Origin of the sequence: Pseudomonas sp. NBB (assembly GCF_032701105.1) — a bacterium.
Lineage (GTDB): Bacteria > Pseudomonadota > Gammaproteobacteria > Pseudomonadales > Pseudomonadaceae > Aquipseudomonas > Aquipseudomonas asiatica.
The window spans coordinates 568,807-683,262 of sequence record NZ_CP103994.1 but is presented as its reverse complement, the minus strand read 5'-3'; the positions used below and the strand labels follow the sequence as shown (position 1 = coordinate 683,262).

The 114,456-nt window shown below is 63.6% G+C and carries 104 protein-coding genes, 2 rRNA genes, 1 pseudogene and 1 riboswitch (2 of these 108 cut by a window edge); of the genes and pseudogenes, 65 read left to right on the top strand and 42 right to left on the bottom strand.

Annotated elements, in window-relative coordinates:
- The 4 genes from NY023_RS03060 to NY023_RS03045 all read right to left on the bottom strand — a co-directional run.
- A 23S ribosomal RNA gene (locus NY023_RS03060) occupies positions 1–1,315 on the bottom strand; it reaches 1,577 nt to the left of the window's first position.
- Between the two features lie 317 nt (positions 1,316–1,632).
- Positions 1,633–3,169 (bottom strand): 16S ribosomal RNA (locus tag NY023_RS03055).
- Together the 16S and 23S rRNA genes form the textbook arrangement of a ribosomal RNA operon.
- 560 nt (positions 3,170–3,729) lie before the next feature.
- Entirely contained in the window at positions 3,730–5,223 is a 1,494-nt protein-coding gene (locus NY023_RS03050; RefSeq protein WP_023662877.1) for a CoA-acylating methylmalonate-semialdehyde dehydrogenase, read from the bottom strand.
- A 73-nt stretch (positions 5,224–5,296) separates the two neighbouring features.
- Entirely contained in the window at positions 5,297–6,643 is a 1,347-nt protein-coding gene (locus NY023_RS03045; RefSeq protein ID WP_013970744.1) for an aspartate aminotransferase family protein, read from the bottom strand.
- Between the two features lie 118 nt (positions 6,644–6,761).
- On the opposite strand from NY023_RS03045, the gene NY023_RS03040 reads away from it, so the two are divergent.
- The 5 genes from NY023_RS03040 to NY023_RS03020 all read left to right on the top strand — a co-directional run bounded on the left by NY023_RS03040 (position 6,762) and on the right by NY023_RS03020 (position 11,116).
- A complete protein-coding gene (locus NY023_RS03040; protein WP_013970743.1) occupies positions 6,762–7,679 on the top strand; it encodes a LysR family transcriptional regulator in 918 nt (305 codons plus the stop codon).
- A 90-nt stretch (positions 7,680–7,769) separates the two neighbouring features.
- Positions 7,770–8,432, top strand: a complete 663-nt coding sequence (locus NY023_RS03035; RefSeq protein WP_003257076.1) for a TetR/AcrR family transcriptional regulator — start codon at positions 7,770–7,772, stop codon at positions 8,430–8,432.
- 9 nt (positions 8,433–8,441) lie between these two features.
- A complete protein-coding gene (locus NY023_RS03030; protein WP_013970742.1) occupies positions 8,442–9,026 on the top strand; it encodes an IMPACT family protein in 585 nt (194 codons plus the stop codon).
- 369 nt (positions 9,027–9,395) lie between these two features.
- Complete coding sequence (locus NY023_RS03025; protein WP_013970741.1) at positions 9,396–10,082, top strand: SDR family oxidoreductase; 687 nt, start codon at positions 9,396–9,398, stop codon at positions 10,080–10,082.
- A gap of 86 nt (positions 10,083–10,168) precedes the next feature.
- A complete protein-coding gene (locus NY023_RS03020) occupies positions 10,169–11,116 on the top strand; it encodes an adenosine deaminase (RefSeq protein WP_013970740.1) in 948 nt (315 codons plus the stop codon).
- A gap of 31 nt (positions 11,117–11,147) precedes the next feature.
- Here NY023_RS03020 and NY023_RS03015 read toward each other — a convergent pair whose 3' ends face one another.
- On the bottom strand, positions 11,148–11,861 hold the full coding sequence (locus tag NY023_RS03015) for an ArsR/SmtB family transcription factor (RefSeq protein WP_013970739.1): 714 nt from the start codon (positions 11,859–11,861) through the stop codon (positions 11,148–11,150).
- Positions 11,862–12,348: 487 nt separating this feature from the next.
- Between NY023_RS03015 and NY023_RS03010 the strand changes: the two genes are divergently transcribed.
- A complete protein-coding gene (locus NY023_RS03010; RefSeq protein ID WP_075044510.1) occupies positions 12,349–12,546 on the top strand; it encodes a hypothetical protein in 198 nt (65 codons plus the stop codon).
- On the opposite strand, the gene NY023_RS03005 is transcribed toward NY023_RS03010, so the two are convergent.
- Together NY023_RS03005 and NY023_RS03000 are read right to left on the bottom strand one after the other, a co-directional pair.
- Positions 12,497–13,678 (bottom strand): multidrug effflux MFS transporter, encoded by a 1,182-nt coding sequence (locus NY023_RS03005; protein ID WP_024086208.1) that lies wholly within the window; start codon positions 13,676–13,678, stop codon positions 12,497–12,499. The two genes, NY023_RS03010 and NY023_RS03005, sit on opposite strands and share 50 nt — an antisense overlap.
- A 193-nt stretch (positions 13,679–13,871) precedes the next feature.
- Positions 13,872–14,069, bottom strand: a complete 198-nt coding sequence (locus NY023_RS03000; RefSeq protein ID WP_003257072.1) for a heavy-metal-associated domain-containing protein — start codon at positions 14,067–14,069, stop codon at positions 13,872–13,874.
- A 145-nt stretch (positions 14,070–14,214) separates the two neighbouring features.
- Between NY023_RS03000 and NY023_RS02995 the strand changes: the two genes are divergently transcribed.
- From NY023_RS02995 to NY023_RS27660, 5 genes and pseudogenes are all read left to right on the top strand, one after another.
- On the top strand, positions 14,215–14,601 hold the full coding sequence (locus tag NY023_RS02995) for a hypothetical protein (protein WP_013970736.1): 387 nt from the start codon (positions 14,215–14,217) through the stop codon (positions 14,599–14,601).
- 52 nt (positions 14,602–14,653) lie between these two features.
- Complete coding sequence (locus NY023_RS02990) at positions 14,654–17,053, top strand: heavy metal translocating P-type ATPase (RefSeq protein ID WP_013970735.1); 2,400 nt, start codon at positions 14,654–14,656, stop codon at positions 17,051–17,053.
- Positions 17,050–17,460: a Cu(I)-responsive transcriptional regulator gene (cueR, locus tag NY023_RS02985; RefSeq protein WP_023663456.1), complete on the top strand. Its 411-nt coding sequence runs from the start codon at positions 17,050–17,052 to the stop codon at positions 17,458–17,460. Before NY023_RS02990 ends, cueR begins: the two co-directional genes overlap by 4 nt.
- Before the next feature lie 138 nt (positions 17,461–17,598).
- Positions 17,599–18,666, top strand: a pseudogene (locus tag NY023_RS27665) (cache domain-containing protein); the annotation flags it as partial.
- Positions 18,667–18,804: 138 nt separating this feature from the next.
- Entirely contained in the window at positions 18,805–19,572 is a 768-nt protein-coding gene (locus NY023_RS27660) for a methyl-accepting chemotaxis protein (protein WP_371033815.1), read from the top strand.
- Positions 19,573–19,699: 127 nt separating this feature from the next.
- On the opposite strand, the gene NY023_RS02975 is transcribed toward NY023_RS27660, so the two are convergent.
- The gene (locus tag NY023_RS02975) at positions 19,700–20,479 is read right to left on the bottom strand and encodes an AraC family transcriptional regulator (protein WP_013970732.1); all 780 of its coding nucleotides are present in this window, start codon (positions 20,477–20,479) and stop codon (positions 19,700–19,702) included.
- 39 nt (positions 20,480–20,518) lie between these two features.
- Positions 20,519–21,796: an acetyl-CoA C-acetyltransferase gene (locus tag NY023_RS02970; RefSeq protein WP_013970731.1), complete on the bottom strand. Its 1,278-nt coding sequence runs from the start codon at positions 21,794–21,796 to the stop codon at positions 20,519–20,521.
- Between the two features lie 118 nt (positions 21,797–21,914).
- Between NY023_RS02970 and NY023_RS02965 the strand changes: the two genes are divergently transcribed.
- The 8 genes from NY023_RS02965 to NY023_RS02930 all read left to right on the top strand — a co-directional run bounded on the left by NY023_RS02965 (position 21,915) and on the right by NY023_RS02930 (position 28,233).
- Positions 21,915–23,267 carry a 3-oxoacyl-ACP reductase gene (locus NY023_RS02965; protein ID WP_013970730.1) on the top strand — a complete coding sequence of 451 codons (1,353 nt, stop codon included), beginning with the start codon at positions 21,915–21,917 and terminating at the stop codon, positions 23,265–23,267.
- A gap of 2 nt (positions 23,268–23,269) precedes the next feature.
- The gene (locus NY023_RS02960) at positions 23,270–24,121 is read left to right on the top strand and encodes a MaoC family dehydratase (RefSeq protein WP_024086204.1); all 852 of its coding nucleotides are present in this window, start codon (positions 23,270–23,272) and stop codon (positions 24,119–24,121) included.
- Between the two features lie 177 nt (positions 24,122–24,298).
- A complete protein-coding gene (locus NY023_RS02955) occupies positions 24,299–24,604 on the top strand; it encodes a MazG-like family protein (RefSeq protein WP_013970728.1) in 306 nt (101 codons plus the stop codon).
- Entirely contained in the window at positions 24,601–25,350 is a 750-nt protein-coding gene (locus tag NY023_RS02950) for a methyltransferase (RefSeq protein WP_013970727.1), read from the top strand. The genes NY023_RS02955 and NY023_RS02950 overlap by 4 nt, the downstream gene beginning before the upstream one ends.
- A gap of 21 nt (positions 25,351–25,371) precedes the next feature.
- On the top strand, positions 25,372–26,007 hold the full coding sequence (locus NY023_RS02945; RefSeq protein WP_003257064.1) for a DUF4136 domain-containing protein: 636 nt from the start codon (positions 25,372–25,374) through the stop codon (positions 26,005–26,007).
- A 19-nt stretch (positions 26,008–26,026) separates the two neighbouring features.
- A complete protein-coding gene (locus NY023_RS02940) occupies positions 26,027–26,584 on the top strand; it encodes a DUF4136 domain-containing protein (protein WP_044046881.1) in 558 nt (185 codons plus the stop codon).
- A gap of 280 nt (positions 26,585–26,864) precedes the next feature.
- A complete protein-coding gene (locus NY023_RS02935; RefSeq protein ID WP_013970724.1) occupies positions 26,865–27,335 on the top strand; it encodes a prepilin peptidase in 471 nt (156 codons plus the stop codon).
- Between the two features lie 124 nt (positions 27,336–27,459).
- The gene (locus NY023_RS02930; RefSeq protein WP_024086200.1) at positions 27,460–28,233 is read left to right on the top strand and encodes a response regulator transcription factor; all 774 of its coding nucleotides are present in this window, start codon (positions 27,460–27,462) and stop codon (positions 28,231–28,233) included.
- A 50-nt stretch (positions 28,234–28,283) separates the two neighbouring features.
- On the opposite strand, the gene NY023_RS02925 is transcribed toward NY023_RS02930, so the two are convergent.
- Positions 28,284–29,948, bottom strand: a complete 1,665-nt coding sequence (locus tag NY023_RS02925; protein ID WP_044046880.1) for a ShlB/FhaC/HecB family hemolysin secretion/activation protein — start codon at positions 29,946–29,948, stop codon at positions 28,284–28,286.
- Positions 29,949–30,075: 127 nt separating this feature from the next.
- Positions 30,076–32,430, bottom strand: coding sequence for a peptidoglycan glycosyltransferase PbpC (gene pbpC, locus NY023_RS02920; protein ID WP_024086198.1), 2,355 nt, complete (start codon positions 32,428–32,430; stop codon positions 30,076–30,078).
- 77 nt (positions 32,431–32,507) lie between these two features.
- Between pbpC and NY023_RS02915 the strand changes: the two genes are divergently transcribed.
- The gene (locus tag NY023_RS02915; protein WP_013970720.1) at positions 32,508–32,801 is read left to right on the top strand and encodes a hypothetical protein; all 294 of its coding nucleotides are present in this window, start codon (positions 32,508–32,510) and stop codon (positions 32,799–32,801) included.
- Positions 32,802–32,962: 161 nt separating this feature from the next.
- Here NY023_RS02915 and NY023_RS02910 read toward each other — a convergent pair whose 3' ends face one another.
- The gene (locus NY023_RS02910) at positions 32,963–37,864 is read right to left on the bottom strand and encodes an alpha-2-macroglobulin family protein (protein WP_013970719.1); all 4,902 of its coding nucleotides are present in this window, start codon (positions 37,862–37,864) and stop codon (positions 32,963–32,965) included.
- 247 nt (positions 37,865–38,111) lie between these two features.
- Between NY023_RS02910 and NY023_RS02905 the strand changes: the two genes are divergently transcribed.
- On the top strand, positions 38,112–39,449 hold the full coding sequence (locus NY023_RS02905; RefSeq protein WP_013970718.1) for an MATE family efflux transporter: 1,338 nt from the start codon (positions 38,112–38,114) through the stop codon (positions 39,447–39,449).
- A 93-nt stretch (positions 39,450–39,542) separates the two neighbouring features.
- Here the strand turns inward: NY023_RS02905 and NY023_RS02900 are convergent, their stop codons facing one another.
- The 5 genes from NY023_RS02900 to NY023_RS02880 form a co-directional block, all read right to left on the bottom strand.
- The gene (locus tag NY023_RS02900) at positions 39,543–39,998 is read right to left on the bottom strand and encodes an REP-associated tyrosine transposase (protein WP_023662678.1); all 456 of its coding nucleotides are present in this window, start codon (positions 39,996–39,998) and stop codon (positions 39,543–39,545) included.
- Between the two features lie 150 nt (positions 39,999–40,148).
- The gene (gene speA, locus NY023_RS02895) at positions 40,149–42,062 is read right to left on the bottom strand and encodes an arginine decarboxylase (protein ID WP_013970716.1); all 1,914 of its coding nucleotides are present in this window, start codon (positions 42,060–42,062) and stop codon (positions 40,149–40,151) included.
- Positions 42,063–42,213: 151 nt separating this feature from the next.
- On the bottom strand, positions 42,214–42,585 hold the full coding sequence (locus NY023_RS02890; RefSeq protein ID WP_003257057.1) for a translation initiation factor Sui1: 372 nt from the start codon (positions 42,583–42,585) through the stop codon (positions 42,214–42,216).
- 298 nt (positions 42,586–42,883) lie between these two features.
- Positions 42,884–43,420, bottom strand: coding sequence for an NUDIX hydrolase (locus NY023_RS02885; protein ID WP_024086195.1), 537 nt, complete (start codon positions 43,418–43,420; stop codon positions 42,884–42,886).
- Positions 43,421–43,422: 2 nt separating this feature from the next.
- Positions 43,423–44,490, bottom strand: a complete 1,068-nt coding sequence (locus tag NY023_RS02880) for a DUF2333 family protein (RefSeq protein WP_013970713.1) — start codon at positions 44,488–44,490, stop codon at positions 43,423–43,425.
- Positions 44,491–44,738: 248 nt separating this feature from the next.
- Here NY023_RS02880 and NY023_RS02875 point away from each other — a divergent pair, with 248 nt between their 5' ends.
- The 7 genes from NY023_RS02875 (at position 44,739) to accC (ending at position 54,222) form a co-directional block, all read left to right on the top strand.
- Complete coding sequence (locus NY023_RS02875; protein ID WP_013970712.1) at positions 44,739–46,097, top strand: diguanylate cyclase; 1,359 nt, start codon at positions 44,739–44,741, stop codon at positions 46,095–46,097.
- A 242-nt stretch (positions 46,098–46,339) separates the two neighbouring features.
- Positions 46,340–48,301 carry a methyl-accepting chemotaxis protein gene (locus NY023_RS02870; RefSeq protein ID WP_038408615.1) on the top strand — a complete coding sequence of 654 codons (1,962 nt, stop codon included), beginning with the start codon at positions 46,340–46,342 and terminating at the stop codon, positions 48,299–48,301.
- 55 nt (positions 48,302–48,356) lie between these two features.
- Positions 48,357–49,604 (top strand): IS256 family transposase, encoded by a 1,248-nt coding sequence (locus tag NY023_RS02865; protein WP_013970710.1) that lies wholly within the window; start codon positions 48,357–48,359, stop codon positions 49,602–49,604.
- A gap of 272 nt (positions 49,605–49,876) precedes the next feature.
- On the top strand, positions 49,877–51,649 hold the full coding sequence (locus tag NY023_RS02860; RefSeq protein WP_013970709.1) for a protein-disulfide reductase DsbD: 1,773 nt from the start codon (positions 49,877–49,879) through the stop codon (positions 51,647–51,649).
- Between the two features lie 179 nt (positions 51,650–51,828).
- Entirely contained in the window at positions 51,829–52,284 is a 456-nt protein-coding gene (gene aroQ, locus NY023_RS02855) for a type II 3-dehydroquinate dehydratase (RefSeq protein ID WP_003255330.1), read from the top strand.
- 100 nt (positions 52,285–52,384) lie between these two features.
- Positions 52,385–52,849 (top strand): acetyl-CoA carboxylase biotin carboxyl carrier protein, encoded by a 465-nt coding sequence (gene accB / locus NY023_RS02850; protein WP_003257055.1) that lies wholly within the window; start codon positions 52,385–52,387, stop codon positions 52,847–52,849.
- A gap of 17 nt (positions 52,850–52,866) precedes the next feature.
- Complete coding sequence (accC, locus tag NY023_RS02845; protein WP_003257054.1) at positions 52,867–54,222, top strand: acetyl-CoA carboxylase biotin carboxylase subunit; 1,356 nt, start codon at positions 52,867–52,869, stop codon at positions 54,220–54,222.
- A gap of 174 nt (positions 54,223–54,396) precedes the next feature.
- Here accC and NY023_RS02840 read toward each other — a convergent pair whose 3' ends face one another.
- Entirely contained in the window at positions 54,397–56,250 is a 1,854-nt protein-coding gene (locus tag NY023_RS02840; RefSeq protein WP_023662885.1) for a sigma-54-dependent Fis family transcriptional regulator, read from the bottom strand.
- Between the two features lie 282 nt (positions 56,251–56,532).
- On the opposite strand from NY023_RS02840, the gene NY023_RS02835 reads away from it, so the two are divergent.
- The 7 genes from NY023_RS02835 (at position 56,533) to NY023_RS02805 (ending at position 64,975) form a co-directional block, all read left to right on the top strand.
- Complete coding sequence (locus NY023_RS02835) at positions 56,533–57,588, top strand: ATP-NAD kinase family protein (protein ID WP_013970707.1); 1,056 nt, start codon at positions 56,533–56,535, stop codon at positions 57,586–57,588.
- A 22-nt stretch (positions 57,589–57,610) separates the two neighbouring features.
- Positions 57,611–58,588 (top strand): thiamine pyrophosphate-dependent dehydrogenase E1 component subunit alpha, encoded by a 978-nt coding sequence (locus tag NY023_RS02830; RefSeq protein ID WP_015268810.1) that lies wholly within the window; start codon positions 57,611–57,613, stop codon positions 58,586–58,588.
- 33 nt (positions 58,589–58,621) lie between these two features.
- Positions 58,622–59,644 (top strand): alpha-ketoacid dehydrogenase subunit beta, encoded by a 1,023-nt coding sequence (locus NY023_RS02825; protein ID WP_013970705.1) that lies wholly within the window; start codon positions 58,622–58,624, stop codon positions 59,642–59,644.
- Positions 59,641–60,747, top strand: coding sequence for an acetoin dehydrogenase dihydrolipoyllysine-residue acetyltransferase subunit (locus NY023_RS02820; RefSeq protein WP_013970704.1), 1,107 nt, complete (start codon positions 59,641–59,643; stop codon positions 60,745–60,747). Before NY023_RS02825 ends, NY023_RS02820 begins: the two co-directional genes overlap by 4 nt.
- 52 nt (positions 60,748–60,799) lie before the next feature.
- The gene (locus NY023_RS02815) at positions 60,800–61,864 is read left to right on the top strand and encodes a 2,3-butanediol dehydrogenase (RefSeq protein ID WP_230397108.1); all 1,065 of its coding nucleotides are present in this window, start codon (positions 60,800–60,802) and stop codon (positions 61,862–61,864) included.
- A gap of 705 nt (positions 61,865–62,569) precedes the next feature.
- Complete coding sequence (locus NY023_RS02810) at positions 62,570–64,303, top strand: C13 family peptidase (protein WP_024086191.1); 1,734 nt, start codon at positions 62,570–62,572, stop codon at positions 64,301–64,303.
- Between the two features lie 27 nt (positions 64,304–64,330).
- Entirely contained in the window at positions 64,331–64,975 is a 645-nt protein-coding gene (locus NY023_RS02805; protein WP_013970700.1) for an oxidoreductase, read from the top strand.
- 109 nt (positions 64,976–65,084) lie between these two features.
- Here NY023_RS02805 and NY023_RS02800 read toward each other — a convergent pair whose 3' ends face one another.
- The 4 genes from NY023_RS02800 to NY023_RS02785 form a co-directional block, all read right to left on the bottom strand.
- Positions 65,085–65,372 (bottom strand): YceK/YidQ family lipoprotein, encoded by a 288-nt coding sequence (locus tag NY023_RS02800; RefSeq protein ID WP_013970699.1) that lies wholly within the window; start codon positions 65,370–65,372, stop codon positions 65,085–65,087.
- Complete coding sequence (ubiX, locus tag NY023_RS02795; RefSeq protein ID WP_013970698.1) at positions 65,369–65,998, bottom strand: flavin prenyltransferase UbiX; 630 nt, start codon at positions 65,996–65,998, stop codon at positions 65,369–65,371. Before ubiX ends, NY023_RS02800 begins: the two co-directional genes overlap by 4 nt.
- Positions 65,995–67,344: a UDP-N-acetylmuramate:L-alanyl-gamma-D-glutamyl-meso-diaminopimelate ligase gene (gene mpl, locus NY023_RS02790; protein ID WP_024086190.1), complete on the bottom strand. Its 1,350-nt coding sequence runs from the start codon at positions 67,342–67,344 to the stop codon at positions 65,995–65,997. Before mpl ends, ubiX begins: the two co-directional genes overlap by 4 nt.
- A gap of 66 nt (positions 67,345–67,410) precedes the next feature.
- On the bottom strand, positions 67,411–69,399 hold the full coding sequence (locus NY023_RS02785; protein WP_013970696.1) for a sigma-54-dependent Fis family transcriptional regulator: 1,989 nt from the start codon (positions 69,397–69,399) through the stop codon (positions 67,411–67,413).
- 255 nt (positions 69,400–69,654) lie between these two features.
- Between NY023_RS02785 and NY023_RS02780 the strand changes: the two genes are divergently transcribed.
- The 13 genes from NY023_RS02780 to NY023_RS02720 all read left to right on the top strand — a co-directional run bounded on the left by NY023_RS02780 (position 69,655) and on the right by NY023_RS02720 (position 83,246).
- Complete coding sequence (locus NY023_RS02780; RefSeq protein ID WP_003257045.1) at positions 69,655–71,175, top strand: aldehyde dehydrogenase family protein; 1,521 nt, start codon at positions 69,655–69,657, stop codon at positions 71,173–71,175.
- 225 nt (positions 71,176–71,400) lie between these two features.
- Positions 71,401–72,849, top strand: coding sequence for an ethanolamine permease (eat, locus tag NY023_RS02775; protein ID WP_013970695.1), 1,449 nt, complete (start codon positions 71,401–71,403; stop codon positions 72,847–72,849).
- A gap of 46 nt (positions 72,850–72,895) precedes the next feature.
- A complete protein-coding gene (locus NY023_RS02770) occupies positions 72,896–74,290 on the top strand; it encodes an ethanolamine ammonia-lyase subunit EutB (protein ID WP_013970694.1) in 1,395 nt (464 codons plus the stop codon).
- 8 nt (positions 74,291–74,298) lie between these two features.
- Positions 74,299–75,117 (top strand): ethanolamine ammonia-lyase subunit EutC, encoded by an 819-nt coding sequence (eutC, locus tag NY023_RS02765; RefSeq protein WP_044047205.1) that lies wholly within the window; start codon positions 74,299–74,301, stop codon positions 75,115–75,117.
- A gap of 108 nt (positions 75,118–75,225) precedes the next feature.
- Positions 75,226–75,684, top strand: coding sequence for a GNAT family N-acetyltransferase (locus NY023_RS02760; protein WP_003257044.1), 459 nt, complete (start codon positions 75,226–75,228; stop codon positions 75,682–75,684).
- Positions 75,685–75,934: 250 nt separating this feature from the next.
- Entirely contained in the window at positions 75,935–76,582 is a 648-nt protein-coding gene (locus NY023_RS02755) for a DedA family protein (RefSeq protein ID WP_015268798.1), read from the top strand.
- 9 nt (positions 76,583–76,591) lie between these two features.
- On the top strand, positions 76,592–77,407 hold the full coding sequence (locus tag NY023_RS02750) for a zinc-dependent peptidase (RefSeq protein ID WP_013970691.1): 816 nt from the start codon (positions 76,592–76,594) through the stop codon (positions 77,405–77,407).
- 93 nt (positions 77,408–77,500) lie between these two features.
- Positions 77,501–78,028 (top strand): inorganic diphosphatase, encoded by a 528-nt coding sequence (gene ppa, locus NY023_RS02745; protein ID WP_003255365.1) that lies wholly within the window; start codon positions 77,501–77,503, stop codon positions 78,026–78,028.
- Between the two features lie 287 nt (positions 78,029–78,315).
- Entirely contained in the window at positions 78,316–79,017 is a 702-nt protein-coding gene (locus NY023_RS02740; protein WP_013970690.1) for an XRE family transcriptional regulator, read from the top strand.
- 476 nt (positions 79,018–79,493) lie between these two features.
- Entirely contained in the window at positions 79,494–81,278 is a 1,785-nt protein-coding gene (locus tag NY023_RS02735) for a copper resistance system multicopper oxidase (RefSeq protein WP_013970689.1), read from the top strand.
- Entirely contained in the window at positions 81,275–81,622 is a 348-nt protein-coding gene (locus NY023_RS02730) for a hypothetical protein (protein ID WP_031324559.1), read from the top strand. The genes NY023_RS02735 and NY023_RS02730 overlap by 4 nt, the downstream gene beginning before the upstream one ends.
- A complete protein-coding gene (locus NY023_RS02725; RefSeq protein ID WP_013970687.1) occupies positions 81,612–82,559 on the top strand; it encodes a copper resistance protein B in 948 nt (315 codons plus the stop codon). Before NY023_RS02730 ends, NY023_RS02725 begins: the two co-directional genes overlap by 11 nt.
- Positions 82,560–82,568: 9 nt before the next feature.
- Positions 82,569–83,246, top strand: coding sequence for a c-type cytochrome (locus tag NY023_RS02720; RefSeq protein ID WP_013970686.1), 678 nt, complete (start codon positions 82,569–82,571; stop codon positions 83,244–83,246).
- Between the two features lie 19 nt (positions 83,247–83,265).
- Here NY023_RS02720 and NY023_RS02715 read toward each other — a convergent pair whose 3' ends face one another.
- The 3 genes from NY023_RS02715 to NY023_RS02705 all read right to left on the bottom strand — a co-directional run bounded on the left by NY023_RS02715 (position 83,266) and on the right by NY023_RS02705 (position 86,429).
- On the bottom strand, positions 83,266–84,375 hold the full coding sequence (locus NY023_RS02715; protein ID WP_044047204.1) for an NAD(P)/FAD-dependent oxidoreductase: 1,110 nt from the start codon (positions 84,373–84,375) through the stop codon (positions 83,266–83,268).
- A 191-nt stretch (positions 84,376–84,566) separates the two neighbouring features.
- Positions 84,567–84,692, bottom strand: a complete 126-nt coding sequence (locus NY023_RS02710) for a hypothetical protein (protein ID WP_013970684.1) — start codon at positions 84,690–84,692, stop codon at positions 84,567–84,569.
- A gap of 531 nt (positions 84,693–85,223) precedes the next feature.
- Positions 85,224–86,429 (bottom strand): RtcB family protein, encoded by a 1,206-nt coding sequence (locus NY023_RS02705; protein ID WP_013970683.1) that lies wholly within the window; start codon positions 86,427–86,429, stop codon positions 85,224–85,226.
- Positions 86,430–86,520: 91 nt separating this feature from the next.
- A riboswitch (FMN riboswitch) is annotated at positions 86,521–86,662 on the top strand.
- 80 nt (positions 86,663–86,742) lie between these two features.
- Here NY023_RS02705 and ribB point away from each other — a divergent pair.
- From ribB to dxs, 4 genes are all read left to right on the top strand, one after another.
- Entirely contained in the window at positions 86,743–87,393 is a 651-nt protein-coding gene (gene ribB / locus NY023_RS02700; protein ID WP_013970682.1) for a 3,4-dihydroxy-2-butanone-4-phosphate synthase, read from the top strand.
- A gap of 207 nt (positions 87,394–87,600) precedes the next feature.
- Positions 87,601–87,843 (top strand): exodeoxyribonuclease VII small subunit, encoded by a 243-nt coding sequence (locus tag NY023_RS02695; protein ID WP_003255380.1) that lies wholly within the window; start codon positions 87,601–87,603, stop codon positions 87,841–87,843.
- Positions 87,840–88,727 (top strand): (2E,6E)-farnesyl diphosphate synthase, encoded by an 888-nt coding sequence (gene ispA / locus NY023_RS02690; RefSeq protein ID WP_013970681.1) that lies wholly within the window; start codon positions 87,840–87,842, stop codon positions 88,725–88,727. The genes NY023_RS02695 and ispA overlap by 4 nt, the downstream gene beginning before the upstream one ends.
- Positions 88,728–88,915: 188 nt before the next feature.
- Positions 88,916–90,811 (top strand): 1-deoxy-D-xylulose-5-phosphate synthase, encoded by a 1,896-nt coding sequence (gene dxs, locus NY023_RS02685; protein ID WP_013970680.1) that lies wholly within the window; start codon positions 88,916–88,918, stop codon positions 90,809–90,811.
- Positions 90,812–90,946: 135 nt separating this feature from the next.
- Here dxs and NY023_RS02680 read toward each other — a convergent pair whose 3' ends face one another.
- The 12 genes from NY023_RS02680 to nrdR all read right to left on the bottom strand — a co-directional run bounded on the left by NY023_RS02680 (position 90,947) and on the right by nrdR (position 99,739).
- Positions 90,947–91,759, bottom strand: coding sequence for a cobalamin-binding protein (locus NY023_RS02680; protein WP_013970679.1), 813 nt, complete (start codon positions 91,757–91,759; stop codon positions 90,947–90,949).
- Positions 91,759–92,178, bottom strand: a complete 420-nt coding sequence (locus NY023_RS02675; protein ID WP_013970678.1) for a hypothetical protein — start codon at positions 92,176–92,178, stop codon at positions 91,759–91,761. The genes NY023_RS02680 and NY023_RS02675 overlap by 1 nt, the downstream gene beginning before the upstream one ends.
- Positions 92,175–92,792, bottom strand: a complete 618-nt coding sequence (ribA, locus tag NY023_RS02670; protein WP_003260612.1) for a GTP cyclohydrolase II — start codon at positions 92,790–92,792, stop codon at positions 92,175–92,177. Before ribA ends, NY023_RS02675 begins: the two co-directional genes overlap by 4 nt.
- Before the next feature lie 218 nt (positions 92,793–93,010).
- Positions 93,011–93,754 carry a substrate-binding periplasmic protein gene (locus NY023_RS02665; protein ID WP_013970676.1) on the bottom strand — a complete coding sequence of 248 codons (744 nt, stop codon included), beginning with the start codon at positions 93,752–93,754 and terminating at the stop codon, positions 93,011–93,013.
- 16 nt (positions 93,755–93,770) lie between these two features.
- Complete coding sequence (locus tag NY023_RS02660) at positions 93,771–94,274, bottom strand: phosphatidylglycerophosphatase A (RefSeq protein ID WP_004376077.1); 504 nt, start codon at positions 94,272–94,274, stop codon at positions 93,771–93,773.
- Positions 94,271–95,239, bottom strand: a complete 969-nt coding sequence (thiL, locus tag NY023_RS02655; RefSeq protein WP_013970675.1) for a thiamine-phosphate kinase — start codon at positions 95,237–95,239, stop codon at positions 94,271–94,273. The genes NY023_RS02660 and thiL overlap by 4 nt, the downstream gene beginning before the upstream one ends.
- Positions 95,240–95,257: 18 nt before the next feature.
- Positions 95,258–95,758, bottom strand: coding sequence for a transcription antitermination factor NusB (nusB, locus tag NY023_RS02650; RefSeq protein WP_013970674.1), 501 nt, complete (start codon positions 95,756–95,758; stop codon positions 95,258–95,260).
- Positions 95,755–96,231: a 6,7-dimethyl-8-ribityllumazine synthase gene (ribE, locus tag NY023_RS02645; RefSeq protein ID WP_003255395.1), complete on the bottom strand. Its 477-nt coding sequence runs from the start codon at positions 96,229–96,231 to the stop codon at positions 95,755–95,757. Before ribE ends, nusB begins: the two co-directional genes overlap by 4 nt.
- Before the next feature lie 92 nt (positions 96,232–96,323).
- Positions 96,324–97,415: a bifunctional 3,4-dihydroxy-2-butanone-4-phosphate synthase/GTP cyclohydrolase II gene (gene ribBA, locus NY023_RS02640; protein WP_003259341.1), complete on the bottom strand. Its 1,092-nt coding sequence runs from the start codon at positions 97,413–97,415 to the stop codon at positions 96,324–96,326.
- A gap of 18 nt (positions 97,416–97,433) precedes the next feature.
- Positions 97,434–98,099 (bottom strand): riboflavin synthase, encoded by a 666-nt coding sequence (locus NY023_RS02635; RefSeq protein ID WP_003255399.1) that lies wholly within the window; start codon positions 98,097–98,099, stop codon positions 97,434–97,436.
- 42 nt (positions 98,100–98,141) lie between these two features.
- Positions 98,142–99,272 (bottom strand): bifunctional diaminohydroxyphosphoribosylaminopyrimidine deaminase/5-amino-6-(5-phosphoribosylamino)uracil reductase RibD, encoded by a 1,131-nt coding sequence (gene ribD, locus NY023_RS02630; RefSeq protein ID WP_024086182.1) that lies wholly within the window; start codon positions 99,270–99,272, stop codon positions 98,142–98,144.
- A gap of 2 nt (positions 99,273–99,274) precedes the next feature.
- Positions 99,275–99,739, bottom strand: a complete 465-nt coding sequence (gene nrdR / locus NY023_RS02625; RefSeq protein ID WP_003255402.1) for a transcriptional regulator NrdR — start codon at positions 99,737–99,739, stop codon at positions 99,275–99,277.
- Positions 99,740–99,845: 106 nt separating this feature from the next.
- On the opposite strand from nrdR, the gene NY023_RS02620 reads away from it, so the two are divergent.
- Genes NY023_RS02620 through trxA form a run of 3 tightly spaced genes read left to right on the top strand, consistent with a single transcriptional unit; the run spans position 99,846 to position 101,886 of the window.
- Positions 99,846–100,298, top strand: a complete 453-nt coding sequence (locus tag NY023_RS02620; protein ID WP_024086181.1) for a YbaY family lipoprotein — start codon at positions 99,846–99,848, stop codon at positions 100,296–100,298.
- Positions 100,299–100,325: 27 nt separating this feature from the next.
- A complete protein-coding gene (locus tag NY023_RS02615) occupies positions 100,326–100,982 on the top strand; it encodes a class I SAM-dependent methyltransferase (RefSeq protein ID WP_038410335.1) in 657 nt (218 codons plus the stop codon).
- A gap of 31 nt (positions 100,983–101,013) precedes the next feature.
- Complete coding sequence (gene trxA, locus NY023_RS02610) at positions 101,014–101,886, top strand: thioredoxin (protein ID WP_013970670.1); 873 nt, start codon at positions 101,014–101,016, stop codon at positions 101,884–101,886.
- Between the two features lie 76 nt (positions 101,887–101,962).
- Here trxA and NY023_RS02605 read toward each other — a convergent pair whose 3' ends face one another.
- Positions 101,963–102,307: a hypothetical protein gene (locus NY023_RS02605; protein WP_023663079.1), complete on the bottom strand. Its 345-nt coding sequence runs from the start codon at positions 102,305–102,307 to the stop codon at positions 101,963–101,965.
- A 130-nt stretch (positions 102,308–102,437) separates the two neighbouring features.
- Between NY023_RS02605 and NY023_RS02600 the strand changes: the two genes are divergently transcribed.
- The 5 genes from NY023_RS02600 to NY023_RS02580 all read left to right on the top strand — a co-directional run bounded on the left by NY023_RS02600 (position 102,438) and on the right by NY023_RS02580 (position 106,424).
- On the top strand, positions 102,438–103,010 hold the full coding sequence (locus NY023_RS02600) for a DUF2796 domain-containing protein (RefSeq protein WP_013970668.1): 573 nt from the start codon (positions 102,438–102,440) through the stop codon (positions 103,008–103,010).
- Positions 103,011–103,721, top strand: coding sequence for an ABC transporter ATP-binding protein (locus NY023_RS02595; protein WP_013970667.1), 711 nt, complete (start codon positions 103,011–103,013; stop codon positions 103,719–103,721).
- The gene (locus tag NY023_RS02590) at positions 103,721–104,986 is read left to right on the top strand and encodes an ABC transporter permease (protein WP_013970666.1); all 1,266 of its coding nucleotides are present in this window, start codon (positions 103,721–103,723) and stop codon (positions 104,984–104,986) included. The genes NY023_RS02595 and NY023_RS02590 overlap by 1 nt, the downstream gene beginning before the upstream one ends.
- 150 nt (positions 104,987–105,136) lie before the next feature.
- A complete protein-coding gene (locus NY023_RS02585) occupies positions 105,137–105,631 on the top strand; it encodes a DUF3299 domain-containing protein (protein WP_038408606.1) in 495 nt (164 codons plus the stop codon).
- A 109-nt stretch (positions 105,632–105,740) separates the two neighbouring features.
- Positions 105,741–106,424: an OmpW/AlkL family protein gene (locus tag NY023_RS02580; protein WP_013970664.1), complete on the top strand. Its 684-nt coding sequence runs from the start codon at positions 105,741–105,743 to the stop codon at positions 106,422–106,424.
- Here the strand turns inward: NY023_RS02580 and NY023_RS02575 are convergent.
- Positions 106,412–107,164 (bottom strand): MFS transporter, encoded by a 753-nt coding sequence (locus NY023_RS02575; RefSeq protein WP_044046879.1) that lies wholly within the window; start codon positions 107,162–107,164, stop codon positions 106,412–106,414. The two genes, NY023_RS02580 and NY023_RS02575, sit on opposite strands and share 13 nt — an antisense overlap.
- 102 nt (positions 107,165–107,266) lie before the next feature.
- Between NY023_RS02575 and NY023_RS02570 the strand changes: the two genes are divergently transcribed.
- Positions 107,267–107,710 carry a winged helix-turn-helix transcriptional regulator gene (locus NY023_RS02570; RefSeq protein WP_013970662.1) on the top strand — a complete coding sequence of 148 codons (444 nt, stop codon included), beginning with the start codon at positions 107,267–107,269 and terminating at the stop codon, positions 107,708–107,710.
- 130 nt (positions 107,711–107,840) lie between these two features.
- Here the strand turns inward: NY023_RS02570 and NY023_RS02565 are convergent, their stop codons facing one another.
- A complete protein-coding gene (locus NY023_RS02565) occupies positions 107,841–108,773 on the bottom strand; it encodes an NAD-dependent epimerase/dehydratase family protein (protein ID WP_013970661.1) in 933 nt (310 codons plus the stop codon).
- Complete coding sequence (locus NY023_RS02560; RefSeq protein ID WP_024086179.1) at positions 108,766–109,650, bottom strand: sugar nucleotide-binding protein; 885 nt, start codon at positions 109,648–109,650, stop codon at positions 108,766–108,768. The genes NY023_RS02565 and NY023_RS02560 overlap by 8 nt, the downstream gene beginning before the upstream one ends.
- A gap of 264 nt (positions 109,651–109,914) precedes the next feature.
- On the opposite strand from NY023_RS02560, the gene NY023_RS02555 reads away from it, so the two are divergent.
- Entirely contained in the window at positions 109,915–110,955 is a 1,041-nt protein-coding gene (locus tag NY023_RS02555; protein ID WP_013970659.1) for a hypothetical protein, read from the top strand.
- A gap of 17 nt (positions 110,956–110,972) precedes the next feature.
- On the top strand, positions 110,973–111,767 hold the full coding sequence (locus tag NY023_RS02550) for a TSUP family transporter (RefSeq protein WP_013970658.1): 795 nt from the start codon (positions 110,973–110,975) through the stop codon (positions 111,765–111,767).
- Positions 111,768–111,775: 8 nt separating this feature from the next.
- Here the strand turns inward: NY023_RS02550 and NY023_RS02545 are convergent, their stop codons facing one another.
- The gene (locus NY023_RS02545) at positions 111,776–112,585 is read right to left on the bottom strand and encodes a helix-turn-helix domain-containing protein (RefSeq protein ID WP_024086176.1); all 810 of its coding nucleotides are present in this window, start codon (positions 112,583–112,585) and stop codon (positions 111,776–111,778) included.
- Between the two features lie 178 nt (positions 112,586–112,763).
- On the opposite strand from NY023_RS02545, the gene NY023_RS02540 reads away from it, so the two are divergent.
- Both NY023_RS02540 and NY023_RS02535 read left to right on the top strand, forming a co-directional pair.
- Positions 112,764–114,206, top strand: a complete 1,443-nt coding sequence (locus NY023_RS02540) for an alanine/glycine:cation symporter family protein (RefSeq protein WP_013970656.1) — start codon at positions 112,764–112,766, stop codon at positions 114,204–114,206.
- 71 nt (positions 114,207–114,277) lie between these two features.
- Positions 114,278–114,456, top strand: the beginning of a protein-coding gene (locus NY023_RS02535) for an asparaginase (protein WP_024086175.1). The gene runs 811 nt beyond the window's last position; the window shows 179 of its 990 coding nt (coding positions 1–179); the start codon lies at positions 114,278–114,280; the stop codon falls past the right edge of the window.

The window sequence follows — 114,456 nt, the reverse complement described above, 5'->3', positions numbered from 1 at the left end:
AACGTTGCGCAGGAAACCTTGGTCTTTCGGCGTGCGAGTTTTTCACTCGCATTGTCGTTACTCATGTCAGCATTCGCACTTCTGATACCTCCAGCAAGCTTCTCAACTCACCTTCACAGGCTTACAGAACGCTCCTCTACCGCGTCATCAAAGATGACACCCGTAGCTTCGGTGCATGGTTTGAGCCCCGTTACATCTTCCGCGCAGGCCGACTCGACTAGTGAGCTATTACGCTTTCTTTAAAGGGTGGCTGCTTCTAAGCCAACCTCCTAGCTGTCTAAGCCTTCCCACATCGTTTCCCACTTAACCATGACTTTGGGACCTTAGCTGACGGTCTGGGTTGTTTCCCTTTTCACGACGGACGTTAGCACCCGCCGTGTGTCTCCCATGCTCGGCACTTCCAGGTATTCGGAGTTTGCATCGGTTTGGTAAGTCGGGATGACCCCCTAGCCGAAACAGTGCTCTACCCCCTGGAGTGATACATGAGGCGCTACCTAAATAGCTTTCGAGGAGAACCAGCTATCTCCGAGCTTGATTAGCCTTTCACTCCGATCCACAGGTCATCCGCTAACTTTTCAACGGTAGTCGGTTCGGTCCTCCAGTCAGTGTTACCTAACCTTCAACCTGCCCATGGATAGATCGCCCGGTTTCGGGTCTATACCCAGCGACTAAGCGCCCTATTAAGACTCGCTTTCGCTACGCCTCCCCTATTCGGTTAAGCTCGCCACTGAATATAAGTCGCTGACCCATTATACAAAAGGTACGCAGTCACCTAACAAAGTAGGCTCCCACTGCTTGTACGCATACGGTTTCAGGTTCTATTTCACTCCCCTCTCCGGGGTTCTTTTCGCCTTTCCCTCACGGTACTGGTTCACTATCGGTCAGTCAGTAGTATTTAGCCTTGGAGGATGGTCCCCCCATATTCAGACAAAGTTTCTCGTGCTCCGTCCTACTCGATTTCATTGACAAGAGATTTTCGTGTACGGGGCTATCACCCACTATGGCCGCACTTTCCAGAGCGTTCCACTAATCTCAAATCAACTTAAGGGCTGGTCCCCGTTCGCTCGCCACTACTAAGGGAATCTCGGTTGATTTCTTTTCCTCAGGGTACTTAGATGTTTCAGTTCCCCTGGTTCGCCTCTTGCACCTATGTATTCAGTACAAGATACTCAGCTTATGCTGAGTGGGTTCCCCCATTCAGAGATCTCTGGATCACAGTCTGTTTGCCGACTCCCCAAAGCTTATCGCAGGCTACCACGTCTTTCATCGCCTCTGACTGCCAAGGCATCCACCGTATGCGCTTCTTCACTTGACCATATAACCCCAAGCAATCTGGTTATACTGTGAAGACGACATTCGCCGAAAATTCGCATGTTGCTCTTTCGAGCAGAACTCACAAATTTTACCTTAGCCTGATTAACCAGCAGTGAAACTGGCCATCAGTCTATATCTATCACATATCCGAATTTTTAAAGAACGATCTGACAAAAGTCAGAAATCAACATTCGAAACGAATGCTCATTTCCAAGTTCTGACCAGGAACAACACAAGATCCATACAGGATCTTGATCGTCTTCAACCATGAATCAAGCAATTCGTGTGGGAGCTCATCAGCAGGCTGATGTCGTCGATTAAGGAGGTGATCCAGCCGCAGGTTCCCCTACGGCTACCTTGTTACGACTTCACCCCAGTCATGAATCACACCGTGGTAACCGTCCTCCCGAAGGTTAGACTAGCTACTTCTGGTGCAACCCACTCCCATGGTGTGACGGGCGGTGTGTACAAGGCCCGGGAACGTATTCACCGCGACATTCTGATTCGCGATTACTAGCGATTCCGACTTCACGCAGTCGAGTTGCAGACTGCGATCCGGACTACGATCGGTTTTGTGAGATTAGCTCCACCTCGCGGCTTGGCAACCCTCTGTACCGACCATTGTAGCACGTGTGTAGCCCAGGCCGTAAGGGCCATGATGACTTGACGTCATCCCCACCTTCCTCCGGTTTGTCACCGGCAGTCTCCTTAGAGTGCCCACCATAACGTGCTGGTAACTAAGGACAAGGGTTGCGCTCGTTACGGGACTTAACCCAACATCTCACGACACGAGCTGACGACAGCCATGCAGCACCTGTGTCAGAGCTCCCGAAGGCACCAATCCATCTCTGGAAAGTTCTCTGCATGTCAAGGCCTGGTAAGGTTCTTCGCGTTGCTTCGAATTAAACCACATGCTCCACCGCTTGTGCGGGCCCCCGTCAATTCATTTGAGTTTTAACCTTGCGGCCGTACTCCCCAGGCGGTCAACTTAATGCGTTAGCTGCGCCACTAAAATCTCAAGGATTCCAACGGCTAGTTGACATCGTTTACGGCGTGGACTACCAGGGTATCTAATCCTGTTTGCTCCCCACGCTTTCGCACCTCAGTGTCAGTATCAGTCCAGGTGGTCGCCTTCGCCACTGGTGTTCCTTCCTATATCTACGCATTTCACCGCTACACAGGAAATTCCACCACCCTCTACCGTACTCTAGCTCGCCAGTTTTGGATGCAGTTCCCAGGTTGAGCCCGGGGCTTTCACATCCAACTTAACGAACCACCTACGCGCGCTTTACGCCCAGTAATTCCGATTAACGCTTGCACCCTCTGTATTACCGCGGCTGCTGGCACAGAGTTAGCCGGTGCTTATTCTGTCGGTAACGTCAAAACAGCAAGGTATTAACTTACTGCCCTTCCTCCCAACTTAAAGTGCTTTACAATCCGAAGACCTTCTTCACACACGCGGCATGGCTGGATCAGGCTTTCGCCCATTGTCCAATATTCCCCACTGCTGCCTCCCGTAGGAGTCTGGACCGTGTCTCAGTTCCAGTGTGACTGATCATCCTCTCAGACCAGTTACGGATCGTCGCCTTGGTGAGCCATTACCTCACCAACTAGCTAATCCGACCTAGGCTCATCTGATAGCGCAAGGCCCGAAGGTCCCCTGCTTTCTCCCGTAGGACGTATGCGGTATTAGCGTTCCTTTCGAAACGTTGTCCCCCACTACCAGGCAGATTCCTAGGCATTACTCACCCGTCCGCCGCTGAATCAAGGAGCAAGCTCCCGTCATCCGCTCGACTTGCATGTGTTAGGCCTGCCGCCAGCGTTCAATCTGAGCCATGATCAAACTCTTCAGTTCAATACTGCTTGGGTTTTTAAGAAACCCTAAACTTGGCTCAGCAATCTCAAATGACTATGTGATTTCTCGCATGGCCACTTGTGATGCTGATAATCTTTGTGACTATCAGTCCGTACTCACAAGCACCCACACGAATTGCTTGATTCGATTTGTTAAAGAGCGTTTGGCTAAGAGTGTTTCGTCTCAACCGATGCGCGCATTCTACGCTTTCCTCATTTGCTGTCAAGCGTTTATTTTGAAGTTTTTTGCGAGAAACTCGTTTAACTTCAAACACTTGACTCGCTGCGATCTCTCGTAGCGGGAGGCGAATCATACAGCGTTTAGAAGCACTGTCAACCATCATCTCAACCGCTGTCGATCATTTGATCGTAGCCCTTTCAACTCTTTCCGAACAACCTAACTTGTTGAATTTCAAGAAGTTTGTCGTTCCGATATCGCTGGAAGTGGGGCGCATTATAAGGGGATTCGAGAGGGCGTCAACCTTTAATTTCAAGAAACTTTAATATCGCTGAAAAACAAAGCGGGGAGGCCTGTCGGCCTCCCCGCTTCTGCGTCATCCCTTACAAACTAGGGAACGCAAACTGCGAAGCCTCATGGCTGGCCCGCTGCGGCCAGCGCTGGGTAATCGCCTTGCGACGGGTATAGAAGCGCACACCGTCCGGACCATAGGCATGCAGGTCACCGAACAGCGAGCGCTTCCAGCCACCAAAGCTGTGGTAGGCCACCGGCACCGGCAGCGGTACGTTCACACCGACCATGCCCACTTCGATCTCGTCGCAGAACAGGCGCGCCGCTTCACCGTCACGGGTGAAGATGCAGGTGCCGTTGCCATACTCATGATCGTTGATCAGTTGCATGGCCTGCTCCAGGCTGTTCACACGCACTACGCAAAGCACCGGGCCGAAGATCTCTTCCTTATAGATACGCATCTCCGGGGTCACCTTGTCGAACAGGGTGCCGCCGACGAAGTAGCCATCCTCATTACCAGCCACACGGAAGCCACGGCCATCCACCACCAGCTTGGCGCCAGCAGCAACACCGTCATCAATGTAGCCCACCACCTTGTCACGGGCAGCAGCCGTCACCAGCGGGCCCATGTCCAGGCCGCACGAGGTGCCGGCACCAATCTTCAGGGCCTTGATCTGCGGTTCCAGCTTGGCAATCAGGGCGTCAGCCACCTGGTCACCCACGCATACCGCCACCGAAATGGCCATGCAACGCTCGCCGCACGAACCGTAGGCCGCCCCCATCAGTGCGCTCACGGCATTGTCCAGGTCGGCATCCGGCATCAGCACCGCATGGTTCTTCGCACCACCCAGGGCCTGCACACGCTTGCCGCGCTTGGTGCCTTCAGCGTAGATGTACTCAGCGATCGGAGTCGAACCGACGAAGCTCAGGGCCTTCACTTCCGGCGCTTCGATCAGCGCATCCACCGCTTCCTTGTCGCCGTGCACCACGTTGAGGATGCCCTTCGGCAGGCCGGCTTCCAGCAGCAGCTGGGCGATGAACAGAGTCGAGCTCGGGTCGCGCTCGGAAGGCTTGAGGATGAAGGCGTTACCGCAGGCGATGGCCAGTGGGTACATCCACAGCGGCACCATGGCCGGGAAGTTGAACGGGGTGATACCGGCAACCACGCCCAGTGGCTGGAAGTCGGACCAGGCATCGATGTTCGGGCCAACGTTGCGGCTGTACTCGCCTTTGAGCACTTCCGGCGCGGCGCAGGCGAACTCGACGTTCTCGATGCCACGCTTCAGTTCGCCGGCAGCATCTTCCAGGGTCTTGCCGTGCTCTTCGCTAATCATCTGCGAGATACGCGCTTCGTTCTGCTCCAACAGTTGCTTGAAGCGGAACATCACCTGGGCGCGCTTGGCCGGTGGGGTGTTACGCCAGGCCGGGAAGGCAGCCTTGGCCGAGTCGATCGCTTCCTGCACGGTCGCGCGGCTGGCCAACTCGACTTTGCGCACGGCCTGGCCGGTGGACGGGTTGAAGACATCGGCGGTGCGCTCACCCTTGGTAACCAGTTCGCCGTGGATCAGGTGCTGAACAATGCTCATGCAAAACTCCAGATAAAGAAGGTTGAGGCAGGCGCGCGATGCGTTCACGCGCCAGGCATCAGAATCGGAAAGATCAGTCGATCAGGTTCAGGGTTTCGCCTACTGCGTCGAACAGGCGATCCAGTTCCTGCGGCGTGGTGTTGAAGGTTGGGCCGAACTGCAGGGTGTCGCCACCGAAGCGTACATAGAAGCCTTTCTTCCACAGTTTCATCGCCGCCTCGTACGGACGCACGATGGCATCACCGTCGCGGGCAGCGATCTGGATCGCGCCGGCCAGGCCGTAGTTGCGGATATCGACGATGTTCTTGGTGCCCTTCACGCCATGCAGCAGCTTCTCGAAGTGCGGCGCCAGCTCGGCGGCGGCCTGCACCAGGTTTTCCTTCTGCAGCAGGTCCAGCGCGGCGATACCGGCGGCGCAGGCTACCGGGTGGGCCGAGTAGGTGTAGCCGTGCGGGAATTCCACGGCGTACTCCGGGGTCGGCTGGTTCATGAAGGTCTGGTAGATCTCGCTGCTGGCGATAACCGCGCCCATCGGGATGGCGCCGTTGGTCACCTGCTTGGCGATGCACATAAGGTCCGGGGTCACGCCGAAGGCTTCGGAGCCAGTCATAGCGCCCATGCGGCCGAAGCCGGTAATCACTTCGTCGAAGATCAGCAGGATGTTGTGCTGGGTGCAGATTTCACGCAGGCGCTTCAGGTAACCCTTCGGCGGCGGCAGAACACCAGCCGAACCTGCCAGCGGCTCGACGATCACGGCAGCGATGTTGGAGGCGTCGTGCAGCTCGATCAGCTTGAGCATCTCATCAGCGAGGGCAATACCACCCTCTTCCGGCATGCCTTTGGAGAAGGCGTTGACCGGCAGCACGGTGTGAGGCAGGTGGTCGACATCCAGCAGCTGACCGAACAGCTTGCGGTTACCGTTGACGCCACCGAGGCTGGTGCCGGCGATGTTCACGCCGTGGTAGCCGCGAGCACGGCCGATAATCTTGGTCTTGGTCGCCTGGCCTTTCAGACGCCAGTAGGCACGCACCATCTTCAGCGCGGTGTCGGCACACTCGGAACCGGAGTTGGTATAGAACACATGGTTCAGGTCGCCCGGGGTAAGTTCGGTGATCTTCTCGGCCAGCTGGAACGACAGCGGGTGGCCGAACTGGAAGGCCGGGGAGTAGTCCAGTGTGCCGATCTGACGAGCCACCGCTTCGGTGATTTCCTTGCGGGTGTGCCCGGCGCCGCAGGTCCACAAACCGGACAGGGCATCGAAGATCTTGCGCCCCTGGTCGTCGAACAGGTAGCTGCCTTCGGCCGCCACGATCAGGCGTGGGTCGCGCTGGAAGTTGCGGTTGGCGGTGTAGGGCATCCAGTGCGCATCCAGCTTGAGCTGGCTGGCGATACCGGCGGGGGCGGTTTCGGGCATGTTCATCGGCGGTTCCTCGGAAGACGATTAGGCAACGATGGATGTTGTTGCAGCTAAATTGGCACGGCGATAAAGTCTGGAAAAGCCAACATTTCTAATCTTCAGACAGGCCCTGACTAAACTAATGAGCCGACGCCCCGATCCACTCGCCCAAGTCAGCGATTTTGACATCCGTCTGCTGAAGATCTATCGCAGTGTCGTAGAGTGTGGCGGTTTCTCGGCCGCCGAAAACGTGCTGGGCATTGGCCGTTCGGCCATCAGCCAGCAAATGAACGACCTTGAGCAACGCCTTGGCCTGCGCCTGTGCCAGCGCGGACGCGCCGGGTTCTCGCTGACCGAGGAAGGCCGCGAGGTCTACCACTCGGCGCTGCAACTGCTCAGCGCTCTGGAAAGCTTTCGCACCGAGGTCAACGGCCTGCACCAGCATTTGCGTGGCGAGCTGAACATTGGCCTGACCGATAACCTTGTGACGCTGCCGCACATGCGCATTACCCATGCCCTGGCCGAGCTCAAGGACCGCGGCCCCGATGTGCGCATCCAGATCCGCATGATCGCACCCAGCCAGGTCGAGCACGGCGTGCTTGATGGCAGCCTGCATGTCGGCGTGGTGCCGCAGACCAGCCCGCTGTCGGGCCTCGAGTACCAGCCGCTGTACAGTGAGCGCTCGCTGCTGTACTGCGCAGTCGGCCACCCGCTGTTCTATGCAGATGACCAGCAGATCGACGACGACCGCCTCAACAGCCAGGAAGCCATCACCCCCACCTTCCGCCTGCCGGCCGAAATCCAGGCGCATTACCAGGCACTGAATTGCACGGCCAGTGCTTCGGACCGCGAAGGCATGGCGTTTCTCATCCTTACCGGGCGCTACATCGGCTACCTGCCAGACCACTACGCCACGTTCTGGGTGCAGCAAGGCCGCTTGCGTGCCCTCAAGCCCCGGGAACGCTTCTATGATCTGAGTCTCAGCTGGGTAACGCGCAAGGGCCGGCGGCCGAACCTGGTACTGGAAAGCTTCCTCGAAAGCCTGGCTGCGACACGCTGATGCCAGTCTGTGCCGCAAACGCTTGTCACTTCGGCACAGGCAGGTAATCTTGTCCGACAGCCGCAGCCACTGACCCGTACGGAATCGTCCATGACCCTAGAAGTCCCTGCGCATCGCCTCTCCGCCTCGGGCAAGCCCGCGGGCCGCATCCGCCAGAAGAACGAACAGGCCATTATCCAGGCCGCCGAAGACGAGTTTGCCCGCCATGGTTTCAAGGGCACCAGCATGAACACCATCGCCCTCAAGGCGGGGTTGCCCAAGGCCAATCTGCATTACTACTTCACCAACAAGCTGGGCCTGTACATTGCAGTACTCAGCAACATCATCGAGTTGTGGGACAGCACCTTCAACGCCTTGAGCGTCGACGACGATCCGGGCGAAGCCCTGAGCCAGTACATCCGCACCAAGATGGAGTTCTCCCGGCGCAACCCGCAAGCCTCGCGGATTTTCGCCATGGAAGTGATCAGCGGCGGCACCTGCCTGAGCGAATACTTCAGTGCCGACTACCGCGAATGGTTCCGCGGCCGGGCCGCGGTGTTCCAGGCCTGGATCGAAGCCGGAAAGATGGACCCGGTCGACCCGGTGCACCTGATCTTCCTGCTGTGGGGCAGCACCCAGCACTACGCCGACTTCGCCACCCAGATCTGCCAGGTGACCGGCCGCAGCCGCCTGACCAAGCAGGACATGGAAGACGCGAGCAACAATCTTATCCACATCATTTTGAAGGGCTGCGGCATAAAGCCGGCTGCCTGATCGTCATTTATGCCTTCTACCTTGCTCGACCTCTGCGAGTATCGCGAGGAAATCCGCAAAAGCCGCTTCATCACCATGGCCGGGCCGATCAGCAGTGCCGCCGACGCGATGAGTTTCATCGAACGCCACAGCGACCTGGCCGCCACCCACAACTGCTGGGCCTGGAAGCTTGGCGCCCAGTACCGCAGCAGCGATGACGGCGAACCTGGCGGTACCGCGGGACGGCCAATCCTCGCGGCCATCGAAGCGCAGGACTGCGACCAGGTGGTAGTGCTGGTAATCCGCTGGTACGGCGGCATTCAGCTGGGAACTGGCGGCTTGGCCAGGGCCTACGGCGGCGGCGCCAACAAATGCCTGCAACAGGCACCCAAGCGGCTGCTGGTGCAGCGCAGCGAATTCACCTGCAGTTGCAGTTTCAGCGAACTGGCACTGGTGAAGCTGCGCCTGGCGGAGGTTGACGGCCTGGTCCTGGATGAGCAGTTCACCGCCAATGGCGTGGACCTGTTGATTGCACTCGGTGACGCCCACCTGGCGCCACTGCAGCAGCAGTTGGCCGACTTGAGCCGCGGGCGCATTCTGCTCGAAGCACGTTGAACATTGCCCACAACAACTGTGGGCCGGCCTGTGGATAAGCTTGGGGCATTCGCTTGCAGGCAGCATTAATCAAGGGCTACAGAGGCTTGATCATATTTTGATCACCATTTGATGACAGCCGCAAACCGTTGATGCTCCTGACGTTATCCCCAGGTCCCCAGCCTGCGTACCCCCGCACAGCCATCTGCGCTTGCACACAATAACTGTGGACCAGCTTGTGGATAACCCGTGCGCCAACAAGCCGAAGGCCACGCCGTACAAGGGCCTGACGCAACTGGTGATTTTTCGTACAGCCCACCACGAGGCGCTCGGCACCACAGTGCATTATCCTCAATATCCTTCTTCGAACCGATCACGGAGCGCATCCAAATGGCTAACGCAAAAACCGCACTCATCATCGGCGCCTCGCGCGGGCTGGGACTGGGCCTGGTGCAACGCCTGCAGGAAGACGGCTGGACCATCACCGCCACCGTGCGCAACCCGCAGCAGCCCGGCGCCCTGGCGGACGTGCCCGGCGTGCGCATCGAACAGCTGGAAATGAACGACACGGCCCAGCTCGATGGCCTCAAGCAACGCCTGCAAGACCAAGTCTTCGACCTGGTGTTCATCAACGCCGGGGTCATGGGGCCTCTGCCGCAAGACCTTGAGACGGTGCAGAACAAGGACATCGGCGACCTGTTCATGACCAACGCCGTGGCGCCAATCCGCGTGGCCCGCCGCCTGGTCGGCCAGGTACGCGAAGGCAGCGGCGTACTCGCCTTCATGAGCTCGATCCTGGGCAGCGTGACCATCCCCGATGGCGGCGAAATCTGCCTGTACAAGGCCAGCAAGGCGGCCCTTAACTCGATGATCAACAGCTTCGTCGTCGAGCAACAACGCCCCGACCTTTGCGTACTGGCCATGCACCCGGGCTGGGTGAAAACCGACATGGGCGGTGAAAACGCCGAGATCGACGTGCTGACCAGCACCCGCGGCATGCTTGAACAGATCAAGGCGCAAAGCGGCAACGGCGGCCTGCGCTTCATCAACTACAAGGGCGAACCCTTGGTCTGGTGATTCACCAGGTCGCAGCCTGGCCGTGCGCAATGCCCGGCCAGGCTCTGTAGAATGGCGGCAACCGTACCTGATCGAGATGACCCACCATGTATGACTGGTTGAACGCCCTGCCCAAGGCCGAACTGCACCTGCACCTGGAAGGCTCGCTGGAGCCCGAGCTGCTGTTCGCCCTGGCCGAGCGCAACAAGATCGCCCTGCCCTGGGCCGATGTGGAGACCTTGCGCGGTGCCTATGCCTTCAACAACCTGCAGGAGTTCCTGGACCTGTATTACCAGGGCGCCGACGTGCTGCGCACCGAGCAGGACTTCTACGACCTGACCTGGGCCTACCTGCAACGCTGCAAGGCGCAGAACGTGATCCACACCGAACCGTTCTTCGACCCACAGACCCATACCGACCGCGGCATCCCCTTCGAGGTGGTGCTCAACGGCATCAACCAGGCGTTGAAGGACGGTCGCGAACAACTGGGCATCAGCAGTGGCCTGATCCTCAGCTTCCTGCGCCACCTCAGCGAAGATGAAGCACAGAAAACCCTCGACCAGGCCCTGCCATTCCGCGATGCGTTCATCGCCGTTGGCCTGGACAGCTCGGAAATGGGGCACCCACCGAGCAAGTTCCAGCGAGTGTTCGACCGCGCCCGCAGCGAAGGCCTGGTCGCCGTTGCCCATGCCGGCGAGGAAGGCCCGCCCGAGTACATCTGGGAAGCCCTGGACCTGCTGAAGGTCAAGCGTATCGACCACGGTGTGCGCGCCATCGAGGACGAGCGCCTGATGCAGCGCATCATCGACGAGCAGATCCCGCTCACGGTGTGCCCGCTGTCGAACACCAAGCTGTGCGTGTTCGACCACATGAGCCAACATAACATCCTCGAGATGCTCGAGCGCGGCGTGAAGGTCACGGTCAACTCTGACGACCCGGCCTACTTCGGCGGCTATGTCACCGAAAACTTCCACGCCCTGTACACCCATCTGGGCATGACCGAAGACCAGGCCCGTCGACTGGCCCAGAACAGCCTGGATGCCCGGCTGGCCTGAATGACCTGACGGCGACATATCTGTGGCGCCGTCAACCTACCTGCAACGTCGGCACGCGGGCAATGCGATTGATCTGCTGGATACCCAACGCAGAAATATGCAATGCCCGCGAGTCCTCGGCCTCGCGCATCCAGCCAGATTGCAGGAACAGCCGGAACAAGGCCTGCCCCAGCACGCCGCCCAGGTGCGGCCCCTGGTCGTTCCACTCGGTGCAGCGGCAGATCACGCAGCCACGTTGCTGGTGCGGCGCCAAGGCATCGATGTAGACCCCGACCAAAGCCAACTGCGTCCGCCCCTCTTCGCTTACCATCAACTGCCGACCACTACCCTCCAGCCAGCCGGCCACCACCAGACGGTGATACAGCTCACCGGCCAGTTCCCCCCCCAAGTGATCGCCACAGCGACGCGCCCTGCGTATCGACATGGGCAGCGGTGATACCGGTGCCTTGGCCCGCTCCCCCCTGGCACTCTCCAACTGGACACTGGCCAGGGCCTCCACCGCTGCCCCGACTTGCGGGGTGGCCAGCCGGAAGTAGCGCTTGCGCCCCCGCGCTTCGTGTCGGAGCAAACCGGCCGACGACAACAACGAAAGATGAGCGCAGGCCGATGACGAGGTCAGGCCTGTCATTACCGCGAGCTCGTTGGCCAGCCGCGGCGTGCCATCGATCAATGCCCACAACATGGCACTGCGCTTGGGGTCGGCCATCAGGCTGGCAATCTGGCTGATACTGCTGGCTGCGTTCATGTCCCTGTAACTCCCTGCAAGTTCACTGTGTGGATGCGATGGCCACCCCTGGCAGGGAAGCGCCTCTCGCTGGCACTGGCCTGGTTCGCCAGTATAAGCCGCAAAAAACGCCATTCAGGCAGCGCCGCGCAGTGGTGCCACAGGCAAAATACCACTGGGTATGCCTACCCATGGCAGGCAGCGGAACAGTGCGTGAAAGCTGCCCGGACCGCGTGGGCAAGCAGCCCGGCACACATGGCAGGAGCCCGGGAACGACAGGCGGAAAAAACACCGGATGCAACTTCGGACGCGGCCGACAAGCAATTTCCACAAGTAGCGCAAGCCAAAGCGAAGGTTCCACGTGCTTGCGGGCATTGCACCCCAAGCTGGAAAAAACATGTAGAAAACGTTCTTGCCGACCGTCAGTCAGGACACTGATGCAGGTCATGGCGGGCAGAAAGTGCAGCGCTACACTTCATCCGCTCTCCCCCTTTGGAGGTATGCCGCGATGAAAATTGTCGTCAGTGCGTCGAGCCGAAACCCCGCTTGCCCCTGGCAGGTCCAGCTCGATCAACACGTGGTCAGTTTCCGCAGCGAGGCCGAGGCGCGTGCCTTCGTCGCCACGCTGGAAACCCGTCTGCAGGCACCTCACCCGCTTATGCGGGAGCCTTGGCCGGCAAGCGTCGGGTCAGCAGCGCGACACTGACCACCAGCGCCCCGCACAGGCTGATCACCAGCGCCATCGGTACCGCACTGCCATCATGCAGCAGCCCCACCAGCGCCGCTGCACCGGCGGCGACGCTGAACTGCAGGCAGCCCATCAGCGCCGAGGCACTGCCGGCCCGCGCCCCCTGCCCGCTCATGGCACAGGCAGAGGCGTTGGGGATGATGCAGCCGAGGCTGGAAATGCAGACGAACAGCGGTACCAGCAGTGGCCACAGCTGTGTTGGCCGCATTGCCGCCACGGCCAGCAACACCAGGCCCGCAGCCAGGTACAGCCATACCGCACGCGCCAACAGAAATGCCGGCCCGCGCTTGGCCAGCAAGCGTGCATTCACCTGCGCCACCAGGATGAAGCCGGCGGCATTGGTGCCGAACAACCAGCCGTAATGCTCGGCCGGCACGCCATAGAGCTTGATGAACACGAAAGGCGAACCGGCGATGTAGGCAAACATGCCGGCGATGGCGATACCACCGGTCAGGGCATGGCCGACGAACACCCGGTCAGCGAACAGGCGCAAGTACTGGCGCATGGCGCCAGACAGCGGTTGCCGCGGTATGTGCTCGGGCAGGCTTTCCGGCAGGCCCAGGCTGACCGCCAACAGGCAGCCGGCACTGAACAGGCTCAGGGCGAGGAAGATCGATTGCCAGCCGGCCACGTTCACCAGCACCCCGCCCAGCATCGGTGCCAGGATTGGCGCCAGCCCCATGACCAGCATCAGCTGCGAGAACACCTTGGCCGAGGCCACCGGGTCGCACTTGTCACTGACGATGGCCCGCGAAAGCACCATCCCGGCGCAACCGCCCAACGCCTGGACAAACCGCGCCAGCACCAGGGTATCGAGGTCGGGGGCATAGGCACATGCCAGTGACGCCAGGGTGAACAGGGTCACCCCGAACATCAGCGGCTTGCGTCGGCCAAAGCGGTCAGCCACCGGCCCGTAGGCCAGTTGCCCGATGGACAGGCCAAGGAAGTAGGCGGCCAAGGTGGCCTGGACGTGTTTTTCATCGGTGGCGAACGCCTGCGCCATGGCCGGGAAGGCGGGCAGGTAGAAGTCGATCGCCAAGGGCCCGAACGCACTGAGTGCGCCCAGGATGAGCACCATTCGCAGGTTCATCAGGAATCCATAGCAGGCTAAGCAAGTGCTCGATTCTACCTGCTGTGGCCCCTATCCATGTGAAAACATTTGCAACAATACCGAGCCTGGAGCGCCCCCTGTGGGAGCGGGCGTGCCCGCGAATCAGGCGGCGCGGTGGATGGCACCGGCTACGCCGGTGTTCGCGGGCACGCCCGCTCCCACAGGTCAGTATTCAGGCCGCCTCGACCTGATAACCTTCATCGCGAATGGCCGTGAGGATCCGCTCCTGAGCCAACTCGCTCTGCACCCGTACCTGCCTGGCCGCCAGATCGACCTCCACCTTGGCCGCGGCATCCTGCTCCTGCACTGCCCGGGTCACGGCTTTCACGCAATGGCCACAGGTCATGCCTTGTACATTGAACACTTGCATGGGGGTTACCTCCTTCAGGTTTTCCACAAGTCTCAAGCTTGCCATCGGGGCAAGGTCAAGACTTGCCAACACCAGCCGGGGTGGAAATCCGCGCGCGCGTCGGCCAAGCTGCGCCTTTGATGATCAGGCAAGCAGGAGATTCTTCATGTTCAGGGCAGCATTGGGCGTCGTCGGGCTATTGAGCACGCTGGCTGCAGTGCCACCGGCCAGCGCCGAGGGCAACTCGGACTACAGCGTGCTGATCATTTCCCGGGAGCGTCTGGAAGTGGCCACCAGTTGCGAAATCGGCATCTACCTCAACGACCAGCTCTCCGGGCGCGTGTTCCAGGAGCAGTCCACCTCGTTCAACCTGCCGCCCGGCCCGGTGGACGTGCGCCTGCGCCTGCTGCCCGGGCAAATGCCCGGCTGCGCCCCGGGTGTCGAGGACCAACACAGCACGCGACTGAACCTGCAGGCGGGCCAGATCAACAAATACCGCATCGCCATGGGGCAATATGGGCTGGAGTTGAAGCGAGCCGGCCTGGGCTATTGACCTTACCTGCGTGGCAAGGTTGATGCTGGAGGCCTGTCCAAGGAGGAGAGCCATGCCCGCATCCACCACATACGACCTGCCGATCTCCGGCATGACCTGCGCCAGTTGTGCCGGCCGGGTCGAACGCGCCCTGCGCAAGGTCACCGGCACTGAACAGGTCAGCGTCAACCTCGCCACCGAACAGGCCCGGGTCCAGGCCCCGGTCAACAGTCTGCCCGCGCTGGTCGAGGCCATACGCGAAGCCGGCTATGGCGTACCCACCCGCACCGTCGAACTGCAGATTGGCGGCATGACCTGCGCCAGTTGCGTCGGCCGCGTAGAGCGCGCTCTCGGCAAGCTGCCGGGTGTTGAACGGGTCAGCGTCAACCTGGCCAGCGAACGTGCGCACCTCGAAGTGCTCGCGGCCCTCGACGACAACCTGCTGATCGACGCCGTGCAAAAGGCCGGCTATAGCGCCAGCCTGCCGCAAGTCGCCAGGGACGACCAGCATGCCGCCCAACGCCGCCTGCGTAACGAACGCCTGGCGGTCGGCGCAGCATTGCTGCTCGCCCTGCCGATGGTGGTACCAATGGTGGTGCAGCCGTTTGGCGTGCACTGGATGTTGCCAGCGTGGGTGCAGTTCCTGCTGGCCACACCGGTGCAGTTCATTCTCGGCGCGCGGTTCTACGTGGCCGCCTGGAAGGCCGTGCGCGCAGGTACCGGCAACATGGACCTGCTGGTGGCTCTGGGTACCAGCGCCGGCTACGGCTTGAGCCTGTACCAGTGGGCGCAAGCCCCCGCCGGCATGGCCCCTCACCTGTACTTCGAAGCTTCGGCCGTGGTGATTGCCCTGGTGCTGCTGGGCAAGTACCTGGAAAGCCGTGCCAAGCGCCAGACCGCCAGCGCCATCCGTGCCCTCGAGGCCCTGCGCCCGGAACGGGCCGTGCGCCTGGTCGATGGCCGGGAAGAAGACGTGGCCATTGCCCAACTGCGCCTCGGCGACCTGGTACTGGTCAAACCCGGCGAGCGCTTCCCGGTCGATGGCGTGGTGGAAGACGGCAGCAGCCATGCCGATGAAGCCCTGATCAGCGGCGAGAGCCTGCCGGTGCCCAAGCAGCCCGGCGACAGCGTCACCGGTGGCGCCATCAACGGCGAAGGCCGGCTGCTGGTACGCACCAAGGCACTGGGTACCGAAACCGTGCTGGCACGCATCATCCGCCTGGTGGAAGACGCCCAGGCGGCCAAGGCACCGATCCAAAAGCTGGTCGACCGGGTCAGCCAGGTATTCGTCCCGGCCGTGCTGGTACTGGCGCTGATCACCCTGGCCGGTTGGTGGCTGGCCGGCGCGCCGCTGGAAACCGCGCTGATCAATGCCGTCGCGGTACTGGTCATCGCCTGCCCCTGCGCCCTCGGCCTGGCCACACCCGCAGCGATCATGGCCGGCACCGGGGTTGCCGCCCGCCATGGCATCCTGATCAAGGACGCCGAAGCGCTGGAGCGCGCCCATGCGGTCAACCGCGTGGTGTTCGACAAGACCGGCACCCTCACCTCCGGCAGCCCGCGCGTTGTCCACAGCCAGGCGCAGGTGGGCAGCAGCGCCGACCTGCACCGCCTGGCCGGTGCCTTGCAGCGCGGCAGCGAACACCCGCTGGCCAAGGCGGTACTGGATGCCTGTGCCGAACAAGGCCTGGACGTGCCTGGCGTTACCGACAGCCAGTCGCTGACCGGGCGTGGTATTGCCGGGCGCGTGGAAGGCCGCGAGCTGGCCCTGGGCAACCGCCGCCTGCTCGATGAAAGCGCCCTGCCACCCGGCGACCTGGCCGCCAAGGCCCAGGCCTGGGAAGCCGAGGGGCGCACCCTGTCATGGCTTGTCGAACGCGGCGCGCAGCCGCGTGTGCTGGGCCTGTTCGCCTTTGGTGACAGCCTCAAGCCCGGCGCCGCGCAGGCAATCGATACCCTGCATGCGCAACACATCAGCAGCCACCTGCTGACCGGCGACAACCGCGGCAGCGCCAAAGTGGTGGCCGATGCCCTGGGCATCGACGACGTGCATGCCGAAGTGCTGCCGGCCGACAAGGCCGCGACCGTGGCCGCGCTCAAGCAGGATGGCGTGGTCGCCATGGTCGGTGATGGCATCAATGATGCGCCGGCGCTGGCCGCCGCCGATATCGGCATTGCCATGGGGGGCGGTACCGACGTGGCCATGCAGGCCGCCGGCATCACCCTGATGCGCGGCGACCCACGCCTGGTACCGGCCGCCCTGGAGATCAGCCGCAAGACCTATGCGAAGATCCGCCAGAACCTGTTCTGGGCGTTCATCTATAACCTGATCGGCATCCCGCTGGCCGCGCTGGGTTACCTCAACCCGGTACTGGCCGGCGCCGCCATGGCCCTGTCCAGCGTCAGCGTGGTGAGCAACGCGCTGTGGCTCAAGGCGTGGAAACCCACCAGCAACACCCAGGAGGCCCCATGAACATAGGCCAGGCCGCCCGCCGCAGCGGGCTCAGCACCAAGATGATCCGTTACTACGAGTCCATCGGCCTGCTCAAACCCGCCACGCGCAGTGACAGCGGCTACCGCCTTTACCAGGCGGAAGACTTGCACAGCCTGGCCTTCATCAAGCGCTCCCGCGACCTGGGCTTTTCCCTCGAGGAGGTCGGCAAGCTGTTGACCTTGTGGCAGGACCGCCAGCGTGCCAGCGCCGATGTGAAAGCGCTGGCCATGCAGCACATCGATGAGCTGAACCGGCGCATCGAAGAGCTGGTGAGCCTGCGCGACACCCTTGGCGAACTGGTATCGCACTGCCAGGGAGACGAGCGCCCGGACTGCCCGATCCTCAAGGATCTGGCCAATGGCACTGCTGGTGGCTGCTGTCACTGAGCCACCCGCAACGCTTTTGGTATGCCATATACGTCCAAACACGACCGAATAGTCACCAACTGCGACTTTATCCAATAAATACGGGCGTTTCCCTACATTAAACCCGGATGCTGCCGATGCAATTGTTACCTGCCTCGTATGTCGAAAATAACAAATCCGGGAGCGTCGATGAGCATCAAACAGAAACTGACCTGGGCATTCGCGGTCATCGCCGGCTTGCCCATCGTCCTAGTGGCGACCCTTGTGGTCCTCAACCTGCGTGGCGAAGCCCGCGACGGATTCCTCGATGGCAGCAGCCGGGAAATCCGCCAGGTCAGCAACGCGATGAACATCTTCTTCCAGGGCATCAACCAGAACGTCGAGTACCTGGCTGCGCAGCCGATGGTCGCCGCCACGGGTAGCGAACTGAACAAATACATGAGCGCAACCCCGTCCTATGAACTGGGCGAGCAGGCCAGCAAGCTGCTGGAGTTCATGACCCGCCTGGCCACCACGCATCCCAGCTATGCGTACCTGTCCTACGGGGTGAATGACGGTGGCTATGTCGGCTGGCCGGCCGGGCAGAAGTTCGTCAATTACGACCCGCGCACCCGCCCCTGGTACCAATTGGCAATGGCCAACCCTGGCAAGACCTTGCGTACCGGCGCCTACTACTGGGCTGCCGACGACGCTGTGCTGGTCAGCACCGTGCGCACCGTCGCCAACCAGTTGGGCAACCCTGGTGGCGTGGTCAACGTCGACGTCTCGCTCAAAGGCCTTACCGAGATCGTCCAGCAGATCAAGCTGGGCGAAAGCGGCTACGTGCTACTGGTGGAAAACAACGGCAACGTATTGGTCGACCCTCGTGACGCCAAGCATAACTTCAAGCAACTGGCGAGCTTTGGCGACGGGTACGCCGAGCTGGCCAAGCACGGCAAGGGGCTGGCCGAAGTGGAGCTGAATGGCGTGCGCTACATGGCCAACATCTACCCGGACGAACAGCTTGGCTGGACCCTGATCGGCCTGATCGAACAAAGCGAAGTGATGCAGACCACCACCCGGCTGACCTGGCTGATCGGCGTGGTGGCCCTGGTACTGGCCGCGCTGTTCGCCGTGGTCGGTGCCACCTTCGCCAAGCTGATCGTACGCCCGATCAACAGCGTCACCAGCGGCCTGGAAGATATCGCCCAGGGCGAGGGCGACCTGACCCGCAATCTGGAGATCCGTGGCCGCGACGAAACCGCACAACTGGCCAGCTGGTTCAACCAGTTCCTCGGTGCCATTCGCAGCCTGATCCAGCACATCGGTGCTGCCGCCAGCAAGATCCTCAGCACCTCCAGCAGCTCGACCCGCGTTTCCAGCGACATGGCCGAAGCCGCAGGCCGCCAGCGCGAAGCGGTGGACATGGTCTCAACCGCCTTCCACGAAATGGTCGCCACCGCCAACGAAGTGGCACGTTCCTGCAGCCAGGCGGCGCAATCGGCCGACAGCGGCCAGCAACAGGCCCGCGAAGGCCAGCAGCAGATCGATGCCGCGGTACATAGCGTTGACCGCCTGAGCCAGGAGATCGAGCAGTCGGCGCAGTCGATCCAGCAACTGGAGCGTGACAGCAACGCCATCCAGTCGATCCTCGGCACCATCCGCTCGATTGCCGAGCAGACCAACCTGCTGGCGCTCAACGCCGCCATCGAAGCGGCACGTGCCGGCGAGCAGGGCCGTGGCTTTGCCGTGGTTGCCGACGAGGTGCGGGCGCTGGCCAAGCGCACTGCCGACTCCACCGCCGAGATCGACGGCCTGCTGGGCAACCTGGCCAGCCGCACTGCCGAAGTGGCTGCACAGATGCACGCCAGCCTGGAGGTTTCGCAGCAGTCGGTGAGCCGCATCGGCCTGGCCCGTGACAGCTTCGGGCAGATCCGCGAGTCGGTGGATGTGATCCGCGACATGAACACCCAGATTGCCACGGCGGCCGAAGAGCAGCACCAGGTGGCCGAAGACATCAACCGGCACATCAGCCAGATTCACGGCGATGCGCAGCTGGTGGCCGAACTGGCCCAGGCGGCGCGGATGGATTCGGAGAGCCTGGCCGGGCTGTCCAATGAGCTGGATGCACTGGTGCGCAGGTTCCGTACCTGATGTGTTGCCTGCGCTGGCCTCTTCGCGGGTGAACCCGCTCCCACAGGGATCACCGCAGCTTTGCAAGCTGTGCAGTACCTGTGGGAGCGGGCGTGCCCGCGAAGAGGCCGGCACAAGCGACCAATCACTAAAGCCTCAATTCTCCCGGCGTCGCGCCGAACAATTGCTTGAACGCCGCAATGTAAGCCGAGGTGGAGTCATACCCACACCCCAACGCCGCCTCGGTCACACTCTCCCCGGCCTCCAGCAGCGCCAGCGACGACAACAGCCGCATACGCTGCCGCCAGTTGCGAAAACTCAAGCCCGTCTCCCGCTGGAACAGCCGCATCAGCGTCTTCTCCGAGCAACCCAACTCTCGCGCCCACTGCTGCAAGGTCTGCGACTGGTCCGGTGCAGCGATCAGACCATTGCACAGCGCCAGCAACCCCGGGTGCCGTGGCAGTGGCAACGAAAAGCCGACTTCGGGCAGCATGCGCAACTGGTCGAGCAGCACCGCCACCAGCCGCGCCTCGGCGCTGTCAACCTCCGGGTATTCTGCCGGGAACAGGCAGAACTGCTTGATCAGTTCGCGCGCCAACGGGGTCACTTCCAGTACCCGGCATTGCTCCGGGGCCCACGGGCAGGCATCCCGGCGCACGTAAAGGCTGCGCATTTCGGCCTGCATCGAGGTGACCACTTCGTGTTCGGCATCGGCTGGTATCCACACGCCCCACTGGGGCGGGGCGAAGTAGCTGCCTTCCTGGGTATACACCCCGAGGACGCCGCTGATGGCATAGGAAAACTGCACCCAGTCGTGCTGGTGGCGGGTGGTCCAGGAGCCGGCGCCAAGGCTTTCGGCTCGTGCATAGAGCGGCCTGGGCAGGTGGTCCAGCGCCGGAATGGGGCGGGGGTGTCCGATGATGGGCATGGTGGTTTCTTTTAGTTCTGACCAGACAAGCCTAACAGCTCAGCGCTCGACGATGACGGTCACCCCCTGCCCACCCGCAGCGCAGATCGATATCAACCCCCGCCCCTTCCCCGACCTCGCCAGCAGCTTGGCCAGGTTGGCCAATATCCGCCCCCCGGTCGCGGCAAACGGGTGCCCGGCCGCCAGCGAACTGCCCTTGACGTTGAGCTTGCTGCGGTCAATCGCCCCGAGCGGCGCATCCAGCCCCAGCCGTTCGCGGCAATAATCGGCATCTTCCCAGGCCTTGAGCGTGCACAGCACCTGGGCAGCAAAGGCTTCGTGAATCTCGTAATAGTCAAAGTCCTGCAGCGTCAGGCCATTGCGCGCCAACAGCCGCGGCACCGCATACATCGGCGCCATCAACAGCCCTTCGCGACCAGTAACGAAATCCACCGCAGCGGTTTCACCATCGACCAGATAGGCCAGCACCGACAGCCCCTGCTGCTCGGCCCATTCCTCGCTGCCCAGCAAAACCAGCGAAGCACCATCGGTCAGCGGTGTGGAGTTGCCCGCCGTCAGCGTGCCCTGCCCGCTGCGGTCGAAGGCTGGCTTGAGCTTGGCCAATTGTTCCAGCGTCAGGTCGGGGCGCAGGTTGTTATCACGGGTCAAAGACAGAAACGGCGTCAGCAGGTCATCCTGCCACCCTTCGGCGTACGCGGCAGCCAGCGCCTGGTGGCTCAGCAGCGCCAGCTCGTCCTGCTCGGCACGGCCAATGCGCCAGGCCTGGGCCATGCGTTCGCAATGCTCGCCCATAGACAAACCGGTGCGCGGCTCACCGTTGCGCGGTAATTCGGGTTTCAGGTGGTGAGGACGCAGCTTGAGAAATGGCTTGAGCCGTTCGCCCAGGCTCTTGCCACGGTTGGCCTGCAACAGGATGTGGCGCAGGCCTTCGTTGACCGCAATCGGCGCATCGGAGGTGGTGTCCACACCGCCGGCTATGCCGCAGTCGATCTGCCCCAGGGCAATCTTGTTGGCCACCAGCAGTGCCGCCTCTAGCCCCGTCCCGCAGGCTTGCTGGATGTCATAGGCTGGCGTCAGCGGCGACAGGCGCGAACCCAGCACGCACTCACGTGTCAGGTTCATGTCTCGCGAGTGCTTGAGCACAGCGCCAGCCACCACCTCCCCCATGCGCAACCCATGCAGGCGGTAGCGTTCGATCAGCCCTTCGAGGGCGACGGTTAGCATCGCCTGGTTGCTGGCCGTGGCGTAGGCGCCATTGGAACGGGCGAAGGGAATTCGGTTGCCGCCCAGGATCGCGACCCGGCGAAGTGAACGCATGCGCTTGTTCCTCCTGAAACAATTTGATCCGTACAGCCTAGGTGTTTTTACCGCATTCGAACGACCTTGCCACAAAGTTGGTCCACACTTTCAAGCTTGCCTTCCGGGAGACCCACTCATGAGCGATCGCTACCTCGGCTTTGCCAACTCCAACCTCGGCCGCCGCCTTGTGGATGCCCTTGGCCTGCCACGTCCAGCGCCGCTGGAGCGTTGGCAGGCAGGCCGCCTGCGCCCGGTCGAAGGTGCCCTGGTACTGGGTGGCGGGCCACTGGCGAGCCAGGTCGAAGCCATTGCCCCGCGCCTGACCGACACGCTTTACAGCTTCAATACCGACAACCTCCAGGCCGAAGCATGGGTGGCTGGTCTGGGGCCGAAGATCAAGGCCGTGGTATTCGATGCCAGTCACCTGTCCGACAGCGACGCGTTGAAGCAGTTGCGCGAATTTTTCCAGCCACTGCTGCGCAGCCTGGCATCGTGCGCCCATGTGGTGCTGCTGGGCCGCACGCCAGAAAGCCTCGACGACCCGTTGGCCAGCATTGCCCAACGAGCCCTGGAAGGCTTCAGCCGCTCGCTGGCGAAGGAACTGCGCAACGGTGCGACCGCGCAGTTGCTGTATGTCAGCCCCGGCGCGGAGGACCAGCTGGAAGGCGCCCTGCGCTTCTTCCTCTCGCCCAAGAGCACCTTCATTTCCGGCCAGGTGCTGCGCCTGCATGCCTGCGCCAGCCAGGTCGAGGACTGGACACGGCCGCTGGCTGGGCGCCGCGCCCTGGTGACCGGTGCCGCGCGCGGCATCGGTGCCGCCATTGCCGAAACCCTGGCCCGGGACGGTGCCGACGTACTGCTGCTGGACGTGCCCCAAGCCAGCCAGGACCTAGACGCCCTGGCCGCGCGCCTGGGTGGCAAGGCGCTGCCCTTGGACATCTGCGCCGGCGACGCGGCAACGCAACTGCTTGCGGCCCTGCCCGACGGCGTCGACATCGTGGTGCACAATGCCGGTATCACACGCGACAAGACCCTGGCCAACATGACCCCGGAATACTGGGACGCGGTGCTGGCGGTAAACCTCAAGGCACCGCAGGTGCTGACACAGGCGCTGTACGACAACGGCGCCCTGGGTGAAAACGCGCGCATCACCCTGCTGGCCTCGGTCAGCGGTATCGCCGGCAACCGCGGGCAGACCAACTATGCCGCGAGCAAGGCCGGGCTGATCGGCTTGGCCCAGGCGTGGGCGCCCCGGCTCGCCGAGCGCGGCGGCAGCATCAATGCCGTGGCACCCGGTTTCATCGAAACCCACATGACCGCCGCCATGCCCATGGGCCTGCGCGAGGCCGGGCGACGCTTGAGTTCGCTTGGCCAGGGCGGCCGCCCGCAGGATGTCGCCGAAGCCATCGCCTGGCTCAGCCAGCCAGGCTCCGGTGCAGTCAACGGCCAGGTGCTGCGGGTATGCGGCCAGGCCTTGATGGGGGCTTGAGCATGAGCCGACACTGGCACGACCTGCACAGCCCGGCTTCGCGCACCAGCCTGTACCTGCGCGCGGCCAGCAAGCGCAGCATCAGCGGCGACCAGCTGCCGGACGACGGCCTGCGCTGCTTCATCCGCGTCCAGCCGGGCAACCTGGCCGCCTATCGACGGTTGTGCCACTTCACCGACGATGGCCGCCTGCCGGGGACTTATCCACATGTCATGGCGTTCACGCTGCAGCTGCAGTTGATGACCGCGCCAAACTTCCCCTTCCCGCTGCTCGGCCTGGTGCACCTGCACAACCGCATCGAGGTGCTGCGCCCGCTGGGCGGTATCGAAGGGCTGCGCTTTGCGGTGCATGCAGGCAATCTGCAAGCGCATGCCAAGGGCGGCACCTTCGACCTGGTCACCGAAGCCGAAGACGGCATCGGCCTGCTGTGGCGCGAGACCAGCCGTATGCTGGTGCGCGGGCTGAAGCTGGAAAGCCAGGCAGGTGAGCCTGCCGAGGACGAACCGCAAGCGTTGCCGGAGGCAACCCGCTGGTACGCCGACAGCGATATCGGCCGGCGTTATGCCAAGGTCTGCGGGGACTACAACCCGATCCACCTCAGCGCGGCCAGTGCCCGGCTGTTCGGCTTCCCCACGGCCATTGCCCATGGCATGTGGAGCAAGGCCATGGCCCTGGCGGCATTGCGCGGGCACCTGCCGCACAGTGGCTTTGCCTTCGAGGTGGATTTCCGCAAGCCGGTGCGGTTGCCATCGGAGGTGGTGCTCGGTGCCAGTGAGGCGGGGGCTACGGGAGAGCTGCGGCTGGATGGCCATGGAGGGGTACTGCATATGGTCGGGCGCTGGGACCGGCTTTGAATCGTGAGGCTGCTTCGCAGCCTTTTCGCGACACAAGGCCGCTCCCACAGGTACCGCGTTCGGTTTGATGCCGGTGACCTCTTGTGGGAGCGGCCTTGCGTCGTGATGGGCCGCATAGCGGCCCCCTTGCTTTGCATCGGGCCTGCGCAGAAGCTATGCAGCATTAGGAGACCCCCGATGAACCTGCAAGAACTCACCCAACGCCTGCACCAGATCCGCGACAACAACGACTGGCGCGGCTTTCACAGCCCGAAGAACCTCGCCATGGCCGCCAGTGTCGAAATGGCCGAGCTGGTGGAAATCTTCCAGTGGCTGAGCGAAGACCAATCGCGCCAGCTGCCAGCCGATAAGCTGGCCCATGCCGGCCAGGAAATCGGCGATGTGGTGCTCTACCTGTTGCTGCTGTGCAGCGAACTTGGCCTGGACATGGACCAGGTGGTGCGAGCCAAGCTGGCCGACAGCGAGAGGCGCTTCGCCCGATGAACGACCGTCACTTCGATGAGCTGGCTACCCGCTTTGCCGAAAAGATCTACGGCGGCGCCAAGGGCGCGATCCGCCTGGCCGTGCTGCAGGCCGACCTGGCCGAAGCCCTGCCTGACCGCCCGCTGCGCATCCTCGACATCGGTGCCGGGTTGGGTCACATGGCTTTGTGGCTGGCCCAGCGCGGCCACCAGCTGACCCTGGCCGAACCCGCCGAGCCTATGCTCGACGGCGCACGGGCGCGCTTTGCCGAAGCCGGCCAACCGGCCACCTTCATCCAGGTCCCCTGGCAAGACCTGCTTGGCCAGCTGACCGAACCCTACGATCTGGTGCTATGCCACGCCGTACTCGAGTGGCTGGCCGAGCCCGAAAGCATCCTGCCGGTGCTGCACCAGCTCACGGCCCCTTCCGGGTGGCTATCGCTGGCCTTCTACAACCGCGACGCCCTGGTCTATCGCAACCTGCTCAAGGGCCATTTCCGCAAGTTGCGCAGCAACCGGCTGGAAGGTGAAAAGCAGAGCCTGACCCCGCAAAAACCGCTTGATCCACGGGAACTCAGGGCGCAACTTGATCCTATGTGGCAGGTTGAAAGCGAAAGTGGCGTGCGGGTGTTCCACGACTACATGCCCAAGGAATTCCAAGGCAAGGCCGAGCTGCTCGACCTGCTGGAAATGGAACTGGCCTACCGTCGCCACCCCAGCTTCGCCGGGCTCGGCCGCTACCTGCACTGGGTCTGCCGCCCCCGTTGACCTGCCCGCCGGGAGGAATACATGCCGTACCGTCTGTTGTGCCTGGCCGTGCTGCCGCTTGCCCTGGCTGGCTGCCAGGGCAGCAACCCCTACGTGGCCAGTAGCCGCCCGTTACCACCGGCACCGGCCCAGGCGGCCAGCACCTTCGATGCCAGTGCCTACCCGACACCGGCCCGTGATTACGGGCACTACCGTAGCTGGAGCTGGCTCAACGGCCAGTTGCCCAGTGGCTCGGTCGATACCGACCCGGCGCAACTGGCCGATGCCGTCAGCGGCGCACTGGACCAGCATGGCCTGCGTCCCGCCCGGGGCGGCCCCGGCGACTTGCTGGTCAGCGCCGACATACGCCTGGAAAAGCGCTTGCGCCAGGTACGTGACTACGATGCCTACGACCCTTACTACGGCCCGTATCCCTATGGCGGTGTCGGCTATGGCGGCTACCGCCATGGCTATGGGGGCTATGCCAGCGTGCCCATCGTGCGCACCTACGAAGTGCAGGTGATGGTGGTGCGTATCGACCTGTACGACGCCCGCAGCGGCCAGCCGGTATGGAGTGCCAGTGCCGAAAGCGGCAGCGACAAGGACTCGCCGCGTGAACGCGAAAGCGCCCTGCGCGATTCTGTGCACAAGGCGCTCAACGGCTATCCTCCCAGTTGATATCCAACGGAGAACCATCATGTTGCGCCGTCTCGTTCTACTGTCATTCGCGTTGTTGCTCGCCGCCTGCTCCAGCAATAACGTCCAGCAGGATTTCGATGCCAGCCGTGACTTTGCCGCCTACCGCAGCTGGGCATGGCAGGAACCGGGCCTGCAGTACCGCCCGGATGACCCACGAATCAAGAGCGACCTCACCGAGCAGCGCATTCGCCAGGCAGTTGCAAGCCAACTCGACCAGCGTGGCCTGCGCCCGGTACAAGGCGGCGCCCGGCCGGACGTGACAGTGCGCGCGTACCTGATCGTCGAGCAGCGCCAGCAACAGATCACCACCAACTACGGCGGTGGCTGGGGCGGCTACTGGGGTGGCCCGATGTACAACGAAACGCGCAGCGTCGACTACAAGGTCGCCACCATCCAGATCGACCTGTTCGATGGGCGTGACGGCAAGCTGGTGTGGCGCGGCAGTGCCGAGCAGATCATGAACAACTACCCGCCAAGCCCTGAAGAACGTAACAGCGCTATCCAGAACACCGTGACCAAGGTGTTGGCCAACTACCCGCCGGGGAGCAGGAAGTAACACCGAACGCGGTTATGCAGGCGCCGCAGCCCCTGTGGGAGCGGGTTTACCCGCGAAGAAAACAACGCGGTGCATGGCACCGGCTTTGCCGGTATTCGCGGGTGAACCCGCTCCCACAAGGGTCGCCTGCGAGGCCTGTTTCAACAGCGACAAAATCCATCCCGACCACGCCTTTTTGCCTTTCCCGCCCCACTCGCCCGCAGGTTCCCGTCTATCTTCACTTAAGGAAACCTGACTGACCGGGTAGATGTGTTCAACATTTGGGAAGGGCTACCTGCCAATGCAAAGCATTGTTCTCCTGCTGTGGCTTGCCTTGTGCTCCGAACAGGACGTGCGTCAACGCCAGATATCCAACATGCTCACCCTGGGTGTGGCTGCCTGCGCCCTGGCCTGGCTTTTCGCCACTGGCCGCAGCTGGATCGGCGCCGATGCCAGCGATGCCGGATGGGCGCTGGCCATCGTCATGTTGCTGACCCTGCCCGGTTACATGCTCGGCCGTTTCGGTGCCGATGACGTCAAGCTGATGGGCGCCCTGGCCCTGGCCACCAGCCCGCAATACGTGCTTGGCACCTTCATCGGCGCCGGTGTCAGCGTGCTGCTGTGGCTGCTTACCCGCCGGCGCCTGTGGACGTTGCTCAACCCCAAGGTAAAAAAGCGCTTGCAGGCCTTGACCGAGGAAATGGGTGACAAGCAGGCGTTCGTCCCCTATGTGCTCACCGGTTTTCTTTTGACTGCTGTATGGATCCAGTGAGCAATCTCGTGGTCCGATGGCTGTACAGAATTTGTAACTTGTACAAATCCACTACCCCCGACTATTTTTAGTTTGCAAAGCGCTTGGCCCGGGAGCAGGACCGCGTAACGACAGGGAGTTGATCGTGTCCAGAGCATTCAGTGATGTGAAGATATTGGTGGTCGATGACCAACCAGTGATAGTCGAACAATTGTGTGAGTTTCTCGAAACCAAGGGTTACCGCTGCCTGCCGGCCCACTCCACTGACGAAGCCCTGGAACGTTACCTGGCAGACGAGGCCATTGGCGTGGTCATCTGTGACCTGCACATGCCTGGTCGTGATGGTATTGAACTGGTCCGCGAACTGAAGATACAAGGCGGGCAGCGCGCGTTCGAGGCCATCATGGTGACCGGTCGCGCGGAGAAGCAGGATGTGATCCGAGCGTTGCGCGAGGGCTTTGCCGATTACTACCAGAAACCCATGGACCTCGATGAACTGCTGGAGGGCGTACGCCGCCAGGAACAGGCCGTGCAGGAGCGCCAGCGCAGCTTCCGCGAGCTGGGCGGGTTGAGCCAGCGTCTGCAAGAGCTGGCAGAGTCGATGGACGAGCTTTACCAGGACCTGCAAAAAGCCCGGGGCCAGGGCATGCACCGGCGTGCCAGCGATGTGGACGAGAGTGAAAGCGAACTGCCAGCGGCGTTCGAGAAGCTGTCGCCACGCCAGCTGGAAGTAGCCCGCCTGGTGGGCAAGGGCCAGACCAACTACCAGATCGCCTGTGAGCTGGGCATTACCGAGAATACCGTGAAGCTGTATGTGTCGCAGGTGCTGCGCCTGACCCACATGCACAACCGCACCCAGCTTGCACTGGCACTGACACCCAGTTCGTCGCCAGTGCATCAGCGGTTTACTACCCACTAAACAGGTAGCTTCAAGATTTTGGCGGCTGCGTTGCAGCCCACAGCGCCCCCTTACATCTGAACGCCAAGCGTCAAAGTCAGCCGAGGCGCGCGGTCCAGGCTGTCCAATGCCACATCCGCCAAAGGCTTGGCCAGCTCCAGCGCCACATTGAACAAGCGCCCATCGCCCAACCGCACACCAAGCGCCGCCGAAGCCAGGTGGGCATCCTGCACAGGCCCCCGGTTATGCCAGGCCTGCGCCGTATCAACCACCACATAGGGCTGCACCAACGCCAGCCAGTTGGCGTGCATGCTGTAATTCACCTCGTAAGCCACACCCCAGCCCTTGTCCCCGTCCGCCTGGTCGCGCGGGTAGCCACGGCCGAAACTCTGCCCGCCAAACCCCGCACGCTCGCTGTCGGGCAAGCGGTCATCACTCCAGTACAGCGCCCCGGACACCACCCCCTGCCAGTTACCGAGCAACCTGTCGCTCTGCAAGCCGGAAAGCCGCAACCGCAGAAAATCCAGATCGTAGTCGGCATCGCTGCGTGCCCCCAGATAATCCAGGCCCTGATAGACCCCGGCGCTGACGATGCGCAAATGGCCCTCTTCCACCTTGCGCCAGTCGCCCTCGAATGACAGCGCACGCACGTAGGTGTCGTAGTCCCGTGCCGATGGCAACCCATCTACCCGGTCTTCGAAGTGCTCACTGACCGAATATACCTGCCCCTGCACCACCATCCATTCATCCGGCCTGACGATCACCGGCTGGCGCAGGCCGATCGCATAGCGATCGCTGTCGCGCTTGCGAGTGATATCACGGCCATCATCCAGCCGAATCCGCGTGCCCGGTTCGCTGCGATAACGCGAGGCCGACAGCAGCAGCTGGCTGCCGCCCGCATCCAGGTATTGGCTGTAAGCCAGGCGCTGATAATGCACCTGGTCATTCCCTGGTGGCAGCAACACGCTGGCCTGGATCTGTTCGGCAAAGCGGGTCTGGGCGTGGCTGGTTGCCGTCAGCAGCGCCTGCGCATCGTCGCGGTTGCCATCAACCACGGTAACGGCAGCGCTGAACGGCTTGCGCCGGGCATGCACGGTCAACAACGTGGCACCATCAGCGGTTCGCGCCATGGCCAGCTGTGAGTCTATCTTCACCCCTGGCAGGCGCTCGGCCAGGCCCAGGTAGCGCTCCAGCGTTTCCCGGGTCAGCGGGCGCTCGGTTGCAAGCCGCTCCAGCAGCTGGTGCAGATAGGCGCTTGCCGGGCCGATATCGCCGACCACGCGGTAATCCCGAATATAGCCTTCGACCAGCACCACATTGACCTGGCCATCAGCCACCTCCTGCGGCGGCAGGTAGGCGTAAGACAACAGGTAGCCTTCCTGCCGATAGCGCTGGGTCAGGCGCGCGGTGTACTGCTGCAGCTCGCCCAAGGTAGTCTGGCGCCCGATCAGCGGTTGGTAGTGTTCGCGCAGGTCGCTCAGGGGGAACACCGTGCCGCCTTCGAAGCGCACTTTATGCAGCACCAGCCGGGTATTCGCAGGCGCCCACGCGGGGCTGTCGCCATCCTCCTCGGCCAGCTGCAGGTGAGCACTGACCGGGCGGTAGGCGTCTATCGGCAGGTTGGCGCCGGGCAGGCGACGTTCGTACTCATGGCTGTCGAGAAAACCTGGCAAAGGCTCGGCATGGGCCGCAAGCGCCCAAGGCAGCAACAACAGGGGCACGGCCAGAGGACGCATAGCGCGCTCCATGTTCCCTGGGGCTGCAAAGCGGCCCCAAATTGCTTGACTGACAGGCATCAGGGGCGCCAGCCGGTCACACCCGTTACCTGCAAGCGTAGGTGCTGCCTCGGCCCTCGTCGAACGGCTACTCGCTGACCTGGAACGCCACGCGCGCCGTCTCGCCGCTTTCATCCAGCGCGCTGATTTCGGCCTGGCCTACCTGTTGGAAGCGCACCAGCAGGCTGTCCTGGCCCTGGGTTTCGCCCAATGGCTGGCCGTTGAGGAACCACCAGCGCCGACCGCCGCCGCCCAGCGCCGACACATGCAGTTGCAACGGCTCGCTGCTGGTGGCCGGACGGCGCAGGTTGTCGCCCGGGCGCACGCCCACGATCGAAAGCGGTGGCGCGCTGACCGGCACATGCGGCGGGCAGGCCGGATCGATGGCCGGCAGGCGCGCCGCACGCCGCTCCACACGTGGCAGCCAAGGCTCCAGCGGGGCGGGCCATAGGGCGATATCGCGGGCCTTGGCGCCCGGGCAACTGCCATCGACGCGCAGCCCCTGGTCGTTGACCCATACGCTTTCACGCAGGCCCAGGCCGAGTGGCTGGTCGGCGGCCTGCAGGGTTGGCGGCGTAGTGCCGTCCAAAGTCCAGGCGAAACGCTGACGCCGGCAGTTGGGGTCCTTTTTGCTCATCGGCTGGCCCAGTGGCCAACAGATCGCAGCCACGCCGACGTTCGCCGGCACCCGCTCCACCGGCACGCTGATGCCACGCTGGCTGTCACGGTTGCTCAGCAGGTCGTGCACCTGCAGCATCAGCGGCGCTGCCGAAGCCAGCCCGAATTGGCCGGGGACCGGTGTGCCATCGGGGCGGCCAATCCATACGCCGATCAGGTAGCGCGGGCCCACGCCGATCGACCAGGCATCGCGAAAGCCGTAGCTTGTGCCCGTCTTCCACGCCAGTTGCGGGCGTTGCACCAGCTCGGCATGCGGGTCGCGGTCGGGGCGCGCCTGGCCGCTGAGGATGCGCCGGATGATCCACGCAGCCCCTGGTGACAGCAGGCGCCGTTCCAGCAACGGATCCTGCGGTTGCAGGCGCACCCTCGCACTATTGCCACCCCGCGCCAGCGCAGCGTAGCCACCCACCAGATCCTCCAGGCGGCTGCCCGCGCCACCCAGGATCAACGACAGGTTGGGCTCTGCCAGAGGCGGCAATATCAGCGGCATGCCCGCCATGCGCAGTTGCGCGGCAAAGCGTTTCGGACCATAGGCCTCCAACAGCTGCACCGCCGGCAGGTTGAGCGACAGCGCAAGCGCCGAACTGGCCGACACCGGCCCGCTGAAGCCCATGGAGAAGTTGCCGGGGCGGTAGTCACCGTAGCGTCGCGGCACATCCTGCAACAACGACTCGGAATGGATCAGGCCGTCATCCAGCGCCATGCCGTAGAGGAACGGCTTGAGGGTGGAGCCCGGCGAGCGCAACGAACGCACCATGTCGACATGCCCGAAGCGGCGTTCGTCGGCCAGGTCGATCGAGCCCAGGTAGGCACGCACCGCCATGGTTTGCGCATCGACCACCAGAATGGCAGCGGAGGTGCGCTCTGGAAGCCGTGCGCGCCAGCCCAGCAGCAGGTCTTCGAGGCGCCGCTGCAGTGCGGCGTCGAGCGTGGTGCGGATCAGCGGCGGGCTGTCGGCGCTGTTCAGGCGCCGGGCCAGCAGCGGCGCCAGGGCCGGTTCCTGACGTGGTGCCAGCACCAGAGGTTCTTCGGCAGCCTCACGGATTTGCTGAGCCGGCCACACCTGGTATTCGGCCAGGCGTTGCAGCACCTTGTCCCGGGCGCGCTGCGCACGCTCGGGGTGACGGTCCGGGCGCAAGCGGCTGGGCGCCTGGGGCAGCACGGCCAGCAGTGCCGCTTCGGCCGGGGTCAGGTGCATGGGCGACTTGCCAAGGTAGGCCCAGCTGGCCGCCGCCACGCCCTGCAGGGTGCCGCCGAAGGGCGCGCGGTCCAGGTAGATCTGCAGGATTTCGCGCTTGGACAAGTGCCATTCCAGCTGCGCCGTGCGCCATAGTTGGCGCAACTTGCCGGCCAGGGTGCGCTCATGCGGGTCGAGCAGGCGTGCGACCTGCATCGACAGCGTGCTGCCGCCCGACACCACACGCCCGCCACGCAGGTTCAGCCAGGCAGCGCGAGCCAGGGCCAGCGGGTTGACCCCGGGGTGGCTGTAGAACCAGCGGTCTTCGTAGGTGAGCAGCGCCTGCAGATACAGCGGCGAGACCTCGTCGGAGCTGACCGGGTAGCGCCATACACCATCGGCATCGGCAAAGCGCCACAACGGCGTGCCGTCCTCGGCCAGCACCACGCGGGCCAGGTCGTCTCCGGGCATGGGCAGCGGCCATAGGCGGTCGGCCAGCCACAACAGGCCGAACAGTACCAGCATGCCGATCACCGTGGCGCGCAACAGCCTGCCCGCACGGGTATGCGGCCGCGTTAAGCTTGGCATCGGGAACCGACCTGGCCAGGTGATGGCCAAAGGCTTGGGAACGGCAACGTCGCCGATTCGTTCATCAGGAAGCAACTATGCATGTAGAAGGTTTTTTCGAGTGGCTGGGCCAGGCGCTGGGGTCGTTGATCCGCTTCATCGTCGACGCATTGAGCGGGCTGTTCAACCTGCTGGCCAATGCCGGTGGCAATTTCATCGATGGCCTGGCGCGCACCTTGGGCATGGAGACCTCGCTGCTCAGCATCCTCGCCCTGATCATCGGGCTGGTGCTGCTGTACTCGGCAATCCGCGCGTTCATGCGCGCCTCGATCATCCTCGGGATCATCTGGCTGCTGTTGGGGTTGTGGGTGATGAGCTGGGTGATTCACTGACATTGAACTGCCCGGCGCAGACCTGTGGGAGCGGCCTTGTGTCGCGAAAGGGCTGCGCAGCAGCCCCAGGATCTCAGCTCCGCCGCTTGAAATGCCGGGGCCGCTTTGCGGCCCTTTCGCGACACAAGGCCGCTCCCACATAGTACGCGCAAGGCAGGTGCTTAGCGGGCTTTTACGGTCATCTCCCCTTGCCCATCCCCCACAGCCTGCAGGTTTGGCCGGTACATCGATTCGACCTGCGGCGACGGCACGCGGTAGGTGCCCGGGGTCACCGCCCGAGCCAGGTACAGCAGGTGGGTGGTGCCATAGCTGTCCAGCTTGAGTGCGGCGACGTAACGATCATCGCGATACTCCTGGTGCACCACGCTGGCATTCTGCATCGATTCGCGCCATTCCTTCACCGCACTGCTGGCGTTTTCCAGGCTGGCGGCACTTTGCGCCAGGTTCTGGTTTTCCAGCTCCAGGCCCGCCGGTAACAAGTCCACCACCAGCGCATCCGGCACCCGGTCTTCAGCCTTGAGCGCCAGGTGCACCAGCACCAGGTCTCCGCTGCGCAGGTTATGCAGATCCAACGGCTGACCATTCATGCCCAGGTACTCACGGCGGATCTGCATGCCGTTGCCAACGGCCGCAGGCGCCTGGCGTGGGTAACCCGACAAGGTCAGTTGCTGGTACAGCGTCTCGCTGCCTTGGTTCTGCACACTAAGCGGCGAAGCCAGCAACGGGCCTTCGAGCTTCATGCCAGACTCGGCATTGTTGAACTCGCGCACTTCGCCCGCGCTGTCCAGGCGCGCCTGCCACTGGCCTTCCGGTTTGCCCAGCAGGCCACGGCCGGCCAGGAACAGCGCATTGCGCTCCTGGGTCGACAGCCAGCGGTTGGCCGCCAGCTCATCCGACAGGGCGAACAGGCGCTGGTCGACCTGGCGGCTGGCCAGGTTGTTTTCCTGCAGCAGCGCCAGGATCAGTGCCTGGTCGCGCAGGGCGCTACCATAGTCGGCCATCCAGCCTTTACCGCGGCTGATGCCCAGGCCTGCCTGCAGGGCCTGCTCGGCACGCGGCTTGTCGCCCATCTTGTCCAGCGCCACCGCCAGTTGCACCAGTGGCAGGCCAGAGCGGGCGTCGGCGCGGCGTTCGAACAAGCCGCGCAGTGCCCCCAGAGGCGCCTGCTGGCTGCGCGACAGCACCAATGCCGCATAGGCCTGCACGGCGAAGCGGGTGTGTTCGGCGTTCTCGCTGTAGTCGACTTCGATCAGGTTGCGCTCCTGCAGGTAGCGCAGCAGGCGCTCGCTGGCCTTCTTCAGCGCTTCGGCCGGCACACCATAGCCTTGGTCACGGGCGCGCAGCAGGAAGTCGGTGACATAGGCGGTCAGCCAGTATTCTTCTTCGCTGTCCGAGCTCCACAGGCCGAAGCTGCCGTTGTAGCGCTGCATGCCCAGCAGGTGCTCGATACCCATCTCGATGTTGCGCTTGCGCACATCGGCTGGCTCGCCCTTGATGCCCAGGCGCTTGAGGCTGTCGGCATCGGCGTACAGCGACGGGTAGAGGCCGCTGGTGGTCTGCTCCAGGCAACCGTAGGGGTAGGCTTCGAGGGCACGGATCTGCTCGGCCAGGTTCAGCGGTGGCCGGCTCGACAAGGCCAGGCTGGCTTCAAGCCCGGCGGGTTCGAAGGCGGCCAGGTCTGCTTCAGGCAGGGTCCATGGCTGGTCCTTCAAGGCCACGCGGTAGTGCTTGAGCATCGCCGGGTAAGCCGGGCGCACGCCCAGCGTCCACTCGCGCTCGAACGCGCCGGTCGGCTCGTTCGGCAGCTGCAGGCCAGTGACCCGCACATGCACCTTGCCCTGCCCCAGGCCACCTTGGGCCTGGACCGGGATCAACAGCGTCGAGCGCTGGCCTTCAGCCAGGGCAACGTTCTGCACGGCGTTGGCCGCCAGGCTCAGCTGCCCTTCGGTGCTGATTTCAACGTTCAGTTGCTGGGCACGACCCGACAGGTTGGCCAGGTCCAGCGCCAGGCTGGTACGGTCGCCACCGGCCAGGAAACGCGGCGCCGAGAGTTCGGCGATCAAGGGCGCGGCGACCACGGTCTTGCCTTCGGCCATGCCGAAGTGTTCGTCGGTCCAGGCCTGGGCCATCAGCCGCAGTTCGCCATTGAAGTCGGGGATATCGACCGTGGCCAGGCCCTCGCCCTTGTCGTCCAGGGTCACCGGCAGGCTCTGCTGGGCGACGATGGTCACCGTGGTGTTGGGGCGCTTGCCACCCTTGGCCATCGCCGCGTCACCACCAAATGCCAGGCTGGCCAGGCGGCCTTGGCCGGCTTCGATCAACTGGCCGTAGATATCCAGCTGGTCAGCACCATAGGCCTTGCGCCCGAACAGGCTGGCGAACGGGTCGGGGGTCTTGAAGTCGGTGATGTTGAGGATGCCCACGTCCACCGCCGACAACAGCACATGCACCTGTTCAGGCACACTGCCATCGGCATTTGCAGCCTTGACCTTCACGGTCAGCGGCTGTTTCGGGCGCATTTTCTCCGGCGCCTGCAGGCTCACCGCCAGCTTGCGTTCGGCGCGGTTCAGCGGCAGGTGCAGCACGCCCACCGCGCGTTTCGGCGTGGCGTTGGCCTTGCGCTCACCCGGGCGGATCACCAGCGCGCTGATGTACAGGTCATGGCGGGCCCACTGCTTGTCCAGCTGCACGTCGAACGTCTTGCCCTCGGCGGGCACGTCGATCTCCTGCCACCACAGCGGGCCATCGCTGGACTCGATCATCAGGTAGCCACTGCCGGCTGCGGGCGGGGTGACGGTGACCTTGGCGGTAGCGCCGTCGGCGTAGGCCGGTTTGTCCAGCGCCAGCTTGACCTGGTCCGGCCGCACCGCTCCGCCCTCGGCGTTGTCCTGGGCGCGGTAGCCAGCCCAGAAGCGCGCGCTGGACACAAGGCCCGTCTCCGGGTCCTCCACCTCGACACGGTACGGGCCCCATTCCACCTGGAAGCTCAGCTTGGCCGTGGAGCCGGCCTTGACGCTGACGGTCTCTTCGCTCTGGGTGAGGAACTTCTCGTTGTAGGCGTAGCTCCAGCCATCGCTCTGCGAGTAGTTCCAGTAGTAGTCGCGGCGCTCGCGTACCAGCCGCACCTTGAGGTCGTTGGCCGCCAGCTTCTTGCCGTTGCGGTCGGCCACCAGGAACTCGAACTCCACCGGCCCGTCACTGTCGGTTTCCTCGCCGTCGAACAGGCCACGCAGGCCCGGCAGGCGCTCGGCCGGCCAGATGGGTTGTTCCAGGCGCCGGGTGATCGGCCGGCCACCGGACTCCTGCAGGCTGGCCTGCACGGTCAGTTGCAGCGGCGAGCGGGCTTCGGCCCAGCGGCTTTCGATATCGACCACGGCCTTGCCGGCCTGGTCGAGGGTGACTTCGTCCAGCTCCAGGTCCTGGTTCAGCTCGGTTTCGGTGACCGAGCCGAACTGGTAGCCAGGCAGCGCCGGTACCGCCTCGCGCAGTGGGCGAACATAGGCCTGGCCGCTCAGGCGGTTGCCGGCAGCCGGGGCGCCGTAAAGGTAACGGCCATTGACCTGGATGCGCGCATCCTGATCCGGAGACAACGGTTTGCTGCTGCCCTTGAGTTCCAGCGCCAGGCGCTCGGGCAGGAAGTCTTCGACGAGAAATTCATACACCTGCTTGCGCCCGCCGCCCAGGTCGAGCAGCAGTTGCCAGCGGCCGGTCGGGGCCTCGCTGGCCAGCTGCAACTGGTACTGGTACAAGCCATTGCTGTCGGCTTCCCAGACGAACTTGCGGCTGACCTGCTCATCCGGGCGACGCACTTCCACGCTCACTGGCTGCGCCTTGACCGGCTTGCCGTCCTGGTCGCGCAGCAGGCCGTTGAGCAACACCGTTTCCCCGGGGCGATACAGGTCACGCGGGCCGAAGATGAAGAACTGCAGCGGGTTGGCCTGCGGGCCGGTGATGTCGAACTCGGCCAGGTCCAGCGCCGCGCTGCTCAGGCGCAGCAGGGTGGTGTGCACGCCCTGGGTGGCGATCAGGGTGTCGGCCTTGGGCGTGATCGGCAGCTGGGCGTGGCCATCGCTATCGGTGCTGGCCTGGGCCAGCAGCTTGCCCTTGTCGTCATGGATTTCCAGGTTGACGCCGTTCATCGCCTTGCCACCTTCCAGGGCCTGGGCGAACACATCGAGGCGGTCGCGGTAGCGGTGCGCGGACACACCGATGTCGCTGAGGGTGAACAGCGTCGCTGGTTGCGAGTAGTCGTAGGTGCCCGAGGCACGCATCACCGCCAGGTACACGCCTGGCTCCTGCAGCGGCTTGATGCCGGCGATCGGCAGCAGCACGGTCTCGCGGGTGTTGCGTGCGGGGTTGAGGTCGAAGCGGCCGCTGTAGACCAGCTCGGCCATGTCCAGGGTTTCCTTGGACTGGTAGTAGTACAGGCTGCTGTTGCGCCCCCAGTTGACCAGAAAGGTCGAGAGCATGTCCGGCTTCACGCGGAAGAACTCGACATCGACCTTGTCGACGTTGAGGGCGATCACCGGCAGACCCTCGGCCAGGCGCGTGGGCAGCAGCGAACCGCGGCTGGCGAAGCCGATGGTCGGCTGCATGTCGCGGGTTTCCAGGCGGCTGATCGACTCGCTGTCCAGTTGCTTGCCATTGACCGCCAGCAGGCCCTTGTCGACGGTCAGCACCAGCTTGCGCTGCGGCTCCAGATGGCGCAGACGCAGCTCCATCTGGTTGTCGGAGAGCTCCCAGGCGCCGTCGAGCTTGCCTTTGACGGTGTCGACCAGGTGCACTTTGCTGGCGAAGTCCTGTTTGGCATCCAGCGGCGCGGAGAAGCTGATCGACAGCGTCGCGGCGCCATCGAGCTGCACTTCGGAAACATCCAGCACCGTCAGCTCGCGGCCCTCGTAGCGTTTTCCGAGTTCGGCCTGGTCTTCGCGTTGGGGTGCCGGGGTGGCGACGGGCGCTGTGGCCGCCGGCTTTTCGGATGGCGCCGGCTTGTCCGGCGTCGAAGAGTCACAGGCACTGAGCAAAGCCAGCGCGCAGGCCAGCAACAATCCTTTGTTGAACATGGAGTAGAACTCTTTGGCAGCGTGTACGTGAGGGCAGCAACTATAGCGCAACTATGGTCGCGCGAATTGGCTGCATGGCCGGTACACTGCTGGCAATTTAGAAAAGCGGGGGCGCTTTGCGCCCCTTTCGCGACGCAAGGCCGCTCCCACAGGTACTGCACAGGCTTCGGTTTACACGATTCTTGTGGGAGCGGCCTTGTGTCGCGAAAGGGCTGCGCAGCAGCCCCAAGATTCCCCAGGACACCCGATGACCTCACTGACCACCGACTGGCAGCACCGCCCCACCCACCACAAGGTCTGGGCCCTGGCCGCGCCGATGATCCTGTCCAACATCTCCGTGCCGCTGGTAGCCCTGGTCGACAGCACGGTCATCGGCCACCTCCCCCACGCCCACCAGTTGGGTGCCGTAGCCGTGGGCGCCACGCTGTTCACCTTCATGGTTGGCCTGATGGGCTTCCTGCGCATGGGCTCCACCGGCTTCGCCGCCCAGGCCGCCGGCCGTGGCGACGGTGCAGCGTTGCGCCAGGTACTGGTACAAGGGCTGTTGCTGGCGGTCGGCTTCGCCCTGCTGATCGGCCTGCTGGCCCTGCCCTTCAGCCAGCTGGCGCTGCACGCGATGCAGCCCAGCGCGGCCCTGCAGCAAGCCACCGAAGACTTCTTCCATACCCGCCTGCTCGGCCTGCCCGCGGCACTGGCCAGCTACGCCCTGGTCGGCTGGTTCCTCGGCACCCAGAACGCCAGGGCGCCACTGGCCATCCTGCTGACCACCAACCTGCTGAACATCGCCTTGAACCTGTGGTTCGTGCTTGGCCTGGACTGGGGCGTGCTGGGTTCGGCGCGGGCGTCGGTGATCGCCGAATGGAGCGCCGCCCTGCTCGGCCTGGCCCTGACCCGCCCGGCCCTGCGCGCCTACCCGGGGCAGATCGTGTGGGCGGCGCTCAAGCGCTGGCAGGCCTGGCGGCCGCTGCTGGCGGTGAACCGCGACATCTTCCTGCGCAGCCTGGCGCTGCAACTGGTGTTCCTGCTGATCACCGTGCAAGGCGCTCGTCTGGGCGAAGCCACCGTGGCGGCCAATGCCCTGCTGCTCAACGGCCTGCTGCTGACTGCCTATGCGCTTGACGGGTTGGCGCACGCGGTAGAGGCCCTGTGCGGCCATGCCATTGGCGCCCGCGACCGCGACACATTGCGCCGCTCGCTGGTGGTGGCCTGTGGCTGGTCGCTGATCACCAGCCTGGGGTTTGCCGGGTTGTTCCTGCTGGGCGGGCACCTGTTCATCGATTTGCAGACCGACATCGAGAGTGTGCGGGCAGCGGCTTATCCGTACCTGCCGTACCTGGCATTGCTGCCATTGATTGCGGTGTGGAGCTATTTGCTGGATGGCTTGTTCATAGGCGCGACACGGGCGCGGGAGATGCGTAATGCGATGTTGGTGTCGGTGGTGATTGCGCTGCCCTTGGGGGTGCTCATGAGTGCGTTTGGCAACCATGGGTTGTGGTTGGCGTTTCTCGGGTTCATGGGGTTGCGGGCGGTGACATTGGGGTGGGTGGGGTGGAGGTTGCAGGAAAAAGGGCTTTGGGTTCAGTAATGCCGGGGCCGCTCCCACATTGATCGGCGTACGCAGGACTTTGTGGGAGCGGCCTTGTGTCGCGAAATGAGGGCGAAGCCCTCACCTGCGGATTCACAGCCACACACAATCCCAATGTGGATAATCACCAGCCCGCCGCACCAGGCCAGCCCGAATGGGATTGGCGATGATGTAGCGCGCCACTGCCCTCACATCCTCCTCGCGGCGCAAAGCCCGATCATGAAAGCTGGTCTGCCAGATATGCCGCCTTTCAGCCCCCACCTTGTACAGCGCACAACTGCTTCTGGACTTGAACTCGCACATCAGCCTACCCAGGCTCGACGGCCCAAGCTCGAGAAGCCAGTGAAGATGATCCGGCATCAAGACCCACGCCAGAGATCGACACGCCTTGCGCTCTTCGCTGAGCCGCAATTGCTGGATAACTGTTCTGGCGAACAAGAAGTCTTTGAACAACGGTGTTCGGTTGCGAGTGGTCGTGGTGAGCAGGTAGAGACGCCCTGGTTCGGACACTCGGCCACTACGTAAACGATGGGAGCCGGGACTTTCCATGTCGTCCTCCTTTGAACATTGCATTCAAAGGTAGCGGCGCTGATGCGATAGGCGAGGACTGGACCATTACCAGGTATGACGCGGTGAGGGCTTCGCCCTCATATCGCGACGCAAGGCCGCTCCCACAAAAAAGCGGGAGCGGCCTGGCAATCACGAGGACAGGTACGAAGACCGGGTCAACCCAAGGCGCAACGCATCCAGGTACTGAGTCCGCTCCCGCGCAGTGATCTTGGCGCTGGCCACCTTGTCACGGTAATGCGTCATCAACTCCTCCGGCGACAGGTGCACATAGCGCAGCATGTCTTCGATGGTGTCGTGGGTCTCGATACCGGCGTGGTACACGCTACCGTCGGCGTTCTGGTAGATGTTCACCGAGTCGGTGTCACCGAACAGGTTGTGCATGTCACCGAGGATTTCCTGGTAGGCACCAACCAGGAACACACCCAGCAAGTAGTCCTCGCCCTCCTTCACCGCATGCACCGGCATGCTGGTCTCGATGCTCTGCTCGTCGACGTACTGGTTGATCTTGCCGTCGGAGTCGCAGGTCAGGTCCTGCAGCACGGCACGACGCATCGGCTCTTCGTCCAGGCGGTGCAGCGGGATGATCGGCAGTACCTGGCCGATGGCCCAGGTGTCCGGCAGGCTCTGGAACACCGAGAAGTTGCAGATGTACTTGTCGGCCAGCTTGTCGTTCAGCTCGTCCAGCACTTGGCGGTGCGAGCGCTGGCGGGCTTTCAGCGAGTTGTGCAGGCGGCGGCACACGGCAAAGTAGCACTGTTCGGCCAGGGCCTTCTCGGCCAGGCTGATCTTGCCATCGGCATACTGCGCAGCCACGTCACCCATGTAGTGGGTGGCGCGCCAGTAGGTCTCGGTCACCATCTCGATATCGGTCGGGCCGAGCAGGTCGACCAGCCACTGCACGGTCTCGGGCAGGGCTTCCTTGTTCTCGATGGTCGGCACGTCGTCGTTGTGCTTCTCGACGTCGGTCACCTGGATCACCAGCATGGCGTGGTGGGCGGTCAGCGAACGGCCGCTCTCGGAGAAGATGTGCGGGTGCGGCAGGCCCTGCGCGTCGCAGAATTCCTTGAGCATGCCCACAACAACGCCGGCGTAGTCGTCCATGTCGTAGTTGATCGAGCTGGCATTGCGCGAGTGGGTACCGTCGTAGTCCACGCCCAGACCACCGCCAACGTCGATATGGTCGACCGGCAGGCCCAGCGCACGCAGCTCACCGTAGTAACGGATGGCTTCCTTGAAGCCGTGTTGGTAGTCCGCCAGGTTGGCGATCTGCGAGCCCATGTGGAAGTGAAGCAGGCGGATACCTTGGTCCAGGCCGGCATCGCGGAAGCGCTGTACCACCGAAATCAGCTGGGCGGCGGACAAGCCGAACTTGGACTTCTCGCCACCGGTGTCGGCCCACTTGCTCGAGGCCAGCGACGACAGGCGCACGCGCAGGCCGACTTGCGGCTTGACCTTGAGCTCGGCGGCCTCGTCGATCACCAGGGCCACTTCCGACTCTTTCTCGATGACGATGAACACGTTGTGGCCGAGCTTCTGGCCCATCAGCGCCAGGCGGATGAACTCGCGGTCCTTGTAGCCGTTGCAGACGATGGTGCCACCCTTCGGCGCCAGCGCCAGCACTGCCAGCAGCTCAGGCTTGGAGCCGGCTTCCAGGCCAATGGAGACGTTCTGCGTAGCGATGATGTTTTCCACCACCGCTTCCTGCTGGTTGACCTTGATCGGGTACAGCGCGGTGTACTTGCTCTGGTATTCCAGGCGCGCGATGTTGGCATCGAAGGCGCCGGTCAGCTGGCGCACGCGGTCTTGCAGAATGTCGGGGAAGCGCACCAGCAATGGCAGCGACAGGCCGCTCTGGCGCAATTCGTCGACCTGTTCGAACAGGTCGATCGGTGCGCTTTTTGGGCCGTTGGGGCGTACTTCGACGCGCCCGGCTTCATTGATGGCGAAATAACCAGCGCCCCAATGGCGGATGCCATAAACACTGCGGCTGTCGGCCACGGTCCATTGGCTACCATCGTCTTTGCGTGTGCGTCGTACGGACATTCAAGTCCCCTATAGATAAGTCGAAGACACTGCCCCGCAAGGAGGCGGGCGCAGTGTAAAAGCCGAAAATGACGATTCGTCCGTGCCCTGGATAGACCCTGGTCACGGCAACGAGTTTAGAAAGCACTGGGCAAAAAATCGCGTGGCCGCATCAGCCGCCGGATTTTTTCGCCTTGAAGCCCTGCTTGGTCAGCTCACCGATCAGCAGTTCGACATGGTCGCCCTGGATTTCGATGACCCCATCCTTCAGGGCGCCACCGGTACCGCAGCGGCGCTTGAGGGTAGAGGCCAGCTCCTTGAGCTGATCGAGCGGCAGCGGCACGCCGGTGACGGTGGTCACGGTCTTGCCGCCGCGGCCCTTGCTTTCGCGGCGCACACGGGCAATGCCATCGCCTTCGGGGATGACCTGCTGCTTGCAGGTACAGGCATCCACCGGCTGGCTACAGTCGGGGCAGTGCCGACCGGTGTCGGTGGAGTAAACGAGACCGCCAAGGGCGGCGAAGGAAGAAGCTTTCTTGGCCACTTTTGTTCCTCTGTGCTGAGGACAAAAACTGGTCGGCCCCAGGGGGTTGAGCCCGACCGCGAAGCCCCACTCTGGCAGGGGCGGCGCTACTGCCACAAGACCTGCGGCAGCCCGAAAAGGGCGCGCAGTGTAACGATAAATCCCGCTGTTGCTAAGTACCGGAATGCGGCATTTTGCGAATGTTTTGCGACCCCCTCGCGGGTAAACCCGCTCCCACAGGTACTGCGCAGGTTTCACGACCTGTGAAATCCCTGTGGGAGCGGGTTTACCCGCGAAGGGGCCCGCATGGGCCACGCATCTATTTGAGGCTGGCTTTATAGCGCTGCAACGCCGCCAACGAGTCCGGGCAATACGGCTTCGTCAGGCTTTCTTGCTCAGCCTGCTCCAGGCCAATGAACCGCGCCTCGATCACCTCTTCCGGCTGTAACCGCAATGGCGCATCCGACACCGCCGAATACACCGCACACCACAAGTGGTTATCCGGCTGGTCAAAGTAGAACCGCTCATGAAAACGCAGCTCCACACCGTCGATCCCCAGCTCCTCGGCCAGCTCCCGCGCCGCCGAATCGGCATACGCCTCCCCGGCCGTCACCATGCCGCCTGCCGCCACATCCCAGTAACCCGGGTACAGCGCCTTGCTCAGGGTTCGCCGGTGCACGCACAGCTCACCGGCACTGTTGAACAGCAGAATGAACGTGCAACGCCCTATCAGGCCCCGCTCACGCAGTTCGGCCCGGGGCAAGGCACCCAGCACCCGGTCGGCTTCGTCCACCCAGGTGACCAGTTCTCGGTCGGAAGCCGCCCGGTGGGCGGCCTCGTTCGGGCTGATCGCCATCATCAACCCTGCGACAGCAGCTGACGCAGGTCGATGACCGCCGCGTTGGCCCGGGAAATGTAGTTGGCCATGACCAGTGAGTGGTTGGCCCACATGCCGAAGCCGCTGCCGTTGAGCACCATCGGGCTCCACAGGGCCTCCTGCGAGGCTTCCAGCTCACGGATGATCTGGCGCACGCTGACCGTGGCGTTCTTCTTCGCCAGCACGTCGGCAAAGTCCACCTCGATGGCGCGCAGCAGGTGCGACAGCGCCCAGGCCTGGCCACGGGCTTCGTAGAACACGTTGTCGATCTGCAGCCATGGGGTTTCCACCAGCTCCTCGTCCACCTGCGGCGCCTGGCCGGCGACCAGCGACTCAGTCTTCAAAGTGGTGTTGAGCTTGACCCGGCCAACGCTGGCCGACAGGCGCTGCGACAGCGAGCCCAGGCGGGTGGCCACGTCACCCAGCCAGTTGTTCAGGTTGTCGGCACGGGTATAGAAGATTGCGCCCTTGTCGCCGGCAGCCAGACGGGTCTGGTAGCGGGTCAGCGACTTGATGCCCTCTTCGAACTCCGACTCGCTCGACGGCAGGATCCAGCTCTTGTTGTCGAAGTTGAAACGCGGCTCGGCCTTGGCCAGGTCGGCGTCTTCGGTCGACTGCGACTGCGAACGGGCGAAGTCCTTGCGCAAGGCACGGGACAGGTCACGCACCTGGACCAGCACGCCATATTCCCAGCTCGGCATGTTGTCCATCCACAGCCCGGGCGGGAAGCGGTCGTTGGAAATGTAGCCACCCGGCTTGTTCAGCAAGGTGCCGGCCACAGTCTTGAGGGTTTCGATAGTGGTGTAGCCCACCACCATCTGCTGGCCGGTACGCTCGGCTGCGGCCTGGGCGTTCTGCTGCACCGGGAACAGCTCCGGCTCCTGGCTCCAGTACCAGCCCAGGCCAATGCACACCAGCAGGTACAACCCGATCAGGGTCCCCAGGGCACGGCTCCAGAGGCCGCCAAGATAGCTACGGGCGGCGGCGCCACGGCCGTCGACACGCTCGCGGGGCTCGGCTTTGGCCTCGCGGTTTTTCCAGTCCAGCATGGCTTTGTCCTTAATCAGTCACGACGGTTCAGGGGCTTGGACCACAGGCCTACGCCAGGGTGCCACGGCAAGCCCGCGTGGCAGCACTATAAAGCAGACACCGCCTTACGCATAAGCGACCAATCGGTCAGCAACTGAATATTCGTTCTGGCCGCTTTGTTGACGCAGGGCACTCACGCACCTGAAAAGAACTGCTAGCATAGAGCCATCATTGCCCCTGCACACCCCAACCTACAAGTAGCCAGGACATGAGCCAAGCAGCCGAGCCGAGCCCGCTGTGCCCCGCCCAACAGCTGACGCGTAGCGGCCTGCGCAAGGACGACCCGCTCGATCAGGTGCTGCTGCCGCCCCTGCGCAAGCCGGTGTACATCCTGCTGCAGGACCACGAGCGCGCCCAGCGCCTGGCCCAGCAACTGGAATTCTTTGGCCTGGTGGTGCAGGCGCTTGCCAGCGCCGCGGCGTTTCAGGCCTCGATCAGCGAATACCCGCCCTCGGCCATCATCATGGATGTCGACTTCAACGGTGCCGGCCAAGGCCTGCTGTTGGCTGCCCAGATGCAGCAGGGGCTGGCCCGACATATACCACTGCTGTTCTTCAGCCATCACGAAACCGACACCCCGACCCGCCTGGCCGCCGTGCGCGCCGGTGGCCAGGACTTCCTCACCGGCACCCTGGAAGCCTCCAGCCTGTTGGAAAAGGTCGAACTGCTGACCAATGCAACCCCGCACGACCCGTTGCGCGTACTGGTCATCGACGACTCACGCACCCAGGCGCTGTACACCGAGCGCGTGCTGGCCAGCGCCGGCATGATCACCCGCAGCCTGACCGACCCGATCCGCACCATGGCCGAGCTGGCTGACTTCCAGCCCGACCTGATCATCCTCGATCTGTACATGCCGGCCTGCACCGGCCCCGAACTGGCCAAGGTGATCCGCCACAGCGACCGTTATGTGAGCGTGCCGATCATCTATCTGTCTGCCGAAGACGACCTGGACAAGCAGCTGGATGCCATGAGCGAAGGCGGTGATGACTTCCTGACCAAACCGTTTCGTTCTCGCCACCTGATCACCACCGTGCGCAACCGCGCCGCTCGCGCCCGGCACCTGAAGGCGCGCATGGTGCGCGACAGCCTGACCGGGTTGTACAACCACACCCACATCCTGCAATTGCTGGAAGACTGCAGCTTCCGCGCCCGTCGCGAGCAGCTGCCGTTGTGCTTTGCCATGCTCGACATCGACCACTTCAAGAAGATCAACGACCGCCACGGCCACCCGATGGGCGACCGGGTGATCAAGAGCCTGGCGCTGTTTCTCAAGCAGCGCTTGCGCAAGACCGATTTCATTGGCCGTTACGGCGGTGAAGAGTTCGCCATTGTGATGCCCAATACCGCGCTGGACGCGGCGCACAAGGTTCTCGACGAAATCCGCAGGCGCTTTGCCGAGATCCTCTACCCGGCGCAGCCACGGGACTTGCAGTGCACCTTCAGTGCAGGGGTGGTGCAGTTGGATGAGGGGCTGGATGCGCTGACCATGGCCAGTGCGGCGGACGAGGCGCTGTATCGGGCCAAGCATGCCGGGCGAAATTGTGTGGTGCGTGTAGAGCCCTGAATCAGGCTTTGCCTGTGCCAGCCTCTTCGCGGCTAAAGCCGCTCCCACAGGTACTCCACCGGACTGAAGGATTGCGCAGTCCCTGTGGGAGCGGCTTTAGCCGCGAAGAGGCCGGCACAGATTAAAATAGAGGCACTGTGCCACTTTTTTATGGCGCCAACCCCCTGCCGTCATCACCCCGTCACAAAATCGCAATAACTTCAGCCACCGACCTCTCCCTCCCCCGCAGGAAGCTCGCGGCTATGCGCCTGAAGTGGCTGACCAATTTCAACACCCTGTTGCTGGTAACCGTGTGTATCGCCTTGGGCGCCACCCTTTGGTGGTCGCAGCGGGCCCTTGAGCGCCCCTACCAGTTGATGGAGCGCTACCTGGGCCTGTCCCAGCAGTTCCAGAACCAGGCGGCCCGCAACATCCAGGCGTACCTGGGCAGCGGCGATGCCCTGCGCCATGCCGCGGCGATGGAGGCCAACCAGCAGTTGCAGGCCGCGCTGGCCGAGTGGCCCAGCGAACTGGCCGACAAACTGCGCCCCAGCCTGGACAGCCTGCAGGCCTTTACCGCCGAGGAGCTGCTGGCCGCCGGCAAGCTGGCTGGTGACCCGCAAGCCCTGCTGCTGCAAGCCGAGCGGGAACTGGGCGCCAACTTCGAACAACTGGCCGGCTACGCCCGCGACAGCGGCAGCGCCGACGCCAACCGCTACCTGGTGCCACTGCTCGACGCCACCGTGCACCTCGGTCGCCTGTCGCTGGCCCGGGACAAGCTGGTCAGCAGCGGTCGCCCCGAGCTGGCTGACGAAGTGGAGCGCGAGCTGCAACTGATCCGTGCCCAGGCCCAGGCGATCGATGCCTTGCCCTTGCTCGGCGTAACCCGTAGCGCCGAGTCCGGTGCCGACGACTTCGCCGCGATGATGGGCCTGGAAACCCAGGCCAGCGCCCAGCAGGAAGACATTGCCGTCGGCCTCAAGCGCGAACTGCAGAGCCTGCTCGGCCGCTACCCGGCCGAACTGCAGCGCACCCGCGAACAGATCGAGCGGCGCGTCGCCCTGGCTGCCAGCACTGGCCAACGCCTGGAGGCCGTGCAACAGGCCATTGCGGCACTGGAGCCCGAGGTACGCGGCCAGCATGCGAAAATTGCCGGCGAAGTGCGCATCATCCAGGGTCTGATGATCGGCCTGATCCTACTTATCGCCCTGCTGATCGACACCTTGCAACGTCGCCTGGCGCGCACCCTGACCGGCCTGGCCCCGGCCCTGTCGCGCTGGGCCGAGGGTGACTTCGCCGAGGCCATCGCCCTGGGCAGGACCAACCGCGAACTGCGCGACATCCAGGAATCGCTCAACCGCCTGCGCCAGTATCTGGTAGAGCTGGTCGGCACCATCCGCCACAACGCCGAGCAGGTGGCTGGCAGCAGCCACGCCCTGGCCGGCATGAGCGCCGCCCTGCATGACGGCGCCGAACGCCAGGCCGGCGACACCGGGCAGATCCGCGATGCTTTGGGTGAACTGGAAGCGACCATCCAGCAAGTAGCCGGCGACGCCAGCGCCGCAGCCGACGCCAGCCGCGATGCCGGGCGTGCAGTGGAGCAGGGCCAGGCGGTGATCGGCCAGAGCCTGTCGGGCTTGCGTGAGTTGGTCGACGAGGTGCAGGGCAACGCCCGCATGATCGAGCAACTGGCGGAGGAGTCGGCCACCATCGGCGGCGTCCTGACAGTGATCCGCTCGATTGCCGAGCAGACCAACCTGCTGGCGCTGAATGCCGCGATCGAAGCGGCCCGCGCCGGTGAGATGGGCCGTGGTTTTGCAGTGGTGGCCGATGAGGTGCGTTCGCTGGCACAGCGCACCACCGGGGCGACCGGCGAGATTCAGGCACTGATCGACCGCTTGCAGCAGGCAGCCAGAAGCTCGGTGGCCGGGATGCGTGCGCAGCTTGAGCATGCCGAGGCCACGGCCAACCAGGCCCAGGCGGCGGACGGGGCGCTGGACGAGATCGTCTGTGCCATTCGCACCATTTCGGACACTGCGGTGCGGATTGCCGATGTCACGGCGCAGCAGAGTGGTGCCGTGAGTGAGATTCGCGACCACAGCGAGCGAATTCATGAGCTGGGTGAGGACAACCTGCAGCGCATTGGCGAGGGGCGCGAGCAAGGCGAGCAGTTGCTGAGTTTGGGGGGTGAACTGAACCGGGCGGTGCGGGCCTTCAGAGTCTAGGTTGAGGGTGTCAGAAATTTTGTGTTCGGGCATAACATGAGTAAGAGGTGCATGTATGCCAACCAAAAAGAAACCCCTGCGTGACCTGCCCAAAATCCCCAAAGAGCTGCTGGAGCAGTTCGGTGAGGGTTTGATGACCGCAGAAGCTATCGAGGATGCCTCTGCGGCGTTCAAAAAGGCCCTGATTGAGCGAGCTCTGCATGCCGAGCTCGGCCACCACCTGGGTTATCCGCCGGGCGCGCAGCGCCCAGAGGATGAAACCAACCAGCGTAACGGTAAGAGTGGCAAGACGGTTTTGACCGGCGATGGCCCTCTTCGTTTGGAAATTCCCCGAGATCGAGACGGCAGCTTTGCACCCATTCTGATCCCTAAGCACGAGCGGCGGTACACCGGCTTCGATGACAAGATCATCGCCATGTACGCCCGAGGCATGACGGTCAGAGAGATCCGAGCCTTTCTGTCCGAGCAGTATGGAACCGACGTTTCGCCCGATTTCATCAGCTCTGTGACAGATGAGGTCATGGAGGAGATTGGCGCGTGGCAACAGCGACCACTGGAGCCGATGTACCCGGTCATTTTCTTCGATGCGCTGCGGGTGAAGATTCGCGAAGAAGGCCTGGTGCGCAACAAGGCCATTTACCTGGCACTGGGCGTTCTACCCGACGGGACGCGCGATATCTTGGGCATCTGGATCGAGAACACCGAGGGTGCGAAGTTCTGGATGAAGGTCTTTAACGATCTCAAGACGCGTGGTGTCGAAGATGTGCTGATTGCTGTGACCGATGGTCTCAAAGGCATGCCAGAGGCCCTCAGCGCCGTGTTTCCAGAGACGACGCTGCAGACGTGCATCGTGCACCTGATCCGCAACAGCCTCGACTTCGCGGCCTGGGACAAGCGGCGGGCTCTGGCCAAGGAGCTGAAGCCGATTTACCAAGCCATCAATGCTGAAGCGGCTGAGCAAGCACTCGATGAATTTGAAAGCGGGCCGTGGGGCGAGAAATATCCAACGGTGGTGGCTGCCTGGAGACGCGCCTGGGATCGAGTGATTCCATTTTTCGTCTTCCCTCCGGCCATCAGGAAGGTGATTTACACTACCAACGCCATCGAGAGCATCAACGCCCAACTACGCAAGGTCATCAAGACTCGCGGGCATTTCCCGAATGATGACGCAGCGACCAAACTGATTTGGCTGGGATTGCGCAACATAACAGCCAATTGGGGAAAACCGGCCCATGATTGGAAAAGCGCGATGAATCAATTTGCGATTCTGTACGGAGATCGGTTCATCAGGCCAACCTGGTGAAAATCAGGGCCTGCCTGGCGGCAGGCCATTACCGGCCCGAACACAAAAAAACTGACAGTCCCTCTAGGTTGGCCTGTGCTGGCCTCTTCGCGGGTAAACCCGCTCCCACAGGGATAGCCTATGCGGACGAGGGGGGAGCGGGTTTACCCGCGAAGAGGCCGGCACAGGCAGCACATGAGCCAGCGGCCATGTGTCGCCCCCGCAACCAGCATGGCCCCAACCCGCACCAACTCCGCTATCATGCCCAGCACGTTCCACCTCGCGAGTCCGCCATGCGCCGCCTGTTTTTCCTGCTGTTCCTGCTGCTGGCCAGCCCTGCCTTCGCCACGGGCCTGCTCGACAACCGCCCCAGCGCCACCCTCGGCGCAGCTTCGCTGGCCAACAACGCCGACTTCCTGCCGGTACACGAAGCGTTCAAGCTCAGCCTGGTCCAGGCCGATGCGCAAACCATCAAGCTGCGCTTCGTCGCAACCGACGGCTACTACCTCTATCGCCACCGTTTCCAGTTCCGCACCGAACCGGCCGACATTGCCCTGGGCACACCAAGCATCCCCAAGGGCGAGGCCAAGCACGATGAGTTCTTCGGCGATGTCGAGGTGTACCACGGCGTGCTCGATATCGAGCTGCCGCGCAATGACCCGCGCGCCTTCACCCTGCTGGTGGGCTACCAGGGCTGCGCCGACAAAGGCCTGTGCTACCCGCCAGAAACCGCACGCCTGAACATCGATGGCGAAGGCGGCAAAAGCACCCCGGCCGGCGGTGAACACGCCTGGACCTGGAAGTCGCTGCTGCTGTTCTTCCTCGCTGGGGTCGGCCTGACGTTCACCCCCTGCGTGCTGCCGATGCTGCCGATCCTTTCCGGCGTGGTGCTGCGCGGCCAGGCCGGCGGCCTGCGCGGGCTGGCGCTGTCGCTTGCCTATGTGCTGCCGATGGCGGCCAGCTTTGCGGTACTCGGTGCGTTGATGGGGTTGTTCGGCGCCGGCCTGAACCTGCAGGCGCGCCTGCAGTCGGCCTGGGTACTGGTGCCCTTCGCTCTGTTTTTCGTGGTGTTCGCCCTGGCCATGTTCGGCCTGTTCGAACTTAAACTGCCGCAAGCCCTGAGCAACCGCCTGAACAATGTCGCCAGCCACACCCGGGGCGGCTCGCTGCTGGGCGCGGCAATATTGGGCGTCCTCTCCAGCCTGCTGGTTTCGCCCTGTGTGTCGGCGCCGCTGGCCGGTGCGCTGCTGTACATCAGCGCCAGCGGCGATGCCCTGGGCGGCGCACTCAAGCTGTTCGCCCTGGGCCTGGGCATGGGCGCACCATTGCTGCTGGTGGCCACCGGTGGCGCGGCCTGGCTGCCGAAAAGCGGCCCCTGGCTGAACACGGTGAAGAATGCCATCGGCGTCCTGCTGCTGGGCTTGGCCATCGGCTTGCTCAGCCGAGTGCTGCCAGGCCCGCTGACCTTGCTGCTGGTCGGTTTCCTCGCCGCTGGCGTGGCGCTGTTCCTCGGTGCCCTCGAGTTCGTCGTCAAGACCGCACGCCAGCGCCTGGCCCAACTGCTCGGCCTGGCCCTGCTGGTGTACGCCCTGGCCTGCTGGTACGGCGCCCTCAGCGGCCAGGGCGACCCACTGCGCCCGTTGCCGCCGGCAACCCTTGTGGCCACCGGCAACGGGCCGGCGGTGCAGGCGGATAGCTGGCAGACCATCACTACCCCCGCCGCACTGGACGCTGCCCTGGCCCAGGCCAAGGCAGCCGGCCAGCCGGTGCTCTTGGACTGGTACGCCGATTGGTGCATCAGCTGCAAAGTGATCGAACGCGAGGTGCTCACCGCTCCGCAGGTGCAAGCGCAACTGGCCGGCTTCAAGCTGCTGCGTTTTGACATCACCGAAAGCAATGCCGAACAACGCAGCCTGCTCGATCGCTACCAGCTGTTCGGCCCGCCCGCTCTGCTGTTCTTTGCCGCGAACGGTAGCGAAATAACCGCTGATCGGGTCATTGGCGAGATAAATGCCGGTGAATTTGCGCAAATTCTCACACGCGTGCGCGGTAAAGTCGGTCTATAACTTCCCGCGAGCTGTGAAAAATCCAGAAATCAGTGACCAAATTTAATTATTTGGTCACATACTTCGCGCGAACCTCGGACATCGTGCTGGCTATTGCCGGGAACTGGACACTTGCCGTCGCTTTACGGCACACTCGCCGCGCTGTGTCGAATTGCCCTACAAATCCAAGGAATCCGCAGATGGCAACGCTACTGGTGCTCCACGGCCCCAACCTCAACCTGCTCGGTACCCGCGAGCCTGGCCACTACGGCGCCGTGACCCTGGCCCAGATCAACCAGGACCTGGAGCAACGTGCCCGCGCCGCAGGCCACCATCTGCAGTACCTGCAGAGCAACGCCGAATACGAACTGATCGACCGCATTCACGCCGCACGCAATGAGGGTGTGGACTTCATCCTGATCAATCCGGCTGCTTTCACCCACACAAGTGTCGCATTACGTGACGCATTGCTTGCGGTGAGCATCCCATTCATCGAAGTGCACCTGTCCAACGTGCACAAACGCGAACCGTTCCGCCACCACTCCTACTTTTCCGATGTTGCCGTAGGGGTGATCTGCGGCCTGGGCGCCAGCGGTTATCGCCTGGCCCTGGAGTCCGCGCTGGAACAACTGGCTGCCAACGCACAGCCCAAATGATGAAAACCCTGGCCTCAGTGGGCCAGGGTTCGAGAGAAACGTTTCAGATACGTTTTTTTGTATTTCGCCCCCTGACCGAACCTTTGGGAGTTGATGATTAATGGATATCCGTAAAGTCAAGAAACTGATCGAGCTGCTGGAAGAGTCTGGCATCGACGAACTGGAGATCAAGGAAGGCGAAGAGTCGGTCCGTATCAGCCGTCACAGCAAGACCCCGGCTGCCCAGCAGTACTTCGCACCGGCTCCGGTAGCCGCTGCCCCTGCTGCTGCCCCGGTTGCCGCCGCTGCCGCTCCGGCCGCTGAAGCCGCTGCCGCCGCCCCGGCCCTGAAAGGCACCGTGATCCGCTCGCCGATGGTAGGTACCTTCTACCGCAAGCCTTCGCCGACCTCGCCGAACTTCGCTGAAGTTGGCCAGACCGTGAAGAAGGGCGACACCCTGTGCATCGTCGAAGCCATGAAGATGATGAACCACATCGAAGCCGATGTCGGCGGTGTCATCGACGCCATCCTGGTAGAAGACGGCCAGCCGGTTGAGTTCGACCAGCCGCTGTTCACCATCGTTTGAATCGCGGAGAGCCAACGATGTCTGGGAAGCTCGAAAAAGTCCTAATCGCCAACCGCGGGGAAATTGCCCTGCGGATCCTGCGTGCCTGCAAAGAGCTGGGTATCAAGACAGTCGCCGTGCACTCCACCGCCGACCGTGAACTGATGCACCTGGGCCTGGCAGACGAGTCGGTCTGCATCGGCCCTGCATCGTCCAAGGATTCCTACCTGCATATCCCGGCAATCATCGCTGCCGCCGAAGTGACCGGCGCCACCGCGATTCACCCGGGCTACGGCTTCCTGGCGGAAAACGCCGACTTCGCCGAGCAGGTGGAAAAGTCCGGTTTCGCCTTCATCGGCCCGAAAGCCGACACCATTCGCCTGATGGGCGACAAGGTTTCGGCCAAGGACGCGATGATCAAGTCGGGCGTACCGACCGTACCGGGCTCCGATGGCCCGCTGCCGGAAGATGAAGAAGTCGCCCTGGCGATTGCTCGTGACGTCGGCTACCCGGTAATCATCAAGGCCGCCGGTGGCGGTGGTGGTCGCGGCATGCGTGTGGTGCACAAGGAAGAGGACCTGATTTCCTCGGCCAAGCTCACCCGTACCGAAGCCGGTGCAGCCTTCGGCAACCCGATGGTCTACCTGGAGAAGTTCCTGACCAACCCACGCCACGTGGAAGTACAGGTACTGTCCGACGGCCAAGGCAACGCCATTCACCTGGGTGACCGTGACTGCTCGCTGCAGCGCCGTCACCAGAAGGTACTGGAAGAAGCGCCAGCCCCGGGCATCGACGAGAAAGCCCGTCAGGAAGTGTTCAAGCGCTGCGTCGATGCGTGCATCGAGATCGGCTACCGTGGTGCGGGTACTTTCGAGTTCCTGTACGAGAACGGCCGCTTCTACTTCATCGAGATGAACACCCGCGTGCAGGTTGAGCACCCGGTGTCGGAGATGGTGACCGGTATCGACATCGTCAAGGAGATGCTGAGCATCGCCGCTGGCAACAAGCTGTCGTTCCGCCAGGAAGACGTGGTCATCCGTGGCCATGCGCTGGAATGCCGTATCAACGCCGAAGACCCGAAGAAGTTCATCCCGAGCCCAGGCAAGGTGAAGCACTTCCACGCCCCGGGCGGCAACGGCGTGCGTGTTGATTCGCACCTGTACAGCGGTTACTCGGTTCCGCCGAACTACGACTCGCTGATCGGCAAGCTGATCACCTACGGCAAGGACCGCGACGAAGCCATGGCGCGCATGCGCAATGCCCTGGACGAGATCGTCGTCGACGGCATCAAGACTAACATCCCGCTGCACCGCGACCTGGTGCGTGATGAAGGTTTCTGCAAAGGCGGCGTCAACATTCACTACCTCGAGCACAAACTGGCTAGCCAGGAGTGATCGCGTAGTGTGATGTACTGAAAACCCCGGACTTGTTCCGGGGTTTTTTATTGCCTGTCAGGGCCTCATCGCCGGCAAGCCAGCTCCCACAGGGATTGCACACGGCTTGAGGTCTATGCGGTCGAGGTGGGAGCTGGCTTGCCGGCGATTGGGCTGCAAAGCAGCCCCCGGACCCTACCCCTTCATCCGCGGCATCTCGATGTGGTGCTCATGCACCCGCCGGTACAAGGTTGCCCGCGATATTCCCAGAGCCCGCGCCGCATCGGCCGGCTTCCAGCGATGGCGGATCAGCGCATCCAGCAGCAACTGCCGGGCCGGACAGGACATGCTGCTTTCAGCCGACGCGACTACCTCGCCGCGCACCTCCTGCGGCAGGTCCTGCACCTGCACCCGCCCGTCCTCGCTCACCGCACATGCATAGCGCAACACCTGCCGCAGCTGGCGCAAATTCCCCGGCCAGCGGTAAACCAGCAGCGCCTGCAGCGCATCATCCGCCAACACCACCTCGACTCCGCAGGCCTCGGCTTCCTCGGCCAGCAACTGGTGAATCAACCCCAAGCGGTCCTCACGCTCGCGCAGCGGCGGCAACTCGAAGCGGGCATTGGCCAGGCGGAAGTACAGGTCCTCACGAAAACGCCCATCCTCCACCATCGCCGCCAAATCGCGGTGGGTCGCGCAAATCACCTGAATATCCACCCGCTCCCGCCGCGCCGCGCCCAGCGGCGCCACTTCACCCTCCGCCAGCACGCGCAGCAACCGGGTTTGCAGGTTCAGCGGCATGTCACCGATTTCGTCGAGGAACAGCGTGCCGCCATCGGCCTGCTGCAACAGCCCCTGCATACCTTTGCTGGAAGCCCCGGTGAAGGCCCCGGCCACATAGCCGAACAGCTCGCTCTCGATCAGGCTTTCCGGGATGGCCGCGCAGTTCAAGGTGACGAACGGGCCATCGCGACGCAGGCTTTGCTGATGCAGCTGGCGGGCGAACACCTCTTTGCCAGCCCCCGTCTCGCCTTGCACAAGCACCGCCAGGTTGCAGTCCTTGACCCGCGTGGCCAGGCGCAGATGCTGCTCGATACGGGCGTCCTGGGCCTGGCGCAACGGCTGCGCACGCTGGCGCTGTCGGGGTGCGCTGACCCGGCCGTACAGACCACCCAGGCCCGGCAGGCGTTGAGCGGACGATGCGTTCACGCGGCGCAACTGATCCATGTCGAACAGCTCGCCAATGTGCTCGGGCAAACGCCCCAGATGCTCCACCAGGCGCTGGCGCGCCAGGCTGTTGATCGCCTGCAGGCGGCCATCGCCATCCCAGGCCAGCAGGTAGTCGGGCTGGCTTTCCACATAGCCCGGCGTGCCATGGGCACGCATTACCCAATGGCCCTGGGCACTGTGCATGAAGAAGGCATTTTCGATCTCGCGCGCAGTCTGCTCGACCAATTGGCGGATCAGGTGCTGGCTGCGGCGGTCGTCCGGCGACTGCAAGGCCGAGACATCCACCACGCCCAGCAACTCGCCCAGCGGGTCGAACACCGGTGCCGCCGTACAGGTCAGGCCAATGAACGCGGCGCGGAAGTGGTCGCGCTTGTGCACCGTGACCGGCGCCTTGCTGGTCAACACCGCCGCCACGCCGCAGGTGCCCTCCTCGCCCTCCGACCAGCAGGTGCCCAGGTACAGCCCGGCCTTTCGGCAATCGTTGCGGATGGCCGACTCGACCCGGTAATCGATGGTGCGCCCCAAGGCGTCGGTGAGCAGCACGCAGTAGTCGGCACCGCGCACCCGCTCATGCAGGCGGGCCACGGCATCGCTGGCGATGCGCAGGAACAGTTCAGCGCGCTCGCGGCATTCGTTGAGCAGGCTTTGGGACAGGATGCGCGGCCCCTGCTGGGACCCGGGGTCGAGGCGGTACAGCTCCATGGAACGGCGCCATGAATCGAGGATCAGCGGTGGCACCGGCGCCTGCGGCAGGCGGTCGGCATTCTTCAGCACCCTGCTGACGCAGTCGACATGGGCTCGGGAGTTCGCGGCAAGCATGCAGGCCCTCCGGTTCTCGTTGCTGTTTTTATCGTTGTCCGGCCATTAAGCGCTTCCGGGCATGCCCCGACAAGCACTGCGTGATTACCGGCTGGCTTGAGACGCAGCGTCTCAGCGTCTCGGCCATGCCATACCTCGGCTGGCACCCGGCGTCTCGCCAGCCCGGCCATACGTTCCGGCCAGAGCGCAACGAAACCGCTCTGCCCCGGTGATTTCAGCCTACCCAAGGAAAACTGGCACCCCGCTTGCTCCAGCACTGGCAAACAAGAAACGAGGTGCGCCATGCCGCTACCCGCCCCAACTGTCGGCATCATTGCCAACCCTGCCTCTGGCCGCGACCTGCGCCGCCTGACTGCCAATGCCGGGCTCTATTCGAGTACCGACAAGGCATCGGCGATCCAGCGCCTGCTCGCTGCCTTCGGTGCTACCGGCATCGGTCAGGTGCTGCTGCCCAGCGACATGACCGGCATCGCCGCTGCCGTGCTCAAGGCCAGCCAGGGCCCGGTCGCCCAGGACCAGCACTGGCCGGCCATCGAGATCCTCGACCTGCCGCTGACCCAGACCGTTGCCGATACCCGCCTGGCCACCCGGCGCATGGTCGAACGCGGCGTGGCGATGATTGCAGTGCTCGGCGGCGACGGCACCCACAAGGCAGTTGCTGCCGAGGCCGGTGACGTACCGCTGCTGACCTTGTCCACCGGCACCAACAATGCCTTCCCCGAACTGCGCGAGGCCACCAGCGCCGGCTTGGCCGGCGGCCTGCTTGCCAGCGGCCGGGTACCGCCGAGCATCGGCCTGCGCCGCAACAAGCGCCTGCTGGTGAAGGTGCCCGAACAACAGCTTGCCGAATGGGCACTGGTGGAGGTGGCGGTATCGCCCCAGCGCTTCATCGGCGCTCGGGCACTGAGCCGCAGCGAAGACCTTTGCGAAGTATTCGCCTGTTTCGCCGAACCCCATGCCATCGGCCTCTCGGCCCTGTGCGGCCTGTGGTGCCCGGTCTCGCGCCAGGACCCGCACGGTGCCTGGGTACGCCTGAACCCCGGTGCTGAACAAGCGCTGCTCGCACCACTGGCACCCGGCCTGCTGCAAGGCTGCGGCATCACCGCTAGCGGCGCCCTGACGCCCGGCGTAGCCCATCGCCTGAGCCTGGCCAGCGGCACCCTGGCGCTGGACGGCGAGCGCGAAATCGAATTCGCCGAGCATGACAGCCCCACCATCACCCTCGACCACCAAGGCCCATTGAGCGTGGACGTCGAGGCCGTACTGGCGCACGCCGCCCGCCATCACTTGCTGGCCGTGCCCCGTGGCCATCGGCTGCACCCTGCAAACCCGTGTTGAGACAACCCCGGAGAACAACAAGATGTCCAATCAACTCAGTACCGAACAACTGCTGCATGCCTATGAAGTGATGCGCACCATCCGTGCCTTCGAAGAACGCCTGCACGTCGAGTTCGCCACCGGCGAGATCCCTGGCTTCGTGCACCTGTATGCCGGCGAAGAGGCTTCCGCCGCTGGAGTCATGGCCCACCTGCGCGATAGCGACTGTATCGCCTCGACCCACCGCGGCCACGGCCACTGCATCGCCAAGGGTGTGGACGTATACGGCATGATGGCCGAGATCTACGGCAAGAAGACCGGCGTGTGCGGCGGCAAAGGCGGTTCGATGCACATCGCCGACCTGGAAAAAGGCATGCTCGGCGCCAACGGCATCGTCGGTGCCGGCGCTCCGCTGGTGGCCGGGGCGGCGCTGGCGGCCAAGATCAAAGGCCGCGACGATGTATCGGTGGCCTTCTTCGGCGATGGCGCTTCCAACGAAGGCGCCGTGTTCGAAGCAATGAACATGGCCTCGATCATGAACCTGCCGTGCATCTTCGTGGCCGAGAACAACGGCTACGCCGAAGCCACCGCCTCGACCTGGTCGGTTGCCTGCGACCATATCGCCGACCGCGCGGCCGGGTTCGGCATGCCCGGTGTCACCATCGACGGTTTCGACTTCTTTGCCGTGTACGAGGCCGCCGGCGCTGCCATCGAACGTGCGCGTTCCGGGCAAGGCCCGTCGCTGATCGAGGTCAAGCTCAGCCGCTACTACGGCCATTTCGAAGGCGATGCACAAACCTACCGCGCCCCGGACGAAGTGAAGAACCTGCGCGAATCCCGCGACTGCCTCATGCAGTTCCGCAACAAGACCACCCGCGCCGGCCTGCTCACGGCTGCGCAACTGGACGCCATCGACGCCCGCGTCGAGGACCTGATCGAAGACGCCGTGCGCCGCGCCAAGTCCGATCCCAAGCCACAGCCCGCCGACCTGCTCACCGACGTCTACGTCGCCTACCCCTGAGCCGCGGATTACAAGAACAACAGGAGAATCACCATGGCAAGAAAGATCAGCTACCAGCAGGCCATCAACGAAGCCCTGGCCCAGGAAATGCGCCGCGACAACACTGTATTCATCATTGGCGAAGACGTTGCCGGCGGCGCCGGTGCCCCCGGCGAGGATGACGCCTGGGGGGGCGTGCTGGGCGTGACCAAGGGCCTTTACCATCAGTTCCCGGGGCGCGTGCTCGACGCACCGCTGTCGGAAATCGGCTACGTCGGCGCTGCCGTCGGTGCTGCCACCCAGGGCCTGCGCCCGGTGTGCGAGCTGATGTTCGTCGACTTCGCCGGCTGCTGCCTGGACCAGATCCTCAACCAGGCCGCCAAGTTCCGCTACATGTTCGGCGGCAAGGCGGTCACCCCGCTGGTGATGCGCACCATGTACGGCGCCGGCCTGCGCGCGGCGGCCCAGCACTCGCAGATGCTCACCTCGCTGTGGACGCACATTCCCGGCCTGAAGGTGGTCTGCCCGTCCTCGCCGTACGATGCCAAGGGCCTGTTGATACAGGCGATCCGCGACAACGACCCGGTGATCTTCTGCGAGCACAAGCTGCTCTACAGCATGCAGGGAGAGGTGCCGGAAGAGGTGTACACCGTACCGTTCGGTGAGGCCAACTTCCTGCGTGATGGCGACGACGTGACCCTGGTCACCTATGGCCGCATGGTGCATGTGGCGCTGGAGGCCGCCAACAACCTGGCCCGCCAGGGTATCGACTGCGAGGTGCTGGACCTGCGCACCACCAGCCCGCTGGATGAGGACAGCATCCTGGAAAGCGTGGAAAAGACCGGTCGCCTGGTGGTGATCGACGAAGCCAACCCGCGTTGCTCCATGGCCACCGACATCAGCGCGCTGGTGGCACAGAAGGCCTTCGGCGCGCTCAAGGGCCCGATCGAAATGGTCACCGCCCCGCATACTCCTGTGCCGTTCTCCGATGCCTTGGAAGACCTGTACATCCCTGACGCGGCGAAGATCGAGGCTGCGGTACGCAAAGTGATCGAAGCCGCAAGGAGTGCCGCATGAGCCAGATCCATACCCTGACCATGCCCAAGTGGGGCTTGTCGATGACCGAGGGCCGGGTGGATACCTGGCTGAAGCAGGAAGGTGACGAAATCAGCAAGGGCGACGAGGTGCTGGACGTCGAGACCGACAAGATCAGCAGCAGCGTCGAAGCCCCGTTCAGCGGTGTGTTGCGCCGTCAGGTGGCCAGGCCTGATGAAACCCTGCCGGTCGGAGCCCTGCTGGCGGTGGTGGTGGAAGGCGAAGCCGAAGAAGCCGAAATCGATGCCGTGGTGCAGCGCTTCCAGGCCGAGTTCGTCGCCGAGGGTGGCGCCGACCAGGCCCAAGGGCCGGCGCCACAGAAGGCTGAAGTGGCTGGCCGGCAGTTGCGCTGGTTCGAGCTGGGTGAAGGCGGCACGCCGCTGGTGCTGGTGCACGGTTTTGGTGGCGACCTCAACAACTGGCTGTTCAACCACCCGGCGCTGGCTGCCGAGCGACGGGTAATCGCCCTCGACCTGCCGGGCCATGGCGAGTCGGCCAAGGCCCTGCAACGGGGCGATCTGGATGAGTTGAGCGAAACCGTACTGGCCCTGCTCGACCACCTGGACATCGCCAAGGCCCACCTGGCCGGCCACTCCATGGGCGGCGCGGTCAGCCTGAATGTGGCGCGCCTGGCGCCGCAACGGGTGGCCAGCCTGAGCCTGGTGGCCAGTGCCGGGCTGGGCGAGGAGATCAACGGACAGTACCTGCAAGGCTTCGTCGCTGCCGCTAACCGCAATGCCCTCAAACCGCAGATGGTACAGCTGTTTGCCGACCCCGCACTGGTAACGCGGCAGATGCTGGAGGACATGCTCAAGTTCAAGAGACTGGAAGGCGTGGACGACGCGTTGCGCCTGTTGGCATCGGCCATCGCCGACGGCGACCGGCAGCGCCACGACCTGCGCGGGGTGCTGGGACAACACCCGGCCCTGGTGGTGTGGGGCGGCAAGGACGCGATCATCCCGGCCAGCCATGCCGAAGGGCTGGAGGCTGAAGTGCTGGTGCTGCCCGAGGCTGGCCATATGGTGCAAATGGAGGCGGCCGAACAGGTCAACCAGCAACTGCTCGCGTTCCTGCGCAAGCACTAAGCCCTTTCCGTGAGCCTGGAGAACAACAATGAACGACCTGAGCCACACCCACATGCGCGCCGCCGTCTGGCATGGCCGCAATGATATTCGCGTCGAACAGGTGCCCCTGCCGGCCGACCCTGCGCCCGGCTGGGTGCAGATCAAGGTGGACTGGTGCGGCATCTGCGGCTCCGACCTGCACGAATACGTCGCTGGCCCGGTATTCATCCCGGTGGAGGCACCGCACCCGCTGACCGGCATCCAGGGCCAGTGCATCCTCGGCCACGAGTTCTGCGGCCAGATCGCCAAGCTGGGTGAAGGCGTGGAAGGTTTTGCCGTCGGTGACCCGGTGGCTGCGGACGCCTGCCAGCATTGCGGCACCTGCTACTACTGCACCCACGGCCTGTACAACATCTGCGAGCGCCTGGCCTTCACCGGCCTGATGAACAATGGCGCCTTTGCCGAACTGGTCAACGTGCCCGCCAACCTGCTGTACCGGCTGCCGCAGGGTTTCCCGGCTGAGGCCGGGGCGCTGATCGAACCGCTGGCGGTGGGCATGCATGCGGTAAAGAAGGCCGGCAGCCTGCTTGGCGAGACGGTGGTGGTAGTTGGAGCCGGCACTATCGGTTTGTGCACCATCATGTGTGCCAAGGCGGCAGGCGCGGCGCAGGTGATCGCCCTGGAAATGTCCTCGGCACGCAAGGCCAAGGCCAAAGAGGTTGGCGCCAGCGTGGTGCTGGACCCCAGCCAGTGCGACGCCCTGGTGGAAATCCGCAAGCTCACTGCCGGGCTGGGCGCGGATGTGAGTTTTGAATGCATCGGCAACAAGCACACGGCCAAGCTGGCCATCGACACCATCCGCAAGGCGGGCAAGTGCGTGTTGGTGGGGATATTCGAGGAGCCTAGCGAGTTCAACTTCTTCGAACTGGTGTCCACCGAAAAGCAGGTGCTGGGCGCGTTGGCGTACAACGGCGAGTTTGCCGATGTGATTGCCTTCATCGCTGACGGCAGGCTGGACATTGGCCCGCTGGTGACCGGGCGGATCGGGCTGGAGCAGATTGTCGAGCTGGGCTTCGAGGAGTTGGTCAACAACAAGGAGGAGAACGTGAAGATCATCGTTTCGCCGGGCGTGCGCTGATTGCACCTCAAAGGCAACACGGAACCTGTGGGAGCGGGCGTGCCCGCGAAGCAGGCGACGCGGTGCCTGGCACCGGCTTCGCCGGTGTTCGCGGCTAAAGCCGCTCCCACAGGGATTGTGCAAAGCTGAAGGTCACCGCAATACCTGTGGGAGCGGGTTCACCCGCGAAGAAAGCCACACGGTACATGGCACCGGCTTCGCCGGTGTTCGCGGCTAAAGCCGCTCCCACAGGTATTGCGCAAAGCTGAAGGTCACCGCAATACCTGTGGGAGCGGGTTCACCCGCGAAGAAGACCACACGGTGCCTGGCACCGGCTTCGCCGGTGTTCGCGGCTAAAGCCGCTCCCACAGGTATTGCGCAAAGCTGAAGGTCACCGCAATACCTGTGGGAGCGGGTTCACCCGCGAAGAAAGCCACACGGTGCATGGCACCGGCTTCGCCGGTGTTCGCGGCTAAAGCCGCTCCCACAGGTATTGCGCAAAGCTGAAGGTCACCGCAATTCCTGTGGGAGCGGGTTCACCCGCGAAGAAGACCACACGGTACATGGCACCGGCTTCGCCGGTGTTCGCGGGCACGCCCGCTCCCACAGGTTCCGTGCCAGCTTTTCAATGCAGTGCAGGCTCGAGAGCTGCGCCAGCACATGCGTTCGCTGTTTCAGGATCCCATTCTGCGTCATACTCGGCAGACCTATTGCCCGGTTCTCGCCATGCGTTCACTGCTCCCCGTCACCCTGGTCCTGCTGCTCGCCGCCTGCGGCGATGGCGAATCGCTGCTCCCGCCGGACGCACGCCTGCCTGACGGTGGGCGGTACCGGGGGCAGGTGGTCGATGGCCTGTTGCAAGGCGAGGGCCGGATCGACTACCCCAACGGCAGCTGGTACGCCGGTACCTTCAAGGACGGCCAATGGCACGGCCAGGGCGAATGGCACGGCCGCAACGGCGAGGTGTATCGCGGCCAGTTCGCCGCAGGGCTGTTCCAGGGGCTGGGCGAGCTGACCACCCCGGGCAGCCACTATGCCGGCACCTTCAGCCACGGCCGCCGCGACGGCGAAGGCACCCTCAAGCAAGCCGACCAGACCTACCGCGGCCAGTTCAAGGACGACCTGTACGAAGGTGCCGGCGAGCTGGAACTGGCCGACGGCAGCCGCTACCAGGGCCTGTTCGCCAAGGGCAAGCCCAACGGCGCCGGGGTGCGCAGCGATGCCAGCGGCAACCAGTTCAGCGGCCACTTCATAAATGGCCAGCTGGAGGGCAGCGGCACCTACGACAGCGTTGACGGCGAGCAGTACATCGGCGAGTTCAAGGACAACCGCCTGGAAGGCCGTGGCCGCTACGAAAATGCCGATGGTGATGTGTGGATCGGCGAATTCAAGGACGGCTCGCTGGTTGGCGAAGGCGAACTGCTGGGCAGCGATGGCAGCCACTACAAAGGCACCTTCGCCGACTGGCGCCTGTCGGGCCAGGGCAGCCTGCAGCTGGCCGACGGCAGCAAGTATATCGGTGGCTTTCTCAACGATGCCTACCACGGCCAGGGCCGGCTGATCCTGGCCAACGGCAAGGTCGAAAGTGGCACCTGGAGCAACGGCGTGCGCGTACGGGACCAGAACGGCAAGCTGCTGCCCGACCCTCTGGACCTGGCGCTGCTCAACCAGGGCCGTTTGCTGGATGAAGCGCTGGCCCGGGTACCGCGCTCGGCGCCACCAGTTCAGCTATACAGCCTGGTGGTGGCCGGCGATGGCCAGCAGAGCGTGTTCATGCGCGAAGCCGACTATGTCAGCAACATGCTCAAGGTGCGTTTTGGCGCCAGTGGCCAGGTGACCCTGATCAACCACCGCGACCACATGACCACCCGAGCCATGGCCACACGCGAAAACCTGACCCGCGCCGCCCGCACCCTGGCCGAGCGCAGCGGCCCCGAAGACCTAGTGTTCATCTATCTCACCAGTCATGGCAGCCAGGACCATCAGCTGGTACTCGACCAACCGCGCCTGCAGCTGGCCGATCTGTCTGCCGACGAGCTGGCGAGCGCGCTGGCACCGCTGAAGAACCGCGACAAGGTGATTGTCATATCCGCCTGCTATTCAGGGGGCTACATCACGCCGCTCAAAGATGAGCGCACGCTGATCATGACCGCCGCCCGTGCCGACCGCGTGTCTTTCGGTTGCTCGGAAGAAGCCGATTTCACCTATTTCGGCGATGCCCTGTTCGCTGAAGCGCTGAACCAGACCGACGACCTGAAACAGGCGTTTGAACTGGCGCGCGCCAGCGTTGCCGAAAGAGAACAAAGGGAAGGTTTCGAGGCCTCCGAACCGCAGCTGTGGGCGCCGCCGAAGGTGCTTGAGCACTGGCAGCACCTGCGCCGGCAACAGGCCGAAGAAGCATTGCGTAACGCCGCACAGGCCAACGCGGGGGAACAGGCGCAAACGCCCGGCAGCCACTAAGCTTGTGTGTAACAAGGGAGAGACATCATGTATTTGACGCCTCAGCATGTCCTGCTTGCCGGTGCCACGGGTCTGACAGGTGAACACCTGCTTGACCGTCTGCTCAACGAGCCCACCATCACTCGCGTACTGGCGCCTACCCGCCGGCCATTGGCCGAGCACCCGCACCTGGAAAACCCGGTAGGCGACCCGGCTGTGTTCCTTCCACAACTGGGTGGGCGGGTCGATATCGCCTATTGCTGCCTGGGCACCACGCTGAAGCAGGCCGGTTCCGAATCGGCCTTCCGCGCGGTGGACCTGGACATGGTGGTGGCTTTCAGCAAGCGTGCCCGGGAGTTGGGCGCGCGGCATCTGCTGGTGGTCAGTGCATTGGGCGCCGACCCGAAATCGTCGATTTTCTACAACCGGGTCAAGGGTGAGATGGAGGAGGCACTCAAGGCTCAGGATTGGCCGCAGCTGACCATCGTGCGGCCGTCGTTGCTGCTGGGTGAGCGGGTCGAGCCGCGGCTCGGCGAACAGTTGGCTTCGCCGTTTGCCAGGCTGATACCCGGGAAGTATCGGGGGATCGAGGCTTGTACCTTGGCCCGGGCGCTGTGGCGGCTGGCGCTGGAGGAAGAGGACGGGGTGCGGATTGTGGAGTCGGATGAGTTGCGCAGGTTGGGCAAGAAGTAGGCTTTACCTGGCAGGGCCTCTTCGCGGGTAAACCCGCTCCCACAGGATTTGCACCGATTTCAGACCTGGTGCAGTACCTGTGGGAGCGGGTTTACCCGCGAAAGGGCCCTTACAGGCCACCAGTGGCCTGGAAGCCTACACCGGCCGCTGTCAGCAACGACAACGGCAGCAACAAGGTATCCAGCAACATGCTCCCCGGCAGGTCCAGCCCCGGATACGCTGGCGCCTCAGCCCCGTAACGATCCCGCGGGCAGCACCCGCCATTGATCACATACAAGTCCAGCCGGGTACCGGCATACACCACCGGTGCTCCGGGCTTGTTGGCATCCAGCGTGCGCACCGTGGCGCAGCCACCAAGCAGCACCAGCGCCATCAAACCCGCCAGCGCTCGCTTCAATCATCCACCCCGAAGTGGTGCTCGCCCCAGCGCGGCAACATGTCCTGAGGAATGTTCAGCAGGTTGAGAATGCGCGCCACCACGAAGTCGACCAGGTCGTCGATGGTCTGCGGCTGGTGATAAAAGCCCGGCGCCGCCGGCAGGATCACCGCGCCCATCTGCGACAGCTTGAGCATGTTCTCCAGGTGGATGGTGGAGAACGGCGCCTCGCGCGGCACCAGGATCAGCTGGCGACGCTCCTTGAGGGTAACGTCGGCAGCACGTTCGATCAGGTTGTTGCAGGCACCGGTGGCAATCGCCGACAGCGTGCCAGTGGAACAGGGCACCACTACCATTGCCGCCGGGGCGCCGGAGCCCGAGGCCACCGGCGACATCCAGTCTTCCTTGCCATACACGCGGATCTGCCCGTCGGCAGCGCCGGTATATTCGGTGAGGAAAGCCTGCATCGCCTGTGGCTTGGCCGGCAGCACCACGTCCGTCTCGGTGGCCATCACCAGTTGCGCGGCCTTGGAGATCAGGAAGTGCACCTCGCGGTCCTCACGCACCAGGCAGTCGAGCAGGCGCAGGCCATACTGGGCACCAGAGGCGCCCGTCATGGCCAGGGTGATGCGTTCCGGCCCGCTCACTTCAGTGCCTCGGCCAGCTTGCCGTGCAGGCCGCCGAAGCCGCCGTTGCTCATGATCACTACATGGGTACCCGCGCGGGCCTGCCCCTTGACCCGCTCGATGATCGCTTCGAGGCTGTCGGCCACCACGCTGGGCACTTTGCATTGCGCGGCGGTGGCAGCCAGGTCCCAGCCAAGGTTGGCCGGGGCGTACCAGATCACCTGGTCGGCGTCGTTGACGCTTTCCGGCAGGCCGTCACGGTGGGCACCGAGCTTCATCGAGTTGGAGCGCGGCTCGATCACGGCGATCACCGGGGCTTCGCCAACGCGCTTGCGCAGGCCGTCCAGGGTGGTGGCGATGGCGGTCGGGTGGTGGGCGAAGTCATCGTAGATGGTCACGCCCTGCACTTCGGCAACCTTCTCCATACGCCGCTTGACGCTCTTGAAGGCGCTCAGGCCTTCGATGCCCATGGCGGGCACCACGCCTACATGGCGCGCCGCTGCCAGGGTAGCCAGGGCGTTGGCGACGTTGTGCTGGCCAGTCAGCGCCCAGTCCACCACGCCCTGCGCTTCGCCGTCGAACAGCACTTCGAAGCGCGAGCCGTCGGGGCTGAGCAGACGGGCTTGCCACTGGCCACCTTCGCCGGTGGTCTGCACCGGCGTCCAGCAACCCATGCCGATCACTCGCTCCAGCGCCTGCTCGGTGGTGGGGTGGATGACCAGGCCTTCGCTGGGAATGGTGCGCACCAGGTGGTGGAACTGCCGCTCGATCGAGGCCAGGTCGGGGAAGATGTCCGCATGGTCGAACTCGAGGTTGTTGAGGATCGCCGTGCGCGGGTGGTAGTGGACGAACTTCGAGCGCTTGTCGAAGAAGGCACTGTCGTACTCGTCGGCTTCGACCACGAAGAACGGCGTATCGCCAAGGCGCGCCGACACCGAGAAGTTCTGCGGCACACCGCCAATCAGGAAGCCCGGGCTCATGCCGGCATGTTCCAGCACCCAGGCCAGCATGCTGCTGGTAGTGGTCTTGCCGTGGGTACCGGCAACGGCCAGCACCCAGCGGCCCTGCAACACGTGGTCGGCCAGCCACTGCGGGCCGGAAACATAGGGCAGGCCCTTGTTCAGCACGTACTCCACCGCCGGGTTGCCACGCGACATGGCGTTGCCGATGACCACCAGGTCTGGCGCCGGGTCCAGCTGGGCCGGGTCATAGCCTTGGGTCAGCTCGATGCCCTGGGCTTCAAGCTGGGTGCTCATCGGGGGATAGACGTTGGCGTCCGAGCCGGTGACGCGGTGGCCAAGTTCCTTGGCCAGCACCGCCAGCGAGCCCATGAAAGTGCCGCAAATACCGAGAATGTGAATATGCATGGTCGACCTCGCAAAACATCGAGGCAGGGTAGCCCAGGGCGCGACAAATCGCACCAGATGTTTCGCTCAGTCGGCTCTGGTGATGCCGTGTTTGCGCAGTTTTCGATACAAGGTATTGCGGCTGATGCCCAAGTGCTCGGCGACACGGGTGAGGTGCCAGTGTTTTGCATCTAGCGTCTCCAACAATGCTTGCCGCTCCGCATCCTGTAGGAGCGGCCTTGTGTCGCGATCGGGCTGCGACGCAGCCCCTGCAGATTGGTCGGCGCTGCTGAGACCCTGGGGCCGCTCTGCGGCCCTTTCGCGACACAAGGCCGCTCCTACAGGGACGGTGCTGTTGCGGAGAATGGTGGGCAGATCCGGGAACGCGATGCGGGAGTCTTCGCAAAGTGCCACCAGGGTACGCAGCACGTTGCGCATCTGCCGCACGTTGCCCGGCCAGGCGAAGTCGAGCAGTGCCTGCCGCGCCCTGGGCTCGATATCGATCGGTTCTCCCTGCGCCTCCTGACGCAGCAGAAAGTCCAGCAACTGCGCCTTGTCACTGCGCTCGCGCACCGCAGGCAATGCCACTTCCAGACCATTCAGCCGGTAATACAGGTCCTCGCGGAAACTGCCCTGCTCCACCCGTTCCAGCAAGTCACGGTGAGTAGCGCTGACAATGCGCACGTCGACCGCCTGCGGCTCACCACCGATCGGCACCACCTGGCGCTCCTCCAGCACGCGCAGCAGGCGGGTTTGCAGGGCCAGTGGCATGTCGCCAATCTCGTCCAGCAGCAAGGTGCCGCCATCGGCCTGCAGCAGCTTGCCGCGCATGCCTTCCTTGCGTGCACCAGTAAAGCTGCCGCCGCGATAGCCGAACAGTTCGCTCTCGATCAGGCTTTCCGGGATCGAGGCGCAGTTGATGGCGACGAACGGCTTGCCGCGCCGCTCGCTGGCCTGGTGCACGGCCTGGGCGAAGGCCTCCTTGCCGCAGCCGGTCTCGCCGCGCAGCAACAGCGGCACATCGCGCTCGAACACCCGCACGCTGCGGCGGAAGTCGTTTTGCAAGGCGGGGTCGAGCAGGCAGATAAGCGGCTCCACTTCCCGCGTGGGCCGCGGCTGGGCGGCTGGTACCGACCACACCGGTGCGCGCGCCTGGCCACGCAGGCTGGCGAACACTTGGCGCCCGTCCAGGGTATGCAGCGGCCACGCCGTGCTGCCGCCAGGCGTGGCGCGGCTGAACAGTTCGTCGTGGCTGCAAGCGAAGAAGCGTTCCAGCGGTTTGCCCAGCACGCCACCACGCACCGTGCCCAGCAGGTTCAGCGCGCTCTGGTTGGCGGCGCAGATGCGCCCGTCACCGTCGAACGCCAGCAGGCCTTCGCTGAACAGGCCGACCGACTCGGCCTGCAGGTGAAAACGCAGCAGCCATTGCTGTTCGAAATGGCGCAGGAAGTAGCAGCTTTCGATCATCTTCGCCGACAGGTTGACCAAAGCCATGGTGTGGAACTGGCTCTGCCGGGAAACGTCGGGCCGCGCCGAAGACACATCCAGCACTGCCAGCAACTCGCCATGCGGGTCGAACACCGGGCTGGCCGAGCAGGTCAGGCCGGTGTGGCGACCGCGGAAGTGCTCGTTCTGGTGAATGGTCAGCGCCTGGCGCTCGACCAGGCAGGTGCCGATGCCGTTGGTGCCCTCGCGCGCCTCGCTCCAGTCAGCGCCCAGCCACAGCCCGGCACGCTCGAAGCTGCGCCGCTCGGTCGGCGCGCTGACGCAATTGAGGATCACCCCACGGGCATCGGTCAGCAGCACCGCATGGCCGGCCCCGGAAAGCTGCTGGTGCAGGCTGTTCATTTCATGGTCGGCAATCTGCAGCACCTGGCGCAGGCGCTCGCGGCTTTCCAGCAAGCGCCCATGCTCGAGCACCACCGGGGCCTCGATCACCGACGGGTCGAGGTGGTAGTCCTCCAGGCAGCGTAGCCAGGAGCGGGCGATGGACGGGTCACTGCCACCCTCCCCGGCCCCACCATGGGCGACGGTATGGACTTGCTGGGCATGGCGACTGAAATGATTGCTCTGCATTGTTGTAGTTCTCCGCAGATAGAGAGTCCCGCCAGCATCCTCCACCCGGGAAGGCTTTGCAATGCACCCTCCGGTTACGTGTCGCAAATGGCACAAAGTGTCACCCCCGCGCGTACCGGCGCTGGCACAGAGATCGTGGGCCCGGCCCAAAGGACCGAGCCAAGTCATTGATTTACCTGGCGCTCGAAACGCTGGCCCAACCTTTGCTCTACGCTTTCCAACTCCCTAACAAACACAATAGCCAGGAGACACACCATGCGTTACGCACATCCCGGTACCGAAGGCGCGAAGGTTTCCTTCAAGAGCCGCTACGGCAACTACATCGGTGGTGAGTTCGTTCCTCCGGTAAAGGGGCAGTACTTCGAAAATACCTCCCCGGTGAATGGCAAGCTGATCGCTGAATTCCCTCGCTCCACTGCCGAAGACATCGACAAAGCCCTGGATGCCGCCCACGCTGCAGCCGACGCCTGGGGCCGCACTTCAGTGCAGGACCGCTCCAACGTTCTGCTGAAGATCGCCGACCGTATCGAGCAGAACCTCGAACTGCTGGCCATTACCGAAACCTGGGACAACGGCAAGCCGATCCGCGAAACCCTCAATGCCGACATTCCGCTGGCGGTCGACCACTTCCGCTACTTCGCTGGCTGCATCCGCGCCCAGGAAGGCGGCGCCGCGGAAATCAACGAAGGTACCGTGGCCTACCACATCCATGAGCCACTGGGCGTGGTCGGGCAGATCATCCCGTGGAACTTCCCGATCCTGATGGCCGCCTGGAAGCTCGCCCCGGCCCTGGCCGCCGGCAACTGCGTGGTGCTCAAGCCGGCCGAACAGACCCCGCTGGGCATCACCGTGCTGCTGGAAGTGATCGGTGACCTGCTGCCAAAAGGCGTGCTCAACGTGGTACAAGGCTATGGCCGCGAAGCCGGTGAAGCACTGGCCACCAGCAAGCGCATCGCCAAGATCGCCTTCACCGGCTCGACCCCGGTTGGCTCGCACATCATGAAATGCGCCGCCGAGAACATCATCCCGTCCACCGTCGAACTGGGCGGCAAGTCGCCGAACGTGTATTTCGAAGACATCATGCAAGCCGAGCCAAGCTTCATCGAGAAGGCGGCCGAAGGCATGGTGCTGGCGTTCTTCAACCAGGGCGAGGTATGCACCTGCCCGTCACGGGCACTGGTACAGGAGTCGATCTACCCGCAGTTCATGGAAGTGGTGATGAAGAAGGTGCTGCAGATCAAGCGCGGCGACCCGCTGGACACCGACACCATGGTCGGAGCGCAGGCCTCGCAACAGCAGTTCGAGAAGATCCTGTCGTATCTGGACATCGCCCAGAAGGAAGGCGCCGAGTTGCTGACCGGCGGCAAGGTCGAAAAACTGGAAGGCTCGCTGGCCACCGGTTACTACATCCAGCCGACCCTGCTCAAGGGCAACAACAAGATGCGCGTGTTCCAGGAAGAAATCTTCGGCCCGGTGGTCAGCGTCACCACCTTCAAGGACGAAGCCGAAGCCCTGGCGATCGCCAACGACACCGAGTTCGGCCTGGGTGCCGGCGTGTGGACCCGCGACATCAACCGTGCCTACCGCATGGGCCGTGGGATCAAGGCTGGCCGCGTGTGGACCAACTGCTACCACCTGTACCCGGCGCATGCCGCGTTCGGTGGCTACAAGAAGTCGGGGGTCGGGCGTGAGACGCACAAGATGATGCTTGACCACTATCAGCAGACCAAGAACCTGCTGGTGAGCTACGACATCAATCCGTTGGGCTTCTTCTAAACCGCGTCGCCTGCTTCGCGGGTAAACCCGCTCCCACAGGTACTGCGCTTGCTTAAGGCGCTGTACACCCCCTGTAGGAGCGGGTTCACCCGCGAAGAGGCCAGGCCTGCATATACAAAACCCAGAGCGGTAACCGTGCACCAACGCTCTGGCTCGCTTCCTGCAGTACCCATCACCATCGGCCCGGAACCCGTCCGGCCACCAAGAAAAACAACAGGTGAATCTATGCCAAGCGATCATTCCGCCGGCTCGCCGGCAGGCTCTTCCGTCGACTTCGAAAAAGTCGGCTCGGACTATTTCCAGCAACGTGAATTGAAAAAAGGCGCCGCCGGCTGGGTCCTGCTGGTCGGCCTGGGCGTGGCCTACGTCATCTCCGGCGACTATGCCGGCTGGAACTTCGGCCTGGCCCAGGGCGGCTGGGGCGGCATGTTCCTCGCCACCCTGCTGATGGCCACCATGTACCTGTGCATGTGCTTCTCGCTGGCCGAGCTGTCGTCGATGATCCCCACCGCAGGCGGCGGCTACGGCTTTGCCCGCAGCGCCTTCGGCCCCTGGGGCGGCTTCCTCACCGGCACGGCGATCCTCATCGAGTACGCTATCGCCCCCGCCGCCATCGCGGTATTCATCGGCGCCTACTGCCAGTCACTGTTCGGCATCGGCGGCTGGATGATCTACCTGGCGTTCTACATCGTGTTCATCGGCATCCACATCTTTGGCGTGGGTGAGGCGTTGAAGCTGATGTTCATCATCACCGCCATCGCAGCCATCGCTCTAGCCGTGTTCCTGGTGAGCATGGTGCCCCATTTTGATGCAGCCAACCTGTTCGACATCGCCAAAACGGACGCTGTGGGCGCCAGCAGCTTCCTGCCGTTCGGCTATGTCGGCGTGTGGGCGGCCATCCCCTATGCCATCTGGTTCTTCCTTGCCGTAGAGGGCGTGCCGCTGGCTGCCGAAGAAACCAAGAACCCCAAGCGTGACCTGCCACGCGGCCTGATCGGCGCCATGCTGGTGTTGCTGGCCTTCGCCCTGCTGATCCTGGTGGTCGGCCCCGGCGGCGCAGGCTCCGAAGCACTGAAAGCGTCCGGCAACCCGCTGGTAGAAGCCTTGTCCAAGGCCTACGGCGGTAGCACCTGGATGGGCGGTTTCGTCAACCTGGTCGGCCTGGCTGGGCTGATCGCCAGCTTCTTCTCGATCATCTACGCCTACTCCCGGCAGATCTTCGCCCTGTCCCGCGCCGGCTACCTGCCGCGCAAGCTGTCGGAAACCAACAAGAGCAAGGCCCCGGTACTGGCCTTGATCATCCCCGGGATCATCGGCTTTGCCCTGTCGCTGACCGGCCAGGGTGACCTGCTGATTCTGGTGGCGGTGTTCGGCGCTACCCTATCGTACGTGCTGATGATGGCCGCGCACATCACCCTGCGCATCCGCCGGCCGAAGATGGAGCGCCCATACCGCACCCCCGGTGGCATCTTCACCTCGGGCCTGGCACTGGTACTGGCCTGCATCGCCGTGGTCGCCGGTTTCCTGGTAGACCCACGGGTGGTGATTGGCGCCGCAGTGATCTATGCGGTATTAATTGCCTACTTTGCTTTCTACAGCCGCCACCACTTGGTCGCGGGTACACCGGAAGAGGAATTCGCCGCGATCCAGAAGGCCGAAGAGGCCTTGCACTGATCGCCGCCACCCGCCGCGGGGCAACCCGCGGCTCTGGAGACTCTGTATGGCAAGTTTCGTACACACGGTCGGCCACCTGGTCTACCGCTTCGACAGCCTCAAGGAAGTGATGGCCAAGGCCAGCCCCGCCCGCTCGGGTGACTACCTGGCGGGCGTGGCGGCCAGCAATGATGGCGAACGGGTCGCCGCGCAGATGGCCCTGGCCAATATCCCGCTGACGCATTTCCTCAACGAAGCGCTGATCCCTTACGAAGATGATGAAGTCACGCGCCTGATCATCGACACTCACGACGCCCAGGCCTTCGCCCCGGTCAGCCACCTGACCGTGGGTGGCCTGCGCGACTGGCTGCTGAGCGAAGAGGCCAACGAGGACAGCCTGCGCAGCCTGGCACCCGGGCTGACGCCGGAAATGGCCGCAGCGGTGTCGAAGATCATGCGCGTGCAGGACCTGGTGCTGGTGGCACAGAAGATCCGCGTGGTCACCCGGTTCCGTGGCACCATGGGCCTGCGCGGGCGCCTGTCGACCCGGCTGCAGCCCAACCACCCGACCGACGAGCCGGCCGGCATCGCCGCCAGCATTCTCGACGGCCTGCTGTACGGCAACGGTGACGCCATGATCGGCATCAACCCGGCCACCGACAGCATCGCCTCGATCTGCGCCCTGCTGGAGATGCTCGACGCCATCATCCAGCGCTACGACATCCCCACCCAGGCCTGCGTGCTGACCCACGTCACCACCTCGATCGAGGCGATCAACCGTGGCGTACCACTGGACCTGGTGTTCCAGTCCATTGCCGGCACCGAGGCGGCCAACGCCGGGTTCGGCATCAACCTGAACGTGCTGCAGGAAGGCTACGAAGCGGGCCTTTCGCTGAAACGCGGGACCCTCGGGCAGAACCTGATGTACTTCGAAACCGGCCAGGGCAGCGCGCTGTCGGCCAACGCCCACCACGGCGTCGACCAGCAGACCTGTGAAACCCGCGCCTATGCCGTGGCCCGCCACTTCAAGCCGTTCCTGGTCAACACCGTGGTCGGTTTCATCGGCCCCGAATACCTGTACAACGGCAAGCAGATCATCCGCGCCGGCCTCGAAGACCACTTCTGCGGCAAGCTGCTGGGAGTGCCGATGGGTTGCGACATCTGCTACACCAACCACGCCGAAGCCGACCAGGACGACATGGACACCCTGCTGACCCTGCTGGGCGTGGCCGGGATCAACTTCATCATGGGTATCCCAGGCTCCGACGACATCATGCTCAACTACCAGACCACCTCGTTCCACGACGCGCTGTATGCACGCCAGACCCTGGGCCTGAAGCCCGGGCCGGAATTCGAGGCATGGCTGGCCCGCACCGGCATCTTCACCCAGGCCGATGGCCGGGTGCGCTTTGGTGACAACCTGCCGCCGGCCTTCCGCCAGGCCTTGGCACAGCTTGCATAGGGATGACCATGGACCACCGCACGCCTACCCCCGAAAACCCCTGGCTGGCCCTGCGCAACCTGACCCCGGCGCGCATTGCCCTGGGCCGTACCGGCACCAGCCTGCCGACCGGTGCGCAACTGGACTTCCAGTTCGCCCACGCCCAGGCACGCGATGCCGTGCATCTGGCCTTCGACCATGCCGGCCTGGCTACCCAGCTGAGTGACCGCGGGCGCGAAAGCCTGGTGCTGCACAGCGCCGCCAGCGACCGCAACCAGTACCTGCAACGCCCGGACCTGGGGCGACGGCTGAGCGAAGATTCGGTTGCCGTGCTGCGCCAGCATGCCCAGGCCAACCCCGGCGGGGTCGACCTGGCCATCGTCGTCGCTGACGGCCTATCGGCGCTGGCCGTGCACCGCCACACGCTGCCGTTCCTGGCGCGCTTCGAGGAACAGGCCGCCGCCGACGGCTGGACCAGCGCCCCGGTGGTGCTGGTGCAGCAGGGCCGCGTGGCAGTGGCCGACGAGGTCGGTGAACTGCTGGGCGCACGGATGACGGTGATGCTGATCGGCGAACGCCCGGGGCTCAGCTCGCCCGACAGCCTTGGCCTGTACTTCACCTATGCGCCAAAGGTCGGCCTGACCGATGCCTACCGCAATTGCATTTCCAACATCCGCCTGGAGGGCCTGAGTTATGGCATGGCGGCGCACCGCTTGCTGTACTTGATGCGCGAAGCCTGCCGGCGCCAGCTTTCCGGGGTGAATCTGAAGGACGAGGCCGAGGTCCATAGCCTGGAGAGCGAAAACACCACCGGCCAGAAAGGTAACTTCCTGCTCGGCAAAGGATAAAAAACATGTCACGGAAGGCGGATTGCACTTGCGCCAAGCATTGGGCAGCATGCCTTTGAAAGCTGCTGGCAATCCGCTGTTTCCCCTAATGGACTCTGAGGGCCGCACATGCGCATCATCAAGGCAACCCTGGAACACCTCGATCTGCTTACGCCGATGTTCGTCAAATACCGCGAGTTCTATGGGCAGCTACCCTACCCCGACAGTTCGCGCAGCTTCCTGGAAAAGCGCCTGAAGCGGGATGAGTCGGTGATCTACCTGGCGCTACCCGATGATGATGACGGCAAGCTGCTGGGCTTCTGCCAGCTGTACCCGAGCTACTCGTCGCTGTCGCTGAAGCGGGTATGGATTCTCAACGATATCTACGTGGCCGAGGACTCGCGGCGCATGCTGGTGGCCGACCACCTGATGCGCGAGGCGAAGAAAATGGCCAAGGAAACCAACGCCGTGCGCATGCGGGTGTCGACCAGTGCAGACAATGAGGTAGCGCACAAGACTTACGAATCCATCGGGTTTCGTGAGGATAACGAGTTCAAGAGCTATATCCTGCCGATCAGCCAGGATTGACCTGCACCGGCCTTTTCGCGGGTAAACCCGCTCCCACAGGCATAGCGGCACATCTGAAGTCGGTGCTGTACCTGTGGGAGCGGGTTTACCCGCAAAGAGGCCGGTACAGGAGTACCCCCTGCCGTAACCCCCCGCTACAAACTCCCCGGGCATGATCCTGACTTAGCCGTATAATGGCCCACCTGTCGTGTGTGAAAATTTACCCATCCGCAGGTAACCGAGCCTACGCCCAAGAACACAGGTGCTGTACATGGATTTCAACCCGCTGGACCTTATCCTGCATCTCGATGCCTACCTCGATCTGCTGGTCACCAACTACGGTCCCTGGATCTACGCCATCCTCTTCACCGTGATCTTCTGTGAAACCGGGCTGGTGGTCATGCCCTTCCTGCCTGGCGATTCGCTGCTGTTCATTGCCGGCGCCGTGGCCGCCGGTGGCGGCATGGACCCGTTGCTGCTGGCCGGCCTGCTGATGGCCGCCGCGATCCTCGGCGACAGCACCAACTATGTGATCGGCCGCACGACGGGCGAGCGGTTGTTCAACAACCCCAACTCGAAGATCTTCCGTCGCGACTACCTGCAGCGTACCCACGACTTCTATGAACGCCACGGCGGCAAGACCGTGACCATGGCGCGCTTCCTGCCCATCCTGCGCACCTTTGCGCCGTTCGTCGCCGGCATCGCCCACATGCACTACCCGCGCTTCCTCGGTTTCAGCGTCGCCGGTTCGCTACTGTGGGTCGGCGGCCTGGTGACACTGGGCTACTTCTTCGGCAACGTGCCATTCATCAAACAGCACCTGTCGCTGATGGTGGTGGGCATCATCATCCTGTCGCTGGTACCGATGATCCTCGGCCTGCTGCGTGGCCGTCTGGGCCGCACGGCCAAAGCGCACTGAAACTTGCCGATGTGGTCGTTCAGCGCCTGGCGGCGCAAGCGCACCCTGGCGCGCTATCCCATCACCCCCCAGCAATGGCAGGCCGTGCGCGAGCGCCTGCCAATGCTGGACGGCATCACTGACGAAGAGGATCGCTGGCTGCGTGAAGCCTGCATCCTGTTCCTGCTCGACAAGCACCTCACCTGCCTGCCCGGCGTCGAGCCGGATGACGAGCAGCGCCTGTTGCTGGCGGCCCAGGCGCAATTGCCGCTGCTGCACCTGGGCGAGCTGAACTGGTACCAGGGTTTCCACGAAATCATCCTCTACCCAGACGATTTCAAGAGCCCCCAGCGCCACCGCGATGCCAGTGGCGTGGAGCACGTGTGGGACGGTGAGCACAGCGGCGAAGCCTGGCAGCAGGGCCCGATCATCCTCGCCTGGAGCGGCGTGCTGGCCAGTGGTGGCTGGGAGGCCTACAACCTGGTCATCCATGAACTGGCGCACAAGCTCGACATGCTCAATGGTGATGCCAACGGCCTGCCGCCGCTGCACAGCGGCATGCCCGTGGATGAATGGGCAACCGCCATGCAACAGGCCTATGACGACCTCAACCGCCAGCTGGACGCCAACCCCGACGCCGAAACCGCCATCGATCCATATGCCGCAGAGAACCCCGCAGAGTTCTTTGCCGTAACCAGCGAGTACTTCTTTAGTGCTCCCGACCTGCTGCAACAGGCTTATCCACAGGTCTACCGCCAGTTGTCGCTGTTCTACCGCCAAGACCCGCTGGCGCGCCTGTGCCGGCTGCAGGCCGAACACCCGGAATACCGCGAAAGCCACGCCTGACGGGGCCGCACATCAGGCCAGGCGTGGCATGCCCATGCAGAATGTGCCTATAATCGCCGCCACTTTTTTGGTCAAACACGGGGGCACTGCCCAATGAGCTACAGCAAGATTCCGGCGGGCAAAGACCTGCCGAACGACATCTACGTCGCCATCGAGATCCCGGCCAACCACGCGCCGATCAAATACGAGATCGACAAGGACAGCGATACCCTGTTCGTCGACCGTTTCATGGCTACCCCGATGTTCTACCCAGCCAACTACGGCTTCATCCCGAACACCCTGGCCGATGACGGTGATCCGCTGGACGTGCTGGTCGTTACCCCTTACCCGGTAGCCCCAGGTTCGGTTATCCGCGCCCGTCCGGTCGGCGTGCTGAACATGACCGACGACGGCGGCGGCGACGCCAAGGTCATCGCTGTTCCTCACGACAAGCTGTCGCAGCTGTATGTCGACGTGAAGGAATACACCGACCTGCCAGCCCTGCTGATCCAGCAGATCGAGCACTTCTTTGCCAACTACAAAGATCTCGAGAAGGGCAAGTGGGTCAAGATCGAAGGCTGGGAAGGCGCTGACGCCGCCCGCGCCGCGATCACCAAATCGGTTGCTGCCTACAAGGGCTGATGCCGGTTGCATGAAGAACCCCGCCTCGGCGGGGTTTTTTTATGCCTGATGGATGGCTGGTCTCCCTGGCACTGGATGACCTGCCTGCGCAGCACTTTTGTGGGAACAACTGTCTTGCTCAAATTCTAGATGCTGGCGCGATCCCTGTGGGAGCGCGCACTTGCTTGGGAGAGTAAAAAGTCCTACGCAGTCCTACTCCAACGCCCTACAAACAGGCGCTTTTCACACAAGCCCCATCAACATCCGGTTCATATCCTTGCTGGCATCCCGCCGCTACACTCGCCGCCATGAACACATCCGGTGACAGACTCAAAGCCCTCCTCCACGAATGTGGCCTGACCTCTTCCGATTTCGCCGCCCAGCGCAGCGTCACGCCCCAGCACGTCAACAACTGGCTCAAGCGCGGCGTGCCCCTGGCCCGGCTGGACGAAATGGCGGACCTGTTCTGCGTGCATCGTCGCTGGTTGCGCACGGGCGAAGGCCCCAAACACCACAACCCGATCCTGCGCACCTGCCCACCGGGGCCGGCGCCCGCCAACCCGCCCACGCCGCTATCTGCGCAAGGCGGCCGTATATTGAAGGTGCCCTTTTACGAGTTGCACAACGGCCTGCTGTCGCCCGTGGCCGGCAAACACCTGTGCCTGCCCGCAAAAGCCCTGAAGGGGTTGGGAGTGCATGCCGACGACGCCATCTGCCTGGCCATGCCCGCCAGCAACATGACCCCGCTGATTCCGCTGCAAGCTACCCTGGCCATCGACCTGGGCATGACCCAGGTGGTCGAGGGCGAAACCTATGCCCTGCTGCACAACGGCGTGCTCAGGGTTAACAACCTCAGCCTCGGCCAGCACGGCACGCTGTACCTGCACAGCCATGATCGGCGCAACTATGCGGTCGAACGCTACACCGCCGCCCAGCGCCAGACACAAGGCCTGAAGATCCTGGGCTGGGTGTTCCACTGGTCGCATTTCCGCCAGCAACGGCCCGACTGAAACAAACCTGTGCCATTTTTTGCTGGGCATCCTGCGCGCGCCCTTGTATGCTACGCCCCACATTCAGCCCCGACCGGCGCAAGCCGCGGTCCAGAGGGCTCGGCGATATCCCACACGGGCATCTGCCATCTCTTTCAGGCCCTTGATGGCCACACAGTTAAGGCGATTGCGGCTTACCATAAATTAGTCGGAAGCGTCCCCGAGAAGCCGGCCACAAGCCGGCTTTTTAATGCCCGAGTAAAAGCCACTCCCACCCTTTGCAGACTGTTGCAGGCTTCCCGGACACTGGCGTTGCAGCCAGACCATAGGGTTCGCCAGTACATCCAGTCAGAAGCTGACAAAAAAGTAATCTGAAGCTCAGCCAGATGACAGCGCAGGTCCGCTAGCGTGAATGATGATTGTGGGCCTCTCGTCCCACGGGCTGGGCATTCAACCGCTGAATGCCAGCGACTTCACGACTGACTGGACGCAACGGCATGCAAAGCAAAACCACCAGACGCTCCTTCGTCAAAGGCCTTGCCGCTACCGGACTGCTTGGCGGGCTTGGCATGTGGCGCGCGCCGGTCTGGGCCGTGACCAGCCCGGGCCAACCGAGTGTGCTGAGCGGCACCGACTTCGATCTCTACATCGGTGAGCTGCCGGTCAACATTACCGGCGCTGCGCGCACAGCGATGGCCATCAACGGCTCCATTCCCGGGCCCATCCTGCGCTGGCGCGAAGGCGATACCGTCACGCTGCGTGTGCGCAACCGCTTGCAGCAGGACACCTCCATCCATTGGCACGGCATCATCCTGCCGGCGAACATGGACGGCGTGCCGGGCCTGAGCTTCCATGGCATCGCCCCCGACGGCATGTATGAGTACAAGTTCAAGGTCCAGCAGAACGGCACCTACTGGTACCACAGCCACTCCGGTTTCCAGGAGCAGGTCGGGGTGTATGGCGCCCTGGTCATCGACGCGAAAGAGCCTGAGCCGTTCACCTATGACCGGGACTACGTGGTCATGCTCAGCGACTGGACGGATGAAGACCCTGCACGGGTGCTGTCCAAGCTCAAGAAGCAGTCCGACTACTACAACTACCACAAGCGCACGGTGGGCGATTTCGTCAACGATGTGAGCGAAATGGGCTGGTCCGCCGCGGTAGCCGACCGCAAGATGTGGGCCGAGATGAAAATGAGCCCCACCGATCTCGCTGACGTGAGCGGCTACACCTACACCTACCTGATGAACGGCCAGGCCCCCGACGGTAACTGGACGGGCGTGTTCAAGCCGGGCGAGAAAATCCGCCTGCGCTTCATCAACGGCTCGGCCATGACGTATTTCGATGTGCGAATTCCCGGCCTGAAGATGACGGTTGTCGCGGCGGATGGGCAGCATGTCAAACCCGTTGCGGTCGACGAGTTCCGCATTGCCGTTGCCGAAACCTACGATGTCATCGTCGAACCCGAAAGCGAGCAGGCTTACACCATTTTCGCCCAATCCATGGACCGTACCGGGTATTCCAGGGGCACCCTGGCGGTTCGCGAGGGCTTGCAGGCCCCTGTTCCCGCTGTCGATCCACGGCCGACCATTTCCATGAGCGATATGGGCATGGACCATGGCGGTATGGGCGGCATGGATCACGGCAGCATGGCCGGCATGGACGACGGTGACATGGCTGGCATGGACCACGGCAGCATGGACCATGGCAGCATGGCCGGCATGGACCATGGCGAAATGGCTGGCACCAGCGCGCCCATGCAGAGCCACCCAGAGTCCGAGACCAACAACCCCCTGGTCGACATGCAAACGATGACCCCGACGCCAAAACTGGGCGATCCGGGCATCGGCCTGCGTGACAACGGCCGCCGTGTGCTGACCTATGCCGACCTGCGCAGCACCTTCCCGGACCCGGACGGCCGCGCGCCTGGTCGCACAATCGAGTTGCACCTAACCGGCCACATGGAAAAGTTCGCGTGGTCCTTCGACGGCATCAAGTTTTCCGATGCCGAGCCACTGCGCCTCAAGTATGGCGAGCGCCTGCGCATCACCCTGGTCAACGACACCATGATGACTCACCCCATCCACCTGCATGGCATGTGGAGCGACCTGGAGGATGAGAACGGCAACTTCATGGTGCGCAAACACACGATCGACATGCCGCCTGGCTCAAAACGAAGCTATCGCGTCACGGCAGATGCCTTGGGGCGTTGGGCCTATCACTGTCACCTGCTGTTCCACATGGAAATGGGCATGTTCCGCGAAGTCCGCGTGGACGAATGAACTGGAGATCCGAGATGAGCAAACCAATGAAACGAAGCGCGTTTTTTCTCTCTGCTGCGATAGCCGGCCTGTTTGCAGTTTATGCCCCGGCATCCTGGTCCGACGGCAACGATCAGCAGTCTGCCGATGCCAAGGAAGCCAGGAGTGCCCAAGGCATGGACCATGGTGCGATGAAGGGCATGGACCATGGCGCCATGAAAGGGATGGATCACAGCTCGATGAAAGGTATGAACCATGACGCCATGAAGGGTATGGACCATGGTTCGATGCAGGGCATGGACCACGGCAAGATGATGGAATCCCATGGCAGTAACAAAGCCAAGGCAGGGAAAGATGCTCAATAGCCTGGCACGACCATCGCTGCTGGCACTGACCGTTACGCTGGGGGCGCTGGGCGCTGCGCCCAGCTTCGCCGCTGAAGAAATGGACCATTCGATGATGGACCACGGCGAGATGGATCATGGCAGCATGCAGGGCATGGACCATGGCGCGATGAATCATGGAGCTATGAATCATGAGGCTATGGACCATTCGACAATGAACCAAGGCTCGGCGGATACACCGACAACAAGCCGTACCCCGATCCCGGTCCTGACCGACGCCGACCGCCAGGCAGCCTTCCCCCCATTGGGTGGGCATCAGATGCACGACAGTGCTATCAACAGCTTCTTCCTGCTGGATCAGCTCGAGTACCAGGATGCGGATGAAGGCAGCACGCTGACCTGGGATGCTTCTGGCTGGGTAGGCGGCGATATCAACCGGCTGTGGATCCGCTCCGAAGGTGAACGCACCAACGGTGTCACCGAGGATGCCGAATTGCAGCTGCTGTACGGCCGCGCGATCAGCCCATGGTGGGATGTGGTTGCCGGGGTGCGCCAGGACTTCAAGCCTGAATCTCCCCAGACCTGGGCGGCGTTCGGTATCCAGGGCATGGCGCTCTACGACTTCGAAGCCGAAGCCACCGCGTTCATTGGCGAGAACGGCCAGACTGCCGCGCGCCTGGAAGGCGACTACGACATTCTGCTGACCAACCGCCTGATCCTGCAGCCAACCGCTGAAGCCAATTTCTATGGCAAGAACGACCCTGGGCGCGGTGTGGGTTCCGGCCTGGCAAATACCGAAGTCGGGCTGCGCCTGCGCTATGAAATTGTCCGCCAGTTCGCCCCCTACATCGGCATCACCTGGAGCCGCTCCTACGGCAAAACCGCCGATTTCGTCCGCGACGACGGTGGTGATGTGGATGAAGCGCGTTTCGTGGCAGGTATCCGCATGTGGTTTTGAGAACCAGACATGAAAAGAACAATAACAACGCTTGTTGCAGCAAGCGCAATGGCCAGCGTGGCCGTGCTGGGTGCTGCGTACTCCGGCCTGGTCAATGTGGGAGCCGATGATCCCCATTTCCCCGCCGTGCATGCCTTTCTGGCCATGGCACGGGACCGCTCGATCGCAGTACGGGCCAGGGACATCGAGGTGCCAGACCTGAAAGATGAAGCGCTGATTCGTACCGGCGCCGGTAACTACAATGCCATGTGCATCGGTTGCCACCTTGCCCCTGGCGTCGAGAAGACCGAGCTCAGCCAGGCTCTGTATCCATCACCCCCCAACCTGACCAAAAGCGGGATCGGTAGCGACCCCGCTGCGGCGTTCTGGATCATCAAGCACGGCATCAAGGCCTCCGGCATGCCGGCCTGGGGCAAGAGCATGGGCGATGAATACATCTGGGGCATCGTCGCCTTCCTGGATCAGCTACCCCAGTTGAACGCCCAGCAGTACAAAACGATGGTCGCGGCCAGTGGCGGCCACCAGCATGGTGGTGGCGAAAATGAAATGCACAACCATGAAGGCCAGCACCGCGGCAACGTGCCTGGCCACCATGGTGAGCAGGCCTCGGGCGCAAGCCAGCATGATGAGGGGCATTCAAAGGCCCATACTCATCGCGATGGCAAGCAGCACATGCATAAAGACTGAAGGCAGCTCGGCACTGCCTTCAGTTGCCACGCAGGGTACGCAGCACGCGATCCGCCAATGCCAGGCAACTGGTCAAACCCGGTGACTCGATACCAAACAGGTTCACCAGCCCCGGCACACCATGCTCGATGGGCGTACTGATGACAAAGTCTGCCGCCGGGTCCTGCGGGCCGCTGATCTTCGGGCGGATGCCGCTGTAGGCCGGTTGCAGGCTGGCGTCTGGCAGGTTGGGCCAATAGCGCCGTACTGCAGCGTAGAAGCTGTCGCCGCGTCGGGGGTCTACCGGGTAGTCGATATTTTCCACCCACTCCACATCCGGGCCGAAGCGCGCCTGGCCGCCCAGGTCGAGGGTCATGTGCACGCCCAGGCCGGCGTGCTCCGGTGCGGGGTACACCAGGTGCCGAAATGGCGCGCGACCGCTCAGGCTGAAATAGCTGCCTTTGCATAGATAGGCCTTGGGCACATGGGCCGGATCGAGGCCGGTGATGTGCCCAGCGACTTCAACTGCCGATAACCCGGCGCAGTTGACCAGCCGCTGGCAGGTCAGGCTCATCGGCTCGGCACCGCCCATGTCCAGGCTGAAACCGGCCTCGATCACCCGCGCGGCAAGCAGTGGGGTATGCAGTACCAAGGTGGCGCCTGCGGCCTCGGCGTCACCAAGCAGGGCGAGCATCAAACCGTGGGAGTCGATGATGCCGGTGGACGGCGACCACAGCGCGGCGACACATGACAGCGCCGGCTCCAACTCACGCGCTTGGTCGGCGTCGAGCCATTGCAGGTCATCGACACCATTGCGCCGGCCCTGCTCCAGCAGGCGCTGCAAGCCTTCGACCTGGGCCGCATCGGTGGCGACGATCAGTTTGCCGAGGCGTTGGTATTCAACGCCCCGACTGTCGCAATAGGCATACAGGCGTTGCTTGCCCTCGACACATAACTGCGCCTTCAGGCTGCCGTCGGGGTAATACAGGCCGGCGTGGATCACCTCGGAGTTGCGCGAGCTGACCCCGACGCCAATGCCCTCGCCCGCCTCCACCACCAGCACTTCATGGCCAGCCTGGGCCAAGGCGCGCGCCACCGCCAGGCCGACCACGCCGGCCCCGACCACCACACACTCGATATCAACGCTCACCTGCACCTCGCTTGTCGAAAGGCTTGACTGGCCTGTATCACCTCAGGCGCCACTCTAATCAAGCAGGCCAACAGGTGTATACCGACAGGCGTTGAAACTGCCACGGCGAACGCTCATCACTGTCCCATGCCCAGCTCGGCATCATCCATCAGGCCGGTGATGGTCAGTTCTCGGACATAGCCCATCAACTCTCAGGACTGCTCGCGGGCGTCTCTGCACAGAATGCCGGGCTCGATGCGAAACAGTGGGTGGGTGCCATGTTCGCCTTGGTAGAACGTGGTCTTGCCGACAGTGAATTGGGTGTCTTCTGTGGTCATTTTTGAATCCCCTGAGAATTCTCGACTGCCTGGACGGGCCCTTTCGCGGGTAAACCCGCTCCTACATGGACCACCGATCGTTGTAGGAGCGGGTTTACCCGCGAAAAGGCCGGCCCAGACAACACATCACTCAAGCCTCAGTGCAAAGTCCGAGGCTGAGCGGGCAGCAGCATGGCCTGATGCACAGCGCGTAGTCCGTGGCCAGGATCAGGGTTTCTTCAAGGGAATGAATATCGTGGGGTGGATCGGGGACAATCTTAAGCATGGTGAGGTTCTCAGTTGATTGGCTAGAACCGCCACTCATTACTTGCAGTGTGATGGGTGGCGGCCACGTACAGGTCTGCAAGACCGGCAGAGAACGAAACCGGCAGGTTCGAAAACCTCCCGTACGCAGCCACCCTCAAGCGCGCGCAATGGCATGCCATTGGGGCGCCAGGAAGCTATTTCAGAAATGGCCTACGCGCAACGGAAAAAATCTGATTATCAGAAGTCATACCGCGGCTCGAATGAAGGGATATCTCGGTAAACCCGTCAGCCCTTCACACACACCACCTGCCGCAAGGTGTGCACCACCTCCACCAAGTCCTGCTGCGCGCGCATCACCGCATCGATGTCCTTGTAGGCCATGGGGATCTCGTCGATCACCTCCTTGTCCTTGCGGCATTCCACATGCGCCGTGGCCCGCCGCTGGTCTTCCACGGTGAAGCGGCTCTTGGCCTTGGTCCGGCTCATCACCCGGCCGGCACCATGGCTGCAGGAACAGAACGATTCCTCGTTGCCCAGCCCTCGCACGATGAAGCTCTTGGCCCCCATCGAGCCGGGAATGATGCCCAACTGCCCTTTCTGCGCCGACACCGCCCCCTTGCGCGTCACCAGCACCTCTCGGCCAAAATGCTGCTCGCGCTGCACATAGTTATGGTGGCAGTTCACCGCTTCCAGGCTGGCCTCGAACGGTTTGCCGAGCGCCTTGCGAGCCGCACCGACCACCGCCAGCATCATCAGCTCGCGGTTCTGCCTGGCGTAGTCCTGCGCCCACTCCACCGCTTCAACGTAGTCGGCGAAATGGCGGCTGCCTTCCTCGAAATACGCCAGGTCCTTGTCCGGCAAATTGGCCAGGTGCTGGCGCATGTCGGCCTGGGCCAGTTCGATGAACAGGTTGCCGATGGCATTGCCCACGCCCCGGGAGCCGCTGTGCAGCATGAACCAGACGCGGTCGGCCTCGTCCAGGCACACCTCGATGAAGTGGTTGCCGCCGCCCAGCGTCCCCAGGTGATGGCGGTTATTGGTCTTCTCCAGGCGCGGGTACTTGTCGGTGATGGCCTTGAAGCGCCCGGCCAACTGCCCCCAGGCCTTGTCCGCCTTGGCCGGCACATCGGCCCAGGCGCCCTGGTCACGTTTGCCGAAGGTCTTGCCATGCGGCACGGCGTGCTCGATGGCATTGCGCAGGCCATGCAGGTTGTCCGGCAAGTCACGGGCGTGCAGCGACGTGCGCGCGGCGATCATTCCGCAGCCGATATCCACACCCACCGCGGCGGGAATGATCGCGCCAACCGTGGGGATCACACTGCCGATGGTCGAGCCTTTGCCCAGATGCACGTCCGGCATCACAGCCAGGTGCTTGAAGATGAACGGCATCCTGGCCGTGTTGAGCAGTTGCTTGCGGGCGTCGTCTTCCACCGGTACGCCGTCGGTCCACAACTTGACCGGCTTGCCGCCGGCGACCTGGAGAATGTCCATGGGGTTGTTCCTCGAATGCATAGCCGAATGATACCGCCAAAGGTCGTAGAGCCGTGGGTTGCCAGCGAGGTGGCAATGTGCTGTATGCTTGGCGGGTCTTCAGGGCGGGGTGAAAGTCCCCACCGGCGGTAAATCGAAAGATGAGCCCGCGAGCGCCCCGGCCATGCCGGGGGTCAGCAGATCTGGTGAGACTCCAGAGCCGACGGTCATAGTCCGGATGAAAGAAGGCGTCAGGCAGGGGCCATCCGGGCGCCCCTGCGCGCGCATTTTGTTCGCCCCGAGACGTTCATCGATCATTCACGAGGAGCGTTTCATGTCCACCAAGCACCACCCGCAATTCCCCAATGTCAGCGCCGCCATCGCCGCCTTCCGGGCCGGGCGCCCTGTGCTGCTGCTCGACGACGACGACCGCGAGGACGAAGCGGACATCATCGCCGCCGCCGAGAACATCTCGCTGCAGACCATGGCCATGATGATTCGCGATTGCAGCGGCATCGTCTGCCTGTGCCTGGACGAGGCCACCGTCGACGAACTGCAACTGGCACCCATGGTGCAGAACAACCAGGCACGCCATGGCACCGGCTTCACCGTCACCATCGAGGCGGCGGAAGGCATCACCACCGGGGTGTCCGCCCAGGACCGCATCACCACCATTGGCGCGGCATTGCGCTCTACTGCGGACCAGCGCCATATCGTCAGCCCGGGGCATGTATTCCCGCTGCGCGCCCGCAATGGTGGGGTGCTGACCCGCCGTGGCCACACCGAAGGCTCGGTGGACCTGGCACGCCTGGCCGGGTTGCGCCCGGCGGCAGTGCTGTGCGAACTGATGAACCCCGATGGCACGATGGCCCGTGGCGAGCAGGTGGCGGTGTATGCGCGGCAATACAATCTGCCGGTGCTGACCATCGAGGAACTGGCGCGGTACCGTGAGGCCATGCTGGAGCTGGAAGCAGAGCCAGCCTGATCCACCGCACGGGGCCGCTTTGCGGCCCATTCGCGGGTAAACCCGCTCCCACAGGGACCGCGCAGACTCGGAACCGGTGCAGTACCTGTGGGAGCGGGTTTACCCGCGAAGAGGCCGGCAAGTGCAACCTCAGGCTGCCGGAAGTTTGCTCCCCCCGCCCCGCTCTGCTAGTGTCGCGCCGTTCTGAATGCCACCGAGACAGTCGCCATGGCCCGCAAAAAAGCCTCCCTCGATTTCGAGCAATCCCTCGCAGACCTGCAAGCACTGGTCGAGCGCCTGGAGAACGGCGAGTTGTCGCTGGAAGAGTCGCTGGCCGCCTTCGAGCAAGGCATCGCCCTGACCCGCGATTGCCAGGGTGCCCTGGCCCAGGCCGAACAGAAGGTGCAGATCCTGCTGGAACGCGATGGCGAACTGGCGGCCCAGCCCTTCGACGCGGAGCCGGAAGCATGATCGGCACCTACCAGGCCAGCTGCCAGGCGCGAGTCGATGCCGCCCTCGAACCGTTGTTCGTCGCCCCGACCAAGGAACTCGAACGCCTTTACGCCGCCATGCGCTACAGCGTGATGAACGGTGGCAAACGCGTTCGTCCGCTGCTGGCTTACGCGGCCTGCGAAGCATTGGGCGCCCCGGCCGAACAGGCCAACGGCGCAGCCTGTGCGGTGGAACTGATCCACGCGTACTCGCTGGTGCATGACGACCTGCCGGCCATGGATGACGACGACCTGCGCCGCGGCCAGCCGACCACCCACAAAGCCTTCGATGAAGCCTGCGCGATCCTCGCCGGCGACGGTTTGCAGAGTCTGGCCTTCAGCGCCTTGCTCGACCCGCGTCTGAGCCCGCAGGATGACAACATTCGCCTGGCCATGGTCCAGGCCCTGGCCAAGGCTGCCGGCCCGGCAGGCATGGTCGGTGGCCAGGCCATCGACCTGGGCTCGGTTGGCCTGAAGCTGGACCAGCAGGCGCTGGAGTTCATGCACCGGCACAAGACCGGCGCGCTGATCGAAGCCAGCGTGCGCCTCGGCGCCCTGGCCAGCGCCCGCGCCGAACAGGCGCAACTGGATGCCTTGCAGACCTATGCACAGGCCATCGGCCTGGCGTTCCAGGTGCAGGACGACATCCTTGACGTGGAAAGCGACACTGCGACCCTGGGCAAACGCCAGGGGGCCGATATCGCCCGTGACAAACCGACCTACCCGGCGCTTCTGGGCCTGGAAGCGGCCAAGGCCTATGCGATCGAACTGCGCGACCAGGCGCTGGTCGCACTGCAAGGGTTCGGCGAAAAGGCCGAACCGCTGCGGGCGTTGGCGCGTTACATCGTCGAACGCCGCAACTGATTTGACTGGGGCCGCTGTGCGGCCCTTCGCGGGCAAGCCCGCTCCTACAGGACAGCGCTGCACCTGTGGGAGCGGGCTTGCCCGCGAAGGGCTGCACAGCAGCCCCATGCGACACCCGTCTGAATGGGCAGTATTTCCTACAATGGGGTAAACTGCCGCGTCTTCACACACCTATAACGACTCGCCTGATGCCCACGACGTTTCAAGAGATCCCCCGCGAACGCCCGGTCACGCCGTTGCTCGACCGCGCTGACACGCCTGCCGGCCTGCGCCGGCTGGCCGAAGCCGACCTGGAGACCCTGGCCGACGAACTGCGCCAGGAACTGCTCTACACCGTGGGTCAGACCGGTGGGCATTTTGGTGCCGGCCTGGGCGTCATCGAGCTGACCATCGCCCTGCACTATGTCTTCGACACCCCCGACGACCGGCTGGTGTGGGACGTGGGGCACCAGGCCTACCCGCACAAGATCCTCACCGGGCGCCGTAACCGCATGCTCAGCCTGCGCCAGAAGGGCGGCATCGCCGCCTTCCCGCGCCGCAGCGAGAGCGAGTACGACACCTTCGGCGTCGGCCACTCCAGCACCTCGATCAGCGCCGCACTGGGCATGGCCATTGCCGCCCGCCTGCAGAACAGCGACCGCAAGTCGATCGCGGTGATCGGTGACGGCGCGCTGACCGCCGGCATGGCCTTCGAGGCGTTGAACCACGCCCAGGAAGTCAACGCCGACATGCTGGTGATCCTCAACGACAACGACATGTCGATTTCGCGCAATGTCGGCGGCCTGTCCAACTACCTGGCCAAGATCCTCTCCAGCCGCACCTACGCGAGCATGCGCGAAGGCAGCAAGAAAGTGCTGTCGCGCCTGCCAGGCGCCTGGGAAATCGCCCGCCGCACCGAGGAGTACGCCAAGGGCATGCTGGTGCCGGGCACGCTGTTCGAAGAACTGGGCTGGAACTACATCGGCCCGATCGACGGCCACGACCTGCCGACCATGATCGCCACCCTGCGGAATATGCGTGACCTCAAGGGCCCGCAGTTCCTGCACGTGGTGACCAAGAAGGGCAAGGGCTTCGCCCCGGCCGAGATCGACCCTATCGGCTACCACGCCATCACCAAGCTGGAGCCGGCCGACAAACCCGCCGCACCGAAGAAAGCCAGCGGCCCAAAATACTCCGCGGTGTTCGGCCAGTGGCTGTGCGACATGGCTGCCGCCGACAACCGCCTGGTGGGCATCACCCCGGCGATGAAGGAAGGCTCCGACCTGGTCGAGTTCAGCGAACGCTACCCGGAGCGTTACTTCGACGTGGCGATTGCCGAGCAACATGCCGTGACCCTGGCGGCCGGCATGGCCTGCGAGGGCAGCAAGCCGGTGGTGGCGATCTACTCCACCTTCCTGCAGCGCGCCTACGACCAGCTGATTCACGACGTGGCGGTACAGAATCTTGACGTGCTGTTCGCCATCGACCGCGCCGGCCTGGTCGGCGAAGACGGCCCGACCCACGCGGGCAGCTACGACCTGTCGTACCTGCGCTGCATCCCGGGCATGCTGGTGATGACCCCAAGCGACGAAAACGAACTGCGCAAGATGCTCAGCACCGGCCACCTGTACAACGGCCCGGCGGCTGTGCGCTACCCGCGTGGCACCGGCCCGAACGCGCCGATCAGCGGTGACCTGGAGCCGCTGGAAATCGGCAAGGGCGTGGTCCGTCGCCAGGGCGAGAAAGTCGCTTTGCTGGTGTTCGGCGTGCAACTGGCCGAGGCCATGCAGGTGGCCGAGCAGATCAACGCTACCGTTGTGGACATGCGTTTCGTCAAACCGCTGGACGAGGCGCTGGTGCTGGAGCTGGCTGCAAGCCATGAGCTGCTGGTAACCATCGAAGAAAACGCCATCATGGGCGGTGCCGGTGCGGCTGTGGGTGAGTTCCTGGCCAGCCAGGCGATCGTGAAACCGCTGCTGCACCTTGGGTTGCCGGACATCTATGTCGAGCATGCCAAGCCGGCGCAGATGCTGGCTGAGTGCGGGCTGGATGCGGCTGGGATCGAGGCTTCGGTGACGGCTCGGATGGCCAGGCTCGGGTTGTAATCCCTTGGGGGCCGCTTTGCGGCCCTTTCGCGACACAAGGCCGCTCCCACAAAGGTCGTGCAAGCCACCAAGCCTTGCGCAGTCCCTGTGGGAGCGGCCTTGCGTCGCGATCGAGGGCGCAGCCCTCGCAAAAGCTTACTTGGACGCCGGCGCGTTAGCCTCGAGCAACGCACACAAACGCGCCGTAGCTTCGATCATCTGCCCACTAGGCCGCTCCAGGCCCTTGTCTGGCACCACCAGTAAACGATCATCGGCAACTGCACGCAGTTGTGGCCAGGCCTTCCAACCCGCCAGCTGCGCCTGATCACCCGCCAGAATGACCTGCGGGTTGCGCAGCAGCACAGACTCCACATTTACCTGCGGCGCCGCCTGGGTGAGATCGGCGAAGACATTACGCGCGCCGCAAACGGCCAGGGCATCGCTGACCACCTGCCGGCCACCGAGCGTATACAGCGGTCGGTCCCAGACCTGGTAGAACACCTGCAAGGGCTCGTCCCGTCGATACTGCTGGCGCAGCTGCCGCAGTCGGTCACGCAGGGCCTGGGCATACCGATGGCCCTGTTCGGCACGGCCGATTCGTTCGGCGATGGCTTCGATCTGCTCGATCAGCTGGTCGATATCATGGGGTTCTGCGCTGTACGTTGCGATACCCAGGCGCTTGAGCTGGTCGCGTTGGGCCGGCGGCACGCTGCCCGGCCACAGCAGCAACAGGTCGGGGCGCAGGCTGAGCAGGCGTTCGAGGTCCAGTTGCCCCTGGCGCCCCACCGAGGGCAACTCGCGCAGCGCCGCCGGCCGTTCGCCACCGTCGAGCACACCGACCAGCAGGTCATCGGCCTGCAGTTCGAGCATGATCTCGCTCATCGACGGGGCCAGGCTGACCACTCGCAGGGGTTCGGCGGCCAGTGTGGAGCAGACGAGCAGCGCCAACAGGCCGGGCAGCAGGCGCATCAGCCGAGCTGGCGTGGAATGCGATAGAGGTACAGAACCACTGCGGTGGACAACGCCAGCAGGATCTGCGGCACCGCCTCGAGGCCGACCAGCACCGACAAGGCGGCGACCCAGGCCGGCAAGCAGGCATACAGCATGGCCAGGCGCCGCACCCGCGCCAGTTCGATCCAGGCGGCGGGCTCTTCTCCAGTGCCGAGCACCTTGGAAGTGGCGATAAGGGCGCGCTTGTAGGCACCGAAGCGCGGCAGGCTGAGGAACATGGTCGCCGCGCCGGCAATGAACAGTGGCATGGCCAGCACCGAGGCAAGCGCATCACCGCCACCGAAGGCCCAGGCCATCACTGGCAGCGGCACCAGGCCCACCGCCAGGTATTGCCACCAGGCCAGCGCCAGGCGCCGCTTGACCTCGGCGCGGGTCACGCCTGAGGCACCTCGCCCTGGTGCTCGTTACCCAGCATGTGGCCCAGCTTGCCGGCCTTGGTTGCCAGGTAGTAGCGGTTGTGCGGGTTGTGCCCGGTGTGCAGCGGTACGCGCTCGGCGACGACGATGTTCATGTCGGTCAGGGCTTTGACCTTGCGCGGGTTGTTGGTCATCAGGCGCAGCGACTTCACGCCCAGGTGCTCCAGCATCGGCAGGCACATGGCGTAGTCGCGCTGGTCGGCGGCGAAGCCCAGGCGCTCGTTGGCCTCGACGGTATCGGCGCCACCGTCCTGCAGCTCGTAGGCGCGAATCTTGTTCAGCAGGCCGATGCCACGGCCTTCCTGGCGCAGGTACAGCAGCACGCCACGGCCTTCACGGGCGATGGCCTGCAGCGCGGCTTCCAGCTGCGAGCCGCAGTCGCAGCGCTGGCTGAACAGGGCATCGCCGGTCAGGCACTCGGAGTGCAGGCGCCCCAGCACCGGCTGGCCGTCCGCGATGTCACCCAGGCTGAGCACCACGTGCTCACGGCCAGTGGCTTCGTCGAGGAAGCCATGCATGGTGAAGGTCGCGAAGGGAGTCGGGAGTTTAGAGGCGGCAACAAAGACGACGGGCACGTTGTGCTCCTGGAATAAGTTTAAATTTCTCGTGGGCCGATTGTATCAGCAGGTTGGGGGATGTGGGCTGGCTGAATATCGTGGGGTAAGATCGAAAAGTTCGATGCTTAGCAGAGGTCTGTACGCAATCCTGTGGGAGCGGGCATGCCCGCGAACACCGGCGTAGCCGGTGCCTCCCACCGCGGTGGATTCTTCGCGGGCACGCCCGCTCCCACAGGTCAATGCGGGTTGCTATCCGGGCTGAACGGATACGGCTGCTGCCAGTGCTCGAAGATCGGCTTCAGCTCGCCACTGCGCACCAGCTCGGCCATGCGCTTGTCGAACAGGTCGCGCAGGGCCTTGGCCTGGTCGTTGCGGGCAAAGGCCAGGTACAGCGGCAGCTCGGCCACATGGGTGCGGCGGAAGCGCTCGGGTTGGGAGGTCTGGCCGAGCACGTAGTCGACCTCGGTCAGCGCATCGATGTAGTAGTCCACGCGGTCATGCTCGAGCATCGGCAAAATGCCTTCGCGGCGCTGGACTTCGCGAAAGTCATGCACATTGGGCAGGTAGCTGCCGAAATCGTAGCCACGCACCCAGGCCAGGCGGTACTGGCCTATGGTCTCCTGGGTAGGCACAGGCTTGCTGACCAGCCCCAGGGCGTAGATGTGGTCCATGTCGAAGTGCCAGCGCGGGTACAGGTTGTCGTCGTTCTCGTCCTTGTACGAGCCTACCCAGGCGTCAGCCTCGCCACGCTTGACCAGCCCGATCGCACGGCTGTAAGGCGCGCTCTGGGTCACCACCTTGACCCCGGCCGGCTCGAACACCTTGCGCAGCACGTCCCAGGCTACCCCGGTACCGTCGGCGTTGGTGTAGTCGAGCCACTCTTCGCTGACCAGGTGGATCTGTTTCGGCACACCCTCGGCAGCCGCCGCCCACGGGGCAAGGCTCAGCAGCATTGCCAGCAGCACGGTCCTCATGGCCATTCACACGCTCCCTGTATCAGGCAACCGCCCAAACCAGAACCTGCATCCCCAGCCAGGCAAACACGCCAGCCAGGATATCGTCGAGCATGATGCCAACACCCCCATGCACATGGCGGTCGACCCAGCGGATCGGCCACGGCTTGAGAATGTCGAAGAAGCGGAACATCAGGAACCCCGCCAGCAGCCACTGCCAGCCTTCCGGCACCAGCCAGAGGGTTATCCACATGCCGACGATCTCGTCCCAGACAATGCCTTCATGGTCGTGCACGCGCAAGTCATTGGCGACCTTACCGCATAGCCAGAAGCCGAACAGCATGCTCACGCCCAGCAACAGCCAGTAGCCCCAGTCGGGCAGCATCTGCCACAGCGGGATGAACGGTATGGCCACCAGCGAGCCCCAGGTGCCCGGCGCCTTTGGCAAGGTGCCAGAACCAAAACCGAAGGCGATGAAGTGCCACGGGTTGCGCCAGACCGAAGGCGGAACAAACTCCGCAGGCACCTGGTTGGGGTGATCGGTCACGGTGTCTCCCTAAAATGTTGATAGCCGCGTTGCCGCGGGGTGATGTCCTGGCCCTGCCGGTCGCGCAGGCTCACACCCTGCCCTTCGAGCACCCGCCCGATGACGTGGAATGCCGCCAGGCCTTGTGCCTGCAGGGATGAAAGCTCGGCTGGCGGCAAGGTGAACGCCAGCACATAGTCGTCGCCACCGGTCAGCGCCGCCTGCACGGCCGCCTCGGCACCGAGGAACCCCTGCAGAGCGGCTGACACCGGTACCTGCTCCAGGTTCACCTCGAGCGCCACACGGGAGGCCTTGGCGATATGCCCGCAGTCGGCCAGCAAGCCGTCGGAAATATCCAGCGCCGAGGTGGCACGCCCGCGCAGCAGTTGGCCCAGGGCGAACTGTGGCGATGGCGACCAGTAATGGTCGAGCAACGGTTGCGCCAGCGCGGCATCCGCCTGGCGCTGGCCCAGCACCAGCGGCAAGGCACCCGCCGCATTGCCCAGCTCACCGCCCACGCACAGCAAGTCGCCCGGACGAGCCCCGCCACGGCGCAACGCCTGCCCCGCCGGAACCCGGCCGAACACGGTCATGGTGATACTCAGGGGGCCGCGAGTGGTGTCGCCACCGATAAGGCTTAGCTGGCAATGGCCGGCCATGCGGTTGAGGCCGCTGGCGTAGGCTTGCAGCCAGTCGGCGCTGACCTCGGGCAAGGTCAGGGCAAGGGTGAAGCCGATGGGGGTGGCGCCCATGGCAGCCAGGTCGCTGGCCGCCACGGCCAGCGAGCGCTGGCCGAGCAACCAAGGGTCGCACAGAGCCGGAAAATGCACCCCGGCAACCAGGGAGTCGGTGGACACCGCCAGTTGCTCGCCGGCAGGAAGGCCCAGCAAGGCGCAGTCGTCACCGATGCCAAGGGCCACGCCTTCACCGCCTTGCGCACAGGGCGCGGCGGCGAAGTAATGGCTGATCAGCTCGAACTCACCCATGGTCTGCAAGCGCCAGGATCAGCGCTTGTTCGCCTTGACTTCTGCTTCGCGCAGGTTCGGGGCCAGCTTGTCCAGCACACCGTTGACGAACTTGTGGCCGTCGGTGGCACCGAAGACCTTGGCCAGCTCGACACCTTCGTTGATCACCACGCGGTACGGTACGTCGACGCGCTTGATGAACTCCCAGGTAGACAGACGCAGCACGGCCAGCTCGACCGGGTCGAGCTCTTCCAGTGCCAGGTCCAGGCATGGCTTCAGGGCGCTGTCGATTTCGCTCTTGATCGCCGGGACCCCATGCAGGATCTCGCGGAAATAAGCGCCGTCGACATCGGAGAAATCGTTATCGACCCGGAACTGCGCTTCGATCTCGTTCAGCGAATGCTGCGCCATGTGCCACTGGTACAGTGCCTGGGTCGCGAGCTTGCGGGCTTCGCGGCGCTTGGCACTCTTCGATGGCTTGCCGGCATCCGCAGGTTTTGGATCGCGCGGGTTGAAACGATCGCTTTCGTCGCTAATCACTTGGCCTCCAACTGCGCCAGCAGGCTGACCATTTCCAGAGCGGACAGGGCAGCTTCAGCACCTTTGTTGCCGGCCTTGGTGCCGGAACGCTCGATGGCCTGCTCGATGGAGTCGACGGTCAGTACGCCGAAGGCCACCGGAACACCGAACTCCATGGACACCTGGGCCAGGCCCTTGGTGCATTCGCCCGCCACGTATTCGAAGTGCGGGGTACCACCACGGATCACGGCGCCCAGGGCGATGATCGCGTCGTAGGCGCCTTGCTGGGCGACCTTCTGTGCCACCAGCGGGATTTCGAATGCACCCGGGGCACGGATGATGGTGATGTCGCTTTCGCTGACACCGTGGCGTACCAGGGCATCAACGGCACCGCTTACCAGGCTTTCGACGACGAAGCTGTTGAAGCGGCCAACCACCAAAGCATAGCGACCTTTGGGGGCGATGAAGGTACCTTCGATGGTCTTCAGGGTCATTCCGATATTCTCATCTTCAAGAGCGAGGCCGCATGCTGGCGGCCTCGACAGGGGTATGGACTCGAGCTGGAGGGCGTCACTGCCGCCTCAAGTCACTCGGAGGGCACGTATTCTACAACTTCCAGATCGAATCCGGATATCGCGTTGAACTTCATCGGCGAACTCATAAGGCGCATCTTGCGCACACCGAGGTCGCGCAGGATCTGCGAACCTGCACCCACGGTGCTGTAGGTGGTCGGTGCCTTGACTGGTGCATCGCCAGCGCTTTCGCGGATGTGCGCCAGCAACACGTCGCCGTCCAGCGGGTGCCCCAGCAGCAATACCACGCCGCTGCCGGCCTCGGCCACGGCAGCCATGGCGGCGCGCAGGCTCCAGCGGCCCGGTTGCTTGACCAGCAGCAGGTCGCGCAGCGGGTCCATGTTGTGTACGCGGACCAGGGTCGGCTCTTCGGCGCAGATCTTGCCCAGGGTCAAGGCCATGTGCACGTCGCCTTCCACCGCGTCGCGGTAGGTGACCAGGTTGAACTCACCCAGCTCGCTCTCGACCGGTTGCTCGGAGACGCGCTGCACGGTGCGCTCGTGGATCATGCGGTAGTGGATCAGGTCGGCGATGGTGCCGATCTTCAGGCCGTGCTCGGCGGCAAACACTTCCAGCTCGGCGCGGCGCGACATGGTGCCGTCGTCGTTCATCACTTCGCAGATCACGCCGCTCGGCTCGAAACCGGCCATGCGCGCCAGGTCGCACGCGGCCTCGGTGTGGCCGGCACGGGCCAGAGTACCGCCAGGCTGGGCCATCAGCGGGAAGATGTGGCCAGGGCTGACGATATCTTCGGCCTTGGCGTCCTTGGCGGCCGCCGCCTGCACGGTGCGTGCGCGGTCAGCGGCGGAGATGCCGGTGGTGACTCCTTCGGCGGCTTCGATCGACACGGTGAACTTGGTGCCGAAGCCCGAGCCGTTGCGCGGCGCCATCAGCGGCAGCTTCAGCGTTTCGCAACGCTCGCGGGTCATCGGCATACAGATCAGGCCACGGGCGTGCTTGGCCATGAAATTGATATGCTCGGGCAGGCAGCACTCGGCTGCCATGATGATGTCGCCTTCGTTTTCGCGATCTTCGTCATCCATGAGGATGACCATTTTGCCCTGGCGGATGTCTTCGACCAGTTCTTCGATGCTGTTGAGCGCCACGCGGCACCCCCTTCTCAATCAGGATTTCAAGAAGCCGTTGGCGGCCAGGAAGCTTTCGGTAATGCCACTGCCCTTGCTCGGTTCGGCGGCCTTGTCACCCAGCAGCAGACGCTCCAGGTAACGGGCCAGCAGGTCGACCTCAAGGTTTACCCGACGCCCTGCACGGTAGTCGGCCATGATGGTTTCGGACAGGGTGTGCGGGACAATGGTCAGCTCGAACTCGGCGCCATTGACCTCGTTGACCGTCAGGCTGGTGCCGTCGACGGTGATCGAACCCTTGTGGGCGATGTACTTGGCCAGCTCCTTCGGTGCACGCACGCGGAACTGGATGGCGCGGGCGTTATCGCTGCGCGAGATGATTTCGCCGACCCCGTCGACGTGGCCGCTGACCAGGTGCCCGCCCAGCCGGGTAGTGGGAGTCAGGGCTTTTTCCAGGTTGACCTTGCTGCCGCTCTTGAGGTCGATGAAGGCGGTGCGCTTGAGGGTTTCGACGCTGACGTCGGCCCAGAAGCCGTCGCCCGGCAGTTCGACGGCGGTCAGGCACACGCCGTTGACGGCGATGCTGTCGCCGAGCTTGACGTCACCCAGGTCGAGCTTGCCGGTTTCGACGTATACGCGCACGTCGCCACCCTTGGGGGTCAGGCTGCGGATGGTGCCGATGGATTCGATGATGCCGGTGAACATGGGGTCTTCCTCAAAAACGTTTTGCGCAGGGCAAGCCAGGCATTATACGCGGGGTGCCGGCAGGGGGATGGCCGTGACCCGCCAGTCATCGCCCACTGCGCGCATTTCAGTAATTTTCAGCCGCGGCGCTTCGCTCATCTTGTCCAGTGGCCAGTCCAACAGCGGACGAGCCTGGGAACCAAGGAAAGTGCCGGCGACGAACAGTTGGTACTCGTCGATCAGGCCTTGCCGGGCGAAGGCGCCGACCAGGCCGGCACCGGCTTCCAGCAGGACTTCGTTGATGCTGCGGGCCGCCAGGGCCTGCAGCAACGCCGACAGGTCTACCTGGCCATTGTCACCCGGCAAGCTGAGCAGTTCGTGGCCGGCAGCGGCATAGCGCGGGTCATCTGCGACAGCGGTCACCACCAGCGCCGGGCCAGCCTGGAAGAACGGCGCATCCAGCGGCAGGCGCAGGTGGCCATCGATCAGCACGCGCAGCGGTGTGCGGCTGAGAGCCAGGGCAGTGGTTTCGGCATCCAGGCCCAGCTCGGCGCCGCGCACGGTCATCCGCGCGTTGTCGGCCAACACGCTGGTGGCGCTGGTCAGTACCACGCTGGAGCGGGCGCGCAGGCGCTGCACCGCCGAACGGGCGGCCGGGCCGGTGATCCACTGGCTTTCGCCACTGGCCATGGCGGTGCGGCCATCCAGGCTCATGGCCAGCTTGGCGCGAACGAACGGCAGGCCATGTTCCATGCGTTTGAGGAAACCGGGGTTGAGTGCGCGGGCCTCGGCCTCGAGCACGCCGCTGGCCACTTCGATACCGGCCTCGGCCAGGCGCCGCAGGCCCTGCCCCGCCACTTGCGGGTTGGGGTCCTGCATGGCGGCTACCACCCGTGCCACGCCTGCCTTGACCAGCGCTTCGGCGCACGGCGGCGTGCGGCCGTGATGGCTGCACGGCTCGAGGGTGACATAGGCACAGGCGCCACGGGCACGCTCACCGGCCTGGCGCAGCGCATGCACTTCGGCATGCGGCTCGCCGGCGCGTACATGCCAGCCTTCGCCGACCACCTCGCCATCGCGCACGATCACGCAGCCTACGCGCGGGTTCGGGTGGGTGGTGTACAGGCCCTTGCGCGCCAGCTCCAGCGCGCGGGCCATGTAGTGGGCGTCGAGGATGGCAGCTTGGCTGGGCATGATCACTCTTTAGCCGGCTCGCGAGCCAGGCGGTCGATTTCTTCGCGGAACTCGTCGAGGTCCTGGAAGCGCCGGTAAACCGAGGCAAAACGGATATAGGCCACTTCGTCGAGCTTGCGCAGCTCGGCCATGACCATTTCACCCACCACCAGCGATTTGACTTCACGCTCGCCGGTGGCACGCAGGCGGCTCTTGATATGCGCCAGCGCAGCTTCCAGACGCTCGACGCTGACCGGGCGCTTTTCCAGTGCCCGCTGCATGCCGGCGCGCAGTTTTTCTTCGTCGAAGGGTTGGCGCGTGCCGTCCTGCTTGATCAGCCGGGGCAGCACCAGCTCGGCGGTTTCGAAAGTGGTGAAACGCTCGCCGCAGGCGACGCATTCGCGGCGGCGGCGCACCTGCTCGCCCTCGGCGACGAGGCGAGAGTCGATGACCTTGGTGTCGTTGGCACCGCAAAAGGGACAGTGCATGGTGGCAGGCAACAAAAAAAGGGAGGGCCATGGTAGCGCATCCCACTGGCAAGACAAGCCAAAGGGGTTAACATCCATGGGAAATCTGCCCGTGAAGGACTACCCCATGCACTACCGAGCGCTCGTCGTGCTGTGCTGCGCCGCCCTGCTCGCCGCCTGCGGCAGCGACAGGCCGAAGCCCGACACCCCTCCGGCACCCACGCCAGCCCGCACGGCCAAGCCGGCCGCAGTACTGGGCCCGCTGCCGGCCTACCAGCGCGAGCTAAGCGGCACCTTGCTGGAAATCCCCGCCGGTGCCGACGTGGAGCTGGCCTTGCTGGTCATCGACGAACGCGACCGCCCACAACGCTTGCTGGCCAGCAGCAACCTGACTGGCACCGGCCAGGCCCTGCCCTACCAACTGCGCTTCAACCCCGAGGCCTTCCCCGCCGGTGCCCGGGTCGAGCTGCGCGGCCGCGCCAGCAGCTCTGGCCAGCTGATCATGCACCTGCCGCCGGTGCGCATTACCCAGGCCCAGACCCAGGCCATCGGCCCGCTGCGTTTCGAGAAGGCGCCGTAAGTGGCGCCAGTCTCCCTACAACAGCCCCTGCAACAGGCCCTGCAACAGGCCCTCAGCAGCCTGATCGGCGAAGCGCGTCTTGTCGTCAGCGAGCTGCCCGGCTGCGACCTCAAGCTGTGGCTGATCGACGACCAGAACATGGACCGCGCCTTCAGCAGCGAAGAGACCCGGCGCATTCTTGAAGAACCGCCCTACTGGAGCTTCTGCTGGGCCAGCGGCCTGGCCATGGCCCGTTACCTGGCCGAGCACCCGGAATGGGTAGCCGGCAAGCGCGTGCTGGACTTTGGCGCCGGCTCCGGTATCGCCGGTATTGCCGCCGCCCGCGCCGGTGCGCTGGAAGTGGTGGCCTGCGACCTCGACCCGCTGGCACTCGATGCCTGCCGCGCAAATGCCGCGCTGAACGGGGTGGAACTGGGTTACAGCAGCAATTTCTTCGCCGAGGACGATCGCTTCGATCTGATCCTGGTTGCCGACGTGCTGTACGACCGCGCCAACCTGCCGCTGCTGGATGCCTTCCTCGGCCGCGGGCGCCAGGCGCTGGTGGCCGACTCGCGTGTACGCGACTTCAGCCACCCGTTGTATCAACAACTGGGCGTGCTGGAAGCGCTCACCCTGCCAGACCTGGCCGAGCCGCACGAATTCCGCCGGGTCAGCCTGTACCACGCCAGCCGCGACACCTTATAGTGGTGTTATCCACGAGTTTGCGAGAGTCGCGATGACCCAAGACACGCCATACATTTTCGACGCTACCGATGCCACCTTCCAGCAACTGGTTATCGAGAACTCCTTCCACAAACCGGTGCTGGTGGATTTCTGGGCCGAGTGGTGCGCGCCGTGCAAGGCACTGATGCCACTGCTGGCGAAGATCACCGAGGGTTACCAGGGCGAGTTGCTGCTGGCCAAGATCAACTGTGACGTGGAGCAACAGGTAGTTGCCCAGTTCGGCATCCGCAGCCTGCCGACCGTGGTGCTGTTCAAGGACGGCCAGCCGGTGGACGGTTTTGCCGGTGCGCAGCCGGAATCGGCGATCCGCGCGATGCTCGAGCCGCACGTGCAACTGCCTGCCGCGCCTACCGCCTCGCCGCTGGAGCAGGCCAAGGGACTTTTTGCCGAAAGCCGTTTTGCCGAGGCCGAAGCACTGTTGCAGGCACTGCTGGGTGAGGACAACAGCAATGCCGAGGCACTGATTCTGTATGCCCGTTGCCTGGCCGAGCGCGGGGAGCTGGGTGAAGCCCAGGTGGTGCTGGATGCGGTCAAGACTGACGAGCACAAAGCTGCACTGGCCGGCGCCAAGGCACAACTGACCTTCCTGCGCCAGGCCGCCAGTCTGCCGGAAGTGGCTGACCTGAAAAGCCGCCTGGCGCAGAACCCGCAGGATGATGAAGCGGCTTATCAGCTGAGCGTGCAGCAGCTGGCGCGCCAGCAATATGAAGCGGCGCTGGAAGGGTTGCTGAAGCTGTTCCAGCGTAACCGTGGTTATGAGAACGGGCTGCCGCAGAAGGCGTTGCTGCAGGTGTTCGAGCTGCTGGGCGGTGATCACCCGCTGGTCGGCGTGTATCGTCGCAAGTTATCGGCGGCGATGTTCTGACCCTAGGCCTATTGCGAGGGCTTTGCCCTCGTTCGCGGGCATGCCCGCGAACGAGGCCAGCACAGGCAATACAGATTTATCCCACCCAGTGATACACCGGCGCGTCCACGCCACTTTCCACCTTGACTTCACGGCTATGCCGCAAGCGCACCAGCAGCCGTTTACCCGCCGCCGTACTCCCAGCCAGCCCTTCCAGCCGATCCAGCAATTCCGGCCCGCTCATCTGCCCTGCCAGGCGCAACACCTCACGTGCCGCAGTCCATTGCCCGTCATCCTGACGAGTTGTCGCCACGGTTTCCGCTGTTGCGGTCTGTGCCACCGCAGGCAATTCGATCCGCCGCCCCAGTTGCGCCCACTCTTCAGGCGCCAGCTCGATGGTCAGATCCACAGGCCAGTCACCAATCTGTCCACGAATTCTCATGCTGCATTCCCTGAACCCAAGTCAATGCCACCATCCTACCCCAACATGAAACCTGCGCCACGCAGGCTGGCAGCACACGGAAAAGTTGTTATAACATAACCCGATCTTCCCGCCCGCTCCGGAGTCGTCCATGCGTCGCCTGTTGCTCGCCTTGCCCTTCGCCCTGCTGCCCCTGGCCGTGGCCCAAGCCCACGATGATGACCATGATCACGACCACGGCACCCTCGGCGCCCACGAGCATGGCGTGGCCAAGCTCAATGCCGTGCTCGATGGCAACACCCTGGAGCTGGAGCTGGACAGCCCGGCAATGAACCTGGTCGGCTTCGAACACGCCGCCAACAGCGACGCCGACAAGGCCAAGGTCGCGGCGGTGCGCCAGCAGCTGGAGCAGCCACTGAAGCTGTTCGGCCTGCCCGCCGCTGCCGGTTGCAAGGAAGACCAGCAGGAACTGGAAAGCCCGCTGTTCGGTGATGCCCCGAAAGCCGACGACGATGGTGACGACCACGAGCACAGCCACCAGCACAGCGACATCGGCGCCCATTACCAGCTGACTTGCGCCGACCCCGACAAACTGGCGCAGGTGGACCTCGCTCCGCTGTTCAAGGCGTTCCCGGCTACCCAGAAAATCACCGTTCAACTGATCGGCCCCAATGGCCAGAAAGGCGCGGAAGCCACGCCAGCCAAGGCTGCGGTCGCGTTCTGAATGCGCCAGCCGTTGATCGAACTGCATGACCTGGTGTTTGCCTGGCCCGGCCAGCCGGCGCTGCTGGATATTCCGGCATTCCGCCTGGAGGCTGGCGAAGCCCTGTTTCTCAAGGGCCCCAGTGGCAGTGGCAAGACCACATTGCTGGGCCTGCTGGGCGGGGTGAACGTACCAGGCCAGGGCCGCATCCAGTTGCTCGGCCAGGACCTCGGGCGCCTGGGCCAAGGCGCCCGTGACCGCTTCCGGGTCGACCACACCGGTTATATCTTCCAGCAGTTCAACCTGCTGCCGTTCCTCTCGGTACGCGAAAATGTCGAGCTGCCCTGCCGCTTCTCGCGCAGCCGCAAGGCCCGCGCCGAGCAACGCCATGGCAGTGTCGACCAGGCAGCCAGCACCTTGCTGGCCCACCTGGGCCTGGACGACCCCGCCCTGCTCGCCCGCCGCGCCGACAGCCTGTCGATCGGCCAGCAGCAACGGGTCGCTGCCGCCCGCGCACTGATCGGCCAACCCGAACTGGTGATCGCCGACGAACCGACCTCGGCGCTGGATGCCGACACCCGCGAAGCGTTCATCCGCCTGCTGTTCGATGAATGCCGCGCCGCCGGTGCCAGCCTGCTGTTCGTCAGCCACGACCAGAGCCTGGCGCCGCTGTTCGACCGCCACCTGTCGCTGGCCGAACTCAACCGCGCCGCCAAGTCCCGGGAGGCCTGATGTACCTGCTCCGCCTTGCCTTGGCCAGCCTGGCCAACCGCCGCTTCACCGCATTCCTCACCGCCTTCGCCATCGCCCTGTCGGTGTGCCTGCTGCTGGCCGTGGAGCGGGTCCGTACCGAGGCCCGGGCCAGCTTCGCCAGCACCATAAGCGGTACCGACCTGATCGTCGGCGCCCGCTCCGGCTCGGTGAACCTGCTGTTGTACTCGGTGTTCCGCATCGGCAACGCCACCAACAACATCCGTTGGGACAGCTATGAGCACTACGCCAAGGACCCGCGGGTGGAATGGGCCATCCCTATCTCGCTGGGCGACTCGCACCGTGGTTATCGAGTGATGGGCACTACCGGTGATTACTTCAGCCATTACCAGTACGGCCGCCGCCAGCACCTGGAATTGAGCCATGGCCGCGCGTTTGCCGATGATCCGTTCGAGGTGGTGCTGGGTGCCGAAGTGGCCGAGGCATTGCACTACAAGCTGGGCGACAAGCTGGTGCTTGCCCACGGCGTGGCCGCGATCAGCCTGGTCAAGCACGACGACAAGCCGTTCACCGTAGTCGGAGTGCTCAAGCGCACCGGCACACCGGTCGACCGCACGCTGCATATCAGCCTGGGCGGCATGGAAGCCATCCACATCGACTGGCACAACGGTGTGCCGGCCCGTGGCGCCGGGCGTATCAGCGCCGAGCAGGCACGGACCATGGACCTGCAGCCTGCCGCCATCACTGCGTTCATGCTCGGCCTGAACAGCAAGATCGCGACATTCAGCCTGCAGCGGGAGATCAATGAATACCGCAGCGAGCCGTTGCTGGCGATCCTGCCCGGGGTAGCCCTGCAGGAGCTGTGGAGCCTGATGGGCACCGCGGAGCAGGCGTTGTTCGTGGTGTCGCTGTTCGTGGTGCTGACCGGCCTGATCGGCATGCTTACGGCGATTCTCACCAGCCTCAATGAACGCCGCAGGGAGATGGCGATATTGCGCTCGGTTGGTGCCAGGCCGTGGCATATCGCAGGGCTGCTGGTGCTGGAGGCACTGTCGCTGGCGGCGGTAGGGATCGCTGCAGGGCTTGGCTTGCTGTATGCGGGAATCGCCCTGGCACAAGGGTATGTGCAGGCCAACTATGGTTTGTACTTGCCGCTGGCCATGCCGAGTGCTCATGAATGGACGTTGCTGGCTATCATCCTGGGAGCTGCGCTGTTGATGGGCAGCGTACCGGCGTGGCGGGCCTATCGGCAGTCGCTGGCCGACGGCTTGTCCATTCACCTCTGAGGGCGTGCAATGATCCAATACCTCACTGCCTTCTTCGCGGGTGAACCCGCTCCCACAAGGTCCACCACAAGCTTCAAAGCCTATGCAGGACCTGTGGGAGCGGGTTCACCCGCGAAGAGGCCAGTACAGGCAGTACAACTACTACTGGTCATGCTGCTTTCGCTGGCATCGCCCACCTGGGCCTCGGAACCCCGCGAACTTGACTGGCCCGCCCTCATCCCCGAAGGCGCCCCGGTCATCCCGCCCCAACTCGCGCCGTTGCACGACATGTCGCAGCTCAGCAACGCCCTGTCCGCCGAGTCCGCCCCGCCGGCGCGCCAGCAGGCCCCCGATGCACCAGTGGTAAAAAGCCTCGACGGCCAGCAGATCAAACTGCCCGGCTACATCGTACCGCTGGAGGTGAGCGAAGAAGGCCGCACCACCGAATTCCTGCTGGTCCCCTACTACGGCGCGTGCATCCACGTGCCACCGCCACCGTCGAACCAGATTGTGCACATCTTCAGTGAAATGGGCGTTCGCATTGAAGACCTCTACCAGCCCTACTGGATCGAGGGAAAGCTTCAGGTTAGAGCCTCCAGCAGCGAACTGGCCGATGCCGGCTACCAGATGGAAGCCGAGAAAATATACGCTTATGAGCTGAGATGAGAACTATTTCGAATTTGTGGCGATGCTTCGTTGAGCTGGGTCAAACTTTCCGTTCAGACGCATCCGTACCATTGGACTACTCGATTACTCACGTCCTCTGGGAGCTTCCATGAACAAGTCCTTGCTCAGCGCCGCCCTCGCGGCCCTGGCGCTCGCTACCCCTGTTGCCAACGCCCACCAGGCAGGCGATGTCATCGTCCGTGCCGGCGCGATCACCACCGCGCCCAACGAGAGCAGCGGCGACCTGAAATTCGACGGCAACAAAGTCTCGGGCACCAAGGCAACCCTGGACAGCGACACCCAGCTGGGCCTGACCTTCGCCTATATGCTCACCGACCATGTCGGCCTGGAGCTGCTGGCGGCCACCCCGTTCAAGCATACCGTTGGCGTCAAGGGCCTGGGCGGCGGCCTGGACGGCAAGCTGGCCGACATCAAGCAGCTGCCACCGACCCTGTCGCTGCAGTACTACCCGATGGAACCGACCTCCAAGTTCCAGCCGTACGCTGGTGTCGGCATCAACTACACCCTGTTCTTCGATGAAGACCTCAGCAGCGCCCGCAAGCAGCAAGGCTTCAGCAACCTGAAGCTGCAGGACTCGGTCGGTTTCGCCGGCCAGCTGGGCATGGACTACATGATCACCGACAACCTGCTGGTCAACGCCGCGGTCTGGTACGTCGACATCGACACCAAGGCCAGCGTCGACGGCCCGTCCGCACTGGGCTACAGCAAGACCAAAGTCGACGTCGATGTCGACCCATGGGTGTACATGGTCGGCCTTGGCTACAAGTTCTGACCTGAACACTGCAGGGCGGCTTCGGCCGCCCTCGCGCGTTGCAGCCATAACCAGTACCCCAGCGCGACCGCGCTGATGCCCATCCCGAGCCCACACACCGCTGCCCAACCCCAATGGGCATACACCCAGCTCGCCAGCACTGCCCCCACTCCACTGCCAAGCGAATAGCAGCACATGTAGGCGCCGATCAAACGGCTGGCCATTGCGCCACGCCCAGCCAGCAGCATCAACAACCCTGCGGTAAACAGGTACACGCTGCGCCAGCCAGCCAGGTCGGCAAGCCCGCCCGAGACCAGCCGCGCCAGCAGAATGCCCAGCACTATGCCGCTGGTGACGGTGCCCACGGCCTGCCCTTGCTGGCCGGGGGCGGCAAGGCTCGCAGCATGCGCCACCATCACTTGCACCATGACCGCCATCAGCCCGGTGATAGCCAGGGCCAGCAGCAATAGCGCCCAGTTGGGCGCCATGCCTACCCCAACCAGCGCCAGGGCCGAGAACAGCAACTGCCCGAGCAGCAGGCGCTTGCGGTCGATCAGGTCACCCAACGGCACGATCAGCAACAACCCCAGGGCGTAGCCCGCCTGGGTCGCGCCAACTACCCAACCGATCTGCTGCTGCGCCACGCCAAGGTCAGCGGCCATCGACTCGAGCAGAGGCTGGGCGAAATACACTGTCGCCACAGCCATGGCGCTGGTAATGGCCAGCAGCAGGGTTATCCAGCGTGTCAGTGCAGGGTTCATCGGGCTGGTCTCGTCAATCTGGTTTCGAATTGAAACCACATACTGGCTATTTAGCAAATGTGGTTTTAATCTGCAACCAGATGATCACGAAAGGCCCCGTCCATGCTCGATGAAAACAATGCGCAATGCCCCGTAGCCCGGGCGCTGGAGGTACTGGGAGACCGCTGGGCGCTGATGATCCTGCGCGACGCATTCGATGGGCTGCGGCGCTTCAGTGAATTCCAGAAGAACCTGGGGCTGGCGAAGAACATCCTCGCCTCACGGCTGAAGTGGCTGGTGGAGAGTGGGCTGCTGACGCTGCAGCCGGCGTCGGATGGCAGTGCCTACAAGGAGTATGTGCTGACCGAGAAAGGGCGATCGGTGTTCCCGGTGGTGGTTGGCTTGAGGCAGTGGGGGGAGCGGTTTCTGTTCGAGGCGGGCGAGGTGCGTTCGGAGTTGGTGGATAGTGATACGGGGCAGGCGCTGGAAACACTGCAGGTGCGGGCCCGGGATGGGCGGGTGCTGGCGGCAGGGGATTGCCTGCGAAAAGTGGTGCGGCATGAGTGATTCTGGGGCTGCTGCGCAGCCCATCGCGACACAAGGCCGCTCCTACAGCGATCGCGCCAGGCCGAGGTTGCGCGGTAGCTGTAGGAGCGGCCTTGTGTCGCGATAGGGGCGCAAAGCGCCACCAAGAATTTCAGCCCTTACCCAGAAGCCGCGACAAGCCCTCGACCATCGGCGTCGCCTGCGGAAACTCGAACCGCGCCAACAAGCGCTGGTTATCCGCCCGCGAATGGCGAATGTCACCCGAACGTGCCGCCACATAGCTGACCGCCGGCAAGCTACCCACCACCTTCTCAAGCGCTGCCAGCAGCTGGTTAAGCGATGTGGCCTGGTTGAGGCCGATATTCACCGCTCCCTCCTCGACCTGCGGCTGCTCCAGCGCCTGCACCATCACCTGCACCAGGTCGCCCACGTAAAGGAAGTCCCGGGTCTGCTCACCATCACCGAACACGGTAATCGGCAAACCCTGCACAGCACGTTGGGAGAAGATGCTGATCACCCCGGAATACGGCGATGACGGGTCCTGGCGCGGCCCGAAGATATTGAAGAAGCGGAACACCACCGGCTCCAGGCCATGCTGACGACGGTAGAAGTCCAGGTACTGCTCACTGGCCAGCTTGTCCACGGCATACGGGGTCAGCGGCGCCTTGGGGGTGTCTTCGGCAATCGACTCGCCTTCACCATTGTTGCCATACACCGCCGCACTGGAGGCGAACAGCACCCGGCGCAGCCCATGCACGCGCATGGCTTCGCACACGTTGAGGGTACCGATGAAATTGCTCTGGTGGGTCCGCACCGGGTCCTCGACCGAGGCCTGCACCGAGGCCACCGCTGCCAGGTGCACCACGGCACTGCAGCCAGCCGTAACCTGCGTGACCAGCTTGGCATCGGCGACATCGCCTTCAACCAGTTCCAGCCGAGGGTGGTCAACCTGCAGGTTGCCCCGCTGGCCAGTGGAGAAATCGTCGAGAATGCGTACGGCGTAGCCTTTCTCCAACAACGCATCGCACAGGTGGGAGCCAATAAAGCCGGCACCGCCGGTGATCAGGATGGGGGCGTCAGCCATGGCGGTAGAACCGGTCCAGTAGAGGCGGCAAGCCGGCGCGCCAGGCGCGCGGCTTGATGCCGAAGGTATGAAGGATTTTCTTGCAGGCCAGTACCGCGTGCTGCGGCTCTTCGCTGGCATCCGGCCGTGCGGCATGTGCCTGCGGCGTCGGCGCCTGCACGGCCAGCTGCCGGTACTGGCCTGCCTCGGCGAGGATCGCCTGGCCCAGCGCCAGCGGCGTGGTCGCCTCGTTGCCGGCGTAATGGTAGGTGCCCCACAGCGGCGCACTGCAATCGAGTTGTTTGAGCACCGACAGGATCACCCGGGCGGCGTCGTCGACTGGCGTAGGGTTGCCACGCCGGTCATCGGCCAGCAGCAGCTCCTGGGGTTGCTCGGCGCGGGTCAGGAAGCGGCCCAACGCCCCGTCGATGCTTTCGTCGAGCAGCCAACCAAAGCGCAACAGCACGTGTTGCGGGCAAGCCGCGCGAACGCTCTGCTCGATGCGCCACAGGGCCTGGCCACGCAGGCCCAGCGGTACCGGCTCGTCCTTTTCGCTGTAGGCCGTGGCCCGAGAACCATCGAACACCCGGTAGCTGGATGGCTGAACCAGGGTGATCTGGTGGTGCTGGCACAGCTCTGCCAACCGCTCCACAGCCCGCTCCTGCTGGGCCAGGCGCTGCTCACTGACCGACTCGGCCTGGAACCAGTCGAAGTAATAGGCCAGGTTGACCAGTGCATCGGGACGATGATCGTCGAGCAGCTGGGTGAGGCTGGCCGGCGTCCAGCCGTTCTCGGGCGGGCGCGGAGCCAGGAATGCGATGTCCTCCTCGGCCCCAAGACGAATCAGCGCTTGCCCGAGGGCATTGCCACCACCCAACAGCATTAGGCGCATACGCATAGAGTCAGCAGATCCGGAGAGGTTGATTGAAGGAAAGGGGTCATTTTGCGGTTTCCGGGCGGGGAAGTCCAACACCGGACCCGTTCGATGCCACAGGCGGTACTGAATTCAAAGTTCCACCGTTCAATACCGCAACACGCAGAAATCTCCTACGACATACCAGGAACGAGCTGACTTCCGCGCAACAGCACAACCGCATTGAATAGTTGACTCCCCCACTTGCCAGCCGGGGAGCTTCACAAAAACAAGTACAAGGAACGTTCAATGCCTCACTCGGAAGCTGCATACCTGGATTTCAGCCCGGAGCAAAGCAAAGCCATAGCCTTTGCAAGCCAGACAATTGCTGACCTGGGTGGCCCAGAGGCCAAAGGAGTAGCACTTCAGGCTCGTATATTCGCCGATCAATTCGAGCAAGCCTTGAGCGTGGAACAGCGTGGGTTGCTACAACGCTTCAGTGAAGGCCAGCTATCTGCCTTGATGTACAGGCATATGCCTTGTGCCGACGAGCCAATACCAGAATATCTGCCCCACATTTCCGCCCTGGCGCAAAACCCACGCTGCCAATACCTTGCCTCACGCAATCAACTACTGCTGGAGCTCGTGCGCCACCGCAGTTTCGCCTTCGATATAGATAACGAGGGTAAGCAGGTTCGCCTGGTAGGCAACTTCAAGGGCGGTGGCCGCATTCCGCGACTCGACGAAGATCCCTGCCTGAAAGTTGAAACCAGCTCGCATGCGGGCTTGCGCTTGGGGCCGCACACTGAAGCGCCCTACAACTGCTCGACAATTTCCAGCAACGCTCACTCCCCTGCTCCCTCTGCACTGATTCTGACTGCGCGCTGGAACCCCGCCAATGAACCTACGCATGTCTTCCCGCTCCGGGGAATCATTGAACGCTTGGGTAGCATGGGCACACTTGCACTGACTTCAGCGTCTTTCGACTTCACCCGCAGTGACTGCTTCGGTCACGGACAAGGCAATGCAGGCAAAGCAGTTTCAATACTGCAATTCGAGCCAAATGGTGGTTTCTCTGTTCGTTACAATTGCTATCGCTTCAGTCTGAATGAACGCGCCTGCAGCGCTGCTGCGCGCGCTTTCGACTCCTTTCAAAAAATACTGGATACCACACAACCGTTGGCGTTTGTCCTGCAGCCTGACACCGCACTGCTGATCAACAACAGCCGAGCCTTGCACGGCCGCGACATGGTTCAGGACAACCGGCGCCTGCTTATCCGTCAATTCGGATATTCCCCCTTCGCCGAACCGCTGGTGCTCGCTGAAGACCCGCTGCTGGTGCGTGGCTGATCATAGGAAAACACGCAATGATCGAATTAGATTTAACGCTTGTTCTGACCCTAGCACTGGTGGCACTGATGGCCGGCTTTTTCGATGCTATCGCCGGTGGCGGGGGCCTGATCACGCTCCCGGTGTTGTTCATTGCCGGTATCGAACCCTTGGCGGCAATTGCCACCAACAAGTTCCAGGCGGCTTCGGCTACGGTTTCGGCTACGTGCGCCTTCGCCCGCAAAGGCATGATCGACTGGAGACAAGGCAGTCCAATGGCTGTCATGTCGTTTATCGGAGGGGCGTTGGGTGCCTTGTCGATAACTTACGTGCCCAAAAGCGTTCTGCAGGCGTGCGTTCCACCTCTGCTGATCCTGATAGCCGCCTACTTTGCCTTCAGTCCAAAGCCGAATGAACAAGCGCGCAAGGCAAAGATATCGACCAGCCTGTTCTGCATTACGGTTGCACCAATCATTGGCTTTTATGACGGGATCTTCGGCCCTGGCGTCGGCTCGTTCTTCATGCTGGCCTGCGTGATCCTCTTGGGCCAGCACTTGATACAAGCCGTGTGCACAAGCAAGCTTTTGAACGCAGCCTGTAACCTGGGCGCGTTGTCAGTCTTTTCACTGAGCGGGGCGATCATCTGGCCGCTGGCACTGGCAATGGCATTCGCTGCTTTTGTGGGGGCTCAACTGGGCGCACGCTGCGCAGTACACTTTGGCCCCCGTCTGATCAAGCCGTTGCTGGTATGTGTTTGCTGCATCATGGCAATCAAGTTGCTGCTCGACCCAGGCAACCCTGTTGGCGAGTGGTTACATCAACTTGTTCTCTGAAAAAAGCATCACTCGATTTCGAACAGACTGTTACGCAACGGCCCCACGCTAAGGCGCTCACGCACATCGTCATCTATGCGTGGATCATCCGGCTGGTACAGTTTTACCTGCCGGTAGACATTAATGCGATTGATCTCCTCTCCCAGGTAGTCCCACACAACCCGAGTGCAGGCCGGGTTGCGCCGGTCTCCGCTGGATACGCCGGCCTTCAGGCCGTTGAGGCGGGTAATGCGGCTTTTGAAACTGGGGATGAGGATAGTCTGGCTCATCTCGTTGAACGTCAGCGACTCGTAATCGACCAGGAACATCCGGTCCTGCAGCTGGAACGCCGCTCCCAGATAGCGACAACGCACCCCGGCATGGGGGTTGGTGGCGCTGGAACGCTCCTGGCGTTCCTGGCGTTCGAAAAGGAACTGCCCGCGCTCCTCCCACAGGTGCACCAATGACACCAGGACCGTACCCGGAACCGACATGCAGTTGGAATATTCCAGGTAGTAACCGCAATAGCGCGACAGGTTCCCCGCATGGGCGTGCAACGGGCGGAACAGATCACTGATCGGGTCGCCAGGCTGCTCGGCCGGGGTCGACACGCGGGCACCGATCAGGCGGCTGAACTGCTCGGGTGGCAAATGCAATTCGTAATCTTCTACCCCGAAGAAATCGCCGATGCGCTTGAGGTTGTAGGCCGTCGGGCGGCTTTGCCCACTCAGGTACTTGTTGAACTGCGCGCGGTTGATCGACAGCTGGCGGCAAACTTCGGAGATAGAGCGGTAGTGGCTGCAGGCCAGTTTGAGGTTGGTAGCGAAATGATCGCTCATGACTCGGGACTCAGGTGACGCGAATGGCGCAATTGTAGCATCAAGTTGCACCAAATCAGAGCAACCCGCGAAATTGTAACCGCTCTTGTCATAGCCAACCATGCGCCCCACGAATAGCGGTGCGCCTGCCGTCCGCTGATCTTTCCACACGAACAATAAGAATCGAGGTCATTTTCCAATGCTCGAAGTACTCAACGATTTCCTCTCGGGGAAACTTCTCATTGTGCTGATCGTAGGGCTGGGTAGCTACTTCACTATCCGCTCCCGGTTCGTCCAGTTCCGCCACTTCGGCCACATGTTCGGTGTGTTCAAGGAATCGCTGCGTGGCCAGGCAGGCCAGCTGAGCTCCTTCCAGGCCCTGATGCTGAGCCTGGCTGGCCGCGTTGGTGCCGGTAACATCGCCGGTGTCGGCATTGCCGTGACCCTGGGTGGTCCAGGCGCCGTGTTCTGGATGTGGGTCACCGCACTGGTGGGTATGTCCAGCAGCTTCTTCGAATGCACCCTGGCCCAGGTCTACAAGCGCGCCGATGGCGACGGCCTGTACCGTGGTGGCCCGGCGTACTACATCCAGCACGGCCTGAAGCTGAAAAGCATGGCCATCGTGTTCTCGGTCCTGCTGCTGGTCACTTACGGCTTCGCCTTCATCGGCCTGCAGTCGTACACCGTGACTCACTCGCTGCAGAACGCCTTCGCCTTCGACCCCAAGCACACCGGCATCGTCCTCGCCGTGCTGCTGGCCATCACCTTCATCGGCGGCATCAAGCGCATCGCCGCGGTGTCGGACCTGCTGGTACCGGTCAAGACCCTGGCGTACATCGGCGTGACCCTGTACGTGATCGGCACCCAGATCGAGCACGTGCCAGCCATGCTGGAAACCATCTTCAAGAGTGCCTTCGGCCTCGACCCGGCGTTCGGCGGCCTGCTCGGCAGCGCCATCGTCATGGGCGTGAAGCGTGGTGTGTTCGCCAACGAAGCGGGCCTGGGCAGTGCGCCAAACGTCGCAGCCGTGGCCGCCGTGAAACACCCGGGTGCGCAGGGCGTTGTCCAGGCATTCAGCGTGTTCCTCGACACCTTCGTGATCTGCACCTGCACCGCGCTGCTGATCCTGTTGTCGGGTTTCTACACCCCGGGCTTCGAAGGTGACGGCATCGTCCTGACCCAGAACTCGCTGGCCGCCGTGGTTGGTGACTGGGGCCGCGTGTTCGTCAGCGTGGCACTGTCGCTGTTCGTGTTCACCTGCATCCTCTACAACTACTACCTGGGCGAGAACAGCCTGCAATTCCTCAGCCGCAATCGTGTGGTACTGATGGTATTCCGTGGCCTGGTACTGGCGCTGGTTGTATGGGGCTCGTTGCAGGACCTGTCGACTGTGTTCGCCTTTGCCGATATCACCATGACCTGCCTGGCCTTCGTCAACCTGGTGGCCCTGGCCCTGCTGTTCAAGGTCGGCCTGCGGGTGATGCGCGACTACGACGACCAGCGCAAGGCGGGCGTCGACCAACCGGTGTTCGACTCGGCCAAGTTTGCCGACCTGGACCTGGATCGCAATGCCTGGCCTGCCAATCCGCAGGCGGAAACAGCCACTGACAAAGCAGTCGGCGAAGTCCAGACTCAACGCTGATATTCTCCCCTGCCAGCCGCCCCGTCCGTGGGCGGCTTACCTTCTTCCGCTCACCGCTACGGATACTTCCCATGCGAGCAGTAAAGAATCTCCTCGTGCTCTATACCGGGGGCACCATCGGCATGCTCGAAACCCCCGAAGGCCTGGCGCCCGCCGGTGGCTTCGAAGCACGCATGCGCGAACACTTTGCCCAGTTGGCCGACGCCCCCCAGGTGCAATGGACCTTGCAGGAACTGAACCCGCTGCTCGA

Excerpts from the sequence above, each read along its gene's own strand:
- NY023_RS03050 (WP_023662877.1), bottom strand. The coding sequence starts at position 5,223 with ATGAGCATTGTTCAGCACCTGATCCACGGCGAACTGGTTACCAAGGGT.
- NY023_RS03045 (WP_013970744.1), bottom strand. The coding sequence starts at position 6,643 with ATGAACATGCCCGAAACCGCCCCCGCCGGTATCGCCAGCCAGCTCAAG.
- NY023_RS03040 (WP_013970743.1), top strand. The coding sequence starts at position 6,762 with ATGAGCCGACGCCCCGATCCACTCGCCCAAGTCAGCGATTTTGACATC.
- NY023_RS03035 (WP_003257076.1), top strand. The coding sequence starts at position 7,770 with ATGACCCTAGAAGTCCCTGCGCATCGCCTCTCCGCCTCGGGCAAGCCC.
- NY023_RS03030 (WP_013970742.1), top strand. The coding sequence starts at position 8,442 with ATGCCTTCTACCTTGCTCGACCTCTGCGAGTATCGCGAGGAAATCCGC.
- NY023_RS03025 (WP_013970741.1), top strand. The coding sequence starts at position 9,396 with ATGGCTAACGCAAAAACCGCACTCATCATCGGCGCCTCGCGCGGGCTG.
- NY023_RS03020 (WP_013970740.1), top strand. The coding sequence starts at position 10,169 with ATGTATGACTGGTTGAACGCCCTGCCCAAGGCCGAACTGCACCTGCAC.
- NY023_RS03015 (WP_013970739.1), bottom strand. The coding sequence starts at position 11,861 with ATGAACGCAGCCAGCAGTATCAGCCAGATTGCCAGCCTGATGGCCGAC.
- NY023_RS03010 (WP_075044510.1), top strand. The coding sequence starts at position 12,349 with ATGAAAATTGTCGTCAGTGCGTCGAGCCGAAACCCCGCTTGCCCCTGG.
- NY023_RS03005 (WP_024086208.1), bottom strand. The coding sequence starts at position 13,678 with ATGAACCTGCGAATGGTGCTCATCCTGGGCGCACTCAGTGCGTTCGGG.
- NY023_RS03000 (WP_003257072.1), bottom strand. The coding sequence starts at position 14,069 with ATGCAAGTGTTCAATGTACAAGGCATGACCTGTGGCCATTGCGTGAAA.
- NY023_RS02995 (WP_013970736.1), top strand. The coding sequence starts at position 14,215 with ATGTTCAGGGCAGCATTGGGCGTCGTCGGGCTATTGAGCACGCTGGCT.
- NY023_RS02990 (WP_013970735.1), top strand. The coding sequence starts at position 14,654 with ATGCCCGCATCCACCACATACGACCTGCCGATCTCCGGCATGACCTGC.
- cueR (WP_023663456.1), top strand. The coding sequence starts at position 17,050 with ATGAACATAGGCCAGGCCGCCCGCCGCAGCGGGCTCAGCACCAAGATG.
- NY023_RS27660 (WP_371033815.1), top strand. The coding sequence starts at position 18,805 with ATGGCCGAAGCCGCAGGCCGCCAGCGCGAAGCGGTGGACATGGTCTCA.
- NY023_RS02975 (WP_013970732.1), bottom strand. The coding sequence starts at position 20,479 with ATGCCCATCATCGGACACCCCCGCCCCATTCCGGCGCTGGACCACCTG.
- NY023_RS02970 (WP_013970731.1), bottom strand. The coding sequence starts at position 21,796 with ATGCGTTCACTTCGCCGGGTCGCGATCCTGGGCGGCAACCGAATTCCC.
- NY023_RS02965 (WP_013970730.1), top strand. The coding sequence starts at position 21,915 with ATGAGCGATCGCTACCTCGGCTTTGCCAACTCCAACCTCGGCCGCCGC.
- NY023_RS02960 (WP_024086204.1), top strand. The coding sequence starts at position 23,270 with ATGAGCCGACACTGGCACGACCTGCACAGCCCGGCTTCGCGCACCAGC.
- NY023_RS02955 (WP_013970728.1), top strand. The coding sequence starts at position 24,299 with ATGAACCTGCAAGAACTCACCCAACGCCTGCACCAGATCCGCGACAAC.
- NY023_RS02950 (WP_013970727.1), top strand. The coding sequence starts at position 24,601 with ATGAACGACCGTCACTTCGATGAGCTGGCTACCCGCTTTGCCGAAAAG.
- NY023_RS02945 (WP_003257064.1), top strand. The coding sequence starts at position 25,372 with ATGCCGTACCGTCTGTTGTGCCTGGCCGTGCTGCCGCTTGCCCTGGCT.
- NY023_RS02940 (WP_044046881.1), top strand. The coding sequence starts at position 26,027 with ATGTTGCGCCGTCTCGTTCTACTGTCATTCGCGTTGTTGCTCGCCGCC.
- NY023_RS02935 (WP_013970724.1), top strand. The coding sequence starts at position 26,865 with ATGCAAAGCATTGTTCTCCTGCTGTGGCTTGCCTTGTGCTCCGAACAG.
- NY023_RS02925 (WP_044046880.1), bottom strand. The coding sequence starts at position 29,948 with ATGCGTCCTCTGGCCGTGCCCCTGTTGTTGCTGCCTTGGGCGCTTGCG.
- pbpC (WP_024086198.1), bottom strand. The coding sequence starts at position 32,430 with ATGCCAAGCTTAACGCGGCCGCATACCCGTGCGGGCAGGCTGTTGCGC.
- NY023_RS02915 (WP_013970720.1), top strand. The coding sequence starts at position 32,508 with ATGCATGTAGAAGGTTTTTTCGAGTGGCTGGGCCAGGCGCTGGGGTCG.
- NY023_RS02910 (WP_013970719.1), bottom strand. The coding sequence starts at position 37,864 with ATGTTCAACAAAGGATTGTTGCTGGCCTGCGCGCTGGCTTTGCTCAGT.
- NY023_RS02905 (WP_013970718.1), top strand. The coding sequence starts at position 38,112 with ATGACCTCACTGACCACCGACTGGCAGCACCGCCCCACCCACCACAAG.
- NY023_RS02900 (WP_023662678.1), bottom strand. The coding sequence starts at position 39,998 with ATGGAAAGTCCCGGCTCCCATCGTTTACGTAGTGGCCGAGTGTCCGAA.
- speA (WP_013970716.1), bottom strand. The coding sequence starts at position 42,062 with ATGTCCGTACGACGCACACGCAAAGACGATGGTAGCCAATGGACCGTG.
- NY023_RS02885 (WP_024086195.1), bottom strand. The coding sequence starts at position 43,420 with ATGGCGATCAGCCCGAACGAGGCCGCCCACCGGGCGGCTTCCGACCGA.
- NY023_RS02880 (WP_013970713.1), bottom strand. The coding sequence starts at position 44,490 with ATGCTGGACTGGAAAAACCGCGAGGCCAAAGCCGAGCCCCGCGAGCGT.
- NY023_RS02875 (WP_013970712.1), top strand. The coding sequence starts at position 44,739 with ATGAGCCAAGCAGCCGAGCCGAGCCCGCTGTGCCCCGCCCAACAGCTG.
- NY023_RS02870 (WP_038408615.1), top strand. The coding sequence starts at position 46,340 with ATGCGCCTGAAGTGGCTGACCAATTTCAACACCCTGTTGCTGGTAACC.
- NY023_RS02865 (WP_013970710.1), top strand. The coding sequence starts at position 48,357 with ATGCCAACCAAAAAGAAACCCCTGCGTGACCTGCCCAAAATCCCCAAA.
- NY023_RS02860 (WP_013970709.1), top strand. The coding sequence starts at position 49,877 with ATGCGCCGCCTGTTTTTCCTGCTGTTCCTGCTGCTGGCCAGCCCTGCC.
- aroQ (WP_003255330.1), top strand. The coding sequence starts at position 51,829 with ATGGCAACGCTACTGGTGCTCCACGGCCCCAACCTCAACCTGCTCGGT.
- accB (WP_003257055.1), top strand. The coding sequence starts at position 52,385 with ATGGATATCCGTAAAGTCAAGAAACTGATCGAGCTGCTGGAAGAGTCT.
- accC (WP_003257054.1), top strand. The coding sequence starts at position 52,867 with ATGTCTGGGAAGCTCGAAAAAGTCCTAATCGCCAACCGCGGGGAAATT.
- NY023_RS02840 (WP_023662885.1), bottom strand. The coding sequence starts at position 56,250 with ATGCTTGCCGCGAACTCCCGAGCCCATGTCGACTGCGTCAGCAGGGTG.
- NY023_RS02835 (WP_013970707.1), top strand. The coding sequence starts at position 56,533 with ATGCCGCTACCCGCCCCAACTGTCGGCATCATTGCCAACCCTGCCTCT.
- NY023_RS02830 (WP_015268810.1), top strand. The coding sequence starts at position 57,611 with ATGTCCAATCAACTCAGTACCGAACAACTGCTGCATGCCTATGAAGTG.
- NY023_RS02825 (WP_013970705.1), top strand. The coding sequence starts at position 58,622 with ATGGCAAGAAAGATCAGCTACCAGCAGGCCATCAACGAAGCCCTGGCC.
- NY023_RS02820 (WP_013970704.1), top strand. The coding sequence starts at position 59,641 with ATGAGCCAGATCCATACCCTGACCATGCCCAAGTGGGGCTTGTCGATG.
- NY023_RS02815 (WP_230397108.1), top strand. The coding sequence starts at position 60,800 with ATGCGCGCCGCCGTCTGGCATGGCCGCAATGATATTCGCGTCGAACAG.
- NY023_RS02810 (WP_024086191.1), top strand. The coding sequence starts at position 62,570 with ATGCGTTCACTGCTCCCCGTCACCCTGGTCCTGCTGCTCGCCGCCTGC.
- NY023_RS02805 (WP_013970700.1), top strand. The coding sequence starts at position 64,331 with ATGTATTTGACGCCTCAGCATGTCCTGCTTGCCGGTGCCACGGGTCTG.
- mpl (WP_024086190.1), bottom strand. The coding sequence starts at position 67,344 with ATGCATATTCACATTCTCGGTATTTGCGGCACTTTCATGGGCTCGCTG.
- NY023_RS02785 (WP_013970696.1), bottom strand. The coding sequence starts at position 69,399 with ATGCAGAGCAATCATTTCAGTCGCCATGCCCAGCAAGTCCATACCGTC.
- NY023_RS02780 (WP_003257045.1), top strand. The coding sequence starts at position 69,655 with ATGCGTTACGCACATCCCGGTACCGAAGGCGCGAAGGTTTCCTTCAAG.
- eat (WP_013970695.1), top strand. The coding sequence starts at position 71,401 with ATGCCAAGCGATCATTCCGCCGGCTCGCCGGCAGGCTCTTCCGTCGAC.
- NY023_RS02770 (WP_013970694.1), top strand. The coding sequence starts at position 72,896 with ATGGCAAGTTTCGTACACACGGTCGGCCACCTGGTCTACCGCTTCGAC.
- eutC (WP_044047205.1), top strand. The coding sequence starts at position 74,299 with ATGGACCACCGCACGCCTACCCCCGAAAACCCCTGGCTGGCCCTGCGC.
- NY023_RS02760 (WP_003257044.1), top strand. The coding sequence starts at position 75,226 with ATGCGCATCATCAAGGCAACCCTGGAACACCTCGATCTGCTTACGCCG.
- NY023_RS02755 (WP_015268798.1), top strand. The coding sequence starts at position 75,935 with ATGGATTTCAACCCGCTGGACCTTATCCTGCATCTCGATGCCTACCTC.
- NY023_RS02750 (WP_013970691.1), top strand. The coding sequence starts at position 76,592 with ATGTGGTCGTTCAGCGCCTGGCGGCGCAAGCGCACCCTGGCGCGCTAT.
- ppa (WP_003255365.1), top strand. The coding sequence starts at position 77,501 with ATGAGCTACAGCAAGATTCCGGCGGGCAAAGACCTGCCGAACGACATC.
- NY023_RS02740 (WP_013970690.1), top strand. The coding sequence starts at position 78,316 with ATGAACACATCCGGTGACAGACTCAAAGCCCTCCTCCACGAATGTGGC.
- NY023_RS02735 (WP_013970689.1), top strand. The coding sequence starts at position 79,494 with ATGCAAAGCAAAACCACCAGACGCTCCTTCGTCAAAGGCCTTGCCGCT.
- NY023_RS02730 (WP_031324559.1), top strand. The coding sequence starts at position 81,275 with ATGAACTGGAGATCCGAGATGAGCAAACCAATGAAACGAAGCGCGTTT.
- NY023_RS02725 (WP_013970687.1), top strand. The coding sequence starts at position 81,612 with ATGCTCAATAGCCTGGCACGACCATCGCTGCTGGCACTGACCGTTACG.
- NY023_RS02720 (WP_013970686.1), top strand. The coding sequence starts at position 82,569 with ATGAAAAGAACAATAACAACGCTTGTTGCAGCAAGCGCAATGGCCAGC.
- NY023_RS02710 (WP_013970684.1), bottom strand. The coding sequence starts at position 84,692 with ATGACCACAGAAGACACCCAATTCACTGTCGGCAAGACCACGTTCTAC.
- NY023_RS02705 (WP_013970683.1), bottom strand. The coding sequence starts at position 86,429 with ATGGACATTCTCCAGGTCGCCGGCGGCAAGCCGGTCAAGTTGTGGACC.
- ribB (WP_013970682.1), top strand. The coding sequence starts at position 86,743 with ATGTCCACCAAGCACCACCCGCAATTCCCCAATGTCAGCGCCGCCATC.
- NY023_RS02695 (WP_003255380.1), top strand. The coding sequence starts at position 87,601 with ATGGCCCGCAAAAAAGCCTCCCTCGATTTCGAGCAATCCCTCGCAGAC.
- ispA (WP_013970681.1), top strand. The coding sequence starts at position 87,840 with ATGATCGGCACCTACCAGGCCAGCTGCCAGGCGCGAGTCGATGCCGCC.
- dxs (WP_013970680.1), top strand. The coding sequence starts at position 88,916 with ATGCCCACGACGTTTCAAGAGATCCCCCGCGAACGCCCGGTCACGCCG.
- NY023_RS02680 (WP_013970679.1), bottom strand. The coding sequence starts at position 91,759 with ATGCGCCTGCTGCCCGGCCTGTTGGCGCTGCTCGTCTGCTCCACACTG.
- NY023_RS02665 (WP_013970676.1), bottom strand. The coding sequence starts at position 93,754 with ATGGCCATGAGGACCGTGCTGCTGGCAATGCTGCTGAGCCTTGCCCCG.
- thiL (WP_013970675.1), bottom strand. The coding sequence starts at position 95,239 with ATGGGTGAGTTCGAGCTGATCAGCCATTACTTCGCCGCCGCGCCCTGT.
- ribE (WP_003255395.1), bottom strand. The coding sequence starts at position 96,231 with ATGACCCTGAAGACCATCGAAGGTACCTTCATCGCCCCCAAAGGTCGC.
- NY023_RS02635 (WP_003255399.1), bottom strand. The coding sequence starts at position 98,099 with ATGTTCACCGGCATCATCGAATCCATCGGCACCATCCGCAGCCTGACC.
- ribD (WP_024086182.1), bottom strand. The coding sequence starts at position 99,272 with ATGCCCAGCCAAGCTGCCATCCTCGACGCCCACTACATGGCCCGCGCG.
- nrdR (WP_003255402.1), bottom strand. The coding sequence starts at position 99,739 with ATGCACTGTCCCTTTTGCGGTGCCAACGACACCAAGGTCATCGACTCT.
- NY023_RS02620 (WP_024086181.1), top strand. The coding sequence starts at position 99,846 with ATGCACTACCGAGCGCTCGTCGTGCTGTGCTGCGCCGCCCTGCTCGCC.
- trxA (WP_013970670.1), top strand. The coding sequence starts at position 101,014 with ATGACCCAAGACACGCCATACATTTTCGACGCTACCGATGCCACCTTC.
- NY023_RS02605 (WP_023663079.1), bottom strand. The coding sequence starts at position 102,307 with ATGAGAATTCGTGGACAGATTGGTGACTGGCCTGTGGATCTGACCATC.
- NY023_RS02600 (WP_013970668.1), top strand. The coding sequence starts at position 102,438 with ATGCGTCGCCTGTTGCTCGCCTTGCCCTTCGCCCTGCTGCCCCTGGCC.
- NY023_RS02595 (WP_013970667.1), top strand. The coding sequence starts at position 103,011 with ATGCGCCAGCCGTTGATCGAACTGCATGACCTGGTGTTTGCCTGGCCC.
- NY023_RS02590 (WP_013970666.1), top strand. The coding sequence starts at position 103,721 with ATGTACCTGCTCCGCCTTGCCTTGGCCAGCCTGGCCAACCGCCGCTTC.
- NY023_RS02585 (WP_038408606.1), top strand. The coding sequence starts at position 105,137 with ATGCTGCTTTCGCTGGCATCGCCCACCTGGGCCTCGGAACCCCGCGAA.
- NY023_RS02580 (WP_013970664.1), top strand. The coding sequence starts at position 105,741 with ATGAACAAGTCCTTGCTCAGCGCCGCCCTCGCGGCCCTGGCGCTCGCT.
- NY023_RS02575 (WP_044046879.1), bottom strand. The coding sequence starts at position 107,164 with ATGAACCCTGCACTGACACGCTGGATAACCCTGCTGCTGGCCATTACC.
- NY023_RS02570 (WP_013970662.1), top strand. The coding sequence starts at position 107,267 with ATGCTCGATGAAAACAATGCGCAATGCCCCGTAGCCCGGGCGCTGGAG.
- NY023_RS02565 (WP_013970661.1), bottom strand. The coding sequence starts at position 108,773 with ATGGCTGACGCCCCCATCCTGATCACCGGCGGTGCCGGCTTTATTGGC.
- NY023_RS02560 (WP_024086179.1), bottom strand. The coding sequence starts at position 109,650 with ATGCGTATGCGCCTAATGCTGTTGGGTGGTGGCAATGCCCTCGGGCAA.
- NY023_RS02555 (WP_013970659.1), top strand. The coding sequence starts at position 109,915 with ATGCCTCACTCGGAAGCTGCATACCTGGATTTCAGCCCGGAGCAAAGC.
- NY023_RS02550 (WP_013970658.1), top strand. The coding sequence starts at position 110,973 with ATGATCGAATTAGATTTAACGCTTGTTCTGACCCTAGCACTGGTGGCA.
- NY023_RS02545 (WP_024086176.1), bottom strand. The coding sequence starts at position 112,585 with ATGAGCGATCATTTCGCTACCAACCTCAAACTGGCCTGCAGCCACTAC.
- NY023_RS02540 (WP_013970656.1), top strand. The coding sequence starts at position 112,764 with ATGCTCGAAGTACTCAACGATTTCCTCTCGGGGAAACTTCTCATTGTG.